Origin of the sequence: Actinomadura formosensis (assembly GCF_050948385.1) — a bacterium.
Classification (GTDB): domain Bacteria; phylum Actinomycetota; class Actinomycetes; order Streptosporangiales; family Streptosporangiaceae; genus Spirillospora; species Spirillospora formosensis.
Window position 1 is genome coordinate 2,938,893 of sequence record NZ_CP192011.1, and the last position, 111,417, is coordinate 3,050,309.

106 protein-coding genes and 2 tRNA genes (1 of these 108 cut by a window edge) are annotated in these 111,417 nt (G+C 72.3%); 57 read left to right on the plus strand and 51 right to left on the minus strand.

The annotated features are described in order from the left end of the window. The first annotated feature begins 240 nt into the window (after window positions 1-240). From ACQP1N_RS13875 to ACQP1N_RS13940, 14 genes are all read left to right on the plus strand, one after another. Window positions 241-1,944, plus strand: a complete 1,704-nt coding sequence (locus ACQP1N_RS13875) for a hypothetical protein (RefSeq protein ID WP_433231673.1) — start codon at window positions 241-243, stop codon at window positions 1,942-1,944. Between the two features lie 242 nt (window positions 1,945-2,186). Beyond that, the gene (locus tag ACQP1N_RS13880; RefSeq protein WP_067794070.1) at window positions 2,187-3,920 is read left to right on the plus strand and encodes a CTP synthase; all 1,734 of its coding nucleotides are present in this window, start codon (window positions 2,187-2,189) and stop codon (window positions 3,918-3,920) included. Beyond that, window positions 3,917-4,558, plus strand: coding sequence for an NUDIX domain-containing protein (locus ACQP1N_RS13885; protein WP_433231676.1), 642 nt, complete (start codon window positions 3,917-3,919; stop codon window positions 4,556-4,558). Before ACQP1N_RS13880 ends, ACQP1N_RS13885 begins: the two co-directional genes overlap by 4 nt. Window positions 4,559-4,594: 36 nt before the next feature. Continuing rightward, a complete protein-coding gene (locus ACQP1N_RS13890) occupies window positions 4,595-5,662 on the plus strand; it encodes a site-specific tyrosine recombinase XerD (RefSeq protein WP_242608684.1) in 1,068 nt (355 codons plus the stop codon). 146 nt (window positions 5,663-5,808) lie between these two features. Beyond that, complete coding sequence (locus tag ACQP1N_RS13895) at window positions 5,809-6,678, plus strand: ParA family protein (RefSeq protein ID WP_242608688.1); 870 nt, start codon at window positions 5,809-5,811, stop codon at window positions 6,676-6,678. 128 nt (window positions 6,679-6,806) lie between these two features. Then, window positions 6,807-7,367 (plus strand): hypothetical protein, encoded by a 561-nt coding sequence (locus tag ACQP1N_RS13900; RefSeq protein ID WP_067794073.1) that lies wholly within the window; start codon window positions 6,807-6,809, stop codon window positions 7,365-7,367. 116 nt (window positions 7,368-7,483) lie between these two features. Beyond that, window positions 7,484-8,347 (plus strand): segregation and condensation protein A, encoded by an 864-nt coding sequence (locus ACQP1N_RS13905; protein WP_433232702.1) that lies wholly within the window; start codon window positions 7,484-7,486, stop codon window positions 8,345-8,347. Further along, complete coding sequence (scpB, locus tag ACQP1N_RS13910) at window positions 8,340-8,915, plus strand: SMC-Scp complex subunit ScpB (RefSeq protein ID WP_433231680.1); 576 nt, start codon at window positions 8,340-8,342, stop codon at window positions 8,913-8,915. The genes ACQP1N_RS13905 and scpB overlap by 8 nt, the downstream gene beginning before the upstream one ends. Beyond that, window positions 8,912-9,643: a pseudouridine synthase gene (locus ACQP1N_RS13915; RefSeq protein ID WP_067794075.1), complete on the plus strand. Its 732-nt coding sequence runs from the start codon at window positions 8,912-8,914 to the stop codon at window positions 9,641-9,643. Before scpB ends, ACQP1N_RS13915 begins: the two co-directional genes overlap by 4 nt. A 28-nt stretch (window positions 9,644-9,671) precedes the next feature. Then, on the plus strand, window positions 9,672-10,034 hold the full coding sequence (gene aroH, locus ACQP1N_RS13920; RefSeq protein ID WP_067794076.1) for a chorismate mutase: 363 nt from the start codon (window positions 9,672-9,674) through the stop codon (window positions 10,032-10,034). 160 nt (window positions 10,035-10,194) lie between these two features. Then, complete coding sequence (locus ACQP1N_RS13925) at window positions 10,195-11,211, plus strand: prephenate dehydrogenase (RefSeq protein ID WP_067794096.1); 1,017 nt, start codon at window positions 10,195-10,197, stop codon at window positions 11,209-11,211. Between the two features lie 131 nt (window positions 11,212-11,342). Next, window positions 11,343-12,005 (plus strand): (d)CMP kinase, encoded by a 663-nt coding sequence (gene cmk, locus ACQP1N_RS13930; protein WP_242608683.1) that lies wholly within the window; start codon window positions 11,343-11,345, stop codon window positions 12,003-12,005. Beyond that, window positions 11,998-13,395, plus strand: coding sequence for a ribosome biogenesis GTPase Der (gene der, locus ACQP1N_RS13935; protein WP_067794077.1), 1,398 nt, complete (start codon window positions 11,998-12,000; stop codon window positions 13,393-13,395). The genes cmk and der overlap by 8 nt, the downstream gene beginning before the upstream one ends. Window positions 13,396-13,504: 109 nt before the next feature. After that, entirely contained in the window at window positions 13,505-13,708 is a 204-nt protein-coding gene (locus ACQP1N_RS13940; protein ID WP_433231684.1) for a hypothetical protein, read from the plus strand. Window positions 13,709-13,714: 6 nt separating this feature from the next. Here the strand turns inward: ACQP1N_RS13940 and ACQP1N_RS13945 are convergent, their stop codons facing one another. Beyond that, a complete protein-coding gene (locus ACQP1N_RS13945) occupies window positions 13,715-14,317 on the minus strand; it encodes a hypothetical protein (RefSeq protein ID WP_433231686.1) in 603 nt (200 codons plus the stop codon). 384 nt (window positions 14,318-14,701) lie between these two features. On the opposite strand from ACQP1N_RS13945, the gene ACQP1N_RS13950 reads away from it, so the two are divergent. The 5 genes from ACQP1N_RS13950 (at window position 14,702) to soxR (ending at window position 19,898) form a co-directional block, all read left to right on the plus strand. Then, window positions 14,702-15,502, plus strand: coding sequence for an ABC transporter permease (locus ACQP1N_RS13950; protein WP_067794080.1), 801 nt, complete (start codon window positions 14,702-14,704; stop codon window positions 15,500-15,502). Beyond that, window positions 15,499-16,560, plus strand: coding sequence for an ABC transporter ATP-binding protein (locus ACQP1N_RS13955; protein ID WP_067794081.1), 1,062 nt, complete (start codon window positions 15,499-15,501; stop codon window positions 16,558-16,560). The genes ACQP1N_RS13950 and ACQP1N_RS13955 overlap by 4 nt, the downstream gene beginning before the upstream one ends. Window positions 16,561-16,737: 177 nt before the next feature. After that, window positions 16,738-18,555 carry a phosphoenolpyruvate carboxykinase (GTP) gene (locus ACQP1N_RS13960; RefSeq protein WP_433231689.1) on the plus strand — a complete coding sequence of 606 codons (1,818 nt, stop codon included), beginning with the start codon at window positions 16,738-16,740 and terminating at the stop codon, window positions 18,553-18,555. A gap of 140 nt (window positions 18,556-18,695) precedes the next feature. Beyond that, complete coding sequence (locus ACQP1N_RS13965; protein WP_067794083.1) at window positions 18,696-19,271, plus strand: HdeD family acid-resistance protein; 576 nt, start codon at window positions 18,696-18,698, stop codon at window positions 19,269-19,271. Between the two features lie 63 nt (window positions 19,272-19,334). Continuing rightward, on the plus strand, window positions 19,335-19,898 hold the full coding sequence (soxR, locus tag ACQP1N_RS13970) for a redox-sensitive transcriptional activator SoxR (protein WP_084262503.1): 564 nt from the start codon (window positions 19,335-19,337) through the stop codon (window positions 19,896-19,898). A gap of 41 nt (window positions 19,899-19,939) precedes the next feature. Here soxR and ACQP1N_RS13975 read toward each other — a convergent pair whose 3' ends face one another. Further along, window positions 19,940-22,336 carry a glycoside hydrolase family 65 protein gene (locus tag ACQP1N_RS13975; RefSeq protein ID WP_433231694.1) on the minus strand — a complete coding sequence of 799 codons (2,397 nt, stop codon included), beginning with the start codon at window positions 22,334-22,336 and terminating at the stop codon, window positions 19,940-19,942. Continuing rightward, the gene (locus ACQP1N_RS13980; protein ID WP_242608682.1) at window positions 22,333-23,106 is read right to left on the minus strand and encodes an HAD family hydrolase; all 774 of its coding nucleotides are present in this window, start codon (window positions 23,104-23,106) and stop codon (window positions 22,333-22,335) included. Before ACQP1N_RS13980 ends, ACQP1N_RS13975 begins: the two co-directional genes overlap by 4 nt. A gap of 143 nt (window positions 23,107-23,249) precedes the next feature. Between ACQP1N_RS13980 and gndA the strand changes: the two genes are divergently transcribed. From gndA to ACQP1N_RS14000, 4 genes are all read left to right on the plus strand, one after another. Then, window positions 23,250-24,674 carry an NADP-dependent phosphogluconate dehydrogenase gene (gndA, locus tag ACQP1N_RS13985; protein WP_433231697.1) on the plus strand — a complete coding sequence of 475 codons (1,425 nt, stop codon included), beginning with the start codon at window positions 23,250-23,252 and terminating at the stop codon, window positions 24,672-24,674. A gap of 151 nt (window positions 24,675-24,825) precedes the next feature. Then, the gene (locus tag ACQP1N_RS13990) at window positions 24,826-27,333 is read left to right on the plus strand and encodes a DEAD/DEAH box helicase (RefSeq protein ID WP_433231699.1); all 2,508 of its coding nucleotides are present in this window, start codon (window positions 24,826-24,828) and stop codon (window positions 27,331-27,333) included. Between the two features lie 12 nt (window positions 27,334-27,345). Continuing rightward, on the plus strand, window positions 27,346-28,146 hold the full coding sequence (locus ACQP1N_RS13995; protein WP_067794086.1) for a carbon-nitrogen hydrolase family protein: 801 nt from the start codon (window positions 27,346-27,348) through the stop codon (window positions 28,144-28,146). A 94-nt stretch (window positions 28,147-28,240) separates the two neighbouring features. Beyond that, window positions 28,241-29,083, plus strand: a complete 843-nt coding sequence (locus ACQP1N_RS14000) for an LLM class flavin-dependent oxidoreductase (protein WP_433231702.1) — start codon at window positions 28,241-28,243, stop codon at window positions 29,081-29,083. A gap of 66 nt (window positions 29,084-29,149) precedes the next feature. On the opposite strand, the gene ACQP1N_RS14005 is transcribed toward ACQP1N_RS14000, so the two are convergent. Genes ACQP1N_RS14005 through ACQP1N_RS14020 form a run of 4 tightly spaced genes read right to left on the minus strand, consistent with a single transcriptional unit; the run spans window position 29,150 to window position 32,399 of the window. Further along, window positions 29,150-29,707, minus strand: a complete 558-nt coding sequence (locus tag ACQP1N_RS14005; protein WP_067794088.1) for a Clp protease N-terminal domain-containing protein — start codon at window positions 29,705-29,707, stop codon at window positions 29,150-29,152. Window positions 29,708-29,711: 4 nt separating this feature from the next. Beyond that, window positions 29,712-29,945: a helix-turn-helix domain-containing protein gene (locus ACQP1N_RS14010; RefSeq protein WP_067794089.1), complete on the minus strand. Its 234-nt coding sequence runs from the start codon at window positions 29,943-29,945 to the stop codon at window positions 29,712-29,714. Between the two features lie 58 nt (window positions 29,946-30,003). After that, entirely contained in the window at window positions 30,004-31,023 is a 1,020-nt protein-coding gene (locus ACQP1N_RS14015) for a hemolysin family protein (RefSeq protein WP_131732471.1), read from the minus strand. Continuing rightward, window positions 31,020-32,399 carry a hemolysin family protein gene (locus ACQP1N_RS14020; RefSeq protein WP_433231706.1) on the minus strand — a complete coding sequence of 460 codons (1,380 nt, stop codon included), beginning with the start codon at window positions 32,397-32,399 and terminating at the stop codon, window positions 31,020-31,022. Before ACQP1N_RS14020 ends, ACQP1N_RS14015 begins: the two co-directional genes overlap by 4 nt. 298 nt (window positions 32,400-32,697) lie before the next feature. Here ACQP1N_RS14020 and ACQP1N_RS14025 point away from each other — a divergent pair, with 298 nt between their 5' ends. After that, complete coding sequence (locus ACQP1N_RS14025) at window positions 32,698-33,729, plus strand: hypothetical protein (protein WP_067805377.1); 1,032 nt, start codon at window positions 32,698-32,700, stop codon at window positions 33,727-33,729. Here ACQP1N_RS14025 and ACQP1N_RS14030 read toward each other — a convergent pair. The 3 genes from ACQP1N_RS14030 to ACQP1N_RS14040 form a co-directional block, all read right to left on the minus strand. Next, window positions 33,707-35,584: a CASTOR/POLLUX-related putative ion channel gene (locus tag ACQP1N_RS14030; RefSeq protein ID WP_067805379.1), complete on the minus strand. Its 1,878-nt coding sequence runs from the start codon at window positions 35,582-35,584 to the stop codon at window positions 33,707-33,709. The genes ACQP1N_RS14025 and ACQP1N_RS14030 overlap by 23 nt on opposite strands. 174 nt (window positions 35,585-35,758) lie before the next feature. Next, window positions 35,759-36,088 (minus strand): histone-like nucleoid-structuring protein Lsr2, encoded by a 330-nt coding sequence (locus tag ACQP1N_RS14035; protein ID WP_067805382.1) that lies wholly within the window; start codon window positions 36,086-36,088, stop codon window positions 35,759-35,761. A gap of 17 nt (window positions 36,089-36,105) precedes the next feature. Further along, a complete protein-coding gene (locus ACQP1N_RS14040; RefSeq protein WP_067805385.1) occupies window positions 36,106-36,462 on the minus strand; it encodes a histone-like nucleoid-structuring protein Lsr2 in 357 nt (118 codons plus the stop codon). A 400-nt stretch (window positions 36,463-36,862) separates the two neighbouring features. On the opposite strand from ACQP1N_RS14040, the gene ACQP1N_RS14045 reads away from it, so the two are divergent. Beyond that, window positions 36,863-38,959 (plus strand): catalase, encoded by a 2,097-nt coding sequence (locus ACQP1N_RS14045; RefSeq protein ID WP_433231711.1) that lies wholly within the window; start codon window positions 36,863-36,865, stop codon window positions 38,957-38,959. 118 nt (window positions 38,960-39,077) lie between these two features. Here the strand turns inward: ACQP1N_RS14045 and ACQP1N_RS14050 are convergent, their stop codons facing one another. Together ACQP1N_RS14050 and ACQP1N_RS14055 are read right to left on the minus strand one after the other, a co-directional pair. Further along, on the minus strand, window positions 39,078-40,280 hold the full coding sequence (locus tag ACQP1N_RS14050) for a zinc-dependent alcohol dehydrogenase (protein WP_067805392.1): 1,203 nt from the start codon (window positions 40,278-40,280) through the stop codon (window positions 39,078-39,080). Between the two features lie 133 nt (window positions 40,281-40,413). After that, window positions 40,414-40,866 (minus strand): YbhB/YbcL family Raf kinase inhibitor-like protein, encoded by a 453-nt coding sequence (locus tag ACQP1N_RS14055; RefSeq protein WP_433231713.1) that lies wholly within the window; start codon window positions 40,864-40,866, stop codon window positions 40,414-40,416. Window positions 40,867-40,978: 112 nt separating this feature from the next. Between ACQP1N_RS14055 and ctaD the strand changes: the two genes are divergently transcribed. Continuing rightward, window positions 40,979-42,664 carry an aa3-type cytochrome oxidase subunit I gene (gene ctaD, locus ACQP1N_RS14060; RefSeq protein ID WP_433231716.1) on the plus strand — a complete coding sequence of 562 codons (1,686 nt, stop codon included), beginning with the start codon at window positions 40,979-40,981 and terminating at the stop codon, window positions 42,662-42,664. An 87-nt stretch (window positions 42,665-42,751) separates the two neighbouring features. On the opposite strand, the gene qcrB is transcribed toward ctaD, so the two are convergent. The 4 genes from qcrB to ACQP1N_RS14080 form a co-directional block, all read right to left on the minus strand. Beyond that, window positions 42,752-44,383: a cytochrome bc1 complex cytochrome b subunit gene (gene qcrB, locus ACQP1N_RS14065; protein WP_067805401.1), complete on the minus strand. Its 1,632-nt coding sequence runs from the start codon at window positions 44,381-44,383 to the stop codon at window positions 42,752-42,754. Between the two features lie 117 nt (window positions 44,384-44,500). Next, window positions 44,501-45,589 (minus strand): PrsW family intramembrane metalloprotease, encoded by a 1,089-nt coding sequence (locus tag ACQP1N_RS14070; RefSeq protein WP_067805404.1) that lies wholly within the window; start codon window positions 45,587-45,589, stop codon window positions 44,501-44,503. Then, window positions 45,586-46,122: a hypothetical protein gene (locus tag ACQP1N_RS14075; RefSeq protein ID WP_067805408.1), complete on the minus strand. Its 537-nt coding sequence runs from the start codon at window positions 46,120-46,122 to the stop codon at window positions 45,586-45,588. The genes ACQP1N_RS14070 and ACQP1N_RS14075 overlap by 4 nt, the downstream gene beginning before the upstream one ends. A 106-nt stretch (window positions 46,123-46,228) precedes the next feature. Next, complete coding sequence (locus tag ACQP1N_RS14080; RefSeq protein WP_433231720.1) at window positions 46,229-47,038, minus strand: pentapeptide repeat-containing protein; 810 nt, start codon at window positions 47,036-47,038, stop codon at window positions 46,229-46,231. A gap of 75 nt (window positions 47,039-47,113) precedes the next feature. Between ACQP1N_RS14080 and ACQP1N_RS14085 the strand changes: the two genes are divergently transcribed. The 5 genes from ACQP1N_RS14085 to ACQP1N_RS14105 all read left to right on the plus strand — a co-directional run bounded on the left by ACQP1N_RS14085 (window position 47,114) and on the right by ACQP1N_RS14105 (window position 49,867). Next, on the plus strand, window positions 47,114-47,896 hold the full coding sequence (locus ACQP1N_RS14085) for a putative protein N(5)-glutamine methyltransferase (RefSeq protein ID WP_433231723.1): 783 nt from the start codon (window positions 47,114-47,116) through the stop codon (window positions 47,894-47,896). A gap of 53 nt (window positions 47,897-47,949) precedes the next feature. Continuing rightward, window positions 47,950-48,078, plus strand: a complete 129-nt coding sequence (locus ACQP1N_RS14090; protein ID WP_255218843.1) for an LPFR motif small protein — start codon at window positions 47,950-47,952, stop codon at window positions 48,076-48,078. Between the two features lie 123 nt (window positions 48,079-48,201). Further along, window positions 48,202-48,274: transfer RNA gene (locus tag ACQP1N_RS14095), tRNA-Ala, on the plus strand. Window positions 48,275-48,305: 31 nt separating this feature from the next. Further along, window positions 48,306-48,377 (plus strand) — tRNA-Gly (locus ACQP1N_RS14100). 323 nt (window positions 48,378-48,700) lie between these two features. Next, entirely contained in the window at window positions 48,701-49,867 is a 1,167-nt protein-coding gene (locus tag ACQP1N_RS14105) for an acyl-CoA dehydrogenase family protein (protein WP_433231726.1), read from the plus strand. Here the strand turns inward: ACQP1N_RS14105 and ACQP1N_RS14110 are convergent. Both ACQP1N_RS14110 and ACQP1N_RS14115 read right to left on the minus strand, forming a co-directional pair. Then, window positions 49,860-51,278 (minus strand): sensor histidine kinase, encoded by a 1,419-nt coding sequence (locus tag ACQP1N_RS14110; protein ID WP_433231728.1) that lies wholly within the window; start codon window positions 51,276-51,278, stop codon window positions 49,860-49,862. The two genes, ACQP1N_RS14105 and ACQP1N_RS14110, sit on opposite strands and share 8 nt — an antisense overlap. Before the next feature lies 1 nt (window position 51,279). Next, window positions 51,280-51,960: a response regulator transcription factor gene (locus ACQP1N_RS14115; protein ID WP_433231731.1), complete on the minus strand. Its 681-nt coding sequence runs from the start codon at window positions 51,958-51,960 to the stop codon at window positions 51,280-51,282. 118 nt (window positions 51,961-52,078) lie between these two features. Between ACQP1N_RS14115 and ACQP1N_RS14120 the strand changes: the two genes are divergently transcribed. From ACQP1N_RS14120 to ACQP1N_RS14130, 3 genes are all read left to right on the plus strand, one after another. Continuing rightward, a complete protein-coding gene (locus tag ACQP1N_RS14120) occupies window positions 52,079-52,699 on the plus strand; it encodes a PepSY domain-containing protein (protein ID WP_067795997.1) in 621 nt (206 codons plus the stop codon). Between the two features lie 41 nt (window positions 52,700-52,740). After that, on the plus strand, window positions 52,741-53,538 hold the full coding sequence (locus ACQP1N_RS14125) for an SAM-dependent methyltransferase (RefSeq protein WP_433231734.1): 798 nt from the start codon (window positions 52,741-52,743) through the stop codon (window positions 53,536-53,538). A 96-nt stretch (window positions 53,539-53,634) separates the two neighbouring features. Continuing rightward, entirely contained in the window at window positions 53,635-54,105 is a 471-nt protein-coding gene (locus ACQP1N_RS14130; RefSeq protein WP_433231737.1) for an SRPBCC family protein, read from the plus strand. Between the two features lie 57 nt (window positions 54,106-54,162). On the opposite strand, the gene ACQP1N_RS14135 is transcribed toward ACQP1N_RS14130, so the two are convergent. Next, a complete protein-coding gene (locus ACQP1N_RS14135; RefSeq protein ID WP_067796005.1) occupies window positions 54,163-54,444 on the minus strand; it encodes a hypothetical protein in 282 nt (93 codons plus the stop codon). 124 nt (window positions 54,445-54,568) lie between these two features. Between ACQP1N_RS14135 and ACQP1N_RS14140 the strand changes: the two genes are divergently transcribed. Beyond that, on the plus strand, window positions 54,569-55,213 hold the full coding sequence (locus tag ACQP1N_RS14140; protein ID WP_433231740.1) for a YdcF family protein: 645 nt from the start codon (window positions 54,569-54,571) through the stop codon (window positions 55,211-55,213). A gap of 15 nt (window positions 55,214-55,228) precedes the next feature. Here the strand turns inward: ACQP1N_RS14140 and ACQP1N_RS14145 are convergent, their stop codons facing one another. Continuing rightward, window positions 55,229-55,417 (minus strand): DUF5999 family protein, encoded by a 189-nt coding sequence (locus tag ACQP1N_RS14145; protein WP_067796131.1) that lies wholly within the window; start codon window positions 55,415-55,417, stop codon window positions 55,229-55,231. 158 nt (window positions 55,418-55,575) lie between these two features. Continuing rightward, on the minus strand, window positions 55,576-56,073 hold the full coding sequence (locus ACQP1N_RS14150; RefSeq protein ID WP_067796011.1) for a hypothetical protein: 498 nt from the start codon (window positions 56,071-56,073) through the stop codon (window positions 55,576-55,578). A gap of 426 nt (window positions 56,074-56,499) precedes the next feature. On the opposite strand from ACQP1N_RS14150, the gene fdhA reads away from it, so the two are divergent. Next, window positions 56,500-57,714, plus strand: coding sequence for a formaldehyde dehydrogenase, glutathione-independent (fdhA, locus tag ACQP1N_RS14155; protein ID WP_242608881.1), 1,215 nt, complete (start codon window positions 56,500-56,502; stop codon window positions 57,712-57,714). A gap of 40 nt (window positions 57,715-57,754) precedes the next feature. Here fdhA and ACQP1N_RS14160 read toward each other — a convergent pair whose 3' ends face one another. Genes ACQP1N_RS14160 through ACQP1N_RS14175 form a run of 4 tightly spaced genes read right to left on the minus strand, consistent with a single transcriptional unit; the run spans window position 57,755 to window position 62,818 of the window. Then, a complete protein-coding gene (locus tag ACQP1N_RS14160) occupies window positions 57,755-59,551 on the minus strand; it encodes a GMC family oxidoreductase (protein WP_067796135.1) in 1,797 nt (598 codons plus the stop codon). Window positions 59,552-59,556: 5 nt separating this feature from the next. Next, window positions 59,557-60,933: a hypothetical protein gene (locus ACQP1N_RS14165; RefSeq protein WP_433231742.1), complete on the minus strand. Its 1,377-nt coding sequence runs from the start codon at window positions 60,931-60,933 to the stop codon at window positions 59,557-59,559. Continuing rightward, entirely contained in the window at window positions 60,930-61,625 is a 696-nt protein-coding gene (locus ACQP1N_RS14170; protein ID WP_433231745.1) for a FadR/GntR family transcriptional regulator, read from the minus strand. The genes ACQP1N_RS14165 and ACQP1N_RS14170 overlap by 4 nt, the downstream gene beginning before the upstream one ends. Before the next feature lie 56 nt (window positions 61,626-61,681). Then, window positions 61,682-62,818, minus strand: a complete 1,137-nt coding sequence (locus ACQP1N_RS14175; protein ID WP_067796017.1) for an FAD-binding protein — start codon at window positions 62,816-62,818, stop codon at window positions 61,682-61,684. 396 nt (window positions 62,819-63,214) lie between these two features. On the opposite strand from ACQP1N_RS14175, the gene ACQP1N_RS14180 reads away from it, so the two are divergent. Then, entirely contained in the window at window positions 63,215-64,648 is a 1,434-nt protein-coding gene (locus ACQP1N_RS14180) for an alpha,alpha-trehalose-phosphate synthase (UDP-forming) (protein WP_084262766.1), read from the plus strand. Here ACQP1N_RS14180 and ACQP1N_RS14185 read toward each other — a convergent pair. Beyond that, window positions 64,581-65,258: an ATP-binding protein gene (locus ACQP1N_RS14185; protein WP_067796024.1), complete on the minus strand. Its 678-nt coding sequence runs from the start codon at window positions 65,256-65,258 to the stop codon at window positions 64,581-64,583. The two genes, ACQP1N_RS14180 and ACQP1N_RS14185, sit on opposite strands and share 68 nt — an antisense overlap. Before the next feature lie 192 nt (window positions 65,259-65,450). Between ACQP1N_RS14185 and ACQP1N_RS14190 the strand changes: the two genes are divergently transcribed. Both ACQP1N_RS14190 and ACQP1N_RS14195 read left to right on the plus strand, forming a co-directional pair. Continuing rightward, window positions 65,451-65,681: a DUF397 domain-containing protein gene (locus ACQP1N_RS14190; protein ID WP_067796025.1), complete on the plus strand. Its 231-nt coding sequence runs from the start codon at window positions 65,451-65,453 to the stop codon at window positions 65,679-65,681. A gap of 56 nt (window positions 65,682-65,737) precedes the next feature. Further along, window positions 65,738-67,273: an AMP-binding protein gene (locus tag ACQP1N_RS14195; RefSeq protein WP_433231751.1), complete on the plus strand. Its 1,536-nt coding sequence runs from the start codon at window positions 65,738-65,740 to the stop codon at window positions 67,271-67,273. A 109-nt stretch (window positions 67,274-67,382) separates the two neighbouring features. Here the strand turns inward: ACQP1N_RS14195 and ACQP1N_RS14200 are convergent, their stop codons facing one another. Beyond that, complete coding sequence (locus ACQP1N_RS14200; protein ID WP_067796031.1) at window positions 67,383-68,888, minus strand: DHA2 family efflux MFS transporter permease subunit; 1,506 nt, start codon at window positions 68,886-68,888, stop codon at window positions 67,383-67,385. 565 nt (window positions 68,889-69,453) lie between these two features. Further along, complete coding sequence (locus tag ACQP1N_RS14205) at window positions 69,454-69,948, minus strand: winged helix-turn-helix transcriptional regulator (RefSeq protein ID WP_067796036.1); 495 nt, start codon at window positions 69,946-69,948, stop codon at window positions 69,454-69,456. 153 nt (window positions 69,949-70,101) lie between these two features. On the opposite strand from ACQP1N_RS14205, the gene ACQP1N_RS14210 reads away from it, so the two are divergent. From ACQP1N_RS14210 to ACQP1N_RS14225, 4 genes are all read left to right on the plus strand, one after another. Next, window positions 70,102-71,502, plus strand: coding sequence for an MFS transporter (locus ACQP1N_RS14210; protein ID WP_433231755.1), 1,401 nt, complete (start codon window positions 70,102-70,104; stop codon window positions 71,500-71,502). Window positions 71,503-71,530: 28 nt separating this feature from the next. Further along, complete coding sequence (locus ACQP1N_RS14215; protein WP_067796038.1) at window positions 71,531-72,019, plus strand: pyridoxamine 5'-phosphate oxidase family protein; 489 nt, start codon at window positions 71,531-71,533, stop codon at window positions 72,017-72,019. A gap of 589 nt (window positions 72,020-72,608) precedes the next feature. After that, entirely contained in the window at window positions 72,609-73,262 is a 654-nt protein-coding gene (locus tag ACQP1N_RS14220) for a maleylpyruvate isomerase N-terminal domain-containing protein (protein ID WP_433231757.1), read from the plus strand. Window positions 73,263-73,330: 68 nt separating this feature from the next. Beyond that, window positions 73,331-74,029, plus strand: coding sequence for a tyrosine-protein phosphatase (locus ACQP1N_RS14225; RefSeq protein ID WP_255218794.1), 699 nt, complete (start codon window positions 73,331-73,333; stop codon window positions 74,027-74,029). Here ACQP1N_RS14225 and ACQP1N_RS14230 read toward each other — a convergent pair. Continuing rightward, the gene (locus tag ACQP1N_RS14230; RefSeq protein ID WP_067796042.1) at window positions 74,016-74,804 is read right to left on the minus strand and encodes a class I SAM-dependent methyltransferase; all 789 of its coding nucleotides are present in this window, start codon (window positions 74,802-74,804) and stop codon (window positions 74,016-74,018) included. The two genes, ACQP1N_RS14225 and ACQP1N_RS14230, sit on opposite strands and share 14 nt — an antisense overlap. A 49-nt stretch (window positions 74,805-74,853) precedes the next feature. On the opposite strand from ACQP1N_RS14230, the gene ACQP1N_RS14235 reads away from it, so the two are divergent. Next, window positions 74,854-75,441, plus strand: a complete 588-nt coding sequence (locus ACQP1N_RS14235) for a TetR/AcrR family transcriptional regulator (RefSeq protein ID WP_433231762.1) — start codon at window positions 74,854-74,856, stop codon at window positions 75,439-75,441. Between the two features lie 34 nt (window positions 75,442-75,475). On the opposite strand, the gene ACQP1N_RS14240 is transcribed toward ACQP1N_RS14235, so the two are convergent. From ACQP1N_RS14240 to ACQP1N_RS14260, 5 genes are all read right to left on the minus strand, one after another. Then, window positions 75,476-76,264 carry an FkbM family methyltransferase gene (locus ACQP1N_RS14240; RefSeq protein ID WP_433231764.1) on the minus strand — a complete coding sequence of 263 codons (789 nt, stop codon included), beginning with the start codon at window positions 76,262-76,264 and terminating at the stop codon, window positions 75,476-75,478. 65 nt (window positions 76,265-76,329) lie between these two features. Continuing rightward, window positions 76,330-77,478 (minus strand): acyl-CoA dehydrogenase family protein, encoded by a 1,149-nt coding sequence (locus ACQP1N_RS14245; RefSeq protein WP_067796050.1) that lies wholly within the window; start codon window positions 77,476-77,478, stop codon window positions 76,330-76,332. 5 nt (window positions 77,479-77,483) lie between these two features. Further along, the gene (locus tag ACQP1N_RS14250) at window positions 77,484-78,407 is read right to left on the minus strand and encodes a hydroxymethylglutaryl-CoA lyase (protein WP_174548843.1); all 924 of its coding nucleotides are present in this window, start codon (window positions 78,405-78,407) and stop codon (window positions 77,484-77,486) included. A 2-nt stretch (window positions 78,408-78,409) separates the two neighbouring features. Beyond that, entirely contained in the window at window positions 78,410-80,344 is a 1,935-nt protein-coding gene (locus ACQP1N_RS14255) for an acetyl/propionyl/methylcrotonyl-CoA carboxylase subunit alpha (protein ID WP_433231767.1), read from the minus strand. A gap of 8 nt (window positions 80,345-80,352) precedes the next feature. After that, window positions 80,353-81,966: a carboxyl transferase domain-containing protein gene (locus ACQP1N_RS14260; protein WP_433231770.1), complete on the minus strand. Its 1,614-nt coding sequence runs from the start codon at window positions 81,964-81,966 to the stop codon at window positions 80,353-80,355. 77 nt (window positions 81,967-82,043) lie between these two features. Between ACQP1N_RS14260 and ACQP1N_RS14265 the strand changes: the two genes are divergently transcribed. Continuing rightward, window positions 82,044-82,634, plus strand: a complete 591-nt coding sequence (locus tag ACQP1N_RS14265; RefSeq protein WP_067796057.1) for an SACE_7040 family transcriptional regulator — start codon at window positions 82,044-82,046, stop codon at window positions 82,632-82,634. Here the strand turns inward: ACQP1N_RS14265 and ACQP1N_RS14270 are convergent. From ACQP1N_RS14270 to ACQP1N_RS14295, 6 genes are all read right to left on the minus strand, one after another. Continuing rightward, entirely contained in the window at window positions 82,631-83,944 is a 1,314-nt protein-coding gene (locus ACQP1N_RS14270; RefSeq protein ID WP_433231772.1) for an extracellular solute-binding protein, read from the minus strand. The two genes, ACQP1N_RS14265 and ACQP1N_RS14270, sit on opposite strands and share 4 nt — an antisense overlap. Beyond that, the gene (locus ACQP1N_RS14275; protein WP_433231775.1) at window positions 83,941-86,094 is read right to left on the minus strand and encodes a VWA domain-containing protein; all 2,154 of its coding nucleotides are present in this window, start codon (window positions 86,092-86,094) and stop codon (window positions 83,941-83,943) included. The genes ACQP1N_RS14270 and ACQP1N_RS14275 overlap by 4 nt, the downstream gene beginning before the upstream one ends. A gap of 420 nt (window positions 86,095-86,514) precedes the next feature. Beyond that, the gene (locus ACQP1N_RS14280; RefSeq protein ID WP_407642222.1) at window positions 86,515-87,192 is read right to left on the minus strand and encodes an adenosylcobinamide amidohydrolase; all 678 of its coding nucleotides are present in this window, start codon (window positions 87,190-87,192) and stop codon (window positions 86,515-86,517) included. 2 nt (window positions 87,193-87,194) lie between these two features. Beyond that, window positions 87,195-87,965 carry an ABC transporter ATP-binding protein gene (locus tag ACQP1N_RS14285; protein WP_433231778.1) on the minus strand — a complete coding sequence of 257 codons (771 nt, stop codon included), beginning with the start codon at window positions 87,963-87,965 and terminating at the stop codon, window positions 87,195-87,197. Beyond that, the gene (locus tag ACQP1N_RS14290) at window positions 87,962-88,975 is read right to left on the minus strand and encodes a FecCD family ABC transporter permease (RefSeq protein ID WP_433232707.1); all 1,014 of its coding nucleotides are present in this window, start codon (window positions 88,973-88,975) and stop codon (window positions 87,962-87,964) included. Before ACQP1N_RS14290 ends, ACQP1N_RS14285 begins: the two co-directional genes overlap by 4 nt. Before the next feature lie 65 nt (window positions 88,976-89,040). Continuing rightward, a complete protein-coding gene (locus ACQP1N_RS14295; protein ID WP_433231781.1) occupies window positions 89,041-89,958 on the minus strand; it encodes an ABC transporter substrate-binding protein in 918 nt (305 codons plus the stop codon). Between the two features lie 288 nt (window positions 89,959-90,246). On the opposite strand from ACQP1N_RS14295, the gene ACQP1N_RS14300 reads away from it, so the two are divergent. After that, entirely contained in the window at window positions 90,247-90,948 is a 702-nt protein-coding gene (locus ACQP1N_RS14300; protein WP_433231783.1) for a TetR/AcrR family transcriptional regulator, read from the plus strand. Next, window positions 90,945-91,322: a VOC family protein gene (locus tag ACQP1N_RS14305; protein WP_433231786.1), complete on the plus strand. Its 378-nt coding sequence runs from the start codon at window positions 90,945-90,947 to the stop codon at window positions 91,320-91,322. Before ACQP1N_RS14300 ends, ACQP1N_RS14305 begins: the two co-directional genes overlap by 4 nt. Window positions 91,323-91,415: 93 nt before the next feature. On the opposite strand, the gene ACQP1N_RS14310 is transcribed toward ACQP1N_RS14305, so the two are convergent. Further along, complete coding sequence (locus ACQP1N_RS14310) at window positions 91,416-92,063, minus strand: hypothetical protein (protein WP_084262770.1); 648 nt, start codon at window positions 92,061-92,063, stop codon at window positions 91,416-91,418. 45 nt (window positions 92,064-92,108) lie between these two features. After that, on the minus strand, window positions 92,109-92,402 hold the full coding sequence (locus ACQP1N_RS14315) for a hypothetical protein (RefSeq protein ID WP_067796078.1): 294 nt from the start codon (window positions 92,400-92,402) through the stop codon (window positions 92,109-92,111). Between the two features lie 119 nt (window positions 92,403-92,521). On the opposite strand from ACQP1N_RS14315, the gene ACQP1N_RS14320 reads away from it, so the two are divergent. Continuing rightward, entirely contained in the window at window positions 92,522-93,286 is a 765-nt protein-coding gene (locus tag ACQP1N_RS14320; protein WP_433231789.1) for an alpha/beta hydrolase, read from the plus strand. A 121-nt stretch (window positions 93,287-93,407) separates the two neighbouring features. Continuing rightward, complete coding sequence (locus ACQP1N_RS14325) at window positions 93,408-94,301, plus strand: hypothetical protein (protein ID WP_433231791.1); 894 nt, start codon at window positions 93,408-93,410, stop codon at window positions 94,299-94,301. A gap of 94 nt (window positions 94,302-94,395) precedes the next feature. Here the strand turns inward: ACQP1N_RS14325 and ACQP1N_RS14330 are convergent, their stop codons facing one another. From ACQP1N_RS14330 to ACQP1N_RS14350, 5 genes are read right to left on the minus strand one after another with little or no spacing between them, the layout of a single operon-like run. Further along, window positions 94,396-95,355 (minus strand): ABC transporter ATP-binding protein, encoded by a 960-nt coding sequence (locus ACQP1N_RS14330; protein ID WP_067796086.1) that lies wholly within the window; start codon window positions 95,353-95,355, stop codon window positions 94,396-94,398. Next, a complete protein-coding gene (locus ACQP1N_RS14335; protein ID WP_433231794.1) occupies window positions 95,352-96,320 on the minus strand; it encodes an ABC transporter ATP-binding protein in 969 nt (322 codons plus the stop codon). The genes ACQP1N_RS14330 and ACQP1N_RS14335 overlap by 4 nt, the downstream gene beginning before the upstream one ends. Beyond that, window positions 96,317-97,306: an ABC transporter permease gene (locus tag ACQP1N_RS14340; protein WP_067796092.1), complete on the minus strand. Its 990-nt coding sequence runs from the start codon at window positions 97,304-97,306 to the stop codon at window positions 96,317-96,319. Before ACQP1N_RS14340 ends, ACQP1N_RS14335 begins: the two co-directional genes overlap by 4 nt. Further along, the gene (locus ACQP1N_RS14345; protein WP_067796096.1) at window positions 97,303-98,253 is read right to left on the minus strand and encodes an ABC transporter permease; all 951 of its coding nucleotides are present in this window, start codon (window positions 98,251-98,253) and stop codon (window positions 97,303-97,305) included. Before ACQP1N_RS14345 ends, ACQP1N_RS14340 begins: the two co-directional genes overlap by 4 nt. Further along, entirely contained in the window at window positions 98,253-99,917 is a 1,665-nt protein-coding gene (locus tag ACQP1N_RS14350; RefSeq protein ID WP_433231797.1) for an ABC transporter substrate-binding protein, read from the minus strand. Before ACQP1N_RS14350 ends, ACQP1N_RS14345 begins: the two co-directional genes overlap by 1 nt. Window positions 99,918-100,034: 117 nt before the next feature. On the opposite strand from ACQP1N_RS14350, the gene ACQP1N_RS14355 reads away from it, so the two are divergent. Next, window positions 100,035-101,480 carry an aminopeptidase P family protein gene (locus tag ACQP1N_RS14355; protein WP_433231799.1) on the plus strand — a complete coding sequence of 482 codons (1,446 nt, stop codon included), beginning with the start codon at window positions 100,035-100,037 and terminating at the stop codon, window positions 101,478-101,480. Window positions 101,481-101,571: 91 nt separating this feature from the next. Here the strand turns inward: ACQP1N_RS14355 and ACQP1N_RS14360 are convergent, their stop codons facing one another. The 3 genes from ACQP1N_RS14360 to ACQP1N_RS14370 all read right to left on the minus strand — a co-directional run bounded on the left by ACQP1N_RS14360 (window position 101,572) and on the right by ACQP1N_RS14370 (window position 104,669). Continuing rightward, the gene (locus ACQP1N_RS14360) at window positions 101,572-102,840 is read right to left on the minus strand and encodes a S1 family peptidase (RefSeq protein WP_433231801.1); all 1,269 of its coding nucleotides are present in this window, start codon (window positions 102,838-102,840) and stop codon (window positions 101,572-101,574) included. A 138-nt stretch (window positions 102,841-102,978) separates the two neighbouring features. After that, complete coding sequence (locus ACQP1N_RS14365) at window positions 102,979-103,647, minus strand: GntR family transcriptional regulator (protein WP_433231803.1); 669 nt, start codon at window positions 103,645-103,647, stop codon at window positions 102,979-102,981. Between the two features lie 65 nt (window positions 103,648-103,712). Further along, window positions 103,713-104,669, minus strand: coding sequence for a LysR family transcriptional regulator (locus ACQP1N_RS14370; RefSeq protein WP_433231806.1), 957 nt, complete (start codon window positions 104,667-104,669; stop codon window positions 103,713-103,715). Window positions 104,670-104,933: 264 nt separating this feature from the next. Here ACQP1N_RS14370 and ACQP1N_RS14375 point away from each other — a divergent pair, with 264 nt between their 5' ends. Next, the gene (locus ACQP1N_RS14375; RefSeq protein ID WP_165488402.1) at window positions 104,934-105,566 is read left to right on the plus strand and encodes an ATP-binding protein; all 633 of its coding nucleotides are present in this window, start codon (window positions 104,934-104,936) and stop codon (window positions 105,564-105,566) included. 1 nt (window position 105,567) lies between these two features. Here ACQP1N_RS14375 and ACQP1N_RS14380 read toward each other — a convergent pair whose 3' ends face one another. Further along, window positions 105,568-106,197 (minus strand): GntR family transcriptional regulator, encoded by a 630-nt coding sequence (locus ACQP1N_RS14380; protein WP_242608883.1) that lies wholly within the window; start codon window positions 106,195-106,197, stop codon window positions 105,568-105,570. Between the two features lie 195 nt (window positions 106,198-106,392). Here ACQP1N_RS14380 and ACQP1N_RS14385 point away from each other — a divergent pair, with 195 nt between their 5' ends. From ACQP1N_RS14385 to ACQP1N_RS14410, 6 genes are all read left to right on the plus strand, one after another. Next, window positions 106,393-107,004 (plus strand): helix-turn-helix domain-containing protein, encoded by a 612-nt coding sequence (locus ACQP1N_RS14385; protein ID WP_242608884.1) that lies wholly within the window; start codon window positions 106,393-106,395, stop codon window positions 107,002-107,004. Window positions 107,005-107,091: 87 nt separating this feature from the next. Continuing rightward, entirely contained in the window at window positions 107,092-108,252 is a 1,161-nt protein-coding gene (locus tag ACQP1N_RS14390; protein ID WP_067796122.1) for an NAD(P)/FAD-dependent oxidoreductase, read from the plus strand. Next, entirely contained in the window at window positions 108,249-108,563 is a 315-nt protein-coding gene (locus ACQP1N_RS14395) for a (2Fe-2S)-binding protein (protein ID WP_067796125.1), read from the plus strand. Before ACQP1N_RS14390 ends, ACQP1N_RS14395 begins: the two co-directional genes overlap by 4 nt. Beyond that, window positions 108,560-109,984 carry an NAD(P)/FAD-dependent oxidoreductase gene (locus tag ACQP1N_RS14400; protein ID WP_433231811.1) on the plus strand — a complete coding sequence of 475 codons (1,425 nt, stop codon included), beginning with the start codon at window positions 108,560-108,562 and terminating at the stop codon, window positions 109,982-109,984. The genes ACQP1N_RS14395 and ACQP1N_RS14400 overlap by 4 nt, the downstream gene beginning before the upstream one ends. After that, window positions 109,981-110,907 (plus strand): dihydrodipicolinate synthase family protein, encoded by a 927-nt coding sequence (locus ACQP1N_RS14405; protein ID WP_067799776.1) that lies wholly within the window; start codon window positions 109,981-109,983, stop codon window positions 110,905-110,907. The genes ACQP1N_RS14400 and ACQP1N_RS14405 overlap by 4 nt, the downstream gene beginning before the upstream one ends. Continuing rightward, window positions 110,907-111,417, plus strand: partial view of a proline racemase family protein gene (locus ACQP1N_RS14410; protein WP_067799779.1) — the 5' portion only. The gene runs 491 nt beyond the window's last position; the window shows 511 of its 1,002 coding nt (coding positions 1-511); its start codon is at window positions 110,907-110,909; its stop codon lies beyond the right edge, outside the window. Before ACQP1N_RS14405 ends, ACQP1N_RS14410 begins: the two co-directional genes overlap by 1 nt.

Genomic DNA, 111,417 nt, shown 5'->3' on the forward strand with positions numbered 1-111,417 from the left:
TTCCGCCCCGCGCGCGGATGTGACCCATGGCACCGTGCGGCGCTCCTCATCGGCCGCCAACCGGCACCCTGCGTGCGAGAACACCGCACGAGAGAGAAGAAAGTAAACCCCAAACAGGGCAAACGCTCCGCTGGTCGGGACTAGAGTGCCTTCAGTGAGCGAAGCGAGGAGCCGCAGGGCCGGCGGAACGAGCGGTGTCACGCCGGTCACCGGGCTCCCGGCCGTGAGGCGAGGAGAACGGTGAGCGAGCTGAACGGATCGGGCGGCGACCGCGGCATCCCGGACGCGGCCCAGCCCTGGCCCGCGATGGGACGCGACCCGGGCCGCGCGCCCGAGGGTACTCTGCCGGCCGCCCAGCAGCCCATCCAGATGGCCAAACCGGGGCAGGGCGGGCACGGCCCGACAGGCGAGATGGTGCGCCCCGACGTCGAGCAGCCCGAGGCCCAGCCCTGGGACATCGTCGAGCGGCTCCGCCAGATGGCCGACCTCATCGGTGACGCGCTCGCCGCCGGGGAGCGCAAGGTCACCGAGGCGCAGACCGAGACCGCCGCACAGGTCGCGGCCATCCAGCAGGAGAAGGAGTCGGCGCAGCGCGACGCGGCCGCCGCCTGGGGTGAGGTGCAGCGCGCCCGCGGCCAGACCGAGCAGGCCGACCGGCGCGCCGTCGAGGCCGAGCGCCGCCTCACCGAGGCGCAGACCGAGACGGCCGCGCAGGTCGCGGCCATCCAGCAGGAGAAGGAGTCGGCGCAGCGCGACGCGGCCGCCGCCTGGGGTGAGGTGCAGCGTTCCCGCGGCCAGGCTGAGCAGGCCGAGCGCCGTGCGGTCGAGGCCGAACGGCAGGCCGCCGACGCCGAACGCCGCGCCACCGAGGTCCAGAACGACGCCGTCGCGCAGATCGGCGCGCTCCAGACCGAGAAGGAGAACGCGCAGCGCGACGCCGCCGCCGCCTGGAACCAGGCCCAGCAGGGACGCGTCCAGGCCGACCAGGCACGAGCCCAGGCCGACCAGGCACGGGCTCAAGCCGACCAGGCGCGCGCGCAGATGGAACAGTTGCAGGCCCAGGTCGAGCAGGCCGAGCGCCGGGTCGCCGAGGCCGAGGCCACCGTCCGCCAGGCGATCCAGCAGCGCGACGCCATGAGCGAGGCCCGTGACGACGCGCTGCGCGCCGTCGAGGACGCCGCCGGCGCCCGCCGCTCCGCCGAGGCCGATCGCGACCGCCTCGCCGAGCAGGCAGCGGAGCTGTCCCGCGCGCTGGAGACCGCGCACGGCGAGCTGGCGGCATTGCGCGCCAAGGTCACCGACGCCGAGATGACCGCGCAGAACCTCCAGCACGCCGTCGTCGCCGCCGGCAAGGAGGCCGACGACCAACGCCGCCGCGCCGAGGTCGCCGAACGCCGTGCCCAGGAGAACGAGCGCCGCGCGCAGGAGGCCGAGCGCCGCGCGCAGGACGCCGAGCGCCGCGCCCAGGAGGCGGTGGCCCGCGCCGACGTCGCCGAGGCCGAGCGCCAGCAGGCCCTGGACACCGCCGCCCAGTCCCTGGAGGCCGCCAAGAAGGCCGAACGGGAACGCGACGCCGGCGCCAAGGCCAGGGAGGCCGCCGAGCGGACCCGCGAGGCCGCCGTCCAGGCCCAGGCCCGCGCCGAGTCCGAGCTCACCCTCGCCCGCGGCCGCGCCGACCAGGCCGGCCGCGAACGCGACAATGCGGTGACCGGCATGCGGCAGATGGCCGCCGAACGCGACGCCATCGCCGAGAAGCTCGCCGAACGCGACCAGTGGGTCGACCAGCTCGCCCAGGCCGTCACCGAGCAGCGCGCCCAGATCGCCGAGCTCTCCCAGGAGCGCGACGCCGCCCGCCAGGCCGCCGACCAGGCCCGCTCCCTGATCGACGAGCTCACCCGCCAGCTCCGCACGATCATGCCCTCCGCCGCCACACCCCGCCTGTAGCGGCCGGCGGCGCCGTCTCGGACGTCCGCTGCCACCCTGGGCGCGGCGGCCTCGGCCGTCGCCGCGCCCACGCGGCGCCCCCGGCGCCGCGATCGGGCCCGGGGCCCGGGTCCGGGGACGAAACGGCGGTGAACCCGGCGCGGGACTGCCGGTGACGTCTCTTTAGGTCGGCGCACTTGTTATTCTGGTGGCCCGTGGACAGTGAGCCTCGTCCGCCTCGCAACGACCACGGGAGCATCTTCTTGCCTTCGGCAGCCACTGGTAGGGCGCGTCCTACCAAGCATCTCTTCGTCACCGGCGGTGTCGCCTCCAGCCTCGGCAAGGGGCTGACGGCGTCCAGCCTGGGACGGCTTCTCACCCTCCGCGGCCTCCGGGTCACCATGCAGAAGCTCGACCCCTACCTCAACGTCGACCCCGGCACGATGAACCCGTTCCAGCACGGAGAGGTGTTCGTCACCGACGACGGCGCCGAGACGGACCTGGACATCGGGCACTACGAGCGTTTCCTCGACACCGAGCTGCACGGATCCGCGAACGTCACCACCGGGCAGGTCTACTCCAACGTGATCGCCAAGGAGCGGCGCGGCGAGTACCTCGGCGACACCGTCCAGGTGATCCCGCACATCACCAACGAGATCAAGGACCGGATCCGGGCGATGGCGGTCGCCGGGGGGGCCGGGGGGTCCTCCCCCCGCAATGACTGGGCCGAGGACGGCGACGTCGACATCGTCATCACCGAGGTGGGCGGGACGGTCGGCGACATCGAGTCGCTGCCGTTCCTGGAGTCGGTCCGGCAGATCCGGCACGAGATCGGCCGGGAGAACTGCTTCTTCCTGCACGTGTCGCTGCTGCCCTACATCGGCCCGTCCGGGGAGCTGAAGACCAAGCCGACGCAGCACTCGGTCGCCGCGCTGCGCTCCATCGGCATCCAGCCCGACGCGATCGTGTGCCGGTCGGACCGGCCGATCACCGACGGGCTCAAGCACAAGATCAGCCTGATGTGCGACGTCGACCGCGAGGCCGTCGTGTCGGCGGTGGACGCCGCGTCCATCTACGACATCCCGAAGGTGCTGCACTCCGAAGGGCTGGACGCGTACGTGGTGCGGCGGCTCGACCTGCCGTTCCGCGACGTCGACTGGGGCGCCTGGGACGAGCTGCTGCGGCGCGTCCACAAGCCCGCCCGCGAGGTCACGATCGCGCTGGTCGGCAAGTACATCGACCTGCCGGACGCGTACCTGTCGGTCACCGAGGCGCTGCGGCACGGCGGGTTCGGCAACGACGCCAAGGTGCACATCCGCTGGGTGAAGAGCGACGACTGCGAGACGCCCGAGGGCGCCGAGCGGGAGCTGGACGGCGTGGACGGCGTCCTGGTCCCGGGCGGGTTCGGGGTGCGCGGCATCGAGGGCAAGCTCGGCGCCGTCCGGCACGCCCGGGAGAACCGGATCCCGCTGCTCGGCATCTGCCTCGGCCTGCAGTGCATGGTCATCGAGGCGGCGCGGACGCTCGCCGGGCTCGCCGACGCCGGCAGCGCCGAGTTCGACGCCACCACCGCGCATCCGGTCGTCGCGACGATGACCGACCAGCTCGACGTCGTCGCCGGCGAACGCGACATGGGCGGGACGATGCGGCTCGGCCTGTACCCCGCCGACCTGGCCGAGGGGTCGGTCGTGCGGGAGCTGTACGGGGAGGCGAAGGTCTCCGAGCGGCACCGGCACCGCTATGAGGTCAACAACGCCTACCGCGAGCAGTTGGAGCGGGCCGGGCTGCGGTTCTCCGGCCTGTCCCCGGACGGCCGGCTCGTCGAGTACGTCGAGCTGCCCCGCGAGGTGCATCCGTTCTTCGTCGGCACCCAGGCGCACCCGGAGTTCCGGTCCCGGCCGACGCGCCCGCACCCGCTGTTCACCGGCCTGATCGCCGCCGCCCTCGACTACGCCGAGGCCCGCGCGGGCGAGGGCGGGACGGTGACCGCGTCGTGAGCGGCGGCCTCGGCGTGGACGACGTCCGCGACCGTCCCGAACGCCGTCCCGTCGTGGAGTCGTCCCCGGTGTTCCGGGGACCGGTGTTCGGGGTCCGCCGCGACCGGGTCGAGCTGCCGAACGGCGACGGCACCGAGGTCGTCGGCCGGGACGTGGTCGAGCACATCGGCGCCGTCGGCGTCCTCGCCCTCGACGACCGCGACCGGGTGCTGCTGCTGCGCCAGTACCGGCACGCGGTGGGGCGGCTGCTGTGGGAGACGCCCGCCGGGCTGCGGGACGTGGACGGCGAGCCGCTGCACGAACTCGCCGCGCGGGAGTTGCTGGAGGAGGCCGGATACCGCGCCGAGCGCTGGGACACGCTGCTCGACGTGTTCCCCTCGCCCGGCATGACCGACGAACGCGTCCGGATCTTCCTGGCCCGCGGCCTCACCGAGGTGCCCGCCGACCAGATCGGCTTCGAGCGCGTCCACGAGGAGGCCGACATGCCGGTCGTGTGGGTGCCGCTGGACGACGCGGTCCGCAAGGTGCTGGCGGGCGAGCTGCACAACATGATCGCCTGTATGGGGGTGCTGGCGGTGCGGGCGGCGCGCGACTCCGGTTTCCGGGGCCTGCGGCCCGCCGACGCGCCCGAGGACTGAGCCGGATGAGATCCCCCTCCGGTCGCCGGAGGGGGCATGATGGGCGGGTCCCCGGAGTCCACGGCCGGAAGAGGTGGCGCACTGTCCCCGACCCCGTCCCCCCGGAGCACCGCGCAGGGCGCGGGTCCCGCGCTCGGCTCGGCGGTGCGCGCCTATCTGGGGCATCTGGCCGTCGAGCGGGGCCTGGCCGCCAACACGCTCAGCTCCTACCGGCGTGACCTGCGCCGCTACGTCGAGATGCAGGACGCGCGGGGCCGCGCGGCGATCGGCGAGATCACCGAGGACGACGTCCGCGCGTTCCTGATGGGGCTGCGGGAGGGCGACGACGACCATCCGCCGCTGTCGGCGGGTTCGGCGGCGCGCGCGCTCGTCGCCGTCCGGGGCCTGCACCGGTTCGCGCTGCGGGAGGGCCTGGCCGCCGGGGATCCCGCCCACGACGTCAAGCCGCCGGCGCCGCCGCGCCGGCTGCCGAAGGCGATCTCCCTGGCGGACGTGGAGCGGCTGCTCGCCGCGGCGGCCGGCCCGCCCGGCGATGCCGGCACCGCGCGCGGGCTCCGCGACCGCGCGCTGCTGGAACTGCTCTACGGGTCGGGGGCGCGCATCTCGGAGGCCGTCGGCCTGGACGTCGACGACCTCGACCTGCGGGACGGGTTCGCCCGCGTCGCGGGGAAGGGCGGCAAGGCCCGGGTGGTGCCGATCGGCGACTACGCCCGCGAGGCCGTGGACGCCTACCTGGTGCGGGCGCGGCCGGAACTCGCCGGGGCGGGACGGGGCGGCCCGGCGCTGTTCCTGAACGCGCGCGGCGGGCGGCTGTCGCGGCAGGGCGCCTGGATGGTGCTGCGCGCCGCCGCCGACCGGGCGCGGCTGTCGCAGGTGTCCCCGCACACGCTGCGGCATTCCTTCGCGACCCATCTGCTGGACGGCGGAGCCGACGTCCGCGTCGTCCAGGAACTGCTCGGGCACGCGTCCGTGACCACCACGCAGGTGTACACGCTGGTGACGGTCCAGTTGCTGCGCGAGGTCTACGCGACGTCGCATCCGCGCGCCCGGAGCGGCCCGCCGAGAGGCGCACCAGGGGACGAACCGGACGGACCGGCACACTGACAAATCGCGACGTTCGGCGCGCGTCGGCTTGTGGCCCGGGGACGGACGGCCCTAGAGTCCCCGTTCTGGATGGCATTTCCGGGCCGCCGGGGAGGGATCTGGTGACCAGCACCAACCGTGCGGATGGAGTCCTTTCCTCCGCCACCATAGAGACCGATCCGAGCCGGGCCCTCGGACCCACTCAGCGACCCGTTCCGGTGTTCCCGGAGCCGGAGCCGCCGGCCGAGCACGGGCCCGCGCGGATCGTGGCCGTCTGCAACCAGAAGGGCGGCGTGGGCAAGACCACCACGACGATCAATCTGGGCGCGGCGCTCGCCGAGTACGGCCGCCGGGTCCTGCTCGTCGACTTCGACCCCCAGGGCGCCCTGTCGGTCGGTCTCGGCAAAGGAGATCCGCGCCAGCTCGACGTGACGATCCACAACCTGCTGCTCGAACACGACACCGAGTGGGAGGACGTCGTCATCGAGACCGGTGTCGACGGGATGGACCTGCTGCCGAGCAACATCGACCTGTCCGGCGCGGAGGTCCAGCTCGTCCACGAGGTCGGGCGGGAGTACATCCTGCAGCAGGTGCTGAAGTCGGCCGTCCCGCACTACGACTGCATCCTCATCGACTGCCAGCCGTCGCTCGGCCTGCTGACGGTGAACGCGCTGGCGGCCAGCGAGGGCGTGCTGATCCCGCTGGAGTGCGAGTACTTCGCGATGCGCGGCGTCGCGCTGCTGATGGAGACCATCGACAAGGTGCAGGGCCGCATCAACCCGGACCTCGTCATCGACGGGGTCCTCGGCACCATGTACGACTCGCGGACGCTGCACACCCGTGAGGTTCTCGGCCGCATCGTCGAGGCGTTCGGCGACAAGGTCTTCCATACCGTCATCAACCGGACGGTGCGTTTCCCCGACGCGACCGTCGCCGGGGAGCCGATCACGTTCTTCGACCCCAGTTCGATGGGTGCGAACGCGTACCGGAGCCTTGCGCGGGAGGTCCTGGTGCGATGGGCCGACGATGCCGAATGAGCGCCGGGTGAGGTCGTCCGGCGGCTCCTGACCCCCCACGGAGCGCACCTATGGGGCACCCCCCGCCACTTCCGTACGATCCGCCGCCAGGCGTCCCTTCGCCCGCCCCCAGGCGGAGCGGGGGCGCGATGGTCGTCGTGCTGTTCGCCGCGTTCCTCACCGTCCTCCTCGTGATCGGCGGCGCCGTCGGCTACCTCGTCGTCACCGCCGCCGACGGCGACCCCGCGCCGCTCGTCTCGGTCGGCCCGGTCGAGCTGCGGGAACCGCTGACGTTCGCGCTGGTCGAGCAGGTCTCCGACCCGCCGTGCTCCGCCCCGGCGGTCACGGTCGCGGGGGCGTCCTCCTGCTACACGTTCGGCGCGGACCGGCTGACCGTGCGGAGACTGGAGAAGGTCGGGACGCTCGCGCCCGACCCTGCGACCGGCCGCACCGGCTGGAGCGTGTCGGTGACGCTGGCGCCGGCGGACAGGTCCGGGTTGGCCGCGCTGACCGGCAGGGCCGCCCAGGCGTCCGCTGACGGGCTGCCGAGCGGCCGGATGGGGATGCTCGTCGGCGGGACGCTCCTCTCCGAGCCTCCGCAGGTGATGAGCGCCATCCCGGGAGGTGCGATGGAGATCTACGGTGGGGCGGCCGGGTCCGGCACCCGCAGCGAGGCGGAGCTTCTCACCCGCCGGCTGACCGGGCGGTAGCGGCCGGACGCCCCCGTCACCGCTCGTGATCGTCCGTGGTGCGAGCACGCGCCGGGCATGGGACGATGGGGCCGGTGAGCACAGCGCGGGAGGAGTTCTCCGCTACCGTGAGCGATGTGGACGAGACGTCGCCGGAGCCGGAGCGGGAGGCCGAGGAGGAGCACGGGTTCCGCGTCCACCTGGACAACTTCGAGGGCCCGTTCGACCTGCTGCTCGGCCTGATCTCCAAGCACAAGCTCGACATCACCGAGGTGTCGCTGCACAAGGTCACCGACGACTTCATCGCGCACATCCGCTCCTACGGCAGGGAGTGGGACCTCGACCAGGCCAGCCACTTCCTGCTGGTCGCCGCGACGCTGCTCGACCTCAAGGCCGCGCGGCTGCTGCCGTCCGGCGAGGTCGACGACGAGGAGGACCTGGCGCTGCTGGAGGCCCGCGACCTGCTGTTCGCGCGGCTGCTGCAGTACCGCGCCTACAAGGAGGTCGCGCAGGTGCTCGCCGGCCGGATCGCGGAGGCGAGCCGCCGGTTCCCGCGCCTGGTGCCGATGGAGCCGAGATTCGCGAACCTGCTGCCGGAGGTGCTGCTCGGCCTCGGCCCGGACGAGTTCGCGCGGCTCGCCGCCAGGGCCCTCGCGCCGAAGGCGCCGCCCGCGGTGTCGGTCGAGCACATGTACCAGCCGAAGGCGAGCGTCAAGGAGCAGGCAGCGATCGTCGTGGAGCGGCTCCGCCGGCTGCGCCGCACGACGTTCCGCGTTCTCGCCTCCGACGCGGAGGGCGCCTTCGAGGTCGTCGCGCGGTTCCTGGCGCTGCTGGAGCTGTACCGGGAGCGGGCCGTCACGTTCGAGCAGGACGAGCCCCTCGGTGAGCTGCACGTGATCTGGACCGGCACCGACGAGGGCGACGTCGAGGTCGGCGACGACTACGAGGGGGCCCCGAAGAAGGACGAGGCCCAGACGAAGGACGAGGACGACGATGAGTGAGCAATCCGGCGCGGGTGTGCCGGAGCTTCCGGGGCTGCGCGCCTCGATCGAGGCGCTTCTGCTGGTGGCGGACGAGCCGATCACGGTGCTGACGCTCGCGCAGCTGCTGGAGCGTCCCCGTGCCGAGGTCGCCGGGGCGCTGCGGGAACTGGCCGCGGAATACACCGGGCAGGGCCGCGGGTTCGATCTCAGGGAGGTCGCCGGCGGATGGCGGTTCTACACCCGGGACGTGTGCGCCCCGGTCGTGGAGCGGTTCGTCACCGACGGGCAGCAGGCGCGGCTGACCCAGGCCGCGCTGGAGACGCTCGCCGTCGTCGCCTACCGGCAGCCGGTGAGCCGTGCCCGTGTGTCGGCGATCCGCGGCGTCAACAGCGACGGCGTCATGCGGACGCTGACGCTGCGCGGCCTGATCGAGGACGCCGGGCAGGACCCGGAGTCGCAGGCGCACCTGTACCGGACGACGGGGTACTTCCTGGAACGGCTCGGTCTGCGCGATCTCGACGAGCTGCCGGAGCTCGCCCCCTATCTTCCCGATGACCTGCCAGAAGACATAGTTGAGGATTCGTGAGCGACAACGAGGGCGTGCGGCTGCAGAAGGTTCTGGCCGAGGCCGGGGTCGGCAGCCGCCGCCACTGCGAGGAGCTGATCGGCGAGGGCCGCGTCACCGTCAACGGGAAGAAGGTGTTCCGGTTCGGCGAGCGCGTCGACCCGCGGACCGCCGTCATCCACGTGGACGGCAAGCGCGTCGAGACCCGCGCCGAGATGCGGTACTACGCGATCAACAAGCCGCGCGGGGTGGTGTCCACGATGTCGGACGAGCGGGGCCGCAAGTCCCTCGCCGACTATGTGGAGGTGCCCGAGCGGCTGTTCCACGTCGGCCGGCTCGACACCGACACCGAGGGCCTGATCCTGCTCACCAACGACGGGGAGCTGTCGCACCGGCTGACCCACCCGTCCTACGGGGTGTCCAAGACGTACCTGGCGGAGATCCACGGCCCGGTTCCGCGTGACCTCGGCAGGCGGCTGAAGGCCGGGGTGGTGCTGGACGACGGGCCCGCCAAGGCCGACGGGTTCCGCATCTTCGACCAGGTCGGCCGCCGCGTCCTGGTGGAGATCACGCTGCACGAGGGACGCAAGCACATCGTGCGGCGGCTGCTGAAGGAGGCCGGGTTCCCCGTCCAGCAGCTGGCCCGCATAGAGTTCGGGCCGATCAGGCTGGGGTCGCTGAAACCGGGCACGATGCGGGCGCTGACCGTGCGGGAGGTCGGCGAGCTGTACAAGGCCGTGGGGCTGTAGCGGCACCGGAGACGAGGAGGAGACGACTGTGGCGGTACGCGCGGTCCGCGGGGCGACGCAGATCGACGCCGATGACCGGGACCAGATCCTGGAGGCGACGACGGAGCTGGTCTCGGAGGTGATGGCCCGCAACGGGCTGAGCACCGACGACGTGATCAGCGTCATCTTCACGGTGACACCGGACCTGACGGCGGAGTTCCCGGCGCTCGCCGCCCGCAAGCTCGGCTTCCACGAGGTGCCGCTGCTGTGCGCGACCGAGATCGGGGTTCCCGGTTCGCTGCCGCGGGTGATCCGGCTGATGGCGCACATCGAGACGGACCGCCCCCGCTCGGACGTCCAGCACGTGTACCTGCGCGGCGCCACGGCGCTGCGGCTCGACATCGCGCAGTAGCGCCCTCGCGGAGCGAGGCAGGGTGCGGGGCGCGGTGGCGCCCGGGCGGAGCGAGGCAGGGCATGGGGCGCAGTAGGGTTGCGGCGTGAGTGAGGACGTGGTGGCGCGGCGCATCGTCGTGGTCGGGACGGGGCTGATCGGCACGTCGATCGCCCTGGCCATGCGGGAGCGCGGCGCCGAGGTGCTGCTGACCGACCGGGACACGGCGGCGCTGGGCCTTGCCGTGGAGCTGGGCGCCGGTGAGGCGCTGCCGGACGGGGCGCACGAGGAGCCCGCCGACCTGGCGGTGCTGGCGGTGCCGCCCGCGGCGGTGGCGGTGACGCTGCTGGACGCGCAGAAGCGCGGCCTCGCGACCGCCTACACCGACGTGGCGAGCGTGAAGGCGCTGCCGCTGGCGCAGGCCGCCGAGCTGGGCTGCGACCTGACGACGTTCGTGGCGGGCCATCCGCTGGCCGGAAGCGAGCGGTCGGGGCCGGGCGCCGCGCGCGCCGACCTGTTCCTCGGCCGCCCGTGGGCGCTGTGCGCGCCCCCGGAGGCGACGCCGGAGACGGTCCGGATCGTCACGGGGCTGGTGCGGGCGTGCGGGGCGATGCCGGTCGAGGTGGACGCCGCCGAGCACGACCGGGCCGTGGCGCTGGTGTCGCACGCCCCGCACGTGGTGTCGGCCGCGGTCGCGGCCCGGCTGACCGGCGCGGACGATGTGGCGCTGGGCCTGGCCGGGCAGGGCGTCCGGGACGTGACGCGGATCGCGGCGAGCGACCCGCGGCTGTGGATCGGCATCCTGTCGGCGAACTCCGCGCCGGTCGCGGACGTCCTGGAGGCCGTCGCCACCGATCTGGCGGTGGCCTCCTCGCTGCTGCGCGACGGCAGCGAGGAGGCCGCCGCGCACGTCGCGGACCTGCTGCTGCGCGGGAACGCGGGCCGGTCCCGCATCCCCGGCAAGCACGGCGGCCGCCAGCCCGCCTACGCGACCGTCCAGGTGGTCATCCCGGACCGTCCGGGCGAGCTGGCGATGATCTTCCAGGCGGCGGGGATCGCGCAGGTCAACATCGAGGATGTGACGATCGAGCATTCGCCGGGCCGCCCGGTGGGGGTGCTGGAGCTGTCGGTGGTGCCGGAGGCCGCCGAACGGCTCGCCGCCGAGCTGCGCGCCCGCGGCTGGTCGGTCCCCGGCTAGTCTGCGGGACCGGTAGCCTGGTTCGCCGGGGCTTGTCCGGGGGGATTCCTGCGCCGGTGCGGCGACGAGCGCCGCCCGCTTCGCCCGCCCTTCGCAGGCGGGCGCTCCAACGAAACAGAGAGGGAGCGATCGTGCCGCTCGTCATCGCCATGGACGGACCCTCCGGTTCGGGCAAGTCAAGCGCGTCCAAGGGGGTCGCCCGTGCGCTCGGGCTGCGGTACCTCGACACCGGCGCGATGTACCGGGCCATGACGTGGTGGATGCTGGAGAACGGCGTCCCGGTCGAGGACGGCGCCGCCGTCGCGGCCCGCGCCCTCGACCCGGAGATCGCGTGCGGCACCGACCCGGACGCGCCCGCGATCACGGTGGACGGGACGGACGTGTCCGGCCCGATCCGCACCCGCGAGGTGACGAACGCGGTCAGCGCGGTCAGCGCCGTCCCGGCCGTCCGGGCCCGGCTGGTCGAGTTGCAGCGCGAGATCATCGGCGCCGGCGGGATCGTGGTGGAGGGCCGCGACATCGGCACGGTCGTCGTGCCGGACGCGCCCGTGAAGGTGTACCTGACGGCCAGCGAGGAGGCGCGCGCCGCGCGCCGTGCGAAGGACCTCGCGGCCGACCCGGGCGCGTCGGTGTCGGTCACGCAGGCCGAGCAGGCGCGCCGGGACCGGCTCGACTCCACCCGGAAGGCGTCGCCGCTGGCGAAGGCGGCCGGCGCGCACGAGATCGACTCGACGGAGCTGAGCCTCGCCGAGGTCATCGAGGCGGTAGTCCGCCTCGCCAAAGAGCATGAGTGAGCATTTGAGCGAATACGAGATCGAGACGGCGGACGTCGCCGAGGACGCCGCCGGGGACGCGGGACCGGCGCCGGTGGTGGCGGTGGTGGGGCGGCCGAACGTCGGCAAGTCCACCCTCGTCAACCGGATCCTCGGCCGCCGCGAGGCCGTCGTGGAGGACGTCCCGGGCGTGACCCGCGACCGGGTCGCCTACGACGCGACATGGAGCGGGCGCCGGTTCACCGTCGTCGACACCGGCGGATGGCTGCCCGACTCCTCCGGCCTGGCCGCGGCGATCGCCGAGCAGGCGCGCCTGGCGGTCGACCTGGCCGACGTGGTCATGTTCGTGGTGGACGCGACCGTGGGCGCCACCGACGTGGACGAGGCCGTGGTGGAGATCCTGCGCCGGTCCGGGAAGCCGGTGGTGCTGGTCGCCAACAAGGTCGACGACGCGGGCGCCGAGTCGGACGCGGCGCTGCTGTGGTCGCTCGGCATCGGCGAGCCGCACCCGGTCAGCGCCCTGCACGGGCGCGGCAGCGGTGATCTGCTCGACGCGGTGCTGGAGGCGCTGCCGGAGCAGGCCCCGCCGGAGACGTTCGGCGCGGAGGGCGGCCCGCGCCGGATCGCGCTGCTGGGGCGTCCGAACGTCGGCAAGTCGAGCCTGCTGAACAAGCTCGCGGGGGAGGCCCGCGCGGTCGTGGACTCGGTGGCCGGGACGACCCGCGACCCGGTGGACGAGCTGATCGAGCTGGGCGGCAGGACGTGGCGGTTCATCGACACGGCCGGGATCAGGCGGCGGCACCGGGAGAACCAGGGCGCCGACTTCTACGCGACGCTGCGCACGCAGTCGGCGCTGGAGCGCGCCGAGGTCGCGGTGGTGCTGGTGGACGCCGACCAGCCGCTCGCCGAGCAGGACCTGCGGATCATCTCGATGGTGGTCGACTCGGGCCGCGCGCTGGTGATCGCCTACAACAAGTGGGATCTGCTGGACGAGGAGCGCCGCCACTATCTGGAGCGCGAGATCGACCGGCAGTTGCACAACGCGCGGTGGGCGCCGCGGGTGAACATCTCCGCGAAGACCGGCCGGCACGTGGAGAAGCTGGTGCCGGCCATCGAGACGGCCCTGGAGGGCTGGGGGACGCGGGTCCCGACGTCCAAGCTGAACCAGTTCTTCGCCGACCTGGTGAACGCGCACCCGCATCCGGTGCGGGGCGGCAAGCAGCCGCGTGTGCTGTTCGCGACGCAGGCGGGGGTGCGTCCGCCGCGGTTCGTGCTGTTCACGTCCGGGTTCCTGGAGGAGGGGTACCGGCGGTTCATCGAGCGGCGGCTGCGGGAGGAGTTCGGTTTCGCCGGGACGCCGCTCGACATCACGATGAAGATCCGCGAGAAGCGCGGCAAGGGCAGGAAGTAGCGGTGCGCGGGTGCGGCCCGCCGGGGATCTTCCCTGGCGGGCCGCGGCATGTCAGGATGCCTGCTACGGGGCGCGGGTAAGTCTTCCATTACTCGACGAAGGGTGCGATGTGAAGCTGCTGCTGCTCATCTCCGCCGCGGCCGTCTGCGTGGGTCTCGGTTTCGCCTGGCGGGAGCCGTGGATCGGCGGGGTCGGTCTGCTCGTCGCGTTCGCCGCGATGTTCACCGACCGTGACGACGTGCCGACGGACGAGGAGCGCGGCAGCTACGAGACCACCGCGGCGGTCCGTAACATGCGCGCCCGCAACCGCTGACGGCCGTCAGCGGTCGTAGCGCGGCTCGCCGGCGACGTGCTGGTCGTCCTGCCGCGGCTGCCGTCCGGGCTGGTTCTCGGGCGCGTGGCGTCCGTAGACCAGTGGCTGCGTGGTGTTCGAGCCGCCGGGTTCGGGCTCGTCCAGCAGGGCTCGTTCCCGGACGCCGACGACGGCGAACCGGCCGAGCGCGGACGCGGCGAGGAACACGATGACGACGCCGAGGCCGGTGAGTCCGGCGAGCTGTTCGGCGATCCGCTGCCCTTCGCCCGTGCCGAGCGGGGCGCCGACGCCCTGGGCGTCCCACAACGGCGCGAGGAGCGGGCCGACGGCGAACCAGGCGCCGCCGAGCGCGGCCAGCCAGCCGCCGAACATGCCGGACACCCGGTTGGCGCTGAAGAGCAGTATGAGCCCGCCCAGGACGACGGCGGCGGCGGGCACGATGCTGAACTGCAGCCGGGCGGTGGTGTAGACCCAGGTGTCGTCCGGCGCGAAACCGAAGCCGAAATAGGGGCCGACGAAGGGCAGCAGGCCGCCCCACAGGCCCAGCGGGATCAGCAGGATCCCGCTGAGGGCGCCCCGGGTGCGCGGGACTCGCATGGTCCCAGTCATGATCATTCCTCCTGACCGGGCTGTCCGATGTTGTTTTGGGACACCGTTTACCCCGAGCTGGGCGCTCCACACGGCCAGGAAACCCTCACTTGTCCCAAAAGGGGACATTTTCGAAGGGCACGGCAGGGAACGGCTCGGAGACAGGGCGAAGGTGGGAATGACCACAGAGGCGGCGCCGAAGGGGCGCCTGTCGCACCTGCGGGTCGGATAGCCCTGGTCAATCCATGTTTTCCAGCCATGGAGCGCTCTTTCCCTTGTATATGCGGTTGGGTAGGGTTGCCGCGTGACCACGTTCAGGATCGGTGAGGCGGCCGCGCTTCTCGGGGTCGGCGCCGGCACCGGCTCGCATCCCGGCGTGCTGGGCCGGGCGGGCTTCGAGGCGCCGTGAGGGAGCGGTCCGGAGCCGGGCGCCCGCCATGGATCCTGCTGCTGCCCGCGCTGGCGGGGCTGGGGTTCCTGGTGCTGCCGCTTTTCGGGCTGCTCGTCCGGGCGCCCTGGTCGACGCTCGGCACCCGGCTCATGCGGGCGCAGGTCCTGGACGCGCTGCGTCTCTCCCTGCTCAGCGCCACCCTCGCCACCTGCCTGTGCCTGGTGCTCGGCGTGCCGCTGGCCTGGACGCTGGCCCGCGTCCGCTTCCCCGGTGTCCGTCTCGTCCGCGCGCTGGTGACCGTGCCGCTGGTGCTGCCGCCGGTCGTCGGCGGTGTCGCGCTGCTGCTGGTGCTCGGACGGCGCGGCCTGGTCGGCGGCTGGCTGGACTCGGCGTTCGGGATCACGTTCCCGTTCACCACCGCCGGGGTCGTGCTCGCCGAGACGTTCGTCGCGATGCCGTTCCTGGTGATCAGCGTGGAGGGTGCGCTGCGCGCCGCCGACCTGCGCTACGAGGAGGCGGCCGCCACCCTCGGCGCCGGCCGCTGGACGGTCTTCCGCCGGGTCACGCTGCCGCTCGTCGCGCCCGGAGTGGCGGCCGGCGCCGTGCTGTGCTGGGCGCGGGCGCTCGGTGAGTTCGGTGCCACGATCACCTTCGCGGGCAACTTCCCCGGCCGGACGCAGACGATGCCGCTCGCCGTCTACCTGGCGCTGGAGACCGACCCGCAGGCCGCGATCGTGCTCAGCCTCGTCCTGCTCGCCGTGTCCGTCGTCGTCCTGGCCGCGCTTCGGGACAGGTGGGTGAACACCTCCACATGAGCGGGAGCACCGGGGACAGGGGGCTGGACGCGCGGCTCGTCGTGCGGCGCGCCGGGTTCGATCTCGACCTGGCGCTCACCGCCGCGCCGGGCGAGGTCGTCGCGCTGCTCGGGCCCAACGGCGCGGGCAAGAGCACCGCGCTGCGCGCGCTGGCCGGGCTCGTCCCGATGGCGGGCGGGTACATCCGGGTGGACGGCGAGGACCTGCGCCCGCTGCCGCCGGACCGCCGCGGCATCGGCATGGTCTTCCAGGACTACCTGCTGTTCCCGCATCTCAGCGCGTTGGAGAACGTCGCGTTCGGGCCGCGCTGCCAGGGCGCGGGCCGCCGCGCCGCCCGCCGCGTCGCCGCCGGATGGCTGAAGCGGGTGGGGCTCGCCGAATACGCCTCCGCCCGGCCCCGGGCGCTGTCGGGCGGGCAGGCGCAGCGCGTCGCCCTCGCCCGTGCGCTCGCCGTCGATCCGGGCCTGCTCCTGCTGGACGAGCCGCTCGCCGCCCTCGACGCCCACACGCGGCTGGAGATCCGGGCCGCGCTGCGCCGCCACCTCGCCGGGTTCGCGGGCGCGGCCGTGCTGGTCACCCACGACCCCCTGGACGCGATGGTGCTGGCCGACCGCATCGTGGTGATCGAGGACGGGCGCCTCGTCCAGCAGGGGACGCCCGCGGACGTCGCCCGCCATCCCCGCACCGGCTATGTGGCGCGGCTCGTCGGGCTGAACCTGTACCGGGGACGGGCGGAGGGCGGCACCGTGACGATCGGCGACGGCGACCGGACGCTGGACACGGTGGACTCCCTCGACGGTGAGGTCTTCATAGCCTTCGCGCCGTCCTCGGTGGCGCTGTACCGGACCCGTCCCGACGGCAGCCCCCGCAACCTCTGGCGCGCCCGGGTGGCGGCGGTCGAGCGGCAGGGGGACCGCGTCCGGGTGCGGCTCTGCGACCCGCCTTTCGACGCCGTCGCGGACGTGACCCCGGCGGCCGTGGCGGAACTCCAATTGTCGGAGGGCAGCGCGGTCTGGGCGGCTGTGAAGGCCACCGAGACCCACGTTTACCCAGCTTGAGCCGATCAAGGCCGGGAAGCGCCGGACGCCGCCCCGTCCCGCCCGACTCCAGGTGATAACAATCACAAAGCGGGCATGATGCCCCAAAAGTGGACGGGATTGGTCCAGACCAAATGGCAAAAACGACGGGTCTTGTTCATCATGCAAACATCCTGCGAACAGCTGAAGGAGTTGCCCGTGTCCATCCAGGTCCCCGGCCTCGACCAGGCCCCAACCGGCCACACCGAACTGATTGAGTGGGTGCGCGGGATCGCCGAGCTGACCAAGCCGGACCGCGTCGAGTGGTGTGACGGCTCGGACGAGGAGTGGGAGCGGCTGACCGGCCTCCTCGTCGAGCAGGGCACGCTCACACGGCTCGACCCGGCCAAACGGCCGAACAGCTTCCACGCCGCGTCCGACCCCACCGACGTGGCCCGCGTGGAGGACCGCACGTTCATCTGCTCCGAGAAGGAGGAGGACGCCGGTCCCACCAACAACTGGGTCGCGCCCGCCGAGATGAAGGAGACCCTGGACGGGCTCTTCGACGGTTGCATGAAGGGCCGCACCATGTACGTGGTGCCGTTCTGCATGGGCCCGCTGGGCGGCAACATCTCGCAGCTCGGCGTCGAGATCACCGACTCCGCCTACGTCGCGGTGTCCATGCGGATCATGACGCGGATGGGCGAGCGCGCGCTGCGGCTCATCGAGGAGCGCGGCTCGTTCGTCAAGGCCGTCCACTCCGTCGGCGCCCCGCTGGAGCCCGGCCAGCAGGACGCCAAGTGGCCCTGCAACTCCACCAAGTACATCACCCACTTCCCCGAGACCCGGGAGATCTGGTCGTACGGGTCCGGGTACGGCGGCAACGCGCTGCTGGGCAAGAAGTGCTACGCGCTGCGCATCGCGTCCACGATGGCCCGCGACGAGGGCTGGATGGCCGAGCACATGCTCATCCTGAAGCTGACGCCGCCCACCGGTGAGACCCGCTACGTCGCCGCCGCGTTCCCGTCCGCGTGCGGCAAGACCAACCTTGCGATGCTGGAGCCGACCATCCCGGGCTGGAAGGTCGAGACGATCGGCGACGACATCGCCTGGATGCGGTTCGGCGACGACGGCCGCCTCTACGCCATCAACCCGGAGGCCGGGTTCTTCGGTGTCGCGCCCGGTACCGGCGAGAGCACCAACTCCAACGCGGTGAAGACGCTCTGGGGCAACAGCATCTTCACCAACGTGGCGCTCACCGACGACGGCGACGTGTGGTGGGAGGGCCTCACCGACGAGCCGCCCGCGCACCTGACCGACTGGAAGGGCAACGACTGGACGCCGGACTCCGAGACCCCGGCCGCCCACCCGAACGCCCGCTTCACCACCCCGGCCGGGCAGTGCCCGATCATCGCCGACGAGTGGGAGGACCCCAAGGGCGTCCCGATCTCGGCGATCCTGTTCGGCGGCCGGCGCGCCTCCGCCGTCCCGCTCGTCACCGAGTCGTTCGACTGGCAGCACGGCGTGTTCCTCGGCGCCAACATCGCCTCCGAGAAGACCGCCGCCGCCGAGGGCGCCGTCGGCGAGCTGCGCCGCGACCCGTTCGCGATGCTGCCGTTCTGCGGCTACAACATGGGCGACTACTTCGGCCACTGGCTGGAGATCGGCAAGGCCACCGACGCCGAGAAGCTCCCGCGGATCTACTACGTCAACTGGTTCCGCAAGAACGCCGACGGCAAGTTCGTCTGGCCCGGCTTCGGGGAGAACAGCCGCGTCCTCAAGTGGATCGTCGAGCGGCTGAACGGCAAGGCCGACGCCGCCAAGTCCCCGATCGGGCACCTGCCGACCAGGGAGGCCCTCGACACCGACGGCCTCACCATCGACGACGCCGACCTGGAGATGCTCCTGTCGGTCGACACCGAGGTGTGGAGGCAGGAGGCCGCTCTCGTGCCTGAGTTCTTCGAGAAGTTCGGCGACCACATGCCGAAGGCGCTGTGGGACGAGTACCACGACCTGGTGCGCCGCCTGGAGAACTGACCCGGGGCCCGGCACCGGGCCGGCACCGGCGTGACCCGAGGGCCGGGCGCGGACTTTGCGAAGTCCGCGCCCGGCCTTGGCGTTCCCCACGGGGAACGGCGGTTAGCACTGGAGGAAGTCCCCGTCCCGGAAGGCCCGGAATGTTCGACCTGATGACCCGCCACTGGTGGGTGCTCGCGCTGCGCGGCACGTTCGCGATCCTGTTCGGCATCATCGCCTGGGTGTGGCCGGGCATCACCGTCTTCACACTGGTGCTGCTGTTCGGCGCGTACGCCCTGGCGGACGGCGTGATCGCGGTGGTGCAGGCGGTCCGCGGGACGACCGGCGGGCCGCGCGGCCTGCTCGCACTGTCGGGGGCCGCCGGGATCGCGCTCGGCATCGCGGCACTGGTGTGGCCGGGCATCACCGCGTTCGTCCTGCTGATGCTGATCGCCGCGTGGGCGGTCGCCACCGGCGTGCTGGAGATCGTGGTCGCGCTCGCACTGCGCAAGGAGCTGAGGGGCGATTGGGTGTACGTGCTGACCGGCGCGATCTCGCTGCTGTTCGGGATCCTGCTGTTCGCGTGGCCGGTCTCCGGCGCGATCGCGATCGTCTGGCTGATCGGGCTGCTGGCGATCATGACCGGCGCCGCCATGATCGGCGTGGCGTTCCGGCTGCGCCGGCTCGGCCGGGCGTCCGGAGGGTACGGCCGGACGGGCCAGGCCGTCCGCTCCTAGCCGCCCGGCCCCGCGTCCCCGACGGAACCTCAAGTCTGGTTGAGGTCGCCTAGGATGCGGGCCATGACACGGCTGGAACACCGGGTGCACGAACTGACCGTCGGGCAACTCGCCGAGCGCAGCGGCGTGGCCGTCTCGGCGCTGCACTTCTACGAGTCCAAGGGGCTGATCAGCAGCCGCCGGACGGCCGGCAACCAGCGCCGCTTCACCCGCGACACGCTCCGCCGCGTCGCGTTCATCAGGGTGTCGCAGCGCGTCGGCATCCCGCTCAGCGACATCCGCGCCGCGCTCGCCACCCTCCCCGAGGAACGCACCCCCACGGTCGCGGACTGGGCGCGCCTCTCGGAGACGTGGCGGAGCGACCTCGATGAGCGCATCCGGCAGCTCGAACGGCTCCGCGACGACCTCACCGACTGCATCGGCTGCGGCTGCCTGTCGATCAGCAAATGCGCCCTGGCCAACCCGTACGACCGCCTGGGCGACGAGGGCCCCGGCCCCCGCAGGCTCCTCACCGGCCGCCCCGCCGGGGACGCCCCGCCCGGGAAGGGCGGGGCGGCGGCGGACGCGCTGCCCGCGGCCTGCGTGGACGCCTGCACCTCCGCGGGCGCTCACGGCCACGCGGACTGACCCCCGGTGCCGGTGTTCCTATGGTGCCGGTGGTCGCGGTGTCAGCGGCGGGGGGCGCGGACGTGGGGGTCGAAGCGGCGCGGGGTCGGTTCGCGGCCGGCCGGCTGGGCCGGCGCCGGGCGGGCCGGGACCTGCTCGATCGGCAGTTCCACGGCCTCGTCGGCGAGGGTGAACTTCTCGCCGTGATGCCACAGGGCGAGGCCCGGGCCGTCCAGCAGCTCGTAGCGGGCCTCCTCCCCGGTCACCCCGACCTTGATCAGATTGCCCCGGTAGCGCATCCGGAACGCCAGCCGGCTGATCCCGCCGGGCAGCCGCGGCGCGAACCGGAGCTCCCCCCTGCGGGCCCGCATGCCGCCGAACCCGGCGACGAGCCCGCTCCACGCCCCCGCCATCGAGGCGATGTGCAGGCCGTCGCGGGTGTTGTGGTTGAGGTCGTGCAGGTCCACCAGCGCGGTCTCGCCGAGGTAGTCGTGGGCCAGTTCCAGCTGGCCGACCTCGGCCGCGATGACGGCCTGGGTCTGCGCCGACAGTGAGGAGTCCCGGACGGTCAGCGCCTCGTAGTAGGTGAAGTTGCGCTCCTTCTGCTCGTCGGTGAACGCTTCCCCGCACAGGTGCATGGCGAGGACGAGGTCCGCCTGCTTGACGACCTGTTTGCGGTACAGGTCGAAGTAGGGGAAGTTCAGCAGCAGGGGGTAGTGGTCGGGTTTGGTGGACGCGAAGTCCCAGCGGGCGTGGTTGGTGAAGCTCTCGCTCTGCGGGTGGACGCCGAGCCGGTCGTCGTAGGGGATCAGCATGGCCGCCGCCGCGTCCCGCCACGACGCGGCCTCCTCGGCGTTCACCCCGAGCCGGTCGGCGACGTCCGGGTGGCGCATCGCCGTCTCGGCGGCCGCCTGCAGGTTCCGGCGCGCCATGAGGTTGGTGTAGACGTTGTTGTCCGCGATCGCGCTGTACTCGTCCGGGCCGGTGACGCCGTCGATGCGGAACACGCCGCCGACGTCGTGGTGGCCGAGGCTGCGCCAGAGCCGGGCGGTCTGCACCAGGATGTCGAGGCCGATCTCTCGCTCGAACTGCTCGTCCCGGGTGGCGTCCACATACCGGACGATGGCGTCGGAGACGTCGGCGTTGATGTGGAACGCGGCGGTTCCGGCGGGCCAGTAGCCGGAGCATTCCTGGCCCCGGATCGTCCGCCAGGGGAACGCGGCACCGTGCAGGCCGAGCTGGCGGGCGCGCTCGCAGGCCAGCGGCAGCGTCATGTGCCGCCAGGCGAGCGTGTCCGCCGCCGCGCTCGGGGACGTGTAGGTCAGCACGGGCAGGACGAACGTCTCGGTGTCCCAGAACGTGTGCCCGTCGTAGCCGGGCCCTGTCAGCCCCTTGGCCGGGATCATGCGGCGTTCCGCGCGCGCGCCCGCCTGCAGGATGTGGAACAGCCCGAACCGGACCGCCTGCTGGATCTCGGCGTCGCCCTCGACCTCGACGTCCGCCCCCTCCCAGAAGGCGTCGAGATACTCGCGCTGCTCGTTCAGCAGGCCGTCCCAGCCGGTCTGCCGCGCGCCCGCCAGCGCCCCGACCACCTGGTCGTGCAGCGCGGGCCGGGAGCGCCGGCTCGACCACCCGTACGCCAGATACTTGACGATGCAGAGTTTCTGCCCCGGCTCCAGCCGTGTCGCGATCGTCAGCCGGCCCACGTCCGGGGAGCTCTCGGTCTCGATCGCCATCGACTCGGGCCCGTCGATGTGGTGCGACATGCCGGCGGCCATCCGCAGCCCGCTCTGCCGCGTACGGTGCAGCAGCAGCACCTTGGTGCCGTTGGCGAAGTGCTCCTCGCTCACCAGCGGGCTGTCCAGGATCGCCGACGAGCGCGGGTCCTTGCCGCCGCCGGGCAGCGCCTCGTTGGCCACGAGCTCGGACTGGGCGACCACGCGGACCGCCTCGCCCACCGGCTCCACCTCGTAGCAGATCGCCGCGACGGCCCGCTGGGTCAGCGACACCAGCCGTACCGAGGTGACCTTGATCGTCTTGTCGGCGGGGGAGGTCCACTCGACGTGCCGGGTCAGCGTGCCCGCCCGCATGTCCAGCACCCGCTCGTGGTGGTGGACGCGGCCGTACCGCACGTCGAGCGGCTCGTCGTCCACCAGGAGGCGGATCACCTTGCCGTTGGTGACGTTGATGACCGTCTGCCCCGATTCGGGGTAGCCGTAGGCGGTCTCGGCGTGCGGCAGCGGGCGCAGCTCGAAGAACGAGTTCAGGTAGGTGCCCGGCAGGCCGTGCGGCTCCCCCTCGTCCAGGTTGGCGCGCATGCCGAGATGCCCGTTGGACAGCGCGAACACCGACTCGCTCTGCGCCAGCCGGTCCAGGCGCAGCTCCGGCTCGCGCACGCACCAGGGCTCCACCGTGAACACCGGCCGGTCGACGGCGATCCGCCCCTCCCGCTCGGTCACCGCTCCTCCAGCAGCTCGGACAGGTCGTCGACCACCACGTCGGCGCCGTGCTCGGCGAGCGCCTTCGCGTGCGCGTCGCCCACCCGGTTGACGCCCACCACGTACGCGAACCCGCCGGCCCGTCCCGCCTGGACACCGGCGAGCGCGTCCTCGAACACCACCGCCTTCTCCGCCGGGACGCCGAGCTCCCGCGCGCCCTCCAGGAACATGTCCGGGGCGGGCTTGCCGGGCAGGTGCCGCTCCGCCGCGACGACGCCGTCCACGCGGGCGTCGAACAGGTCGGTGATGCCGACCGTCCGCAGCACCTGGACGGTGTTGGCGCTCGACGACACCACCGCCGTCTTCAGCCCGGCCTTGCGCGCGGCGCGGACGTAGCCGATGGAGCCGTCGAAGGTCTCGACGCCCCTCTCCTCGATGATCTTGAGCATCAGGGCGTTCTTCCGGTTGCCGAGACCGCGGACCGTCTCCCGGTCCGGCGGATCGTCCGGATCGCCCTCCGGCAGCGTGATGCCGCGTGACGCGAGGAACGAGCGCGTCCCGTCCTCGCGCTTCTTGCCGTCGACGTACCGGCCGTAGTCGTCCACCGGGTCGAACTCGGTGTACGGCCCACCCGTCCTTTCCGCCCGTTCGCGCAGGTAGCCGTCGAACATCTCCTTCCACGCCGCGGCGTGGACGGCCGCCGTCCGGGTCAGCACACCGTCGAGATCGAACAGACACGCCGCCGCCGCGTCCGGCAGTCCCAGCATCCGCACCCCCTGGAATGTCACCATCGAAGAGAAGGCCGAAGGCGATCCGCACCGCGAGATCCGTTCCCGTGCCGAGCGCCGGCATGGGGGCCCGGCCGCCCGAACGAGGGGATCGCGATCCGCGTACAACCCCTCGGTCAGGGTCGCACACGAGGAGGAGTGAGCCAATGCAGAAGGCGCGAATCGGCGTCACCGGGCTGGCGGTGATGGGCCGGAACCTCGCCCGCAACCTCGCCCGGCACGGACATCCCGTCGCCGTTCACAACCGCACCTCCAGCCGGACCAAGGCGCTGGTGGAGGAGTTCGGCGACGAGGGGACGTTCCTGCCGGCCGAGACGCCGGAGCGGTTCGTCGCCTCCCTGGAACGCCCCCGCCGGCTGGTGATCATGGTGAAGGCCGGCGCGCCGACCGACGCCGTCATCGACGAGTTCGCCCCGCTGCTGGAGCCCGGCGACATGATCGTGGACGGCGGCAACGCCCACTTCGCCGACACCCGCCGCCGCGAATCGGCCCTCCGCGAACGCGGCGTCCACTTCGTCGGCACCGGCATCTCCGGCGGCGAGGAGGGCGCGCTGCACGGCCCGAGCATCATGCCGGGCGGCTCCGCCGAGTCCTACGCGGCGCTCGGCCCGCTGCTGGAGGACATCGCCGCCAAGGTGGACGGGACGCCCTGCTGCACCCACGTCGGCCCCGACGGCGCCGGGCACTTCGTCAAGATGGTGCACAACGGCATCGAATACGCCGACATGCAGCTGATCGCCGAGTCCTACGACCTGCTCCGGTACGCCGCCGGGCTCGAACCCGCCGGGATCGCCGAGGTCTTCCGCACCTGGAACACCGGCCGGCTGGAGTCCTATCTGGTCGAGATCACCGCCGAGGTCCTCGCGCACACCGACGCGTCCACCGGCAAGCCGTTCGTGGACGTCGTCCTCGACCGGGCCGAGCAGAAGGGCACCGGCCGCTGGACCGTCCAGACCGCCCTTGACCTCGGCGTCCCGGTCGGCGGAATCGCCGAGGCCGTCTTCGCCCGCTCCGTCTCCGGCCATGCCGCCCTGCGCGAGGCCGCCCGGGACCTGCCCGGCCCGTCCCGCGGCGCCGCCGCCGGCTCCGGCTTCGCCGACGCCGTCGAGAAGGCCCTCTACGCGTCCAAGATCGTCGCGTACGCGCAGGGCTTCCACGAGATCCAGGCGGGCAGCGCCGAGTACGGCTGGAACATCGACCTCGGTGCGATGGCCGCGATCTGGCGCGGCGGCTGCATCATCCGCGCCCGCTTCCTGGACCGCATCCGCGCCGCCTACGAGGCCGACCCGCAGACCCCCACGCCGCTGACCGACGGCCACTTCGCCGAGGCCGTGGGCGACGCCCAGGACGCCTGGCGCGACGTCGTCGCCACCGCCGCCCGCCTAGGCATCCCGGCGCCCGGCTTCGCCACCGCCCTGGCCTACTACGACTCCCTGCGCGCCGGCCGCCTCCCGGCCGCGCTCACCCAGGGCCAGCGCGACTACTTCGGCGCCCACACCTACCGCCGCGTCGACCGCGAGGGCACTTTCCACACCCTCTGGGGCGGTGACCGTACCGAGGTCACCGGGTGAGGAACCTTGATGCTCTGGGCGTCACGGGACCGGAATGGCAAGAGATCGGCGAGATGCTCGATCCGGTGGCGGCCGGAATCGGGGCGGTCGCGGTGTGCGCCGGGAAGCGCCGGTGACGCGGGCAGTGGGCGATTGGGGGCAGGATGGAGGGGTGAGCCTGATCGATGAACTTCCCTCCGGAAACGACGCCGACGCCGATTCGCTGTTCGAGGCGTTCGAGCGGTGGGTGTCGGGGCGCGGGATCACGCTGTATCCCGCGCAGGAGGAGGCGCTCATCGAGGTCGTCTCGGGCGCGAACGTGATCCTGTCGACGCCGACCGGGTCGGGGAAGAGCCTGGTGGCGGCGGGGGCGCTGTTCGCGGGGCTCGGGAGGGATCAGGTCGGGTTCTACACCGCGCCGATCAAGGCGCTGGTGTCGGAGAAGTTCTTCGACCTGTGCGAGATGTTCGGGCGCGAGAACGTCGGGATGATGACCGGCGACGCCAGCGTGAACGCGGACGCGCCGATCATCTGCTGCACCGCCGAGGTGCTGGCGAACATCGCGCTGCGGGACGGTGCCGACGCCGACATCGGCGTCGTCGTCATGGACGAGTTCCACTTCTACGCCGAGCCCGAGCGCGGGTGGGCGTGGCAGATCCCGCTGCTGGAACTGCCGCAGGCGCAGTTCCTGCTGATGTCGGCCACCCTGGGGGACGTCTCGTTCTTCCAGAAGGACCTCATGCGGCGGACGGGACGGCCGACGGCGCTGGTGACGTCGGCGGAGCGGCCCGTCCCGCTGATCTACGACTACCGGGTGACGCCGCTGCACGAGACGATCGAGGAGCTGCTGGCCGAGCAGAAGGCGCCGGTGTACCTGGTGCACTTCACGCAGGCGGCGGCGATCGAGCGGGCGCAGGCGCTGATGAGCGTCAACGTGTGCACCAAGGCGGAGAAGGCGCGGATCGCGGAGCTGATCGGCAACTTCCGGTTCACCACGAAGTTCGGGCGGAACCTGTCGCGGTTCGTCCGGCACGGGATCGGGGTGCACCATGCCGGGATGCTGCCCAAGTACCGGCGGCTGGTGGAGCGGCTCGCGCAGGCCGGCCTGCTCAAGGTGATCTGCGGGACCGACACCCTGGGGGTGGGGGTGAACGTGCCGATCAGGACCGTGGTCTTCACCGCGCTCAGCAAGTACGACGGGCATCGGGTGCGGCGGCTGCGGGCGCGGGAGTTCCACCAGATCGCCGGGCGGGCGGGACGGGCCGGGTTCGACACGGTCGGGTTCGTCGTCGCGCAGGCGCCCGAGCACGTGGTGGAGAACGAGAAGGCGCTCGCCAAGGCGGGCGACGATCCGAAGAAGCGGCGGAAGGTGCAGCGCAAGAAGCCGCCCGAGGGGTTCGTCGGCTGGGACGAGGACGTCTTCAAGAAGCTGCAGGAGGCCGAGCCGGAGATGCTCCGGTCGCGGTTCCAGGTGAGCCACGCGATGCTGCTGTCGGTGATCGCGCGGCCGGGCAACGCGTTCCAGGCGATGAAGCGGCTGCTGACCGACAACCACGAGGAGCCGGCCGCGCGGCGCAGGCACATCTCCCGGGCGATCGCCATCTACCGGTCGCTGCTTGCGGGCGGGGTCGTGGAGGTGCTGCCCGAGCCCGACGAGCAGGGCCGGTACGCGCGCGTCACCGTGGATCTCCAGGAGGACTTCGCGCTCAACCAGGCGCTGTCGACGTTCGCGCTGGCGGCGTTCGAGGTCCTCGACCCGGCGTCGCCGTCGTACGCGCTGGACGTCCTGTCGGTGATCGAGACGACGCTGGACGACCCGCGGCAGATCCTCGCGGCGCAGGTCAACAAGGCGCGGGGCGAGGCCGTCCAGGCGATGAAGGCCGAGGGCATCGAGTACGAGGAGCGGATGGAGCTGCTCCAGGAGGTCGACCATCCGAAGCCGCTGGAGGACGAGCTCGGCGCCGCGTACGAGATCTACCGGGCCGGGCACCCGTGGGTCGGCGACCATCCGCTGCGTCCGAAGTCCGTCGTGCGCGACATGTACGAGCGGGCGATGACGTTCACCGAGTACATCGGGTACTACGAGCTGGCGCGGGCGGAGGGTCTCGTCCTGCGGTACCTGTCGGGGGCCTACAAGGCGCTGCAGCAGACCGTGCCGGAGTCGATCAAGACCGATGACCTGATCGACCTGATCGAGTGGCTGGGCGAGCTGGTCCGGCAGGTCGACTCCAGCCTCCTGGACGAGTGGGAGCAGCTCGCGAACCCCGCCGAGGAGGACCTGGACGAGCCGATCGAGGAGCGGGTCACGAAGGTGACCGCGAACGCGCGGGCGTTCCGGGTGCTGGTCCGCAACGCGCTGTTCCGGCGGGTGGAGCTGGCCGCGCTGGAGCGCTACGACCAGCTGGGCGAGCTGGACCCCGACTTCGGTGCGGACGCGTGGGCGGACGCGATGGACGGCTATTTCGCCGAGCACGAGGAGCTGCTCACCGGCGCCGACGCGCGCGGGCCGAAGCTGCTGCGGATCGAGGAGGTCCCGCAGGACGCGCTGTGGCGGGTCCGGCAGGTGTTCGACGACCCGGAGGGGCATCATGACTGGGGGATCAGCGCCGAGGTCGACCTCGCGGGCTCGGACCAGGAGGGCGAGGCCGTGATCCGGGTGACCGGCGTCGACCGGATGTAGGGGAGGCGGTACATGCTGCGGATCGCGGTGGCGCAGTTCGCGCCCGGTGTCGACAAGGACGAGAACCTGGCGGCGGTCGGGAAGCTCGCCGGTGAGGCGGCCGGGCGCGGCGCGCGGGTCGTGGTGTTCCCCGAGTTCGCCATGTTCACCGCGCCGGCGATGGACGGCCGGTTCGCCGAGTCCGCCGAGCCGCTCGACGGCCCGTTCACCGGCGCGCTCGGCGACCTGGCCCGGCGGTACGGCGTGCACGTCGTCGCGGGCATGAACGAGCGGCTGGACGAGCCCGGACGCATCTCCAACACGCTCGTCGCGGTGAGCCCGGCGGGGGAGATCGTCGCCGAGTACCGCAAGCTGCACCTGTACGACGCGTTCGGGTACAAGGAGTCGGAGCTGGTCAGGCCCGGCGACATCACCGACCCGGAGACGTTCACCGCCGACGGCGTCACGTTCGGCATGCAGACCTGCTACGACGTCCGGTTCCCGGAGGTGACGCGGCGGATCGTGGACGCCGGCGCCGACGTCCTGGTGCTGCCCGCCGACTGGGTGCCGGGCCCGCTCAAGGAGGACCACTGGCGGACGCTGGTCCGGGCCCGCGCGATCGAGAACACGATCTACGTGGCGGCCGCCGGCCAGTGCGCCCCGACGGGCGCCGGCAACAGCATGCTCGTCGATCCGATGGGCGTGGTCACGGCCGCGCTGGGGGAGGGGCCGGGCGTCGCGTGCGGGGAGGTCTCGCCGGAGCGGATCGCCGCCGTCCGGGAGAAGAACCCGGCGCTCGGCCTGCGCCGCTTCACGGTGACCTGGACCGAGTAGACCCGTAGCGCACCCCGGAGCCGCCCGTATCGGCTTGACGATTGAGTGAGTGCTCACTCAAGATGGTGGGACGGCGACACGGGGAGGCGCGACGATGGCGGATCGGCGGTTCCGGTTCGGAGTGATGGCGGCCTGGGGACGGGACGGCGCGGACTGGGCGGCCCAGGCGCGCCGCGCCGAGGAACTCGGCTACGCGACGCTGCTGACACCCGACACGTCCGGCACGGCCATGCCCGCGGCGGCCCTCGCCGCGGCGGCGGGCGCCACGACGACGCTGCGGGTCGGCACGTTCGTGCTCTCCGCGGCGACGCGGCCCGCGCACATGATCGCCTGGGAGGCCGCCTCGATGGCGTTCGCCACCGGTGACCGCTTCGAGCTGGGAATCGGCGCCGGCCGTCCCGGCGGGGAGGATGACGCGGCGCTCTTCGGCGTCCCCTACGGGTCGCCCGCCGAGCGGTTCGCCCAGGTGGAGCGGGTGCTCGACGCCGTCGAGCGACCGCCCGGCGGACTGTTCGCCGGAACGGGCCGCCGGCCGCGGGTGCTCGTCGCCGCGTCCCGGCCGCGGATGCTCGGGCTGGCGGCGCGGCGGGCGGACACGGTCGCGTTCGGCGTCCCGCCGCTGACGGACGACGCGCGGCTCGCCGAGTACGTGGCCGTCGTCCGGGCGGCGGCGGGGGAGCGGTTCGACGATCTCGAACTGTGCACGCAGGTGCACGTCGTCGGCGACGAGGTGCCCGGATGGCTGAGCGCCCGGATGGGCGTTGACCCGGCGGCCATGGCGAGGTCCGACGCGATCGCCAAGCTGTCCGGGACACCCCGCGAGATGGCCGGCACGCTCGCCCGGCGGCGGGACGAGCTGGGTGTGTCGTACGTGTCGGTCGCGTCCGCGTTCATCGAGGAGTTCGCGCCCGTGGTGGAACTGCTCGCCGGACGGTGACCGCGGGCCGGGACGGCCGCGTATCAGGGCGTCCCGCGACGCCCGGCTCGGCGGCCGGTCATCCGGTCACGCGGCCCTGGCGGTGAGCAGCCGCCGGATGTGTGCGCGCAGTTCCTCGACGTCCGCGCCCGCCTCCGTCGCGAGCCGCACCGACAGGAAGCCGTCGTCGTGCAGGACGCCGAGCAGGACGTGCCCGCTGCCGATCTGTTTCTGCTTGAGCCGGAGCGCGTGCCGCAGGCTCAGCTCCAGGGACTTCTTCGCCTTCGGTGTGAACGGGAGGTGCCCGGTCCGGGGGCGGCCCGGCTTCGCGGCGGGGACGTCGAGGGCGCCCTCGCCGAAGCTCTGCTCGGTGGCCTCCCGGACGGCGTCGAGGTCGATGCCGATCGCCCGCAGCGCGTCGGGGTCGAGGGCGTCTCCGCCGGGCCGGCCGGCGCGGGCGATCCTGGCCCGCAGGTCGCCGGCGGTGAGCCCGTGCTCGCGCAGGGCGCGCCCCGTCGCGTCGTCGCCCGCCGCCAGGGACAGCAGGATGTGCTCGGTGCCGATGCGCTCGTCGCGCAGCTCCCGCGCCTCCTTCTGGGCGCCGATGACGGCCTCGCGGGCGGCCAGCGTGAAACGCTCGAACATCTCGCTACTGCTCCTTCTTCAGAAGGCGGCGCCCGCCGCCGTGCTTCTTGTGGACGGCCTGCCTGCTCACGCCGAGGCAGACCGCGATCTCCTGCCAGGACCAGCCCTGGTCGCGGGCGCTGGCGACCTGCAGCGCCTCCAGCCGCTCGGCCAGCTCGCGCAGCGCCCGCACGGCCCGCAGGCCCACCGCCGGGTCCCGGCTGCTCGCCTCCTGGGCGAGCGTCACTCCATCGCTCATGATGTCAATGTAGGTTGACAGTCGGAGTGTGTCAACCGATGTTGACGCGAAGGCGGGGTCAGCGGACGGTCAGCAGCGTGGTGAGCAGGTCGTCCAGGCTGATCAGGCCGGCGATGCGGCCGTCCGGGGCGATGGCCAGGCCCAGATGGCTGTGATGGGCCCTGAGGGTGGTGACGGCCTCGCCGACCGGGGTACCGGCCGGCAGCGCGGGCACCGGGTGCGCCAGTTCCCCGGCGGGTGTCGCCCGGCCCCGCGCGCGGGCCAGGTAGGCGTCGCGGACGTGCACCATCCGGGCCTGGCCCGGCCCGCCGGAACCGCGCACCATGAGCCGGATGTGCCCGGTGCGGGCGGCGGTGTCCACGACCTCCTGCGGGGACGCCGTGGCCGGGACCGACACGATGTCCGAGACGGGGACGACGAGGCCGGCCAGCGGGGCGCGCGGCGCGTCCAGCGCGGTGGTGAGCAGCGTCAGCTCGTTCTCCCCGATCAGCCCGAGCCGCCGCGACTCCAGCGCGATGCTGCGCAGCTGCTCGGGCGTCCGCGACACCTTCCGCGCGTCGGCCGGCCGGACGCCGGCCATGCGCAGCAGCAGGTTCGTCGCGCCGTTCAGCGCCGCCAGCACCGGGCGGACGACGGTCGCGAACGCGCGGAACGGCAGGCCCAGCACGATCGCCGAGCGTTCCGGGTCGGCGATCGCCCACGACTTCGGCGCCATCTCGCCCACGACCATGTGCAGGAACGTCACCAGCGCCAGGGCCAGCACGAACGCGACCGCGTGCGCGGCCCCCGCCGGGAGGCCGGCCTTGTGGAACAGCGGGGTCAGCGCCCCCGCGAACACCGGCTCGGACACCAGGCCGAGACCGAGCGAGCACATCGTGATGCCGAGCTGCACGCCCGCCAGCGTCAGCGACAGCTCGTCGATGCCGGCGACGGCGGCGCCCGCGCCCCGCCCGCCGCGCGCCGCCGCCCGCTCCAGCCGCGGCCGCCGCGCCGCCACCAGCGCGAACTCGGTGGCGACGAAGAACCCGTTGCCGGCCAGCAGTGCCAGCGTGACGGGCGCGCCGAGGGCGAGGTTCACCGATCCTCCCCGGCGCTCTCGACGGTGCGGACGCGGATCAGCTCGGGCACGTGCCGGTGGATCGTGAGGACCTCGATCACGGCGGTGCGCGGCGGCTCGTCCAGCCGCTCCGGCGGGAGGCGGACGCGCACGACGTCGCCGGGCCGCGCGACCCGGCCGAGCCGTTTCAGCAGCAGCCCCGCCACGGTCTCGTAGTCGCCCTCCGGGAGCGCGATGCCCGTCTCGTGGGCGACCTCGTCCATCCGCAGCCCGGCGTCGGTCGTCCACCACTCGCCGCTGCGGATCGCGAGCTCCTCGCCGGGCTCGTTCTCGTCGGCGATCTCCCCGACCAGCTCCTCGGCGACGTCCTCCCAGGTGACGATTCCGGCGAAGCCCCCGTACTCGTCCACCACGCAGGCCATCGGCTCGGCCGTGCCCCGCAGCCGGAGCACCACGTCCGGCAGCGGCAGCGAGGACGGCAGCAGCAGCGGCGGCCGGGCGATCTGGCCGACCGCGATGCGGCCGGCCGCGGCCGGGCCGAGCGTGATCAGCTCCTCCAGCCCGACGACGCCGACGACGTCGTCCACGCCCTCGCCGAGGACGGGATAGCGGGTGTGCCCGCTCGCGGAGATGATGTCGCTCAGCTCGGCGGCGCGTGCGGACGCCGGCACGGTCACCACGTCCACGCGCGGCACCATGACCTCCTCGGCGTCGCGCTCGGAGAAGGCCAGGGCCCGCTCCAGCAGGTCGATATGGACTTCCGGGAGCTGCTCGCCGGACTCGCCGATGATGTGCCCGATCTCCTCCAGCGTCGCGCCGTGGTGCAGTTCCTCCACCGGCTCGATGCCGGCCGCGCGCACGAGCCGGTTCGCGGACGCGTCGAACAGCCGGATCAGCGGCCCCGCCACCGCCAGGTAGCCGAGGGTGGAGGCGGCGAGAGCGCGCGCCAGCGGCTCGGCCCTGGCCAGGGCCAGGTTCTTGGGGAACAGCTCGCCCAGCAGCATCTGGATCACGGTGGCGAGGGCGAACCCGAACGCGACCGCCATCCCGCCGGACGCCCCGTCCGGGACGCCGGCCGCGCGCAGCGCCGGGTCGATCAGGTCGGCCAGCGCGGGCTTGGCGATGAACCCCACCACCAGCGCGGTGACCGTGATGCCGAGCTGGGCGCCCGACAGCATGAACGACAACCGCCCCATCACCCGCAGCGCCCGCGCCGACGCCCGGTCGCCCTCCGCCGCCCGCTGGTCGAGGACGGGGCGGTCCGCGGTGACGAACGCGAACTCCTGCGCCACGAAGTAGCCGGTCGCCGCGGTCAGCACGAGGATGGCCAGCAGCCCGAGCACGGCGTTCACCCGGCCCTCCCTCCGCTGCTCCTGCGCCGGCACCAGCGCCGGCACCCGTTCAAGATCTTCCTTACCCCGGTGCGGCGGTGACTCTCCCGATCCGGCGACGGTTATCGACCGTTCTGTGTGGAATGAACCCCTGAACGAAAGCATCGGCACGAGCAGGAGCCGCGGCGTCCCCGGGGTTGGACGGCGGAACGCGGCAGGGAGGTGGGGGCGGAGCTCCAGGACCGGTGGCCGGTGCCGAAGGAATGTCCGGATTCTGTGACAAAGCGGAGTGAGCCGGATCGTGTGTGCAAGGCTCGGCTCATTCCGCGGGCCCAGGAGTCCAAGAGTCGGTGGGGAGTGGGCGATGAACGAGCAGGACCGCCCCCGTCCGGTGTTCGATCCCGGCATCAGTGAAGGCGATCGCGTGCTGCTGGCGGCGGCGCCGGGGCGGCTCGTCCCGGCGTGCATGCCCGCGCCGCCCGTCCCGCGGCTGCGCGCCGCCACGGTCGTGGCGCGGCTGGTGTGGATCCCCGTGTTCGCGTTCTTCTACGGCGTCCTGCCCGGCGGCTGGCTGCGGGTGTTCTTCCTCGCCTCACTGGACGGCGACGACCTGGTGGGCGACGCGGCGCGATGGGGCCGGCTGCCCGTCGTCACGATGATGCTCACCCCGGCCCTCCAGGTCCTCCTGCTGATGCTCGGCCAGGTGGAGGCCGCCGCCGTCCTCGCCGCCGTCAGCTTCACCGGCTGGGCGATCGGCGCGCTGCGGCATGTCCGGGAACCGGCCGCCGCCCGCGCCGCCCGCGAGCACCACGGCTCCTACCTGCTGCCCGCCGACTTCGACCGGCCCGCCGCGCGGCTCCTCGTCCGCGCGCAGCGCGCCATCGACGCCGTCCTCGGGTCGCAGGCGCACGGTGCGGGGCTGCTGGACGACATCAGCAACACGGTCGTCCTGCCGCGGCAGGAATGGGCGATCGCGGGCGCCCTCGCCGAGCACACGCGGCTGCGCCGGGAACGCCTCGCCCAGCAGCCCGAGCGGCTCTCGCCGCGCGTCCGGGCGCTGCTGGAGCCGCAGGACCGCGCGCTGGAGCTGTCGGTCCGCTCGGTCACCGGGCGGATCGAGGCGCTGGAGGCGTACGCGCGCCGGGCGGGCGAGGCCGACGACGCCTACCACGAGTCGCGGGTGCTGCAGACCCTGCCCGAGCAGAACGCCCGCTACCGGGACCTGCTGGCGAGCACCGTGGGGGACGAGATGGCGGGCGCGGAGATCCGCGGCATGGCCGAGGACGCCCACCGGGCCGAGACGGCGCTGCGCGAGCGCGGCACCGGCGCCGTGCGCGCGGGCCACGACCTCGCGCGGCCCGGCGAGCGGGGGGTCAGTTCTCGGCGAGCACGATGACGCGGTCGTCGGCGGACAGCGTGAGCGGTGCCGTCTTGCCCGGGTTGAGCACCACGCCGTAGCCGGGCGGCTCGTGGAAGTGCGCGGTCAGCCGGTAGCCGAGTGCGACCTCGCCGCGCCGCCGCGCCGACTCGATCAGCGTCGCGAAGTCGGCCTCCAGGCCCGGCACCAGGTAGTCGCACGCGGGCTTGAGGTAGATCTCCGACCCCGCCGGATCGAGCAGGTCGACGAACACGTCGTACAGGTGCCGGTTCTCGCTGAGCTGGGTCAGCATCAGGCTGATCAGCTTCTCGCTGACCACGAAGTCGTCGGCCTTGGTGACCTGCGCGATCTCCCGGTTGGCGTCATCGTTGATCTCGCTGACGATGGCGAACGGGTCGCCGAGCGCGTCCTCCATGTCGCGCAGGTGCAGCAGCGTGACGAGGGTGCGGGCGTCGGCGTGCTCGCGGTCGTGGTCGGCGTCCGACAGCACGATCACGTGCTGGTAGGCACCGACGTCGAGGGACTCCAGCGACGGCCGCTCGGTCGGCTCCGCCCGGACGAAGCCGAGCTTGAGGTTCACGGGCGTGGGCAGGCCGCAGGTCGGGTCCTCGCGCGGCGCCGCCACGACGAGCTCGGAGGCCGGGGCGAGGAACGCGTCCAGCAGCTCGATGATCTTCGGGGCGCGGTGGTTCCAGCCGAGCATCAGCGTGCGCTCGGGCACCGGCAGGTGCGCGGTGGCGGTGGTGATCGCCTCCTCGCGCACGGGCGGGGCCGGGCCGCCGGCGAGGCTGATGAGCAGGTCGTCCTCGGCGAGGACGATGATCTCGTCGTCGGCGCGGATCACGGTGTCCATCGGCGGGTTCAGCAGCACGGTCCCGTCGCCGCGCCGCAGCCCCGCCGGGACACCGAGCTCGTAGGCCGACAGCGCGTCCCCGAACGGCGTCCCCGCGAGGGACGGTTCGGGCCGCATGTAGAACTCGTGGCCGGCGAAGTCCAGCAGGTCGGTGCAGACCTGCGACAGGCCGGACTGGCGGTGCGACTGCACGATCAGCCGGATCGCGACGTCGTCGGCGTCGATGACGTGCGCGCGGTCACCGCCCGCGAGGCGGGCGGCGGGCAGGTTCGCCGAGTCGTGCACGGCGGCGACGACGTGCGGGCGGTGCCGGCCCCATTTCCTGGCGCCGAGCGTCAGCAGCACCTTGATGACCCGGGTGTCGGCGTCCGCGACCTCGGGCGTGACGACGAGGATGGAGCGCGCCGTGCCGGGGCTGACCAGTTCCACGTCGGAGACCTTCAGCGGGTCGCCGGTGCGGCACACGATGCGGGTGCGGCCGAGATCGCCCACCCGGGCGCGGATCGCGTCCTCCATCTCGACCTTGTCGCGGTTGGCGAGGATCGCCACGCACGACCGGCGCCGGCTCTGGTTGGCCTCCACCAGCTCGGCGACCACGGTGAAGACCTGTTCCGACCAGCCGAGCAGCACGGTGTGGCCGTGCTCGACGATCCGCGACCGGCCCTTGCGCAGCTCGGTGATCTTGGTTTCCAGGCCGGTGGTGAGCACGCCGATCAGCGAGCTGACGATGAAGATGCCGCCGATGGTGGAGACCAGCATCAGCGCCAGGAAGGGGCCCGTCCCGGTGTCGCCGCCCATCGTGCCCGGATCCAGGGTGCGCAGCAGGCTGCGCCAGACCATGCCGGGCCAGCGGCCGTTCTCCGCGCTGTCGCGCGGCGCGATGACGACCGCCGCCGTCGCGACGACGAGGACCAGTGCCCCGGACGCGAGCCCCAGCCAGCCGATGAGCGCCGGCGTCCCCTTGGACATCGTCCGGTCGAACCAGTAGCGGACCCGGTCCCGCCGTGTCACCCGTGCCAACCGGTCAGCCCCCTCAGCCGTCGCCCCTGCGGCCACCCTATTGTGATGTCCCGCACTATTCCCGGCATTTTGGCCTAATGGCATTTTTGCCCGGTGTGCAGGTAAGGGCCGGGGTGGTGAGAATTCCACCCCGGCCCTCGGTGCGGTGCCGGAACGCCGCCGGCCGCGCCGACGCTAGTGCGCGGCCTCGTACTGCTCGATCACATTGGCGGGGATACGGCCCCGCTCATTGACCTTGATGCCGTGGTTCTTGGCCCACTCGCGAATCTCGGCGGAGCGCTCACGGCTGCCCGCGGTGCGCGCCCCGCGACCGGCGCGGCCGGTGGGCTTGCGTGCTTTGCGGGCGCTGGCCACGAACGGCTCCAGGCCGTTGCGCAGCTTGGCGGCGTTCTTCTTGCTCAGGTCGATCTCATAAGCCGTGCCATCGATGGAAAAGCTGACGGTCTCGTCAGCCTCGCCGCCGTCGATGTCGTCAACGAGAAGGACTTCGACCTTCTGTGCCATGCGGGGACTCCCTCTAGCTATGCGTCCGGCTTCGCGTCCGGATGTGCCTCGATGAATGCAGCATAGACCTCATCCGATATCTTGCCACGTTCGGAGACTTCGATGTCCTGACGCAATGCCCACTCGCGGACATCGCCGTTCGTGTAGCCCTTGATCTTCGCGGCGCGGGACTTGCGGCCCTTCCCAGCGGGCTTCACCTCTGCGGCGTTCTCGATGAAGGGCGCGAGGGCGTCCAGCATCTCGTTCAGCCGCTTGTAGTTGTCATCGCTCAAGTCGATCGTGAACGTCCGACCCAAGACTTCGAAGTCTCGCTTTGCGACATCGACGCCTTCGGAGCCGTCGATGTCGTCGACGCGAATGACCTTCTCGGCCATGTGCTCTGTGTCTTCCTTCCCCTCGCCTACGCGGCGTCCCCGACCGTAGCGGATTCCGGGCCCCGACATGGCGGCAAGACGCGCGGACCTGCGATCAACCACACGAAGTGCTCCAAGGCGGGCGCGATCGCCCCCTCGGCGACGGTGCCGCCTCCCGATCACCTGCCATGCCGGTAGCCGCGCCACCGCACGCCGGGACCCGGGCACCGGGCGCGATGGGCGGGCCCCCGGCCGCCTCCCACCATGCCGGACGGCGTGCGCCGCCCCGCCGCCAAGCGGTCGCGGGCCGCCACGAACGGGTGCGCCGGACACGACTCAAGTTCCGGTCAAACCGCGCATGTCGCAATAAACAGGGGGTAGCCGCCCTCAGATGACCATTCATCGTTGAGGGAGCTGGATCATGGCTGACCCCGCCGGCCGCGAAGACCGGAAACAGGAGCAGATGGACCAGCGGCGGGTGAGCCCGCAGGGGACGGAGCTCACCACGGACCAGGGGGTCCGGGTCGACGACACCGACAACTCGCTTTCCGCGGGCGAGCGCGGCCCGTCGCTGATGGAAGACTTCCATCTGCGCGAGAAGATCACCCATTTCGACCATGAACGCATTCCCGAGCGGGTCGTGCACGCGCGTGGTGCCGGCGCGTACGGCCATTTCACGCTGCACGAGTCGCTCGCCGAGTACACCACCGCCGAGTTCCTCACCGACACGTCCCTGACGACGCCGGTGTTCGTGCGGTTCTCCACCGTCGCGGGATCGCGCGGCTCGGCCGACACCGTCCGCGACGTCCGCGGGTTCGCGACGAAGTTCTACACGCGGCAGGGCAACTTCGACCTCGTGGGCAACAACATGCCGGTCTTTTTCATCCAGGACGGCATCAAGTTCCCCGACTTCGTGCACGCGGTGAAGCCCGAGCCGCCGAACGAGATCCCGCAGGCGTCGTCCGCGCACGACACGCTCTGGGACTTCGTGCAACTGCAACCCGAGACCATGCACATGATGATGTGGCTGATGTCGGACCGGGCGCTCCCGCGCAGCTTCGCGATGATGCAGGGCTTCGGCGTCCACACGTTCCGGCTGGTGAACGCGCAGGGCCGCGGGACGTTCGTGAAGTTCCACTGGAAGCCCAGGCTCGGCACCCACTCGCTCGCCTGGGACGAGACGCAGAAGATCGCGGGGAAGGACCCGGACTTCAACCGGCGCGACCTGTGGGACCGCATCGAGGCCGGCGACTTCCCCGAGTACGAGTTCGGCGTCCAGCTCGTGCCGGAGGAGGACGAGCACCGGTTCGACTTCGACCTGCTCGACCCAACCAAGATCATTCCAGAGGAGGAGGTGCCGGTGCGCCCGGTCGGCACGCTGGTGCTGGACCGCAACCCCGGCAACTTCTTCGCCGAGACCGAGCAGGTCGCCTTCCACCTGGGCAACGTCGTGCCGGGCATCGACTTCTCCAACGACCCGCTGCTGCAGGCGCGGCTGTTCTCCTACCTGGACACGCAGCTGATCCGGCTCGGCGGGCCGAACTTCCCGCAGATCCCCGTCAACCGTCCGGTCGCGCCGGTGCGCAACCACCACCGCGACGGCTACCACCAGATGGACGTCCAGCAGGGCCAGGCGAGCTACCACAAGAACTCGCTGTCGGGCGGCTGCCCGGCGGTCGGCGGCGAGGGATCGTTCACCCACTACCCGGAGCGGGTGGACGGCGACAAGATCCGCAAGCGGAGCGAGAGCTTCGCCGACCACTACTCCCAGGCGACGCTGTTCTGGAACAGCATGGCCGACTGGGAGAAGGAGCACATCGTCGGCGCGTTCCGGTTCGAACTCGGCAAGTGCGACCACGTGCACATCCGGGAGGGCATCGTCGAGCATCTCGACCATGTCGACCACGACCTCGCCGTCCGGGTCGCCGAGGGCATCGGCGTGGAGCCGCCGAAGACGCCCGTGAACGCCAATCACGGCCGCACCTCGCCCGCGCTGAGCCAGGCGAACACGCCGGCGGACTCCGTGCAGGGACGCAAGATCGCGATCCTGGTGGCGGACGGAGCCGACCCGGCGGCCGTCGAAATGGTCGGTGAGGCGCTCACCGAGGCGGGCGCGCTCTGCGACGTCCTCGCCGCCAAGGACGGGTTCGTCCAGGCGGCCGGCGGCGGCCAGGTGAAGGTCACCCGCGCGATGCCGACCGTCGCGTCCGTCCTCTACGACGCCGTCGTCGTGCCGGGCGGCGAGGAGAGCGTCCGGGCGCTCGCGCAGGACGGCGACGCCGTGCACTTCGTCGCCGAGGCGTTCGTGCACTGCAAGGCGGTCGGCGCCCTCGACGCGGGCATCGGGCTGCTGGAACGCGCCGGGATCACCGGGGTGCGGTTCGCCGACGGCGACATCGTCAGCGACCACGGCGTCGTCACGGGTGAGGGACCGTCCGCCGACTTCCCCGACAGGCTGATCGAGGCGGTCGCGGCGCACCGGCACTGGACGCGCGACAAGGCCCACGTGCCGGCCTGACGCTCATCCGCCGTCCCGCCGGGCCCGGTGCGGCGGCCGCTCCGGTAAGGCCGCCGCACCGGGCCCGCCGCATTCCGCGATCACTTGCGGGCGATCTCGCCGTCCGCGAGGTGTCCGGTCACGCGGACCCCGCCGCCGAACCCGGCTGCAGCAGCACCTTGATCGCGCCGTCCTGCTTCTTCTGGAACATCTCGTACGCCCGCGGCGCCTTCTCCAGCGGCCAGCGGTGCGTCGCGAGGTCCATCACTCCGAGCGGGTCGGCGTCGTCGGCGACGAGCGGCATCAGCCGGTCGATCCACTTCTTGACGTGCGCCTGGCCCATCCGCAGCCCGATGCCCTTGTCGAACATCCGCAGCATCGGCAGCGGGTCCGTCATCCCGCCGTACACGCCGATGACGGAGATCGTCCCGCCGCGGCGGACGACCTCGATCGCGGTGCCGAGCGCGGCGAGCCGGTCCACCCCGACGCGCGACATCAGCGGCGCGGCGGAGTTGCCGGGCATCAGCCCGGTGAGCGTCTGCGCCAGCTTGGCGCCCGGCGAGCCGTGCGCCTCCATCCCGACCGCGTCGATGACCGAGTCGGTGCCGCGGCCCCCGGTGAGCTGGCGGACCGCGTCCGGGACGTCGCCGGCGTCATCGGAGTCGATCACCTCGATGCCGTGCCGGCGCGCCATCTCCAGCCGTTCCGGCACGAGATCGACGGCGATCACCCGGTAGCCGAGGTGGCGGGCGACCCGCGCGGCCATCTGCCCGATCGGGCCGAGGCCGAGCACGGTGACCGACCCGCCCTCCGGGATGCCGGCCCAGTCGACGGCCTGCCATGCGGTCGGCAGCACGTCCGACAGGTAGACGAACCGCTCGTCCGGTGGCCCCTCCGGCACCTTGATCGGCCCGAAGTGCGCCTGCGGCACCCGCAGGTACTCCGCCTGCGCGCCCGGCACCTGGCCGTACAGCCGGGTGTAGCCGTACAGGGCCGCGCCCATGCCGTGCTCGCGGACCTGCGTCGTCTCGCACTGCGCGTACAACTGCAGGTCGCACATGTGGCAGCGGCCGCAGGAGATGTTGAACGGGATGACCACGCGGTCGCCCGGCTTGACGTGCGTGACGTCCGGCCCGGTCTCCTCGACGACGCCCATCGGCTCGTGGCCGAGGATGTCGCCCTCGCTGAGGAACGGGCCGAGCACCTCGTACAGGTGCAGGTCCGACCCGCAGATGCCGGTCGAGGTGATCCTGATGATCGCGTCGTCCGGTTCCTTGATCTTCGGGTCGGGCACGGTGTCGACGCGGACGTCGCGCTTGCCGTGCCAGGTGACAGCCTTCATCGTGCTCCTCCTCCGCCGCGGTGGCCCGTCCCAGGCGGCCCTACCCCGATGGGCCCGGCGAAACGTTGACCTCGCGCGGTGCACCGCTGCGCGCCGTCCCCGGCCCCGGCGGCGACGGGGGCGGAGGAGGGGCTCAGCGGGCGTAGGTGCCGGTGAGCGTGGCGGTGGCGAGCACCTTGCCCTTCAAGGCGGCGCGCATGTCCGCGGAGGTGAAACCGGAGGTCAGGCCGGACGGCGGGCGCAGCGCGTACAGAGTGAACACGTACCGGTGCGGCGCGTCGCCGGGCGGGGGGTGCGGGCCGCCGTAGCCGAGGTCCCCGAAGTCGTTGCGGCCCCGGGCGATGCGCGGGTCCTCCACGCGGGTGGCGAGCCCGTCGAGGTCCCGGGGGATGCCGGCGAGCATCCAGTGCACGAAGGTGCCGCCGGGCGCGTCCGGGTCCTCGCACGTCAGGGCCAGCTCAACGGCCGCGGCGGGCACGCCCGACCAGCGCAGCGCGGGGGAGGCGTCCCCCGCCCGGCGGGAGTGCGCGGCCGGGATCGGGCCGTCGTCGGCGAACTCGGGACTGCCGAGGGTCATCTGCTCCATGCCGCCGTTGTGCCCGGTCGGCGGCGGAGAATGCCGCGTTCCGCCCCGCGTTTGAAAGGGACCTGCGCGGTTAGTGCCCCGTTGGGCTCGGACGAGGGAGGGAGGGCCGGCGATGACGGCCGTGCGGGGGAGGGACGACACCAGCGTCGCCGACGCGCTCGCGCGGCACCGCAAGGGCACGAAGATCAGCCACATCCTGGCCACCACCGACCACAAGATGGTCGGTTACCTGTATCTCGCCACCTCGTTCACCATGTTCCTGATCGCCGGGATCATGGCCATGCTGATGCGGGCGGAACTCCTGAAGCCCGGGCTGCAGATCGTGACCAACCAGCAGTACAACGAGCTGTTCACGATGCACGGCACGATCATGCTGCTGCTGTTCGCCACCCCGCTGTTCGCCGGCTTCGCCAATGTGATCGTCCCGCTGCAGATCGGCGCGCCGGACGTGGCGTTCCCGCGGCTGAACACGCTCAGCTACTGGCTGTTCCTGTTCGGCGGGATCATCGTGCTGACGGGCTTCATGGCGCCGGGCGGCGCCGCGGCGTTCGGCTGGTTCGCCTACTCGCCGCTGACCTCGCAGACCTACTCGCCCGGCCCCGGCGGAGACCTGTGGGTGATGGGCCTCGTGCTGTCCGGATTCGGAACGATCTTCACCTCGGTCAACCTGATCACCACGATCATCGCGATGCGCGCGCCCGGCATGGTGATGTTCCGGATGCCGATCTTCACCTGGAACGTCCTGCTGACCAGCCTGATGGTGCTCATCGCCTTTCCCGTGCTCGCCGCCGCGCTGCTGTGCCTGGAGGCGGACCGCAGGCTCGGCGCGCACATCTTCGACGCCGCGAACGGCGGGGCGCTGCTGTGGCAGCACCTGTTCTGGTTCTTCGGCCATCCCGAGGTCTACATCGTGGCGCTGCCGTTCTTCGGGATCGTCACCGAGATCCTCCCGGTGTTCGCCCGCAAGCCGCTGTTCGGCTACCTCGGAATGGTGGGGGCCACCATCGCGATCACCGGGCTCTCCATGACGGTGTGGGCGCACCACATGTTCGCCACCGGCGGCGTGCTGCTGCCGTTCTTCTCCATCACCTCGTTCATGATCGCGGTGCCGACCGGGATCAAGTTCTTCAACTGGGTCGGGACACTGTGGAAGGGGCAGCTGACGTTCGAGACGCCCATGCTGTTCGCGATCGGGTTCCTCGTCACGTTCCTGTTCGGCGGCCTGACCGGGGTGATCCTCGCCTCACCGCCGCTGGACTTCCACGTCACCGACTCCTACTTCGTCGTCGGCCACTTCCACTACGTCCTGTTCGGCACGGTCGTGTTCGCGATGTTCGGCGGCTTCTACTTCTGGTGGCCGAAGATGACGGGCCGGATGCTGCACGAGGGCTGGGGGAAGGTGCACTTCTGGTCGCTGTTCGTCGGGTTCCACACGACGTTCCTCGTCCAGCACTGGCTGGGCGCCGAGGGCATGCCGCGCCGCTACGCCGACTATGCCGACAAGTTCACCACCCTGAACTTCGTCTCGTCCATCGGCTCGTTCATCCTCGGCGCGTCGACGTTCGCGTTCCTGTGGAACGTCCTGCGGACGTGGCGGCGCGGCGAGAAGGTCCACACGGACGACCCGTGGGGCACCGGCGGCTCGCTGGAGTGGGCGACGTCCTGCCCGCCGCCGCGCCACAACTTCACCCGGATGCCGCGCATCCGTTCGGTGCGTCCCGCGTTCGACCTGCATTACCCGCCGGCGGAGCCGCCGCAGGAGGCCGAGCCGGCGCTTCCACCGCCCCGGAGCTCGTAAGCCCCGCCCGATGATGAGCGCCCGGCGATGAGCGCCTGACGGGGACATGACGGGGACATCCCGCCGGGCGCTTTCGTGCGCGCCGGGTCAGCCGCCGCTCCCGCCGTCCTCCGGCGGCCTGCGCTTCAGGTCGCCCTGGCCGCCGCCGTACGACTCGGACTGGTAGTCGAGGTAGAAGCGGTTGGCGCGGGTCCGCACCTGCGTGCGGACCCGGTCCGGGGTCGGCAGCGGGATCAGGTGGTGGGGATAGGGGGCGACCAGCTCGCCCGGCTGCCGGGACCGCAGCACGGCCTCCCGCTCCTCGGCCGGCCGCTCGTGCCGCTCCTCGAACCCGCCCTCCGGGCTCAGCGAGACCAGCCCGCTCTCCACGCCCTCCGCACGGATCCGCAGTTCGTGGCGCTGCAGGCTGAGGCAGACGCGCCGGGCGATGATGAACGCCGCGACCGGCGCGACGAAGAACCCGGCCCGGAAGAACCAGGTCGTCCAGAACAGCGGGATCTTGAAGGTGGTCGCGATGACGTCGTTGCCGCCCGCCGCCAGCAGGTTCCCGTACCAGGCGATGGCCGCGGCGCCGATGCCGGTCCTGGTCGGGGCGTTGCGCGGCCGGTCCAGCAGATGGTGGATGCGCTCGTCCCCCGTGGCCCAGCGCTCCGCGAACGGATACAGCCCGAGGAGCGTGAAGAACAGCCCCGGCAGGACGACGGCGGGCAGCAGCACGTTCCACGAGATCGTGTGTCCGGCCAGGGTCGTCGACAGGCGCGGCATGATGCGCAGCGAGCCTTCGAGGAAGCCGACGTACCAGTCCGGCTGCGACCCGAACGAGACCTTGTCGGGATCGTAGGGGCCGTAGAGCCAGACGGGGTTGATCTGGAAGAACGTCGCCAGCCCGGCGAGGACGCCGAACGTGAACAGGAAGTACCCGGCGCTCTGGGTCGCGAAGTGCGGGAACGTCTTCTCGCCGCTCACCGTCATCTCCCGCCGGCCCCTGGCCGGCCACTGGGTGTGCGTCTGGTGCCAGAGGATCATCAGGTGGGCGGTGATGAGCGCGATCAGGATGGCCGGCACGAGCAGGATGTGCACGGTGAACAGCCGGGGGATGAAGTCCTCGCTCGCCGGGAACTCGCCGCCGAAGATCCACAGGCCGAGGTAGGTCCCGACGACGGGGACCGACAGCAGGATGCCCTGGAAGATCCGCAGGCCGGTGCCGGACAGCAGGTCGTCCGGCAGCGAGTAGCCCGCGAACCCCTCGGCGACCGCCAGCGCGAACAGCGTGACGCCGATCAGCCAGTTGATCTCCCGCGGCTTGCGGAACGCCCCGGTGAAGAAGATCCGCATGAGGTGAATGGTGATCGCCGCGAGGAAGATGTCGGCGGCCCAGTGGTGGATCTGCCGCATCAGCAGCCCGCCCCGGACGTCGAACGTGAGATGCAGCGTGGACGCGTACGCCTCGCTCATCTTCACGCCCTTGAGCGGCGTGTACGAGCCGTCGTAGACCTGCACCGCGCCGCTCGGCTTGAAGAACAGCGTGAGGAAGACGCCGGTGAGCACCAGGATGACGAACGAGTAGAGCGCGATCTCGCCGAGCAGGAACGACCAGTGCTTGGGGAACGCCTTCTTGATGTTCGCGTCGAGGAAGGACGTCGAACCGAGCCGGTCGTTCACACCGCCGACCAGGTTCTCCAGCCTTTTGGGCTTCGACCGGCCGTTTCGTCCCGCCATCGCGCGTCTCCCCTGGCCGTACGGTGTTCTCCGCTGGGCGGGTACCCGGGCCGGATCACGGCAAACGCCGCTGCGGACCGGCCCGCCGGCACGGCCCCGCAGGTCAGGGCCCGCAGGTCAGGCCACGCGCGGGTTCCCCTCGGAGGCGTGGAGACGGTGCCGCAGGATCTGGATGTCGGCCCGCAGCCGGTCGGCGGCCAGCGGGTCCGGCTCCAGGCCGCCGAGACCGTCCTCGATCAGCGCCAGCTGGTCGGCGCGCATCCGGGCGAGCAGCCGCCGCGGCTCCCCGGCGGGCACGTCCCACCGCTCCTTCCGGCGCCACTTGCGGAACGAGAGCACGTGCCCCTCGCCCGGAACGAGGACCCCCTTCGCGGTCTCCGCGCGCACCGTCCGGCGGAAGTGCGCCAGGTAGCGGCGCCGCGCCAGCCGGTACGCGACGATCGCCGCGAGCAGGATCGGCGCGCCCTTCACCGGCAGCAGCAGCACCCCGGGCAGGACGGGCGCGTCCCACCACGAGTGCAGCGCCATCGCCAGCACGAACGCGGCGGCGGCGATGGCGCGGGCCGTCCGGGACGTCCGCCCGAGCAGGCAGCCGAGCCCCGCGCCGCCGACCGCCGTCATCGCCCAGTGGCTCCACCACGCCCCGCCGACGACCCGGCTGCCGAAGGAGAAGAACGCCGCGTTCGCGTCCTGCGTCGCGCCCGTCAGCACGATCGTGTTCAGGACGTACAGGAAGTTCTCCGCGAACTGGAAGCCCAGCCCGGCGAGCGCGCCGTACCCCCAGCCGTCCAGCGGCCCGCGGACCGCCGCCGGTGCCATCAGCGCCAGCGTCAGCACGCCGAGCAGCTTCAGGATCTCCTCGTCGACCGGTGCGGCGATCGCCGCACCCCACGCGGAGTTGAACTCCGGCCCGGTCGTCTTGCCGAGGACCGCCTGGAACGCCGAGTTCGCCGGCAGCGCCATCCCGAACGCGGCGAGCCCGCCCCACGCGACCGTCATCATCGCGTATCCCAGCGGATGCGACCGGACGGGGTGCGCCCGCCGCAGGAGCCAGATGCCCAGCACCAGCGCCGGAACCAGCAGGATCCCTCCGATGACCGCGCCGACGGGGAACGCCGCGACCTGCGCGCCGATCCCCCGGAAGGCGATCCAGGCCCCGAGCGGGCACGCGACCGCCCACAGCCAGAACGCCGGGCGGCGCGTCATGGCGCCGGCGCCGAGATCGTCAGGGTCCGCACCATGGCCTCGACCTCCCCTGCCAGCCTCCGGTAGGCGTCCGGGCGCCCCGATGCCGTCGCCGCGGCGCCGAGCGTGGCCCCGGCGAACACCGTGGCCATCCCGGAGCGCTCCCGTCCGGCGAGGTGCCCGGTCAGCCCGGTCAGGCCGTGCGCGGTGGTGATCGGAACGGGCTGTGCGCGCAGCCGCGACCGCCCGCCCGCGGCGACGATCCGGCCGAGGCCGTCCCACAGGTCCCGCGGGTTCACCGGTGCCAGCGGGACGACCACGCTCACGGAGAAGTACACACCGGATTTGGACAGTTCGACGTTGTTCGCCAGCGACGTTTCCGCGGTTTCGAGCATCCAGCCGCCGGACGGGACCGAGAACGTCACCGGGCGGGCGCCGGCGCGTTCCGTCCCGAGCGACAGGACCGCCCCCGGTGCGAGCGGCGTCGCGCCGCTGCCGAGGGCCTTGTCGAGTAACGGCAGTCCCGCGGTGAGAATCAGCAGCACGAGCGCCACGCCGCCCGTGCCTCCCCATTTCCCTAAAGCCACGCAACCCCCCGATGACGTGCAGATCGGAAATGCCCCTTGACGGGGGAGCTAAACCGAAATGCCCGGTAGGGGGTTACCAGTGAGCAGGCCGTTCCACGCCCATCGGCAACCGGGTGGCGGCATCGCCCCGCGCCGAGTTCAGCTGCGCCTGCGTGAGGAAAAGGCAACCGGTGAGATCGGCGCCGCGCAGATCGGCGTCCCGCAGATCGGCCCCGATGAGGTCGGCCGACCGCAGGTCGGCGCCCCGCAGATCGGCCGCGATCAGGTACGCGCCGCGCAGGTCGGCGCCCCGCAGGTCGGCGCCTTTCAATGCGGCCCCGATGAGATCCGAGCCCCGCCGGCTTTTCTTGCGGCCGGGGACATCGGCCCTGGCCAGCTCGCTGGCGCGCAAAAGGAGGGCGTTCACCCTTTCCCGTACCCCGTGGAGGTCCACTTCGGCGAGTTCTCCGGGGCCGCCCCGGGTGAGACGGTCGACGTCGTCGAAGGCCCGCCGGAGTTCCGCGCGGACGGGCCCGGCGGCCGGCAGCGCCACGGCCTCGTTCAGGTACCAGAGCAGCTCATGGAGCCCCCGCATGACGGGGAACACCTGGAACATGCGCCGCGCGGCGTCCGGGTCCCGCCGCCAGTCCCGCCCGCCGAAGGTCTGCTGCGACACCTTCTGACCGGCGCCGAAGCAGTCGAAGACCGTGCACCCCCGAAAGCCGCGCCGCCGGAGTTCGGCGTGGACGCCGCAGCGGAAGTCGGCCAGGAGGTTGCGGCACGGCTCGCCCGCGGCCTTGTCCACCGCGAAGTCGGCCGATCTGGCGAACGGCAGCGCCACGCAGCACAGGCCGGAACAGCTCGCGCAGTCGGCCTTCAGATCGGCTCTCTCCGGCAAATCCACGACCCCCCTTGGACGAGGTCCATTCTCCCGCCATGCCGCCTGTGCTCCGGACGCCGTGGGATACAGTCCGAGCACATGCCCACCTCCCTCACCGAGTCCGCCATCGTCACCAGGCTGCGCGCCGCCGGCTGCGTGTTCGCCGAGGACGAGGCGCGGCTGATCCTCGCCACCGCCCGCGACGCGGGTGACGCGTCCGCCATGGTGGAGCGGCGCGCCGCCGGGCTGCCGCTCGAACACGTCCTCGGCTGGGCGGAGTTCTGCGGCCTGCGGATCGCCGTCGAACCCGGCGTGTTCGTGCCGCGCCGCCGCACCGAGTTCCTCGTCCGGCGGGCCGCCGCGCTCGCCCCGCCGCGCCCCGTCGTCCTCGACCTGTGCTGCGGGTCGGGCGCGCTCGGGGCCGCGCTGGTCTCCGGCCTGGACGGATGCACCCTGCACGCCGCCGACATCGAGCCCGCGGCGGTGCGCTGCGCCCGCCGCAACATCGCGCCGTTCGGCGGCCGCGCCCACGAGGGCGACCTCTTCGCGCCGCTCCCGGACGCGCTGCGCGGGCGCGTCGATGTCCTGCTCGCGAACGTCCCGTACGTGCCGACGGGTGAGGTCGCGCTGATGCCGGCGGAGGCGCGCGACCACGAGCCGCGGGTGGCGCTCGACGGCGGCCCCGACGGCCTGGACGTCCTGCGCCGCGTCGCCGCGCAGGCGCCGCGCTGGCTCGCCCCCGGCGGCCGTCTGCTGTTCGAGACCAGCGAGCGGCAGCTCCCGGCCGCGGTCGCCGCCGCCCGGCGGGGCGGGCTGACCGCCACGGTCGAGACCTGCGAAGAGTCCCATGCCACGGTCGTCATCGCGGCAAAGCCCGTGTAAAACGCGACACCGGGGTAAAGGTCGGGATAGGACGACCTGAAGGAGTGAATCCCATGCGCCGCATCAGTGCAGCGCTCAGCGCCATCATCGGCACGATCGTCAGCATCGTGACCCTGCCGTTCCGGGTCCTGCAGCGGCTGCTGACCCCCGGGCGGGGCCGCTCGGCCCGAGCCCGCCGGTAACGGTCATTACGCGTGACCCGACGCCCCGGGCCAATGTCCCTCCGTATGGCCCGGGGCGTCCTCACGCCAAAAACACTTTGCGCTTCCGCCGCGTTTTCCTGCACCCTTTCTTATGCATGCCGAGGGTCTGTAGCTCAATGGGAAGAGCGCTCGCCTTGCAAGCGGGAGGCTGCCGGTTCGAATCCGGCCCGATCCACCCGGCGGAACCGCTGTCGTTCCGCCGTCATGTCGCACAGGCCGAAATGGTGAGGCACCTGACTTCCACTCAGGCGAACCGGGTTCGATTCCCGGGTGCGGCTCTGGACTGGGCCCGGCGGGAGTAACGACCCCCGGCTGGTCCTCCGGTGCCCGGGCGGGCGGACGCCACCGCCGCCGGCGGGCACTCGGGTGCGATGCGGGCGGGCTCCGCCGTCCGGGCACGCGGCGGACGCCGTCCCGTACCGGCGGGGGATGCCGGAGCCATGCCGAGCCCGCCCCGCCCCGCCCCGCCCCGCGCCCGCCCCGCGCCCGCCGAGCCGCTCCGCTGCCGTGGACCCGTCTTGACCTGCTCCGGTGTCGTGAATTATTTTGTCGTCCAAATATTGGTCTTCAAAGTATCGGTCCACGCCGCCCTGGAGGAATGATGAGCGACTATCCCGCGTATGCGCCGTCTGAGGAGCATGAGCTGCTGCGGCGTACGGTGCGTGAGCTGGCCGAGGCCAAGATCGCTCCTTTCGCGGCGGAGGTGGATGAGGAGTCCCGGTTCCCGCAGGAGGCGCTGGAGAGCCTGGTCGCCAATGACCTGCATGCGGTGCACGTGCCCGAATCGTACGGGGGTGCGGGGGCGGACGCGCTGGCCACGGTGATCGTGATCGAGGAGGTGGCCCGGGTGTGCGGGTCGTCCTCGCTGATCCCGGCGGTGAACAAGCTGGGCACGGTGCCGGTGCTGCTGGCCGGGTCGGCGGAGCTCAAGGACAGGTACCTGCCGCCGGTGGCGCGGGGGGAGGCGATGTTCTCCTATGCGTTGTCGGAGGCCGATGCGGGGTCGGACGCGGCGGGGATGAAGACCCGTGCGGTGCGTGACGGGGATGCCTGGGTGCTCAACGGCGCCAAGATGTGGATCACCAATGCGGGGGTGTCGCAGTACTACACGGTGATGGCGGTGACCGATCCGGCGGCGGGGGCGCGGGGGATCTCGGCGTTCGTGGTGGAGATGTCGGATCCGGGGGTGTCGTTTGGGGCCAAGGAGCGCAAGCTGGGCATCAAGGGGTCTCCGACCCGGCAGGTGATCTTCGATGACACCCGGATCCCGGCCGATCGGATCATCGGCGCCGAGGGCGGCGGGTTCAAGACCGCGCTGGCCACGCTGGACCATACGCGCATCACGATCGCCGCGCAGGCGCTGGGGATCGCGCAGGGGGCGCTGGACTTCGCGCTGGGGTATGTGAGGCAGCGCCGGCAGTTCGGTAGGCCGGTCGCCGATTTTCAGGGGGTGCAGTTCATGCTGGCCGACATGGCGATGCGGTTGGAGGGGGCGCGGCAGTTGACCTATCACGCCGCGGTCAAGTCCGAGCGGGCGATGCGGGGGGAGAGGGTCGCGGATCTGACGTTGGTGTCGTCGGCGTGCAAGGCGCTGGCCTCGGATGTGGCGATGGACGTCACCACCGACGCGGTTCAGCTTCTGGGGGGTTATGGGTATACGCGGGAGTTCCCGGTGGAGCGGATGATGCGCGACGCCAAGATCACCCAGATCTACGAGGGCACCAACCAGATCCAGCGCATGGTCATCGCCCGCCAGCTCCTCAAATAACCGGCAACCGCGCCTCGAAGAGCGCGCCGCCACCGGGAGCCTCACGGGCCGTGAGGCTCCCGCCGTGCGCCCGCACCAGATCGCGGGCGATGGCCAGGCCGAGCCCGGCGCCGCCCTCGTCCCGGCTGCGGGCGTCGTCCAGCCGCACGAACCGCTCGAAGATCCGCTCGCGGTCGGCGGCCGGTACGCCCGGCCCGTCGTCGGCGACCCCCAGCACCGCCGTGCCCGCCTCTTCGCGCAGCGACAGCCGGACGGTCTCGCCGGCGTGCCGCTGGGCGTTGTCGAGCAGGTTGCCGGCCACCCGGGCGAGCCGGCCCGGGACGCCCATGACCCGCGGGTCCGCCTCGATCGACGCCCGCACGGCGATCCGGTCGCCCGCCGCGCGGCGCTCCAGCTCCTCCCGGACGAGCCGCCCGAGCGCGACGGGACGCGCCGGTGGCCGGTCACCGGCGTCGATACGGGCGAGGAGCAGCAGATCGGCGGCGAGATGCTGGAGCCGCACCACGTCCTCGACGAGACCGTCCACGTCCAGCAGTTCCGGATGCGCCGCCGCGACCTCCAGTTGCGTGCGCAGCGACGCGATCGGGCTGCGCAGCTCGTGCGAGGCGTCCGCGACGAAGCCGCGCTGCCGCGCCACCGAGTCCTCCAGCGCGGCGAGGGTCTCGTTGGTCGTGGCGGCGAGGCAGGCGATCTCGTCCCGCGCGTCCGGGACGGGCACCCGCCGGCCGAGATCACCGGATGCGGTGATCTCCGCCAGCTCCGCCCGGACGGCCTCCACCGGGCGGAGCGCCCGCCGCGTGACCAGCCATGTCACGCCCGCGACCACGGCGAGCAGCAGCGGCAGGCCGGCGAGCATCGCGCGGGTGACCGCGGCGACCGCGTCCCGGGTGGCGGCGAGGCCGGCGCCCGCGTACACGGTGACGGTCTCGCCCCGCGGGGTCGTCACCTCGACCGCCGCGAACCGGTAGTCGGCGGTCCGGCCGTCCACGGTCGCGCTGCCGGTGGTGAACGCCGGGTCGTCGCCCGACACCTTGCCGCGCCGCGGGTCGTCGTCCCGGCCCTCATCGTCGTCGTGCCCGCGCCCCGAGCCGCCGGGCCGCACGGCGGGGGAGCCGGTGCCGTGGATCGCCTCCAGGTCCTTGCTCGCTGCCCGCACCCGTCCGTCCTCGCCGACGACCTGCACGGGCCGGTCCTCGGCGTCCGGCAGGTCGAGGCCCCCGAAGGAGGCGCCGGCCGCGAGCTGCGAGGCGACGTCCCGCGCCGCCACCTCGGCCCGCAGGTCCGCCTGCCCGGCCAGGTTCGCGCGCAGCAGCAGGACCACCGCGAGCCCGGCGGCGACCAGCGCGCCGGCCACCACCGCAGTCGCGCCGAGTGTCGTCCGGGCCCGGACGGACGCCGGGCGGCGGGCCATGTCAGGCGCCCCCGTCCCGGGCCAGCCGGTATCCGGCGCCGCGCACCGTCGTGATCGACCGGCGTCCGAACGGGACGTCCAGCTTGCGGCGCAGCGCGCTCACGTACACCTCGACGATGTTGGGGTCGCCCTCGTAGGCGAAGTCCCAGACCGCCTCCATGATCTGCGCCTTCGACACGACCTGCCCCGCGTTCGCCGCCAGGTGCTCCAGCACGGCGAACTCCTTGGCGGTCAGCTCCACCTCCGCGTCGCCCCGCAGCACCCGCCGCGCCCCCGGGTCCACGGTGAGGTCGCCGAGCACGATCGCGGGCGCGGCGCCCCGCGTCCGGCGGCGCAGCAGCGCGCGGACGCGCGCCACCAGCACCACGTAGGAGAACGGCTTGGTGAGGTAGTCGTCCGCGCCCGTGTCCAGGCCCTCGGCCTCGTCGTACTCGCCGTCCTTGGCGGTCAGCATCAGGATCGGGGTCTCCTCGCCCGCCGCCCGCAGCGCCGCGCACACCCGGTAGCCGTTCATCCCGGGCAGCATGATGTCGAGGATGATCAGGTCGTACTCCCCGCCGAGCGCCCGCCGCAGGCCCTCCGCCCCGTCATGGACGGCATCGACCACGAAGCCCTCGGCCGCCAGCCCCCGCGCGAGGGAGGTGGCCAGGCGCTTCTCGTCCTCCACGATCAGCAGGCGCATGCCCCCCAGGGTGCCAAACGCCACCTGAAGACGGCTTCAGGTTGCTTCAGCCGCGCTACAGGAACGCCCTGCATCGTCGGTTCCGCAACGGAGACGACACCGGAAGGCGGGAGTTTCGATGGGGATCGACGTACGGCGCATGTTCACGGGACGCGGGCTGGTGGTGACGGTGGTCGCCGCCGGCGTCCTCGCGGGCGGGGGAGCGACGGCGGCCGTCGCCGCCGGCCACGGCGACGACCGGGGCCGCGGCGCGGTGCCGTCCGACGACGACCGGCACGATGACCACCCCGCCGACGGCTCGCCCGAGCCGGCGGTCTCGCTCGCGCAGGCGGTGGACGCGGCGCTGAAGGCCGTCTCCGGCAAGGTCGAGGAGGTCGAACTCGACGGGGAGCACGGCAAGACCGTCTGGGAGGTCGGCGTCCTCGCCGGCAACGGTGCCCGGCGCGACGTGACTGTCGACTCCGGCACCGGCAAGGTCCTGGCGAACCGTGCCGACGACCGGGACGAGGAGGGGAAGGCCGACTCCGCCGCGCTGCGGAAGGCGGAGGTCACGGCGCCGGCCGCGGCCGGGGCGGCGCTGAAGGCCGTCCCGGGCCACGCCGTGTCCGCCGAGTTCCGGCGCGGGCACCGCGGCGCCGTCTGGGAGGTCGAGGTGATCGGACGGAACGGTGCCGAGCACGAGGTCGCCGTGGACGCCGCGACCGGGAAGGTCCTCGGCGGCGGGCACGGCGAGGACTGACCGCGCCCGCGGCGGGGAAGGAACGCGCCGAGGAGGTGCGGATGAGCGAGCAGAGGCCCGGTCCCGGTATTGACACGAGCGTCCCGCACGTGGCGCGCATCTGGAACTACTGGCTGGGCGGCAAGGACAACTATCCAGTGGACCGTGAGGTCGGTGACCAGATCCTGGGGATGCTGCCGGACGTGGCACGGCTGGCGCGCGCCTCCCGGCGGTTCCTCAACCGGGTCGTGTGGTATCTGGCCGCCGAGGCGGGCATCCGCCAGTTCATCGACATCGGGACGGGCCTGCCCACGGTCGACAACACCCACGAGGTCGCCCAGCGGGCCGCGCCCGAGTCGAGGATCGTCTACGTCGACAACGATCCCCTGGTGCTGGAGCACGCGAGGGCACTGCTCACCAGCACCCCCGAGGGGCGCACGGCCTACACCCAGGCCGACCTGCGCGAGCCCGACCTCATCCTGGAGGCCGCCGCCGAGACGCTCGACTTCGGCAAGCCGATCGCGTACACGCTGATGGGCATCCTGGAGTTCGTCCCGGACGACGAGCAGGCGTACGGGATCGTGCGGCGGCTCATGGACGCGGTGCCGTCCGGCAGCTACTTCGCCATGTACGACGGGACGAACGTCGTGCACGGTGAGGCGTCCGACCGGATCGTCGAGCTCTGGAACGCCTCGGGCAACGCGCAGCTCGCGCTGCGGACGCCCGAGCAGATCGCGGGATTCTTCGAGGGGCTGGAGGTGCTGGAGCCCGGGATCGTCCCGGTGACGCACTGGCGCCCGGACACGCCCGGCGAGCCCGAGGCGGTCGACGCCTACGGCGGTGTGGGCCGCAAACCCTAGGCCGTCCCCGTCGGCTGCCGGACGGCGGGCACCGTGCGGTCCTGAAGGAACCGGCGCGCGCTCGCCGACCTGAAGACCGCATTGGAGAAAGTCCCGATGACCGCAGGCGAGTTCGTCTACACGACCTACATCAAGACCACCCCGGAACGCCTCTGGGAGGCCCTCACCGATCCCGCCTTCACCCGCCGCTACTGGGGCGTCTCCTTCGAGACGGACTGGAAGCCCGGCTCCACGATCACCTGGCACGAGGACGGCCCGGCGATGGCCGACCCGGAGCAGGTCGTCCTGGAGGCCGAACCGGGCCGCCGCCTCTCCTACACGTGGCACACGTTCACGCCCGAGTGGGCGAAGAGCGTCGGCGTGGACGAGGAGACGCGCCTCAAGCTGATGGCCGAACCCCGCTCCACGGTGACCTTCGAGATCGAACCCGCCGGGGAGACGGTCGGGCTGACGGTCGTCCACACGGCCGGCGAGACGCTGCTCGGCATGTCACGGCACGGCTGGCCGCGCGTCCTGTCCGGCCTGAAGACCCTCCTGGAGACCGGCGAACCCCTCCCCGCCACCTGACCCGCCGCCCGGGTACGAGCGGCGGGTCATGAGCGGCAGGGGGCGGCCGGCGGGGAGTCAAAGGAGCATGCCGCTGCCGCCGGACTCCTCCTCGCCGTCGATGGTGCGTTCGAGTTCCAGGTATTCGTCCTCGGGCCACAGTTCGCTGGCGAGCCCGGCGAGATACTCCTCCTCGCCGGGACCGAGTTCGGCGGTCATGGACTCGGGGTGTACGTGCCCGGACGGGGTGTCGGCGGGCGGCGGGTCGGGAGCGGGCCCTGACGGCATGGGGCGGAGCAGCCCGGCCAGGCAGAGGCCGAACAGGGCGCCCAGCGACATGAGGACCAGGACTGGGATCACACCACACCGTCCTTTCGTGGTCGAGTTCCACATGATTCTTGCGTAAGTAGCAAAACAGTTGAACGTTATCGGGGTGATCCCGTGGATGGGAGCCCGACATGCGGCCGCCGGAGAGAATGACCCGGTGGAGTCTCACGTGGACGCGCACGCGCGCGAACTGGCGAGGATCATCTGGGATCACCTCGTCGTGTCCGGTCCGCTCTCCCAGGCTGACGTGATCCTCGCGCTCGGGTGCCACGACACGCGGGTGGCGGTGCACGCGGCGAGGCTTTGGCATGGGGAATGGGCGCCGCTGGTGATCGTCTCCGGCGGGCGCGGCAAGATCACCGAAGGGTGGGCCGAGACCGAGGCGGAGGTCTTCGGGCGGGTCGTGCGCGAGCACGGCGTTCCGGCCGAGGCCCTGCTGCTGGAGGAGACGGCGACCAACACGGGGGAGAACATCACCGCGTCCCGGCGGCTGGTGCGGGAGCGGGGGATCGCCGTGCGGAGCGGGATTCTCGTCGCCAAGCCCTACATGACGCGCCGGGCGCTCGCGACGGCGCGGCGCCAGTGGCCGGAGGCCCGGTGGTCCGCCTCCGCCCCCGACCTGGGGTTCGACGCGTTCGACGCGGACGAGCGCCAGTTCATCGAGCTGATGGTGGGGGACCTGCAGCGCATGGTCGTCTACGCGGAACGGGGCTTCCAGGTGCCGGTGCCCGTTCCGGCGGCGGCCTGGGCGGCGTACGAGGAACTCGTCCGGCTCGGATATGACAGGCACGTGATCCGGTGACCACGTGCGTTCGCGCTAGGCGGTCGTGACGGGGCGGTGCGGAGCGATCACGCGGCCGTCGGGAAGTAGTTCGCCGGTGTCCTCGAAGAGGACGATGCCGTTGCAGAGCAGGCTCCAGCCCTGCTCGGGGTGGTTGGCGACGATGCGCGCGGCCTCACGGTCGAGGCGGTCCGGTGCCGGACAGGACGGCTCGTGCCTGCAGATGGTGGCGTGCTGATCGGTCACGGGGTTCCTCCACGGTGTCCCTGTGATTAAGGACATAATGCAGCCTGCCGTCGTGCGTCCGAAATATGCAAGTCGATGGCGGATTCTTTACCGTGCGGCGCGTGTGAAGCATGGCGATACCGGGCAATCGGGGCGTTTCACCGCAATAGCCCCCCGTCGGGTTCGTCGCCGTGGTCCACGTCCAGGCCGACGACGGCCGTGCAGCCCGTGCAGATCCACTCGGCGATGACGGCCTCGGAGTTGGTGGCGTGCGTGCGGTACGGGCGGTCGACCGTGCGGCGCCGCATCCCGTGGCCGCAGGACGAGTGCAGCAGCCGGCCGCAGGCGGGGCACGGCCAGACGTCCTCGCGCCGCAGGTTGCACCGCGGGCACAGCGGCGACTGGTAGTGCCCGGCCGGTTCGCCGAAGGCCAGCTCCTCCAGCCACTCGTGCTCCAGGTCGAGGTACTCGTCGCGGGGCCAGTGGTGATCGGCCAGCCACGCGAGGTACTCCTCGTCCCCCGGTTCCAGGACGGCCGTCAGGGACTCGGGGTGCTCGTTCTCCGAACGTTGTCGGCGCCTGCCGCGCCGCGCGGTGGCCAGGAGCGTCAGCAGGCCCAGGAGCGCGGCCGCGGCCAGACCTGTCGCCAGGGGCATCGCGGCGTCCTCAGATGATCTTGCGGCGGGAAAGTCCGATCATGAATGCGGTTCACAAAACGCTGCGAACGCTACAAGAAAGGTCTGACAACGGAAAAGTCGATCAAAAAGATCCTTTACTGGATCATGACGGGCGCCCGGTGTCCGGAACCGGGTGGTACCTCCCGTCCCGGACCGTGCAGCCTGCGGGAACCGGGCCTTCGACCCGTCCGGGGCGGCCCGCGTCTGGAAGGCGTGATTTCACTCTCCGCTGAATCCGGACGGCCGAGTCAGTCCTCGCGGCTCAGCACGGCCACCATCCGGGTGTGCCGGGGGTGCTCCAGCGGCCCCCTGTCCGGGCTCCTGGGGCGAGTGTCAAAAAATCGGACTAACAGCCTTAAACCGGGTATGGGTCACGCACTTGTCCTCAACGCGGAGGGAGAGGTCGTGGCTGACACCAACCGAGGCGTCGTCTACCAGGCGCCGGGCAGGGTCACGGTCGAGGACCTGGACTTCCCCCGTCTGGAGCTGGCCGAGCAGGACGGACGCCAGCTCCAGCACGGCGCCATCCTCAAGGTCCTGGCCACCAACATCTGCGGCTCCGACCAGCACATGGTGCGCGGCCGGACGACCGCACCCGCCGGGCTCACGCTCGGCCACGAGATCACCGGCGAGGTGATCGAGACGGGCAGGGACGTCGAGTTCATCAAGCAGGGCGATCTCGTCAGCGTCCCGTTCAACATCGCGTGCGGCCGCTGCCGCAACTGCAAGGAACGCCATACCGGCGTGTGCGAGAACGTCAACCGGGCCCGGCCGGGCGCCGCGTACGGGTACGTCGACATGGGCGGCTGGCACGGCGGCCAGGCCCAGTACGCGGTCGTCCCGTACGCGGACTTCAACCTGCTCAAGTTCCCCGCCGACCGCGACACGGTCATGGCGAAGCTGCCCGACCTGGCGATGCTGTCGGACATCTTCCCGACCGGCTACCACGGCGCCTACTCGGCGGGCGTGACGACCGGTTCGACCGTGTACGTGGCGGGCGCGGGACCGGTCGGCCTCGCCAGCGCGACCTCCTGCCTGCTGCTCGGCGCCGCCGTCGTGATCGTCGGCGACATGAACGCGGAGCGGCTGGAGCAGGCGCGCGGATTCGGCTGCGAGACGATCGACCTGTCCCGGCACGAGAACGTGCCGGAGCAGATCGAGCGGATCCTCGGCGTCCCGGAGGTGGACGCGGCCGTCGACTGCGTCGGGTTCGAGGCGCGCGGCCACGGGCCCGAGGGCTCGGCGGGGGAGCGGCCCGCGGCCGTTCTCAACACGCTGATGGAGGTCACCCGGGCGGCCGGCGGGGTCGGCATCCCCGGCCTGTACGTGACCGGCGACCCGGGGGCGGAGGACGAGAACGCGAGGGTGGGCCAGCTCGGGATCCGGATCGGGCTCGGCTGGGCCAAGTCGCAGTACTTCATCACGGGGCAGTGCCCGGTGATGTCGTACAACCGGCAGTTGATGATGGCGATCCTGCACGACCGGGTGCAGATCGCGCGGAACGTCAACGCGTCGGTCATCCCGCTCGACCAGGCGCCCGAGGGGTACGCCGAGTTCGACCGGGGCGCGGCGCGCAAGTACATCCTCGACCCGCACGGCGTGCTGGGGGCCGCCGCCTGATCTGCGCCGGCGGGCTCGCGGACACGGTGCCGCGAGCCCGTCAGGCGATGCCGCCGGCGATCCGCAGCGCCATCGCCATGATGGTGAGCTGCGGGTTCACCTCCGGGCACGTCGGCAGGACGGACGCGTCCGCGACGTGCACGCCGCGCACGCCCCGCAGCCGCCCGGACGGGTCGACCGGGGCGGTGTCGCCGGCGCCGAGTTTCGCCGTGCCCGTCGGATGGAACCCGGCCAGGTGCAGGTCGGCGCGCGACGCCGCCGCGGCCGCGCGCGTCAGCTCGTCCTCGTCCCGGACGACGGGGCTGCGGGCCAGTCCGGTGAGCACCTCCTCGGCTCCGGCGGCGAACAGGATGCGGCCCATCGCGACCATCGCGCGGCGCAGCCGGCCCGCGCCCTCCCGGGTCAGGTCGTAGCGGAGCAGCGCGCGGTGCCGCGAGCCGTGCACGCGGCCGGACGGGGCGTCCGCGATCATCGCGCCGAGCACCGCGAGGCGGCGGGCGCCGTCCAGCTCGCCGCGCAGCCGCCGGCCGATCCCGGGCAGCGGGAACGAGGTCATGCCGGGCGGGGTCGCCGTCGCCTCGATGAGGATGCCGTCGCCGTGCAGTTCCTCGATGCCGACGCTCTGCATCACCCCCGACCACGACTCGACCGGCTCGGCGAAGCGTCCCGCCACGTTCGTCGCGGGGTGGACGGCCATGCCCCGTCCCAGCTCCGGATGCCCGCCGAGCCCCGAGCGCCGCAGCAGCAGCGGCGTCTGCGTGGCGCCGGCCGCGATGACGACGCGGGGTGTGATGATCTCGAAGCACGAGCCGTCCGGGCGGCGCGCGCGCACGCCGGTGGCGATCCCGCGTTCGACGAGGATCCGCTCGGCCCGCGCATGGGTCACAATGCGCGCGCCCGCTTCACACGCCTGCGGGAGAGCGTTCAGGTGAACGCCGTACTTGGCGTTGTGGGGGCACCCCACGGCGCATTGGGAGCTGCCCCTGCAGCCCGGCGCGTTGCGGCGCAGCGGGGCGGCCTGCCAGCCGAGCCGCTCGGCCCCCGCGAGCGCGAGCAGCCCGTTGCGTCCGAGCGGCTCGACGGGCTGCCGCGCGACCCGCAGCGTGGCCTCGACCTCGTCCAGGTGGGCACCGAAATCCTCGACCGGGACGCCGAGGGACGCCCACCGGCGCAGGACGCGGTCCGGCGTCCGGTAGCAGGTCCCGCTGTTGACGACGGTCGACCCGCCGACCGCGCGGCCCTCGGGCAGCAGCAGCGGCGGACGGCCCAGCGCCACCGTGGCGCCGCCGTCCCGGTACAGGTCGAGGAACCGGTCGAGCGGCGGGCGTTCCCGGAACTCCGCGGCCGTGAACCGCCGCCCCTCCTCAAGGACGATCACCGACATGCCGCGCCGGGCGAGCGTCCTGGCCGCCATCGCGCCGCCGGCGCCGGATCCGATCACCACGGTGTCGGCGGTCGAGCAGGCCGGCCATTCGCGGGACGGCGTGCAGTCCAGCGCGGCGTCGGGCCGTGCCGGCGCGTCCGGTTCCGGCGGTCCCGGCAGCAGCTCGGTCCCGGCGGCGAGCAGCAGCGGGATCTTCACCGTCTCGACGATCCGGGACGTGGCCGCGTGCGAGGCCAGCCGCGCGCAGAGCGCGTCCCGGCCCCGCGCGTCCAGCCGTTCGAGCGGGCGCCCGGTGGTGAGCCGCGACAGCGCGTCCAGCGTGCCGGTGCCGGCGGCCAGCCCGAGCCGCGCGGGTCCGGGCAGCGTCCGCGCGATGGCCTCGGCGCCGGCGGTGACCCGGGCCAGCTCGCCCGCGTCCTCGATGCCGAGCAGCAGCGAGATCGTCCCGGACATGGCGCTCACCGCAGCCCCACCTCCGCATGGCCGGTGCCGGCCAGGTGCCACTCGCGCTCGGTCTCCCAGGAGCGGCCGGCCCTGCGCGCCAGGAAGATCCGCACGTCCGCGCGTTCGGAGTTGTGGCAGACGGCGGGCGCGCCGTCCGGGTCGGCGTAGTCGACCGCGACGGTCTCCTCGGGCCGCTGCGTCACCTCGACGCGCAGCCACCGGTCGCCGAGGCGTCCCTGGACGGTCCACGTCGGCAGGCCGATGCCGGCGCGCAGCCGGAGCGCCGCGAGTAGCGGATCGCCGGACGGCAGGTCCGTCCCGTCCACCCGCAGCCGGACCAGCGGGAGCGGGGGCAGCCGGTCCAGGCCCGGCCGCGTCGAGACGGCCGCCACGATCTCGCACACGTCGCCGCCGCCGAGATCGGCGTGCAGCCATGCCCACCGCCGCGCGTTGCCGTGCCCGTAGATGTGGGCGGACCCGCCGGGCGCGCCCCGCAGGGTCAGTGTCCGGTCGCCGAAGCGCACCACGCCGTCGTAGACCGCGGTCGGCTTCGGGACGATCTGCGCGGCCGGCAGCAGCTCCCGCTCCCAGGCCCAGCGCGGGAAGGTGTGGAGGGGGCGCCCACCGCCCGATTCGCGCAGGTCCCAGCCGATCGTCCCGGCGGTGCCGGTGAGCCTGCCGGCGGTCTGTACGACGGGACCGGCGGTGAACACGGCGTCCTCGGGACGGCTCCACCCGTGCGGGCCGAACCGGGCGAACACCGGTGATCCGCCGGGCGGGAAGACGGCGGCCCAGCCGTGCGCCCGCGCCTCGCCGGTGTCCGGCGCGACCAGCTCGTGGTGGAGCCAGACGCCGGTGCCGGTCGCGGGGTCGGTCAGCGTCGTGTACCAGACCTCCAGCCGGCCGGGCCGGCCCCGCCAGCGCGATCGCATCGGATCGTCCGGCCGCGCGGGGAGGCGGAAGCTCGCCAGGAACGCGGCGAGGTCGCGGCGCAGGTCGAACCGCAGCCGCGCCTCGCCGAGCACCGTCCCGTCCTCGTCGGTCACGGTGACGGGAAGGGACGTCATCGACCGGACGGGCCGGCGCGGTGCGACCGTTTTCCAGCCGTCCAGATGGAGGCGGCGCCCGTCCGCGGCGGTGAAATCCATCGTGTACCGGATGCGGCGGGCGGCGAGCGGCGCGACGCGCAGCCGTCCCGAGGCCGCCTCGTCGTCCGCCCAGCCCGGCACGACGACACGTCCGGTGAGGGCTCCCTCCGTGTCGCCCCAGGGGCAGAGCACCCCGGGGAGGTCGACGTCCAGCTCCAGCCGCATCGGCCGCGGGCGCTCCTCCCCGGCGAGCCGCAGAGTTCCCGCCATGACCTCGCTGAACGTCGTACGGCGGCCGCTCATCGCGTCCCCTCCAGCATGATCGCCTCGGTCTCGGTGAAGTACGCGGCGGCGGCCGCGCGGGCCCGCTCCGCGTCGCCGCCGCACAGCGCGCCGATCAGCGGTGTGAGCCGGTCCGCCGCCGCCGCGGGGTCGGCGAACGCGTGCGTGAACCCGTCCCGGACGGTCAGGTACGCGTTCAGCAGGGCGTTGACCATGAACCCGTACACCCGGTTGCCGGTGGCCGCCGCGATCACCCGGTGGATCTCGCATTCGGCGAGCTGCGCCGTGTCCGCGTCCTGGGCGTCCCGGACCTCGCCGGCCAGTTCCCGCAGCCGCGCCCGCTGCGCGTCCGTCGCGTTCGCGGCCGCCTTGGCCGCCACCAGCGCGCCGACCTCGCGCCGCACCTGGAAGATCTCCGCCTTCCAGGCCGGCCCGACCGTGCTGACCAGCATGGGCAGCAGCTCCGGCCCGCCGAGCCGCTCGTAGTCGCGCACCCGCGTGCCCACCCCGTGCCGCGTCTCCAGCAGCCCCGCCTGCGCGAGCCGGACGATCGCGTGCTTCAGCGACGTGCGGGTGACCGCGTAGCCGGCCGCCAGCTCCCGCTCGGGCGGCAGGTACGAACCGGGCGGGTAGCGGCCGCTCAGCACGTCGTCGCGCAGCCGGCCGACGAGCGAGTCCACGACGGTGTCGCGGGGGATCGGCGAGGACGGCACAGAAACCTCCAGTGGTCCAGTGGCTCAGCCACTGGACCACGTGCATCGCTCCGGCGTCAAGACCGGGGCTTTGGCGCCCAGCCTCGGGGGCCCTGTCCGGTCGCGGGGACGGCGTCGACGGGGTAGCGGCTTCCGCCGATGCCCAGCGCCCGGTCGAGCAGGCGCCGGTTGGCGGCGAGCATCTCCGCGACCGGTGCGCAGCCCGGTGAGGCGGTGCGCAGGACGCCGAACAGGACCGGGTCGTCCGGCACCGCCAGCATCGGGACGTGGCCGACCCGCAGCGCCTTGATCAGGATGACGCCGAGACCCAGGTCGGCCGGCGTCATCTCGGCGAGCGTCGCCTCGATCACCGCGGCGGCCCGGGACGCGGGCAGGAAGACCATGCCCCACGGGTGCGGGCGCGCCCACTCGCCGAGCGCGATCAGCTCCTCCACGTCGGGACGCAGCCGGTCGGTGAACTCGGGGTAGGCGAGGTCCTCGGTCCGCGCGGTGCCGGCCGGCGGGGCCGCCCCGGCACGGTAGAGGACGGCCTTGGCCTCGAAGCGCCAGCCGTCCTCCGACGGCTTGACCTGGCCGGAGATGTGCTCGGCCCGGACCTCGCGCTGGACGCGGAGCAGGTCCGCGGCGTCCCGGCAGGGGATCGTGCAGCTCAGCACCCGCCGCGGCGCGGGGACGAGCCGCAGTGTCGCCCCGGTGATGACGCCGTGCCGGCCGAGCCCGGCGCGGACGGCGTCGAAGAGCTCGGGGCGGACGCCGGGGGAGCAGGCCACGGGCTCACCGTCCGCGACGACGTCGAGGGCGAGGACGTTCTCGGCCTGCGTCCCGTAAAGGTGCGAGGTCCCGCCGATGCCGCCCGCGGAGATCGTCCCGCCGACCGTCACGTCCAGGTGGTCGGTCAGGACGGGCGGTGTCAGCCCGAGCGGCAGCGTCGCGGCGAGGACCTCGCGCCAGCTCGTCCCGGCGCCGACGGCCGCGTGCCGCGCGCCGACCTCGCCGACGCCCGCGAGCCCGCGCAGATCGAGTGAGATGCCCGTGGTCAGCGACTGGCCGTGGGCGGAGTGCCCGAGGCCGCGCGGGACCACCTCCAGCCCGCGCGCGGCGGCCTCGCGGACGGCCGCCGCGACCTCCCGCGCCGACCCCGGCCGCACGACCCGCGCGGGGCGCAGCTCGACGATTCCCCCGAAGTCGCGCATGCTCATGCTCCTCGCAGGTGGCGGCGGCGCCGCGGCCGGCGTGCGCGGAGCCGGCCGTGCGGCCGGGCGCGCCCCCCGGGTGGATTGCTCTCCTCCGGCGGCGGTACGCCGCCGAGCGTCTCACGGGCGATGGAACTCCGGGCAGGGTCCTGCCCGGCAGTGTGATATGGACAACTTTTCCGCCCTCTGCCGCGCCGACTGACCGCCGAATCAACAGTGGTAACCCGGACCGGAAAGGAATTTGGCCTGCTCTCATCCGGGGAGAGGGTGCTCCCGCTCGCCTGACAGCGACCTTTTCCGGCCGCCGCCTCTTAGCGTCGAAGTGACAAGATGTTCCTGATGACCGTTTTTGGGCATGAGTGATCGCTGAAGGGTTCCTGGAGAGGCGGGTCGCAGGTGTCGCGCGGTAGCGAGTTCGTGGTGGTGGCCAATCGACTTCCGGTCGACCGGACCGTGGACGGGGACGGCGCTCCCCGCTGGCGGCGCAGTCCCGGGGGTCTGGTGAGCGCGATCGCCCCGGTCATGCGGCGGCGTCAGGGCACCTGGATCGGCTGGGCCGGTGCGCCGGACGAGGAGCTCGAGCCGTTCGAAGAGGACGGCATGTCGCTCCACCCCGTCGTGCAGTCCGCGCGGGAGGTCGAGCTCTACTACGAGGGCTTCTCGAACGCGACGCTGTGGCCGCTCTACCACGACGTCGTCGCCACGCCCGTCTACGACCGCTCGATGTGGGACGCCTACGTCCAGGTCAACCGGCGGTTCGCGGAGGCGGCGGCCGAGGTCGCGGCCGAGGGCGCGATCGTCTGGGTGCAGGACTACCAGCTCCAGCTCGTCCCGCGGATGCTGCGCGAGCTACGTCCCGACCTGCGCATCGGCTTCTTCCTGCACATCCCGTTCCCGCCGCTGGAGCTGTTCTGGCAGCTGCCGTGGCGGCGGCAGATCCTGGAGGGCCTGCTGGGCGCCGACCTGGTCGGCTTCCAGTTGCCGGGCGCCGCGGCGAACTTCGTGCGGCTCTGCCGGCGGCTCCTGGACGCCCGCCACGTCAAGCAGGACGTCTTCTGGGACGACCGCGTCGTGCGGGCCCGCGCGTTCCCCATCTCCGTGGACGTGAGCGAGCTGAACGAGCTGGTCGGACGCGCGGACGTCCAGGAGCGGGCGCGGGAGATCCGCGCCGACCTGGGGGAGGCCACCGTCCTGCTCGGCGTCGACCGGCTCGACTACACCAAGGGGATCACGCAGCGGCTCCAGGCGTTCGGGGAGCTGGTCCAGGAGGGCCACATCAAGCCGGGCCAGGCCGTGTTCGTGCAGATCGCCACGCCGAGCCGGGAGCGCGTGGAGCAGTACCAGCTCCTCCGGGAGGAGATTGAGCAGCTGGTCGGGCGGATCAACGGGGAACACAGCGAGATCGGGTTTCCGGTCATCCACTATTTGCACAATTCGTATGACCGTGCCGAGCTGACCGCGCTCTACCTGGCGGCGGACGTGATGGTGGTGACCCCGCTGCGGGACGGCATGAACCTGGTCGCCAAGGAGTACGTCGCCTGCCGCAGGGACCTGCGCGGGGCGCTGGTGCTGAGCGAGTTCACGGGCGCCGCCGCCGAGCTGAAGCGAGGCGCGTTCCAGGTCAACCCCTACGACATCGACGGGCTCAAGGGCACGCTGCTGGCCGCGCTGAACGCCGGGCCCGCCGAGCAGGCGCGGCGGATGCGCTCGATGCGCCGCCGCGTGATCGAGCACGACGTGGACCGCTGGGCCCAGTCGTTCCTCAGCGAGTTGGAGCGTCCGGAGCATCCGGTTCCGGCCGAGCCTGCTGCGGCGGCGCCGGAGGGCTGACCCGGAGGTCGAAGGCCGCCCAGACGGCCTTCCCGCCGGTGGCGAGCCGTGCCCAGCCCCATGCGTCGCTGACCGCGCCGACGACGACGAGGCCGCGGCCGCTCTCGGCGAACCGGTCCGGGTCGCTCGGGAGGGGCTCGGGCGTGCGCCTCGACGGGTCGGTGACCGAGACGACGAGCCGCCGCGGGTGACCGACCAGCACGAGCTGGATCGGGCACAGCGGCAGCGGCTGGGGGAGCCCCTCCAGGCCGTGCCGCAGCGCGTTCGTCACCAGTTCCGACACCGCGACGACCACGTCCCCGGCGTCGCCGGTGAACCCCCACTCGTCCAGTGTGGCCTGCGTGAACTCGCGCGCCGACCGGGGCGCGGTGATCTCCGCGGGCAGCACGCGCCGCGCCGTGCGCGGGGTGCCGGTGTGCGGTGCGGGCCAGAGCCCGGCCAGGCCCGGCACGGCGACCGGGACCAGCGCGAGCGGGTTCGCGGGGCCGTTCGGGCCGGCCGGGGCCGGCGCCGAATCCTGCCAGGGCGCGTGCGCGGAGGCGGCGTGCCGCGGCCGGCGGCCCCCCATGGCGGCGGGAGCTGCGACTTCGTCTGCCTGGTCAACGGTCATTTGTCAAACCTCAGAGGCGTGCGGGGTGGTCACCGGCGAGTGTTCGCTATCTTGCTCCCCAAGTCGTGCAGATGCAAGACCGTCTGCATGAACGAATGCAAGAACGAATGCACGTGCATCTCGTACCATTGTGTGGGGTGGGGCGAGATCGTGGCCTCCCGTGCGGAGGCTGAGACGCCTAAGGGGGCAAACATGGACGGCCACCACATGTCGGACGTCCGGCGCAGCGGACTCGTCTGGCAGAAGAGCCGGCGGAGCAACCCGTCCGGGAACTGCGTCGAGATGGCCGAGCTCCCCACCGGGGAGATCGCCGTGCGCAACTCCCGGGACCCCGAAGGGGCGATCCTCGTCTACACGCGCGAGGAGGTGGAGGCGTTCGTAGGGGGAGCCAAGGACGGCGACTTCGACCACATGCTCCTCTGACGAACCACAAACCGAACGGCATTCCATTCCGCGGTCCGGGCGGGTAGCGTGCGGCCATGCACCTGGGGCAGATCGCGGCTCAGACGCCCGACAAGCCCGCCGTGATCATGGCGGGCTCCGGACGGAGCATCACCTTCCGGGAACTGAACGAGGAGTCCAACCGGCTCGCGCAGCTGCTCCGCGCGGAGGGGCTGCGCCCGGGGGACCACATCGCGTTCATGCTGGAGAACCATCCGCTCTACCTGGCCATCGCCTGGGCCGCCCAGCGGTCGGGGCTCTACTACACCGCCATCAGCTCGCGGCTCCAGCCCGGGGAGCTCGCCTACATCGTGGAGAACTGCGAGGCCAAGGTCTTCATCACCGGTGCGTCGATGGAGACGGCCGCGCGGTCCGCGCCGGACGTGCCGCTGCGCCTCATGCTCGGCGGCACGGCCCCCGGCTACGAGTCCTACGAGGAGCGCGTCGGCCGGTACCCCTCCACCCCGATCGAGGACGAGTGCGAAGGCATGGACATGCTCTACTCGTCCGGCACCACCGGCCGCCCCAAGGGAGTGAAACCGCCTCTGTCCAAGGCGTCCATGGGCGAGGCCGGGCCGCTCTACATGCTGATCTCGCACCTGTTCTCGGCCGACGCCGACTCGGTCTATCTGTGCCCGGCGCCGCTCTATCACGCGGCCCCGCTGCGGTACTCGCTCGTCTTCCACCGGCTCGGCGCCACCGTCGTGGTGATGGAGAAGTTCGACCCCGAGCAGGCCCTCGCGGCCATCGAGAAGTACCGCGCCACCCACAGCCAGTGGGTGCCGACCATGTTCATCCGGATGCTCAAGCTCCCGGAGGAGACCCGCGCCCGCTACGACATGTCGTCGCTGACCTGCGCCGTGCACGCCGCCGCGCCCTGCCCGGTCCCGGTCAAGGAACAGATGATCGGCTGGTGGGGGCCGATCCTGCACGAGTACTACGCCGGCACCGAGGGCAACTGCTTCGTCTACACCAACACCGAGGACTGGCTCGCCCACAAGGGCACCGTCGGACGTCCCATCCTGGGTGAGGTCCACGTCTGCGACGAGGACGGCCGGGAGCTGCCGCCCGGGGAGCCTGGAACGCTCTATTTCGGCAACGGCCCCACGTTCGAATACCACGCCGACGAGGCCGGGACCGCCGCGTCCCGCGACCCGCGGGGGCGCGGCTGGACGACCCTCGGCGACGTCGGATACGTGGACGAGGACGGCTTCCTGCACCTCACCGACCGCCGCGCCTACATGATCATCAGCGGCGGGGTGAACATCTACCCGCAGGAGGCCGAGAACGTCCTCGCGGTGCACCCGAAGGTCGCCGACGTGGCGGTGTTCGGCGTCCCGGACGCCGAGATGGGCGAGGCGGTGAAGGCCGTCGTCCAGCCGCTGTCCATGGACGACGCGGGCCCCGAGCTTGCGGCCGAGCTGATCGCGTACTGCCGCGACCGCCTCGCGCACTACAAGTGCCCGCGGACGGTCGACTTCCGTCCCGAACTGCCCCGGCATCCCACCGGGAAGCTCTACAAGCGGCTCCTGAAGGACGAGTACCGGGCCGGCGAGCGCCTTGCGACGGCCTGAGAGCCCCCTGAAAGGGAAAACCCCGGCCCGGGGACCTTCGGAACCCGGCCGGGGTCTGGAACGCACCAGAAGCGTCCTCAGTGAGCCCTTACCTCTTCGCGGAGAGACTTCAGTGCATCGGCATCGGCGCGTCGGCCGCCGTGGTCTCCGGCTTCTTGCGCGGCAGCAGCAGCGCCGGCAGGAACGCCAGGAGCAGCAGCCCGGCCGAGTACCAGTAGGTGTGCTGGAACGCGTTCGCCATCGGCCCGGCGATCACCTTCATGATCTCCGGCGGGATCTTCTCCGCGCTGCCGATGCCGCCACCGGCGCCGCCGCCCAGCCCGCTGAGCTCGGCCGTGAGCCGGTTCGCCAGCAGGACCGAGATCATCGCGGTGCCGATGGACGCCGACACCTGCTGGATGATGTTCAGCATCGTGCTCGCGCGCGGCACCTCGTCGTGGACGAGCGTCTGGATCGCGGCCGCCATGGTCGGCATCATCGTCATGCCCATGCCGAGACCCATCACGAACAGCGCCCCGCCGAGCGCCCAGTAGGACGTGTCCGCCTCCAGGACCGCGGCGAACCCGGACACCGACAGCACCACGATGACCATGCCGACCAGCACGACCCGTCCGGGCCCGATCCGGTCGGTCAGCTTGCCGCCGATCGGCATCGTGACCATCGCGCCGAGCCCCTGCGGGGCCAGCAGCAGGCCGGACTGCAGCGCGCCCTCGCCGCGCACCGTCTGGTAGTACAGCGGCAGCAGCAGCATCGCGCCCATGAACGCGATCATGAACAGCACCATCGTCCCGGACGCGGCCGCGACCGAGCGGCGCTTGAGCAGCCGCAGGTCGATCAGCGGGTTCTTCGCCTTCAGCGCCCGGACCACGAACCCGAGCACCAGCACGGCGCCGGCCGCCCAGAAGACCAGCGCCTCGGTCTTCAGGAAGTCCTTGAGCTCGGCGCCCTTGGCTATGCCGTAGATCAGCGAGGCCAGGCCGGGGGAGAGCAGGATCAACCCGATCAAGTCGAGCCGTTCCGCCGGCTTCGGCTCGTCCCGCTTGAGGATCCGCGCCGCCATCAGCAGCGCCACGATGCCGATCGGCAGGTTGATGAAGAAGATCCAGCGCCACGACACGTCGTCGACGAGATAACCGCCGATGATCGGGCCGAGGATCGGGCCGAGCAGCATCGGCACGCCGACGATGCTCATCACCTGGCCGACCCGCTGCGGCCCCGCCGCCTGGGTCAGGATCGTCATGCCGGCCGGCATGATCATGCCGCCGCCGAGGCCCTGGAGCACCCGGAACGCGATCAGCGACTCGGCCGACCAGGCGACCCCCGCCAGCATCGAGCCGATCACGAACAGCCCGATCGAGATCATGTACAGGCGCTTGGTGCCGAACCTCGCCGAGGCCCAGCCGGTGATCGGGATCACCGTGGCCAGCGCCAGGGTGTAGCCGGTGGCGACCCACTGGATCGTCGCCAGCGAGGTCTTGAACTCCTTCGCGAGGTCGTTGATGGCGACGTTCACGACGGTCACGTCCAGGATGGACATGATCGCGCCGAGGACGACGACCATGGCCACCGCGAGCACACCGCGGTCGAGACCGCCGCCTGCCTCGGGTTCCTTCAACGAACCGTCCGCCGTCTGCGCAGATGCGGGAGCGGTCAACTCTTTTCCAATCGTCAGGGCCCGCATGCAGGCGTGCAGGACCGTGGTCAGGTCAGGTCTTCAGGGAGTACGTCGCAAAATACTGCAGCGACTGACACTTTCGCGAACCGTTAAACTTCGCGCGCTCCGGGAGTATTCCAGCGGGGTCCGACAGAACCGCCCTGCTCCTCCCCGTCCACCCTGCGGACGCACCCGCACCTGAGGCCAACGAGATGTGACGCACGCGACACCGAACCCCTCCCTTCACGAGTCACGGGGGTAGACCACGCCCCCACCCCGAACTCATCGCACCAGGGAAGGAAAAATCTCTCCGCAGCCGCTTGTGGGGCCACTGGCCCCTGTCGGCGGTCGATCCGGCGGCTCCGCTCGGACCTGGGGCCGGGGTGATCGACCCACGTGATCGGGCCTTTGATGACGTCGGGATCACGGATCGCGACATGTCCGTCGTCCCGTGTGATGCCGTCGACCTCGCTCACGCCACCCGATCCGCTCGGCCGGTCATCGCCGTCGGCCGTGATCAGAGTGGTCAGCCCCTGGTCGGCCGGGCCGTGCGGGCGACGGCCCGGCGTTCGGCCTCTTCGCGTTCGGCGGCCTCCCGCTCGGCGGCCGCGCGCCTGTCGTAGGCGGCGCGCGCCGCGGCGATGGCGTTCTGGTGCTCCTCGGTCCAGACGACCAGGGCGCGGATGGTGCTGTGCAGGGTCACGCCCATCGGCGTCAGCTCGTAGTCCACCCGCGGCGGGACGGTCGGATGTACCGTCCGGCTCACCAGCCCATCGCGCTCCAGGTGCCGCAGCGTGCGGGTCAGCATTCGCTGGCTGACCCCGTCGATCGCGCGGCGCAGCTCGGTGAAGCGCAGGCTCCGCTTGTCGAGCAGTGCGATCACCAGGAGCGACCACTTGTCGGCGACGCGGTCGAGGATCTGCCGCACCTCGCAGTCCGCGCGCTGGTCCCACTGGAGAACGTCGTCGTCGATGCCGGTATCCCCGCAGTAACCGAGGGACTCGAAAGTGCCGTCTTCCATGGTCACCGATGGTGCCTGACGATGCTGCCAGTTACAAGAGGGAACTGGCAGGCGCTCGGGGAACCACTCCGGGCCGGTTCCCGGAGGAGATGGGGTCAGACTCCGATGTCCAATTCCGTCAGCGGATCCGGCGCCGCCGGCCACCCCGCCCGAATGACAGGGCGCGCGTGGGGCGTACTGCTGGTGCTTTGCGGCGCGATCTTCCTGGAGGGGATCGACGTGGCGATGCTGAACGTGGCACTGCCGTCGATCCGCGCCGACCTGGGCCTGTCCACCGGGATGCTCAGCGGCGTGGTCAGCGCCTACGTGCTCGGCTACGGCGGGTTCATGCTGCTGGGCGGGCGTGCCGCCGACCTGCTGGGGCACCGGCGGATGTTCGTCCTGTGGCTGGCCGTCTTCCTGGCTTTCTCCGGGCTCGGCGGGTTCGCCACCGAAGGCTGGATGCTGTTGGCCGCACGATTCGTCACGGGGGTCGCGGCCGCGTTCATGGCGCCCGCCGGCTTGGCGCTGGTCACGTCCAACTTTCCCGAGGGGCCCGTGCGTACCAAGGCGCTCGGCGTGTACGCGGGGACGGCAGCGGGCGGATTCTCGCTCGGCCTGGTCGCCGGCGGCGTGCTCACGTCGTTCGGCTGGCGGTGGGTGTTCTTCGCGCCGGTCATCCTGTCGATGGTGATCCTGACGGCGGCGCTGGTCCTCGTCCGCGACACCGGTGGCGAGCGGCCCTCAGACGGCTTCGATCTGGCGGGGGCGTTCGCCATCACAGGGGCCATGTTGCTGCTGGTGTACGGGGTGGTCCGGTTGGAGCACCCGGGCGACGGCCCCGGCCTGACCGGCGGCGTGTTCGCCGCGGGGCTGGCACTACTGGGGCTGTTCGTCGCGGTCGAGCGGCGGTCGTCATCGCCCCTGGTGCGGCTGGGCATCCTGCGCACCGCGCCGCTGGTACGAGTGAACGTGGGGGCGCTGCTGTTCCTGTTCGCGTTCGCGGGCTTCCAGTTCCTGGCCACCCTGTACTTCCAGGAGCTACGCGGCTGGAACACGATGCAGACCGGCCTGGCCATGCTCGTGATCGGGATTGACACGGTGCTCGCGCCCACGCTGACGCCGCGCCTGGTGAACCGCTTCGGCAACACCCGGGTGCTGTTCGGCGGCATCGTGGTCGCGGCGGTCGGGTACGCGCTGTTCCTGCCCGTTGGAATGGACTGGACCTACGCCGCCATGCTTCCGGCGCTGCTCCTGCTCGGCCTGGCCTTCTCGCTGGCGTACGGCCCGCTGACCATGGCCGCGACCGAGGGTGTCGACGAGGACGAGCACGGCCTGGCAGGCGGCCTGCTCTACACGGCCATGCAGTTCGGCACGGCGCTTGGGCTGTCGGCCGTCACCGCCGCCAGCGTCGCCGCCGGGTCGGGGCTGGACGCGCTGCGGACCGCGCTGGTCGTCCCGGTGGTGGCGGCGGTGCTCGGCGCGGTCGTCATCGCGTTCGGCCTCCGCACCCCCCGTGCGGCCTCAGGACCGGCTCAGAGCGCCCTGGCCGAGTCGGCCACGACCACCGTCTGAGCAGAGCACGTACAGGAGGGAGAGAGCGTTGGCCGCGCACGTGACCTCGTTCACCGAGATCAAGAACCAGTTCGACGCCTACATCGGCGACATCGTGTACGCGACCATGACCACCGTCGACAAGAAGGGGCGGCCCCGCGCACGAGTGCTGATCCCGGTCTGGGAGACCCTTGAGGGCGACCCGCTGGGCTGGCTCGCCACGTACAAGACGCCGGTCAAGGCCGCCCATCTGGCGGGCAACCCGCACACCACGTTCTCCTACTGGACGCCGCGGCAGAACGCGGTGAGCATCGATGCCGTCGCCGCCTGGGCCGACGACCTGGAGACCAAGCGCCATGTGTGGGAGCTTTACCGGCGTACGAGCCCGAAGGGGGCCGGGTACGACCTGGGCAACTTCTGGCGCGGCGGGCTCGGCGACCCAGAGCTGCACCTCCTACGGCTGGAGCCTTGGCGCGTCCAGGTGATCAGAGGAGCCGACCTGCGCAGCACGATCTGGTACGCCGAGGGAGAACGCTGACGAACTCCCTCACCGGGCGTTTGATCCCGCGGAGCCAGCCGGAGATCAGCCATGAGGTGCTGGGGGAGTGTTCGGGACTTCCAGGGCGTGGGGTTGAATCGCCCTGGCGCGGGAGGTGGACTGCTCGCACGAGGACATCGCGACCTGCCCGAACTGCCGGGCCCACCTCGCGGAACTGGTGGACGTTCAGGACTCGGTGTAGACGCCCGGCGGGGATGGCGTGCTCGCGAGCGAGCCGATCAGTCCGTGCCGGTCGTCGCCAGCAACCTGCACGCGCGCCATCGCCGGATGGACCGCACCGCGATCGAAACCGCCATCCGCACACGCTTCGCCGGAAGCTGCGCTGCTGCCCCACCGCGCCGGACACCTCGCCAAAGCCATCCACACCCTGCAACTCCGCGAGACCCCGCCACGCTGAAAAAGACTCAGTGTTGGTGCTGGGACAGTCCGTGTGGGCGTCGCTGCTCGCGGGCATCAAGGGCGGCTCGCTCGGCCGCACTGCCTGACGCCAGGGTCTCGGGGGACGGTGTGGACGCGGCCGCCCGAAATACGTTTGTCCGGTGTTCCGGTGCGGCATTACCGTGCCGCGGTGGATCTCTTCTCGCGCTCTTGGACGGCGTTGCTCGCGGCGGTCGCCGATGTCGCGGACGAGGACTTCGAGCGGCCGTCCGGCTGTACCGGCTGGCTCGTACGGGACCTGGTGTGCCACCTGGTCATCGACGCCCAGGACGTCCTGATCACCCTCGTCACGCCCGCCGAGACCGAACCGACCGTGGACGCGGTCACCTACTGGAAGCTCGTGGAACCCCCGACCGGCGAGGACCCGCTCGACGCGCTGATCCCCCGGCTGGCCGCCGCGTACGGCGAGCCGCGGCTGCTCAAGTTCCATCTGGACGACGTCGGTTCCGCCGCGGGCCGCGCCGCCGTGCTCGCCGATCCCGCCGCCCGTGTCAGCACCCAGGACATGGTGCTGACCGCCGGTGACTACCTGTCCGCGTACGTGCTCGAATGGACCCTGCACCATCTCGACCTGATCGCGTATCTGCCGTCCGCCGCCGAGCCGCCCGCCGAGACCCTCGCGGCGGCGCGGGCGTCCCTGGAGAAGATCGCCGGGACTTCGTTCCCCGCCTCGTTCTCCGACAAGGACGCGCTGCTGATCGGCACCGGACGCCGTGCGCCCACCGATGCGGAGCAGGCCGCGCTCGGCGGTCTCGCCGCGAAGCTCCCGCTCGTCCTCGGCTGAGCGGTCCGCTCTCCTTTGCCGTCGCGGGTGCGTCGAACTCCGCCATGGTGCGCGGCGTCTTAATGATCATGCGTGATCTGGAATGGGAAGGGGCGCTGAACGTCCGGGATCTGGGCGGGCTGCGGACGGGCGATGGGCGGGCGGTCCGGCCGGGGGCGGTCGTGCGGTCGGGGATGCTCGACCGGTTGACCCCGCGAGGGTGGGACGAGCTGATCGGGTACGGGATCCGCACGGTCGTCGACCTGCGCAACGAGGAGGAGCGGACCGTCCTGCCGCCGGACCCGCTGACCTGCGTCCACGCCCCGCTGGACGACACCGCCGACACCGCGATGTGGGAGCTGATCTGGGGCCGGGACCTCGACGGGACGCCGCTGTACTACCCGGTCTTCCTGGAGCGGAAGGCCGAGCGGTGCGCCGCGGCGGTCAGGGCGGTGGCGCAGGCCGAGCCGGGAGGCGTGCTCGTCCACTGCGGGGCCGGGCGCGACCGGACGGGACTCGTCAGCATGCTGCTGCTCATGCTCGCCGGTGTGCTCCACGACGAGATCATCGCCGACTACGAGATCAGCAACCCGCGCATAGCGATGGTGTACCCGGAGTACTGCTCACTGGAAATCCTGGAGCGGCACGGCACCACCGAGCGGGAGGCTCTGCTCGCCGTTCTCAACTCGCTGGACGCCGTCTCCTATCTGGGTGGGGCCGGTCTTACGGCGAGCGAGGCCGAGGCTGTGCGGGATCGGTTGCTCCAAGGGGGCGTTACCCACACCTGATAGCGGTGGCCACCGCGGTGGTGTAAGCCATAGTGAATTCGCCGCCCATCGTGTCGATGGCCGTGCCCATGGCCGCCAGGACGTGTTGCTGCTTGTCCGGCGGAAGCTGGCTGTGGCCGCCGAACGTGGGCACCTGGTCCAGCCACTCGGCGCGGGTGTAGTGGCGTTCCCAGGGGAATCGCCACTGTTCCGGGTCCTCGAAGGCGCCTGCCCGGCGTATGCCGTCGGACGCTCGGGCGCACATGAGCTCGTACGCCTCCGGGCCGGGCAAGCCCCGCTGGAAGATGGGGGAGTCGGGCACGGCCTCGCGATACGCGGCGAGGGTGGCCTCCGCCAGTTCGGGCGGGAGCTGGAACGCGTTCCAGAACACCGCCAGGCGTCCGCCCGGGCGCAGCGCCTCCGCCGCCTTGGCCGCGCCGGCGACCGGGTCGATCCAGTGCCAGGACTGCCCGGCGATGACGGTGTCGAACGTCCGTCCGGCCGGGTCCCAGGCTTCGAACGTCGACACCTCGGTCTCGACGCCGCCGTGCCGGGCCAGGTCGGCCATGCGCGCGTCGGGGTCGACGCCGAGCACCCGGCAGCCGGCCGCCTGGAACGGGCGGGCCGTGATGCCGGTTCCGCAGCCGGCGTCGAGGACGGCGGTACCGGCGGCGGCGAGCCGCTTCACCAGGGCGCCGGGGTAGGCGGGCCGGGTGCGGTCGTAGCGTTCGGCGTCGGCGCCGAACGACTCGGCCACCTGGCGCGCCCGATGAGGCTCATTCGGTAAAGTGGGCATGTGCCCATTTTAGTGGGCGCTTGCCCACTTGTCCAGGAGAGGATGCGCGGTGCCGACAGGGGTGGCCCTTCGCGATGTGCGCGAGCAACTGTTCGACGCGGCCGAGCGCGTCCTGCTCCGGGACGGACCCAGCGTGCTGACCAGCCGGGCGGTCACCACGGAGGCGGGCGTCGCCAAGGGGGTGCTGCACCGGCACTTCGCCGATTTCGACGCCTTTCTCGCCGAGTTCGTCCGCGACCGCGTCGGCCGGATGGATCCGCAGGTCGCGGCCCTGCGCGAGTCCGCGGGGACGGGGACGGTCGCCGGCAACCTCACCGACGCGCTGATCGGCCTGTTCGGGTCGGCCGCCGTCGCGATCGTCGCGCTCATCACCTTCCGGGACGAGTTGCGCGCCCGGCTGCGGCACACCTGGCCCGCCGGCGTCCCGGTCCTGACGGAGGCGGTGACCATGATCGAGGGCTATCTCGGCGCCGAGCGCGAACTGGGCCGCATCGCCTCCGACGCCGAGGTCGAGATGCTCGCTCCGACATTGATCGGAACCGCCCACCTGCTGTTCGCCGACCGGACCGGACCGGCGCCCGAGCGCGACTCCGTCCGCAAGATGGTGACGACGGTCCTCGCCGGGGCCGTCCGATGAAGCGCGAGCGTCTTCCCGCGCGTTCCGGGGCGGCCTATCGCGCGGCGGGGCGTGTGCGTTCCGCGTGCTGCGTGCCGGGGTGTCCGCCGGTCAGGCGGGCGTAGACGTCGCCGGAGCGGCCGCGTGGGCGGATGCGCTCCAGCCCCCGCCTCAGCTCGGACGCGTCGAGCCACCGGGGGCTCGCCAGCCGCATCGTCTCGACGGGGGAGTAGTTGTACTCGTACGCGCCGAGCCCGTCCACGATGCGCAGTGCCTCCATGGACGCGTCGTGCGCCGACGGGACGTACTCGAACGACAGGGAGGGAACCGGGTGGGAAAGCCCCGCGAGGACGTCCGCCTCGAAGCCCTCGACGTCGATCTTGCAGAAGGCGGGCATGCCGTGGGCCGCGATGAGGTCGTCCAGCGTGGTCACCTCGACCTCGGCGGAGCGGTCCCAGCGGACGCGGGCGAAGCCGCGGTCCGCCGTCACCGACTCGATCCAGCCGGGCGACATCGAGGACACCGTCGGCGTCGCGCTGGACAGCGCCAGCCGCGCCGTGCCCGGCTCCGCCCCGGCGGCACCCGGCACGATGGCGACGTCCCGGTCGCGGCCGAAGAGGAGCCGCAGGACGCGCAGGCAGTCGGGCTGCGGCTCGACCGCGACCACGCGCGCCCCCAGATGCCGCCACACGCGCACCCGGCCGCCCACGTGCGCGCCGATGTCGAACGCGACGTCGCCGGGCCCGAGGAACTCGCCGTAAAGGCGCAGCGCACGCCGGTGCTTGCCCGGGATTCCGTGGTACATGACCAGCGACCGGGCGATCCCGTAGGCGCGCGACAGCATGACCCGACCTTAGCGCGCCGCCCGGCGGCCGCCGTGCGTCCGGGCGGCGCGCAGGTCCGCCGGCGTCAGGACGGCGGCAGGCCGAGGGCGCGGGCGATCAGCATGCGCTGGACCTCGGAGGTGCCCTCGCCCACTTCGAGGATCTTCGCGTCGCGGTAGAAGCGGCCGACGGCGTACTCGTTCATGAAGCCGTAGCCGCCGAAGATCTGCGTGGCGTCGCGGGAGTTGTCCATCGCGGCGTTGGAGGCGACCAGCTTCGCGATCGCCGCCTCCTTCTTGAACGGCTCGCCGCGCAGCATCTTCGCCGCCGCCGCGTAGTAGGCGAGGCGGGCGGTGTGCGCGCGCATCTCCATGTCCGCGACCTTGAACTGGATGGCCTGGTAGCGGCCGATCTCCTTGCCGAACGCCTCCCGCTCCCGCACGTAGCGGAGGCTCTCGTCCACGCAGCCCTGGGCGAGGCCGACCGACAGGGCGGCGATCGCGATGCGCCCCTCGTCCAGGATGCGGAGGAACTGCGCGTAACCCCGGCCGCGCTCGCCGACCAGGTTCTCGGCCGGGACCCGCACGTCGTCGAACGACAGCTCGCGCGTGTCGGAGGCCGACCAGCCGACCTTGGAGTACTTGCGGCCGACCGTGAAGCCGGGGGTGCCGTTCGGGACGATGATCGTGGAGATCTCGTTCTCGCCGGTGAACGCGGTGACGGTGACGAACGCGGTGATGTCGGTGCCGGAGTTGGTGATGAACGCCTTCGACCCGTTGATCACCCAGGAGTCGCCGTCCAGCCGGGCGGTGGTGCGCATGCCGCCGGGCACGTCCGACCCGCCGCCCGGTTCGGTCAGCCCGAACCCGGCCAGCCTCTCCCCGGAGGTGAGCTGCGGCAGCCAGCGCTTCTTCTGCTCGGCCGACCCGAACCGGTAGATCGGCATCGCGCCCAGCGAGACACCGGCCTCCAGCGTGATCGCGACGGACGAGTCGACGCGGGCCAGCTCCTCCAGGGCCAGGCAGAGCGCGAAGTAGTCGCCGCCCATGCCGCCGTGCTCCTCGGGGAACGGGAGCCCGAACAGCCCCATCTCGCCCATCGCGGCGACGATCTCGTAGGGGAACTCGCCGCGCTCGTACAGGTCCCCGATCACCGGCGCGACCGTCTCGCGGGCGAACCGCTCGACCGTGCGCCGCAGCTCCTCCTGCTCGTCGCTGAGCGTGAAGTCGATCATTGGGGCTACTCCGATTCCGGTGAGAGGGCCTGGACTACGCGGGACGGGCTGGGGCGGCCGAGGCGGCCGGCCATCCAGCGGCTGGTGGCGGCGAGCCTGCCGAGGTCGACGCCGGTGTCGATGCCGAGGCCGTCCAGCATCCAGACGAGGTCCTCGGTGGCCAGGTTGCCGGTGGCGCTCTCGGCGTACGGGCAGCCGCCGAGGCCGCCCGCGGACGCGTCCACCACGGTGACGCCGGCCTGCAGCGCGGCGAGCGTGTTGGCGAGGGCCTGCCCGTAGGTGTCGTGGAAGTGGACGGCGAGCCGCTCGGTGCCGATGCCCGCCTCGCCCAGCGCCTGGATGAGGGCGGTGACCTGGCCGGGCGTGCCCACGCCGATGGTGTCGCCAAGGCTGAGCTGGGAGCAGCCCATGTCCATCATGCGGGACGCCACGGACACGACCTGCGCGATGGGAACGTCGCCCTCCCACGGGTCACCGCACACCATGGAGACGTAGGCACGCACCCAGAGGCCCTCGGCGCGCGCGCGTTCCACGACCGGGGCGAACATCGCGAGGGACTCGTCCACGGTGCGGTTGAGGTTGCGGCGGGCGAACGTCTCGGTCGCGCTGCCGAAGACGGCGATCTCGGTGACGCCGTTGGAGAGCGCCCGCTCCAGGCCCCGCTCGTTCGGGACGAGGACGGGATAACGCAACTGCGGCGAACGCGGCAGGATGTCCAGGAGGTCCTCGGCGTCGGCGAGCTGCGGCACCCACTTCGGATGGACGAAGCTGGTCGTCTCGATCGTGCGCAGCCCCGCGTCCGCCAGCCGGGTCACGAACTCGGACTTGACCTCGGCGGGGACGACCGCCTTCTCGTTCTGCAGCCCGTCCCGCGGCCCGACCTCGTAGATCGTGACCCGCCCGGGAAGACCGGAGAGGGGTACCCGCATCGTCATGCCTCCTCGATGACGGCCAGCACCGCGTCGAGGGCGACCTGCGCGCCCGCGCGGACCGGCAGCTTCGCCACGACGCCGGCGAGCGGCGCGGTGACGGTGTGCTCCATCTTCATCGCCTCGACGACCACGAGCGGCTGCCCGGCCTCGACCCGGTCGCCCTCGGCCGCCTTGACGGCCAGGACCGTCCCCGGCATCGGGCTGCGCAGCACGCCGTCGCCGGCGGCGCCCGACGCGGCGCCGCCCTCGGCGCGGACGTGCTCGCTCAGCGCCCACGCGTGCCCGTCGCGGCCGAGCCACAGCGTGTCGCCGTCGCGGGCGGCCTCGAACGAGGTCGTCCTTCCAGCGTAGGTGAGCGTGAACGGGCCGCTCAGCGCCGCGGCGACCGGCGCGCCGTCGCCGACCGCGACGCGCGCGGACGCGGCGCGGCCCTGGACACGGACCTCCACCGGGTCGCCGCCGGACGGGGTGATGATCCACGGCGTCCAGGCGTGGGCGCCGGGACGCCAGCCGTCCGGGACGTCCCACGGGTCGTCGCCGGATTCGAGCGCCCGCATCCGTTCCAGCGCGGCGGCGGCCAGCACCTCGGGCGGCACGGACGCGCCCGCGACCAGCTCGTCCAGGACGCGTTCGACCAGGCCCGTGTCCAGCTCGCCCGCCACCACGGACGGGTGCCGCAGCAGCGCGCGCAGGAACGCGACGTTCGTCGGGACGCCCAGCAGCGTGTACCCGGCGAGCGCCCGGTCCAGGCGGTGCAGGGCCTCGGCGCGGTCCGCGCCGTGGACGATCACCTTGGCCAGCATCGGGTCGTAGGAGCCGCCGACCTCGGTGCCGACGTCGAGCCCCGAGTCGACCCGCGCGGCGGGCTCGCTCAGCGCCAGCACGCGTCCGCCCGTGGGCAGGAAACCGCGTGCGGGATCTTCGGCGTAGACGCGGGCCTCGATGGAGTGGCCGTCCAGCGCCACGTCGTCCCGCGTGACCGGCAGCGGCTCCCCCGCGGCCACCCGGAGCTGGAGTTCGACCAGGTCAAGGCCCGTGACCAGTTCGGTGACCGGGTGCTCGACCTGGAGCCGGGTGTTCATCTCCATGAAGTAGAACTCGTCCGGCCGGTCGGCGGAGACGATGTACTCGACCGTCCCGGCGCCCGTGTACCCGACGGCCCGGGCCACGGCGACGGCGGCGGCGCCCATCCGCTCGCGGGCCGCGGCGTCCAGCAGCGGGGACGGCGCCTCCTCGATGATCTTCTGGTGCCGGCGCTGCAGGCTGCATTCGCGTTCGCCCAGGTGGACGGCGTTGCCGTGGGTGTCGGCGAAGACCTGGATCTCGATGTGCCGGGGGTTTTCCACGAACCGCTCGGCGAGCAGCGTGTCGTCGCCGAAGGAGCCGCGCGCCTCCCGGCGGGCGGACGCGATGGCCCCGGCGAGATCGGCCGGGTCCCGGACGAGCCGCATGCCCTTCCCGCCGCCCCCGGCGGACGGCTTGAGCAGCACCGGCAGCCCGATCTCCAGTGCGGCGGCCTCCAGTTCGGCGTCGGACAGCCCGGGTTCGTCCCGCCCGGGAACGACCGGGACACCGGCCGCGGCGACGGTCCGCTTCGCGCGGATCTTGTCGCCCATCGCCTCGATCGCCTCGGCCGGCGGGCCGATGAACGTCAGCCCGGCCTCGCCGCACGCCCGCGCGAACGCGGTGTTCTCGGCGAGGAACCCGTACCCGGGATGGACGGCCGACGCCCCGCAGGCGCGCGCCGCCGCGATCACCGCCTCGATGTCCAGATACGACGGAATCCACAGGGCCTCGTCCGCCTCCCGGACATGCCGGGCCAGGGCGTCGGCATCGGTGTGGACCGCCGCGGACCGGATGCCGAGCCGCCGCAGGGTCCGGAACACCCGGACGGCGATCTCCCCGCGGTTGGCGACCAGCACGCTGTCGAACATCAACACCCTCACATCCGGAAGACGCCGTAGCCGACCGGCTCCAGCGGTGCGTTGGCGGCCACCGACAGCCCGAGACCCAGCACGCGCCGGGTGTCGAGCGGGTCGATCACTCCGTCGTCCCACAGCCGCGCCGTCGAGTAGTACGGATTGCCCTGCGCCTCGTACTGCTCGCGGATCGGCGCCTTGAACCGCTCCTCGTCCCCGGCGGGCCACCGCTCGCCGCGCGCCTCCACCTGGTCGCGGCGCACGGTCGCAAGGACGCTCGCGGCCTGCTCGCCGCCCATGACCGAGATCCGGGCGTTCGGCCACATCCACAGGAAGCGCGGCGAGTACGCCCGCCCGCACATCGCGTAGTTGCCCGCGCCGAACGAGCCGCCGATCACGACGGTGAACTTGGGGACGCGGGCGCATGCGACGGCGGTGACCATCTTCGCGCCGTGCTTGGCGATGCCGCCCGCCTCGTACTCGCGCCCGACCATGAACCCGGTGATGTTCTGCAGGAACACCAGCGGGACGCTGCGCCGGTCGCACAGCTCGATGAAGTGCGCGCCCTTCTGCGCCGACTCGCCGAACAGGATGCCGTTGTTCGCGACGATCCCGACCGGGTGCCCGTGGATGCGGGCGAACCCGGTGACGAGCGTGGCGCCGTACTCCTTCTTGAACTCCTGGAAGCGGCTGCCGTCCACGATCCGGGCGATGACCTCGCGCACGTCGTAGGGGGTGCGCGAGTCGGGCGGGACGATCCCGTACAGCTCGGACGGATCGGCGGCCGGTTCCCCGGCCGGGACGACGTCCCACGGGCGCGGCTCACGCGGCCCCAGCGTCGCGACGATGTCGCGGACGATCCGCAGCGCGTGCGCGTCGTCCTCGGCCAGATGGTCGGTCACGCCGGAGGTGCGGGAGTGCAGCTCGCCGCCGCCCAGCTCCTCGGCCGTGACGACCTCCCCGGTCGCGGCCTTCACCAGCGGCGGCCCGCCGAGGAAGATCGTGCCCTGGTCGCGGACGATGACGGCCTCGTCGCTCATCGCCGGGACGTAGGCGCCGCCCGCCGTGCACGAGCCCATCACCGCCGCGATCTGCGCGATGCCCCGCCCCGACATCGTGGCCTGGTTGTAGAAGATGCGGCCGAAGTGCTCGCGGTCGGGGAACACCTCGTCCTGCCGGGGCAGGAACGCGCCGCCGGAGTCGACCAGGTAGAGGCAGGGGAGCCGGTTGTGCAGCGCCACCTCCTGCGCCCGCAGGTGCTTCTTCACCGTGACGGGGTAGTAGGTGCCGCCCTTCACCGTCGCGTCGTTGGCGACGATGACGCATTCGCGGCCGGAGACGCGCCCGACCCCGGTGATGATCCCGGCGCCCGGGGCCTCGTCCGCGTACATGCCGTCCGCGGCCAGCGGCGACAGTTCCAGGAAGGGCGAACCGGGGTCCAAAAGCGTGTCGACCCGGTCGCGGGGAAGCAGCTTCCCCCGCGCGACATGCCGCTCGCGGGCCCGCTCCGGACCGCCGCGCCCGGCCCGGTCGATGCGGTCGCGCAGCTCCGCGACCAGGGCCTCGTTGTGCGCGGCGTTCGCCTTGAACGCCTCGCCCGCGACGTCGGCGCGGGAGCCGATCTCGGGTCCGCCCATGACCCCCCTTCCCGGTTAACGCTCATTAACAATGCCGATGTTAACGCTCGTTAACAACTCTAGTCTAGACTGGGCGCATGACCTCCCAGCCGGCCGCGGCGCTCGAAGGCCCGCCGAACCCGCGCCGGGCCGAGATCCTCGGCGCCGCCGCCGAGCTGTTCGCGCGCCGCGGCTACCACGGGGTGTCCATCGGCGACCTCGGACGCGCCGTCGGTCTCACCGGCCCCGCCCTGTACCGGCACTTCAGCGGCAAGGACGCCGTCCTCGCCGAGATGCTCCTCGACATCAGCGAGCGGCTGCTCGCCGAGGGCGTCCGCCGCGCCGCCGACCCCGACCCGGGCCGCGCCCTGGACGCGCTGCTGCACTGGCACATCGCGTTCGCCCTCGACAACCCCGCGCTGATCACCGTCCATGAGCGCGAGCTGGACAACGTTCCCGAGCCGCAGCGGCACCGCATCCGCCGGCTGCAACGCGCCTACGTGGAGGAATGGGTCGCCGTCCTGCGCCGGCTGAACCCCGGGCTCCCCGCCGGCCGCACGCGTGCGGCCGTCCACGCCTGCTTCGGCCTGCTCAACTCGACCCCGCGCAGCGCCGCCGGGCTCGACCGCGAGGCGATGGGCGGCCTCCTGCACACCATGGCCCGGGCGGCGCTCGAAGCCGTCCGCTAACAGGACGCCGGACGCCCGTCCAGGGAGCGTTCGACGGCCCGCGCGAACGACGCGGCGTCCGTCCCCTCCCCGTTGAAGATCTTCTGGACGCAGCCCCGGAACGTGTCGCTGAACGTGCTGTAGTGCGGCGTCACCGGACGTGGCCGCACCCGGCCCAGCGCGGTCACCACGGCCCGGCCGAACCCGGTCAGCTGCGCTTCGTCCGGCGGGCCGGCCTCCCCGGACCGGGACGGGCAGGCCGGCGCCCGCACATCGGCGGGGGAGCGGTGACCGGGCGACAGCCCGAGCGCCGAGTAGCGTCCCGGAACGAAGCCGCCGCACGCGAACAGCAGCCGCTGGCTCTGCGCCCCGCTCAGGAACCCGACCAGGCGGGCGGCCGCGTCCGGTCGGGGGGAGTACTTCGACACGGCGAGGTTCTGGCCGCCGAGCACCGTGCGGCCCGGCAGCGCCGTCACCCCGAACCGCAGCCGCGCGCCGTCGCGCATGCGCGGCTCGGACGCGAGCGCCGAGAACGCGTACGGCCAGTTGCGCATCAGCGCCGCGTCCGCCGCGAACGCCTCGATGCTCTCCGGCTCCTTGTACTGCCGTGACAGGCCCAGCCGCCCCCGCAGGCGGGACGCCAGCCGGACCAGTGCCGGATACACCTTCGCCCGCAGCTCCTTCCCGCTCGGCCGGCCCTCGCCGGTGAGCACCCCGCCGCCGCCGTCGTTCCAGACCGCCTCCAGCGCGTTCACCGTCAGGCCCTCGTAGCCGGCGAGCTGCGTCGCCACATCGGAGGTGAGAAGCCCCTGCCATGTGGTCGGCGGCGTCACGCCCTCCCGGTAGTAGAGGAGGCCGACGTCCACGTTGAACGGGACGGCGTACTGCTTCCCCTTCCACCGACCCGTGCGCAGCGCCACCGGGAAGAAGTCATCCAGATCTTCGACGCCGTCGAGCGGGCGCAGATAACCGGCGTCCGCGAACTGCGCCGTCCACGTGTTGTCCATGATCAGGACGTCGTAGGCGCAGCCCTTCGACTCCTCGACCGCCTTGATCTGGCTGTGCTGGAGGTCGGTGGAGTCCGCCACCTCCACGAGCGTGGCGTGCGGGCGGTGGCCCTTGTTCCACTGCTGGATCAGCGCGCGGCGCTGGTTCTTCAGGCTGACGTCCGTGCCGCCCGCGACGAACAGCTCCCCCCGGTCGCAGCCGGCCTTCAACGCCGGATACGACGCGTCCGGCCGCAGCACCACGACCAGCCACGCGGCCAGCACCAGCGCCGCCCCGGCCACGGCGCTCACCCGGGCCCGGCGCCCGCTCGGCAGCACCCTCATCGCAGCTCCGCCAGCAGTGCCGCGGCCTGCTCGACCTCGGGCGCGCCGGTCAGCGGCACGCAGCCGCCGCCGTCCTTGCCGAACGCCGCCACGATCTCCTTCACCGGCGAGGACGCGCACGTCGCCGGGCCCGTCAGCACCACGGTCAGCCGGAGGCCGGGGTGCCGCTTGCGGAACTCGCCCGACAGCCACGCCGTCCGCGCGCCGAGCTGGGGGTTGGTGCCGGGACTCTGCCCGTCGGTGACGAGGATGAGATTCTGCCGGCCGGACCCGACGCCGGCCGCCGCGATCGCGTCGCCGAGCGCCCGGTCGGTCCCACCGGAGGCGGTCGCCTGCAGGTCGCTCAGGACGGTGTTCTTCTGCTCCGGTGACGCCGCTTCCTGCGGGACGTTCCCCACCAGATCCGGGTCGTCCGGCGACGCCGACGACGACACCTGCAGACCGACGCGGTCATTGCTCTGCAACTGCGACACCAGGCTCCGCAGGAACGACGTCCCGCGGGCGAGCCGGGAACCCCCGCGTCCCTGCGCCGCGCCGCCCATCGACCCGGACGCGTCCAGCAGCAGCGCCAGCGCCGTCCGCGGACGGGCCGCGCCGACGCGGTCCAGGCTCCGCTGGACGTCGTCCGGCGTCGTCGGGCGCACGGCGTCCGGCATCACCCGGCTTCCCATGACGCCCTGCAGCCGTGCCAGATAGTGGTGCCGGCCGTCGCCCTCCCGCACGGACGGGATACGGCCCTCACCGTTCCGGAAACCCTGCAAGGTCAGCGGGTTGCGCTGCAGCCAGCGGTAGAACGCGGTCACCGCCGCGTCCCGCTCCCGCGTGTCCTGCCCGCGCCACCGCACCTGGACGAACGGGTAGTCGAGCGTCGGCAGGCCGTTCGCGTAGTACGGATACAGGCGCCACTTCACCGACTGGGGGGCGTCGGGATCGACGGCGCCGCAGCGGTCGTCCCCGAGCGGCAGCCCCGTGTCGTAGTCGTGCAGCACCTGCTCGGGGACGGCGACCGCGATGTCGTCGGGAGGGTCGGCCTGCCCCGCGGCGGCCCGCTGCCGGAACCGGCACAGCAGCGACACCGCGTCCGACGCGACCAGGTCGGCGGGCTCGGCGAACCGCTCGTCGCTCCGGTCGTCGCCGGGCAGCGCATCGTAGAGCGCGGGCGCGACGGCCAGCGACGCCGACGACGTCTCCGGGACGGGCCGGGCGATCGCGCGCAGCTTCACCCCCGCGTCCGCGATCCGCGTCAGCAGCGCCGCCGGGTCGGGCGCGATCGGCATCCTGCTCGGATCGGCGACGGACCCGTGCGCGCCGGGGAACAGCGCCAGCACCAGCGGCGACGACCCGAGCGAGCCGAGCATCCGGAAGGACGGATCGCCCTCCCCGCCGCCCGGACCCGCGGCCGGGCCCCCGCCGGCCAGCGCCGCCGTGCGGGTCACCGGAGACCCGCCCCCTGCGGCGTTCCGGGTGTCGATCTGCCCCGGGCTCTTAGGGACGAAGTCGTACTCCGCCGTGGACGAGGGGAGCCAGATGTCGGGCTGCGGGCCCAGAAGCTGCTCGTCGTCGGCACGCCCCACGCCCGCCGGCTTGCTGCGCCGCCACAGAAGGCTGAACCCGTCGTACAGGGAGAGGGGCCCGGCCTCCGGGACGACGGTGACGCTGTACTTGCGGCAGCCGCGGTCCTCGTCGGCGTTCACGAACTCGGCCGCGGCGGCGCGCAGCGGCGTCAGCGTCTCCGGCGCGGTCAGCACCCGCAGCTCCAGCGGCTGCCCGCACGCGTCGGTGTGCCGCCACACGCGATGCACGCCGGCCCCGGCGAGCAGGACCAGCGCCATCGCCGCGGCTCCGGCGCACCCCCACGCGAGCGCCGTGCCGCCCCGCCGCAGTGCCTTCCACACGCGTTCCAGCATGGTGCGCGCCGTATCGGGATAGAAGACGAACAGTGCCGCGGTCGCCAGCGCGACGACCAGCAGCGTGATGGCCGCGTTCAGCCAGAACGAGCCGTGGACGAGCGTCACCCCCAGGCTGACGACCACGGTGGAGGACGCGTCGAGGATGACGACCTGGAGGGCGCGGCGGAGCCAGGGCGGTAAACCGTCCGGGCGTCCCGGCTCCGGTGATCGGTTGCCGTCGCCGCCGTGCGGTCCCGTCATCCACGCCCCATCGCCGTGTAGGTCCCGAATCCCAAGCCCCCCGGCACTGGCCACTCATGATACGTAACCGGACCGTCGCGGTCAGCGGGATCCGCTGACCGGGGCCGGTCGATCCCCGCGGCGTCCACGGTCCGTCCCGTCGGCCGGCCCCTTGCGGGGACCACCTGCGGAACACGCGGGCTGACCGCCTGCCGGGGAACGTTCGGGAAGCCGTCGCCGGGAACGTCGAACGCCTCCGGCTGTTCGTGCGTACAACGGCACATGGAAGAAGGTCGCCCCGCTCGACGACGCCACGCCCCCCGCCGGTTGACCGTCACGCAGGCGACGCGACACACGGGTAGGAGGTGAGGCTCGGATCCCAGACTGCTGTGGCCCTGAAACCGGCCGCCGTATCCCACCGGGGTGGTACGGCGGCCGGTGCTAATTGCTGGGGGTTTCCAGGTAGCGGGCGTAGTCGAGCGCGCCGGCGTGGACGGCGGCGTGCACCGCGCGGGCGATCCTCGCGCCCCAGATCGAGCGGGGCCCGGCGAAGATCTCCTCCGGCCCGGCGGTGGGGGCCGCGACGCAGATGGCGTCGGACGCGGTGCCCGTGCACGGGAAGCCCGCCTCCAGGAGCGCCTGGGTCTTGGCCTCGGTGGCGGTCACGACCGCGTTCACCAGGGCCGCGTCGCTCAGCGGGACGGGCACGGCGACGACGATGTTGACGGTGCCGGGCTGCCAGGCGGGTTTCCCCTCCAGCGGCGCGAGCTCCGGGTCGGCGGCTCCGGCGGGGGCGGCGGCCCAGGTCGGCACGCGCAGCCCGACCGTCGCCGAGGCGCCGACGCCTTCGTCCTCCCGCCGCATCGTGCGGGACACGGAGGCGGCCGTGAGCATCCCGACGCCCGGCCCGTCCAGCCCGTACGACGCCGCCAGCTCGGCCAGGTGAACGACCGGGTCGGTGCGCGCGTAGGCGCCCGGGACCTGCGCGTTCAGCACCCACCGGGCCGGGCCGATCCCGCCGCCCAGCATCGCGGACGAGATCGCCCGGTGGCCGTCGCCGGGCCGCCACACCGTCGCGGCGAGCCGTTTTCCGCCCTCCTCGCGCCACACGGTCTCCAGGTTCACGGGCGCTCCAGCGACAGGAGCGGCCGGCCGCCCGGACCGGTGGTGACGTGGACGCGGGCGTCGAAATGCTTTTCGACGGTGGGCCCGGTGAGGACCTCCTCCGGCGTTCCGGCCGCGGCGACCCGGCCGCCCGAGATCAGGACCAGCGCGTCGGCGTACTGGCCGGCGAGGGTGAGGTCGTGGATGGTGGTCACCACGGTCAGCTCGTCGGACAGCCGCAACCGGTCGACCAGCTCCATCACCTGCTGCTGATGGCCGATGTCGAGCGCGGACGTCGGCTCGTCCAGCAGGAGGACCGGCGTCTGCTGCGCCAGCGCGCGCGCCAGCACGACGCGCTGCCGCTCCCCGCCGGAGAGGTGATCCAGGGGACGGGCCGCGAAGGCCGTGAGGTCCAGGCGGTCGAGGACCTCCTCGGTGATGGACCGGTCGCGGGCGCTCTCCCGCCCGAGATGCGGGATGTAGGGGGAACGCCCCAGAAGGGTGTAGTCGAACACCGTCATGCCCACGGGGAGGTTCGGGCTCTGCGCGGCATAGGCGACGAGGCGGGCCCGCTGCCTCGGTTTGAGGCGCTGCGAATCCTCGCCCGCCACGCTGATCTCGCCGCGCGAGGCCACCAGGCCGAGGACCGCGCGCAGCAGCGTCGACTTCCCGGCGCCGTTCGGCCCGATGACGGCCGTCCACGACCCGGCGGGGACCTCCAGCGACACGCCTGCCAGGACCCGCCGGCCGCCGAGCGACACCTCCAGGTCCCGCACCCGGACCGTCACGTCCCCACCTGCCTGCGGGACGCGCGCAGCACCACGACGAAGAACGGGCCGCCGACGAACGCCGTCACCACGCCGAGCGGAAGCTCGCCGGGGCTGGTCGCCGTCCGCGCCACGAGGTCCGCCACCTCCAGGAACGCCGCCCCGCCGAGCAGCGACAGCGGCAGCACGACCCGGTACGAGCCGCCCGCCAGCCGCCGCACCACATGCGGCACGACGATGCCGACGAACCCGATCAGACCGCTCACCGCCACCGCCGACGCCGTCGCCAGCGACGCCGCGACCAGCACGGTCAGCCGCACCCGCGGCGCCGACAGCCCGAGGCTCGCGGCCTCCTCGTCCCCGACGCTCAGCACGTCCAGGAGCCGGCCGTGGGTGAGCAGCACCACCGTGGAGATCAGCGCGTACGGGGCGACCAGCGCGAGCTGGTCCCAGTCCGCCGAGCCGACCCCGCCGAGAAGCCAGGAGAAGATCCGCTGCAGCTCCTCGGCCTTCAGCTGCTGGATGAACGTCTGTGCCGCCGCCAGGAACGACGACACCGCGACGCCCGCCAGCACGAGCGTCGCCGCCCCGTCGCCTCCCGCCGCCCGGCCGAGCACGTAGGCGAGGCAGACCCCGCAGAGCGCGCCGGCGAACGCGGCGAGCGGCACGCCGTACCCGGGATCGCCGGGCACCAGGACGATCACCAGGGTCGCCCCGACCCCGGCGCCCGCCGCCGCGCCCAGCAGGTACGGGTCGGCGAGCGGGTTGCGGAACACGCCCTGGTACCCGGCGCCCGCCATGGCGAGCATCCCGCCGACCAGCGCCGCCATCAGCGCGCGCGGCACCCGCAGCTCGAACAGGACGCTCTGGTCGATCACCCCGAGGCCGGAGTCGACGTGCACGAACGGGATCCTGTCCGCCAGCGCCTTCAGGACCCCGCCGGCGGGCAGCCCGGCGGCGCCCACCAGCACACCGGCCAGCAGGGTCGCCGCCAGCAGCGCCACCGCCACCGCGAGGGGCAGCGCCCGCAGCCTGGCGTGCGGCTGCCCCGTCCGCTTCGCGCGGGGGAGCCCGCGGGGGGACCTGAAGGCCGTGGTCACTGCACCTTCTGGACGGCGTCGCCGATCGCCTTGACGAACTGGGGCAGGCGGGGGCCCCAGCGGGACGCGATGTCGTCGTCGAGTTCGACCACGTTCTCGTTCTTCACGGCGTCCAGGCCGGACCAGCCGGGGCGCTTGGCCAGGGCGGCGGCGCCCTGGCCGCAGCACTTGGTGTCGGCCAGGAAGATCAGGTCGGGGTCCTGCTTGAGCACGTGCTCACGGGACAGCTGCGGGTAGCCGCCGGCCGCCTTGTCGGCCTTGTCGGCGACGTTCTGCAGGCCGAACAGCCCGTACACCTGGCCCACGAACGTCTTCGAGGTGACCGAGTGCAGCTGGGGGTCGAGTTCGTGGTAGTACGTCCGGCCCTTGGCCTTGGCCGCCGCCGCGACCGTCTGCTGGATCTCGGCCCGCATGTCGCCGGTGAGCTTCTTCGCCTCGGCGGTGTGCCCGGTGGCCTGGCCGAGGTCGTTGATCTCGTCGTAGGTCTCGTCCATGTTCGCCGCCGCGGGCTCCAGCAGGACGGGGACCTTCACCTTCTCCAGCGCCTTCACGATGCCGTCCATGTCGTCCGACAGGACGACGAGGTCGGGCCGGTACTTGATGATCGCCTCGGCGTTCGGCTTGAAGCCGGACAGCTTCGTGCGGGGCGCGTTCGCCGGGTAGTTGGAGTAGTCGCTGACCGCCACCACCTGCGAGCCGGCGCCGATGGCGAACAGCGTCTCGGTGTGGGTGGGGGAGAGCGACACGATCCGCTTGGGGGCGGCCGGGACGGTCACCGCGCCGTTCGCGGCCTGGACGGTGACGGTCCCGGCGCTGCTCGCGGCGCCGGCCTCGCCGTCATCGCCGCCGCATGCGGCCGTGACCACCACGACGCCGATCGCCATCACCGCGCCGAAGGTACGTACGGGTCTCACAGAAGCCTCCAGGCTGCCGGGAAGCCGCGGCCCGCTCATGACTCATGACGGATCGCCCTTCCACGAGGTCGAAAATCGTCGGCGCGCGAAGGAGGCGACCTGGCTCGGCCACTTCGAGAGGGGCACCACAGTTGCGGGACAGCGCCGGGTTCACACCGGACTTCGCTCCTGGGCGCGCAGCATCGCAACGGTATCAGCCGGCGAATCCGGTTCCACCAGGTGCGCGGGGTGAGCATCGTCCCATCCGCCCCTTGACGGAGTGAGTACTCACTCCGTACCGTGGGCGGCATGGAGGGCAAGAGCCGGCGCCGGGCGCCGGGAATGCGCCCGCAGCAGCGCCGGGAGATGATCGTCCGGACCGCGCTGCCGCTGGTCGCCGAGCACGGCACGGCCGTGACCACCGGGCAGATCGCGCGCGCCGCCGGCATCGGCGAGGCAACGATCTTCCGGGTGTTCGCCGACAAGGACGAACTGCTGGACGCGTGCGTCGCCGAGGCGCTGCGGCCCGACCACGTCCTGGCGGAGATCGAGGCGATCCCGCTCGACCAGCCGCTGCCGGCCCGGCTCGCCGAGGCGAGCGCCGCGATCGACGCCTACCTGGCCCGCATGGGCATGGTCATCGGCGCCCTGCACGCCACCGGCCGCCGCGGGCGCGGCATGCCCGGCCCCGGCGACCCCGGAGGCGGGATGCACGGGGGCGGCGGGAACGGGGCCGGCGGGAACGGGGGCGGGGAGAGCGCCGGTGCCGTCCCCGACCGCGGCGCCGCCATGGACCGGACCCGCGACGCCATCGCCGAACTGTTCGAACCCGAGCGCGACCGGCTCCGCCTGCCCGTCGACCAGACCGCGAGCCTGTTCATGGGGCTGGCGTTCACGCGCGCCCGCCCGCCCGGCGGACCGTCCGCCGGGCCCGGCACCTCGGAGCCGTCCATGGAGGAGTACCTCGACGTCTTCCTGCACGGCGCCCTCAAAGAAGGAACCGCCGAATGACGATCAGCCTGAACCACGCGATCGTGACCGCCGCCGACAACGACGAGGCCGCCCGCTTCTTCGCCGCCGTCATGGGCCTGGAGTACACGGGCACGCATCCGCACGCGCGGCATTTCGTCCCGATCCGGGGGAACGAGGGGCTCACCCTCGACTTCATGACGGTCGCCTACCCGCAGGGCCACCACCTGGCCTTCGACGTGGACGTCCTGACGTTCGACACGATCGTCGAACGCCTCGACGCCCGCGAGATCCCCTACGGCGACGAGCCCGCGCACCCCGACAACGGACGCGTGGACTCCTCCCACCCGCTCGGCGGGCGGCGCGTTTACTTCTCCGACTCCAGCGGCAACCTTTACGAGGTCATCTCGCCCTGACGGGCTTGAACGTCCGCCCGGCACGCTCGTTCGGCGGAACGGCGGCCCGCATCAGCGGCCTCCACATTCACTGGCCGCCTTGCCGGGGAGCCGTCAGGGGTGGCGTTCGGGGTCGTGGGCGGCCCGGTCCCTGGCCTCCATGAAGAAGTCGAACAGCGCCGTGGTGCCGGGTAGCAGGCGCAGGGGACGCGCCGCGCCGAAGGACGCGTTCCAGAACGAGCCTTGGCGTGGCTTCCACGGACCCGCATACGCGTACGGCTCGTCCAGGTGTGCGTCTCCCGGGGAGACGCCGTAGTTGACCTCGTCGAGGCTGATGGCCAGATCGAAGTGTTCGGGCCACAGCACGGACGCGATCTCCGGGGCGAACCTGGACAGGGCATCGTGCGCGCGGCCGAACGCCTCCTGGATGCGGTGCGCGGCCTCGGCATCGACACTGAGGACGTCGTCCAGGCCGACGCCGCTGCCATCCTCGTAGAGGTTCTCCGCCGCCCCGGCCTCGATGTTCGCCGCCGCGGCGAGTTCACGGCATGTGGCGCCGTTCAACGGGATCTCCCGGTCGCCGCACACGAGCTCCGTCTCCCGTACGCGGAGGTCGGGCGCCCGGACGGTACCGAACCCGCCCGGGACGGCCTTAAGCCGGATCGTCCCGCTCTGGCGGTATTGCGGGCCGGCGAGCACCAACTCCGCCACCCCGTGCAGCGAGCGGCGCGCGGTTCCCAGAGTCCGCGGATCGACGGTCATGCTCCATCCTCCGTTAGGGTGCGCATCCACGCCGGACGGCCTCGCTCACGAATCGCCCGGGTCCCCGCCTCGGGGCGCGTACAACTGTGCCAGCTCACGGTCGTTCCGTGCCCACCTGCGATGGCGGGCGGCCGACTGCAGATGCAGGTCGGCCTCCTCGGGGTGGGCGGCGGCCATCTCCTCCAGCAGCGCCGCCGCCCGCTCATGGGCGCACGCCGAGGACACCATCGCCCGGCACGCGTACTCGTCGCCCTCACCCCGCCGCGGTCCGCCCGGGGGGCCGGCCTCCCGCCGGGTTCCGCGCGCCTTCACCCCGAGCGCGCGGTCTTCGCTGTCCATACCCGCCCGCCCGACGCCCGAGCCCGCCGATCGGCCACCCCACCAGACACGCTCCCTATCTACCCCGCGGCTCGTCCGCCCAGCCCCATCCAGGAGCAAATGCGGAGGCACGTCACCCGATGACCGACCATGGAGGTGTGGCGCCACCCGAACCTCTCACGCTCTACACCGCCGACGGCGTGCGGATCGACGCGGGCCATCTGCGGGGCGACGGCCGCGTGTGCTTCGTCCTGGCGCACGGGTTCACCTGCTCGTGGCGGCTGCCCGCGCTCCGCCGGATCGCCGGCGTCCTCAACGCGCACGGCGGTGTCATCGGTCTCGACTTCCGCGGGCACGGCAGGTCCGGCGGGCGTTCCACGGTCGGTGACCGGGAGATCCTGGACGTCTCCGCGGCCGTCGCGGCGGCGCGCCGCAGGGGCTACCGGCGGGTCGCCGTCGCGGGGTTCTCGATGGGCGGCGCGGTCGCCGTCCGGCACGCCGCGCTGCACGGCGGGGTCGACGCGGTGGTCTCCGTCAGCGCGCCCGCCCGCTGGTACTACCGCGGGACGGTGCCGATGCGGCGCGTCCACTGGGTGATCGAACGGCGCCTGGGCCGCCTGGCCGTCCGGATGGCCCGCGGCACCCGGATCGCGCCCGGGGGGTGGGAGCCCGTCCCCGAAGCGCCTTACGAGGTCGCCGGGCGCATCGCTCCGGTGCCGCTGCTGGTCGTCCACGGCGACGCGGACACGTTCTTCCCCATGGAACACGCCCACCAGTTGTACGAGGCGGCGTCCGACCCGAGAGAACTGTGGATCGAGCCGGCCTTCGGCCATGCCGAGGTCGCCGCCACACCGGACCTGATCGACCGCATCGGCAAGTGGGGGCTTGACGCGGTCTCCCGCTGACCTCTGGAACGCGATCGCGTGGAAAACCGGGAGCAGGTGGCCGATGAACTGCGAGAACGCGAAGTCGTCCACCTTTTTGCGCCCGCCGCCGTCCGCCGAAGCAGCCGGGCACCATGGCCGCATGAACGGTTCCAGTTTCACGTGGAAGCGAACGGCCGCCGGCTCGATCGTTCCCGCCGGCCCCGGCGTCTGCTTCACCCCCGCCGGGGACTCGTCCCTCACCGCCCGCGCCGCGGCCCTGAGCGGCCTTCTCCCACGAGAAGTCGTCATAGCCCGCCGCACCGCCGCCTGGATATGGGGCCTGGACGTCCTACCCCCGGGAGCGAACGAGGCCGACTGGGACGTTGAGGTCATCGGCCCCGGTTCGTCCGGCCCGGTCACCGCCGACACCGCGGAACTGCCGCCCGGTCACGTCCTGGAAGAGTCCGATGTACGCCTCACATCCCCCGCCCGCACGGCACTGGACTGCGCCCGCTGGCTTCCCCGCGTCGAAGCGGTGGCGGCGCTGGACCAGTTCCTCCGGCGGGGCGTGGCCACCGGCGAACTCACCGCGATGGCCCGGACGCTGCCCGGATACCGCGGCAACAGGCGATTACGCGAGATCATCCGCATGGCCGACCGAGGCGCGGCCTCTCCCGGCGAATCCTGGGCCCGCGTCGCCGTCGTGAACGCCGGCTTCCCCCGCCCGCGAACCCAGGTACCGGTGACGGGTCCCCGAGGCCGGCCGCTCTACATCGACCTCGGCTACCCGGAATTCCGGGTGGGCCTCGAATACGACGGCGAACGCCACCACACGGGCCCCCAGGCCCGCGCCCACGACGCCGGCCGGCGCCGCTGGCTCGCCGAAGAGATGCGCTGGGAGGTCATCCCCGTGACGAAGACCTTCCTGGCCCGCCCCGCCCCCTACCTGGAGGCGCTCCTGACCGCCCTCCTCCACCGGGGCTGGAATCCCGAAAACGCGACCATGGACCGGATAGCCGCCCGCCTGGCGACCCTGCGACGCCGCTCCCGCTAGATGAGCGGGACCGGAACCGGGAACGGGCCGGGGCCGGACCGCGCGGTCCGGCCCCGGCCCGGTGTTGCGGGACGGTCGGCGTGTTGCGGGACGGTCAGCCGAAGGGGCCGAGCTCCGGGAAATGGCAGGCCACCTCGCGCCCGGCCACCGAAGCGAGCGGCGGGCGCTCGGTCCGGCAGCGGTCCTGCGCCTTGAAGCACCGCGGGTGGAACGAGCAGCCCGGCGGGGGAGCCGACGGGCTCGGCGGGTCGCCGCGGAGCACGATGCGTTCCCGCGTCCGCTCCGCCACCGGGTCGGGCAGCGGGATCGCCGACAGCAGCGCCCTGGTGTAGGGGTGCGCCGGCGAGCCGTAGATCGCGTCCCGGTCGCCGATCTCGACGATCCGGCCGAGGTACATCACGGCGATCCGGTTGCACACGTGCCGCACCACCGCCAGGTCGTGCGCGATGAACACGTACGCCAGGTCGAGCTTGCGCTGCAGCCGTGCCAGCAGGTTGACGATCTGGGCCTGGATCGACACGTCGAGCGCCGACACCGGCTCGTCCGCGATGACGAGCCGGGGATGGGTGATCAGCGCCCGCGCGATACCGATCCGCTGCGCCTGCCCGCCGGAGAACTCGTGCGGGTACCGGTCGATGTGCTCGGCGTGGAGCCCGACGAACTCCAGCATCTCCTGCACGCGGGAACGATGGTTGCCCTCGTCCATGCCCTGCACCTGTAGCGGCGCGGCCACGATGGAGCCGACCGTGTGCCGCGGGTTCAGCGATGCGAACGGGTCCTGGAAGATGATCTGCAGGTCGTTGCGGAGCGGGCGCATCTGCCGCTGGGACAGCCCGGTGATGTCGCGCCCGTCGAAGGTGATCCGCCCGCCGGTCGGGTCCAGGAGCCGGACGAGCATCCGCCCCGTCGTCGACTTCCCGCAGCCGGACTCGCCGACCAGCCCGAGCGTCTCCCCGGCCCGCACCTCCAGATCGATCCCGTCCACCGCTTTCACGGTCCCGCGCCGGGTCTGGAACGTCTTGGTCAGCCCCTCCAGGTGGAGCAGCGCCGTCATCCCGCCACCTCCTTCTCGATCGTGAGCAGATGGCAGGCCGCCGGGTGTGGCGCGCCCTGGAGTGCCGGGCGCGTCGTCTCGCACACGTCGATCCGCTCCGAGCACCGGGGGTGGAACGGGCACCCCGCCGGCGGGCGCAACAGCGACGGCGGGGCACCCGGGATCGGGGTCAGCTCACCGGGTGGTCCGGTCAGCCGGGGCAGCGAGCCGAGCAGGCCGCGGGTGTAGGGGTGGCGCGGCCCGGCGAACAGCTCGTCGGCGGTCGCCTGCTCCACGGCCCGGCCCGCGTACATGACCAGGACGTCGTCGGCGACCCGCGCGACCACCCCGAGGTCGTGGGTGATCATCAGGACGGCGAGGCCCCGCTCGCGCTGGATCCGCGCGATCAGCTCCAGGATCTGCGCCTGGACGGTCACGTCCAGCGCGGTGGTCGGCTCGTCGGCGATCAGCAGGTCCGGCTCGCACGCCAGCGCCATGGCGATCATGACGCGCTGGCGCATGCCGCCGGAGAACTGGTGCGGATAGTCGCCGGCGCGCTCGTCCGGATGGGGAATGCCGACGTCGGCGAGGAGCTGCACGGCGTGCTTGTGCGCGGCGCGGCGGGACGCGCCGAAGTGCAGCCGCCGCGCCTCGGCGATCTGCTCGCCGACGCGGTAGTGCGGGTGCAGCGACGACAGCGGGTCCTGGAAGATCATCGCGACCCGCCGGCCGCGCAGCGCCCGGACCTTCTCCCGGTCCGCGCCGACGACCTCGGTGCCCGCGATGTCGATCGACCCGGACACCTGCGCCTTGTCGTGCAGCCCCATGATCGCCAGGCTGGTCACGGACTTGCCGGAGCCGGACTCGCCGACGATGCCGAGCGTGCGGCCCTCGTCCACGGTGAACGACAGCCCGTCCACCGCGCGGACCGTGCCCTTCGGCGTGGGGAACTCGACGACGAGGTCCCGGACGGTCAGCAGGCTCATGCGTACCTCACCTGGGGGTCGATCGCGGCGTAGAGCAGGTCCACGACGAGGTTGGCGAAGGTGATGAAGAACGCGGCCAGCAGCGCGACGCCCATCACGACCGGCTGGTCGGACTTGTTGATCGAGTCGATGGTGAGCTGGCCGAGGCCCGGCAGCCCGAACACGCTCTCGGTGATGACGGCGCCGCCGAGCAGCGCGCCGAGGTCCATGCCGAAGACGGTGAGGACGGGGGTGAGCCCGGCCCGCAGCCCGTGCTTGGTGACGACCGTCCGCTCGGGCAGGCCCTTGGCGCGGGCCGTGCGGATGTACGGCTCGGCCATCGTCTCCACCATCGACGCCCGCGACAGCCGGGCGTACATGGCCGCGTACAGCAGCGCCAGCGCCACCCACGGCAGGATGAGGTTCTTCGTCCAGCCGATGGGATCCTCGGCGATCGGCACGTAGCTGGAGTACGGCAGCAGGCCCCCGATCTGGACGACGACGACGGTCAGCGCCATCGCCGTGAAGTAGATCGGCAGGGACGCGGAGGTGAGCGTGCCGACCATCATCGTCCGGTCGAGCAGCGAGTCCTTGCGCAGCGCCGACACGACGCCGACGGTGACGCCGCCGACGAGCCACAGGAGGGCGGCGCCGACGCCGATCGAGACGGTGGTGGGGAGCCGCTGCATCATCAGGTCCCAGACCGGCATGTTGTTCTGGTAGGAGAACCCGAGACACGGGAAATGGCACTGGACGGCGAGCGGCCCCGAGCCGTAGGAGCGTCCGGCGAAGATGCCGACGAGGTAGTCGGTGAACTGCTGCCACAGCGGACGGTCCAGCCCCATCTGGTGATGGAGCATGGCCAGGCGTTCCGGCGTGCACGACTTCCCGCACGCCTGCAGCGCCGGGTCGGCGGGGAACACGTAGAAGATCGTGAAGGTGACCGCGCAGATGACGAGCAGCACGCCCGCGAGTCCCGCGAAGCGCAGCGCGAGGTAGCGGATCATCGGCCGGCTCCCCGCGGGTCGAGGGCGTCCCGGAAGGCGTCGCCGAGCAGCGTGAACGCCAGCACGGTCAGCAGCAGGCACACGCCGGGCACCACGAAGAACGTCGGATCGACCTGGTACCAGTCGATCGCCTTGGACATCATCTGCCCCCAGGACGAGTCCGGCGGCCGGACGCCGATGCCGAGGAACGACAGCGCCGCCTCGGTGCCGATGTTGATCGGGATGGTGAGCGTCGCGTAGACCAGCACCGGCGCCAGCAGGTTGGGCAGGACCTCGCGGAACACGATCCGCGTGCGCAGCATGCCGGTGGCCCGCGCGGCGTCCACGAACTCCCGGTGGCGCAGGGTGAGCGTCTGCCCGCGGACGATGCGCCCGATATAGGGCCAGCCGAAGAAGCCCATGACGAACACCAGTTCCAGCATCCGGTTCCCCTCCGGGAGCACCGAGACGAGGGCGATCATGAAGATGAGCTGCGGGAACGACAGGACCATGTCCATGATGCGGCTGATGAAGGTGTCGATCCGGCCGCCGGCGAAGCCGGCGGTGAGCCCGAGGACGGTGCCGACCACGGTGGCCACGCCGGTGGCCGCGACGGAGATCAGCAGCGAGACGCGGGCGCCGTAGACCATGCGGCTGAAGACGTCCCGGCCGGTGCCGGGTTCGACGCCGAGCCAGAAGTCGCCGTCGATGCCGCCGAACGCGCCCTTGGGCGCGCCCGCGAGCGCCTTGTCGATCTTCTCGGGGTGGAACTCGTTGGGACCGTGCCCGTTGAGGGCGGTGAGCAGCGGGGCGGCGATCGCCATCAGCACGAACAGCGCGATGATCGCCAGCCCGGCGAGGGCGGCCGGGTCACGGCGCAGCCGCCCGCCGACCAGTCGCCACGGCGACTGGCCGGCGGGCGCGGACGCGCTGCCCGCCGCCTCGGTGGTGAGGGGCGGGGCGGCCATTACTTGACCCCGATGGTGGCGAAGTCGAACTCGCCCTCCCAGATGGGGTGACCGAAGGTGCCGGTGACCTTGGAGCCGTGCAGCAGCGGCAGCTTGTCGTGGATCAGCGGGATCATCGGCGACAGGCCCATCAGGTCACGGTCGACCGCCTGCCACTGGGCGGGGTCGTTCGCCTTCATGGCCGCGGCGATCTTCTCGTTCATCCCCTTGTCGTTCAGCTGGTGAACGACGGTGTTGCCCTTCGGGGTGATGTTGTTCCCATCGAAGATGGGCGGGATGAACGAGCTGGCGGACGGGTAGTCGGCGCACCAGCCGTAGAAGACGAGCTCGTCCTCCTTCTTGATGTCGCCGATGGTGTCGTAGTAGACGCTCTTCGAGACGGCGTTGATCTCGACCTTCACGCCCACCCGCGCGAGTCCCTGCTGGACCGCCTCGGCCTCGGCCTTGCCCTGCTCGCTGCTGGTCGTGGTCAGCTTGATCGAGAAGCCCGCGCTCTTGCCCGCGGCGGCGAGCATCTGCTTGGCCTTGGCCGGGTCACCGTTGGGCGGCGCCTTGTAGACGTCCTGGGGCTGCCCGCCGGTCATGGCGGGCGGGAGGTAGGAGCCGGCCAGCTCGCCGACGCCGCTGCCGCCGTGCGCGGTGCGGTACGCCTCCTTGTCGATGGCGTACTGCATCGCCTCCCGCACCTTGGGGTCGTTGAACGGCGGCTTGGAGGTGTTCATGCCCAGGAACCGGGTGCAGAGGCTCGTCGCGCTGACGAACCGCTTCTTGACGTCCGGGCGGGTCAGGATGCGGGGCATGCTCGGCGAGGCGACGCTGTAGAGCGTGATGGCCCGCTGGTCATTGCCCTGGTCGGCGATCAGCCGCTGGTCGATGGTGGGCTGGGCGATGCCCTCCTCCACGACGATCTTGTCGGGGTTGGCCTGGCGGACGCCGTCGCTCGACTTCTGCCAGTACGTGTTCCTGACGAGCGCCAGCTTCTTGCCCCGGTCGTAGGACTCCACCTTGTAGGGGCCGGAGGAGAAGGGCCGCTTGTCGAAGTTGACGCCGGTGTCCTTGGCCTTCGGGACGGGCGCGAACGTCGGCAGCGTCGTGATCAGCGGCCAGTCCATCGACGGTTCCTTGAGGTGGAACACGATGGTCTGCGGGTCCGGCGTCTCGATGGAGGCGAGGCCGTCCTTGTCCTTGTAGGGGCCCTTGTACTTGTCGCCGCCCTCCAGCATCGTCCGGGCGTATCCGGGGCCTTCGGGCAGGTCGGGGGCGAAGGAGCGCTCCACGCCGTACTTGACCTCGGCGCTGGTGATGGGCGAGCCGTCCTCGAACTTCAGGCCGGGCTTGAGGTGGAAGGTCCAGGTCTTGCCCTTATCGGACGTGGTGCCGGTGTCGGTCGCCAGGTCCGGGACGACCTTGGTGCCCTCCTGGTCGGGTTTCGCGGCGTATGTCGTCAGTGTCCGGTAGAGCAGCCGCGTACCGAAGTCCATTGCGAACATCACGTAGTTGCGCTGCGGGTCCAAATGGGCGAAGTCATCGTTGAAGAGGACCGTGAGGGTGCCTCCGGACTTGGCGGCGGACGAGTCGTCGTCCCCCGAGCCGCAGGCGGACAGCCCGCCGGCGACGGCGAGCGAAAGAGCGAGAGTGAAGCAGGTCCGTACCGGACGTTTCATGGCATCTCCGTGCATTGTCGGGCGGAGTGCCATATAAAATAGTACAGTGCAATTGCACTGCAAGGGCCGTTATCGAATCTCCACATCCGGGACTTCAAGATGGAGGATATGTCCGACATGGACACACGCCCCGCCGACCGCTTCGCTACGGGCAGTCACGATCTGCCCGTTTCCGAGGCTCTCGCCTCCTTCATGACCCGCGACTGGGCCGCGGGCGAGAAGCCACCCCCGGCCCAGCTGTCCGTCGCGCCGTATGCGGAGAAACGACGCGCCGCCCTGTCGGCTCAGTTCCCCGGCGAACGACTCGTCCTGCCCGCCGGGCCGCCGAAGGTCCGCAGCAACGACTGCGACTACCGCTACCGTCCGCACACCGTCTACGCCCACCTCTCCGGTGACACCACGGCGGACACCGGGACCGATGCCGTCCTGGTGCTGCAGCCTACAGCCGCAGGCCATGACGCGGTCCTGTATCGCAGACCTCGGTCCCCCCGCAGTGACAGGGGCTTCTACCGCGACCACCGGCACGGGGAGTTCTGGGTCGGCCCGCGCGAAACCCTCGCCGAGACCGAGGAGAAGCTCGGGATCACCTGCGCGCTCCTGGACGACCTCCCGGGCGCGCTCCGCGGCCCGTGCCCGACCCGGGTGATCCGGGGCGTGGACCCCGCGGTGGACGCGGCCGTCCCGGTGCGGGACCCGGACCTCGACCGCGAGCTCGCCGCCGTCGCCGCCGAGCTGCGCCTGATCAAGGACGAGTGGGAGATCACCCAGCTCCAGGCCGCCGTGGACCACACGGTGAAGGCGTTCACCGCCGTCGCCGCCGTGCTGCCGCAGGCGACGGGGCTTCCGCGCGGGGAACGCTGGGTGGAGGGGACGTTCGAGCGCATCGCCCGCATGGAGGGCAACGGCGTCGGGTACGAGACGATCGCCGCCTCCGGCGCGCACGCGTGCGTCCTGCACTGGATCCGCAACGACGGCACGCTGCGCCTCGGCGAGATGCTCCTCCTCGACGCCGGCGTCGAGACCGACACCCTCTACACCGCCGACATCACCCGCACGCTCCCGATCAGCGGCTGGTTCACCCCGCGGCAGCGGCAGGTCTACGACCTCGTCTACCACGCCCAGGAGGCGGGGCTGGCGGCGGTCCGGCCCGGCGCCAGCTTCCGCGACTTCCACATGGCCGCGATGCGCGTCATCGCCGAGGGCCTGCAGGACTGGGGCGTGCTGCGCAGCGCGGAGGAGGCGCTCGATCCCGAGTCGGGCGTCTACCGCCGCTACACGCTCTGCGGCAGCGGGCACATGCTCGGCATGGACCTGCACGACTGCGCGGCGGCCCGGGCGTCCCAGTACCTCGACGGGGTGCTGCGTCCCGGGCATGTCCTGACCGTCGAGCCGGGTCTCTACCTTCAGCCGGACGACCTGACGCTGCCCCCGGAACTGCGTGGCATCGGAGTCCGCATCGAGGACGACGTCGTGGTCACCGAGAACGGCGCCCGGCTGATGTCCTCCGACCTGCCGCGCCATCCCGAGGAGATCGAAATCTGGATGCAGTCCCTCATGGCGTAGCCGACGGGGAGCGCGAACAGGAGGGCGGTGCCGCACCCGCGACCGGGTACGGCACCGCCCCCTTCTCTGTGAGGGGCCCGAGCCGGAGATGTCAGCCGCTGAGCAGCGACACACCCAAGCTGGACAGTGCCCGGCCGATGGGTTCGTGGATCATGCCGCATCCGGAGTTGGGGCCGCCGCTCAGGATGCCGTGGGCGTAGTTGCCGTCGAAGACGCCGCTGCCGCTGTCACCGGGACCGTCGCACGCCTCGCTCCAGGTCATGCCGGAGAGCGTCCGGTCCGGGTAGGAGACGGTGGCGTCGATCTCGGTGATCGCTCCGCAGGTGTACCCGGTGGTCGAGCCCTGCTTGCAGACGTATCCACCGACGTAGTCGCTTTCGGTGCCGTAGATGGATGTCTGCGGGTACACCCATCCGCGCGGCTGCCACCAGCCCGGATCGTCGACCGAGACGATCGCGTAGTCGCCGTACCAGCCGAAGTTGTAGTCGACGGCGCCGCCGACGTTCTGGTAGCCGTAGCTGTAGGTGGACACGTCCCACCAGTAGCCCATCTCCGCGCAGTGCCCGGCGGTGAGCATGTAGTAGCTGCTGCCCGAGTACGCGGTGAACGCGCTGGTGCACCGGCCGCCGCCGGTGAAGATCGCCAGCCCGGACCGCAGCGGCGGGTCGCAACTGTAGTCGTCGTAGCAGTACAGCGGGACCGACTTGTGCGCGTAGGTGGAGACCTTCACCGCACCGCCGTACGTGCGCTTCGCCCAGCTCAGCACGTTCTTCTGCGCGGGGGTGAGCTTGGCTCCGCGCAGCGTGCTCAGCTTCACCACGTTGCCAGAGGTGACGAGGCCGGTCTGAAGGCCGCTCTTGGCGCCCTTGTTGGCCTTGGCGATCCGCTTGGCCAGTTCGCCGGACACCTTCTGAAGGTGATCGAAGCTGTACCGGACCTTGACCGTGCTCGTGTCGCTCATGCCGGACGCTTTCGCGGCCACTTGCGCCTTGGGCGCCACCGCGTTCTTGGTCACGCCGACGGTGAGCCTGCCGCCGTGCGCCTGGTCGATCCAGGCGCCGCCGTACGCGGCGCCGAGATCCTTGCCGAGCTTGTCCGCCAGCTTGAACTGGGCGGGCTGGCGGTCGGCGCGGCGCTGCGCCTCGGCGGCGGAGACGCCGTGGTCCTTCGTGATCTGCTTGATGAGTGCCTGCTTGGCCTCCTTCTGGAGTTGCTGGGAGCTTTGGCGGGGGGACGGGGCGGGGGGCGCACCGCGGTCGCCCGGCACGGCGGCGTGCGCCGGCAGGGAGAGCGAAGCCGCGGACAGTGCGGCGGCCACGGTCAGGACCGTGACGGCGCGTCTGCGCTTCTGGCGGACCATTCGGGGGTTCCTCCTTCGCGGACCGGGGGGTGCCACGGCCCGGTGCCGTGGCGTCCGCTATGCAATGTGAAATTGCACTGTAAAATGTAAAATGGTCTTTGCCAAGGGGTCAGGTCGCACAGATCTAGCGCCGGAGGCTCAGGCGCCGACGTTTCGCACGTGGTCGAGGTGGCGCATCATGATGGCCCTCGCCTCGTCGGCATCCCCGGCGACCAGCGCGTCCAGCAGCCGGACGTGCTCGTCGGCCGCCGTCATCCGCGTCTGCGTGGCCGTGGGCTGGATGAGCCCGTACATCCGGGACCGGCTGCGCAGGTCGAGGACCGTCCGGACGAGCGTCTGATTGCCGGTGAGCCTGAGCAATTCGGCGTGAAAGCTGCGGTCGGCGTCGATGAACCGCAGAAGGTCGTCCTTCGCCGCCGCCTCGGTGACCTCGGCGGCCAGGGCGCGCAGCCGTACGCGGGCCTCCTCGGGGACGGCGCCGGCCAGCCCCAGGACGGCCGGGATCTCGACCAGTTCGCGGATCTCGCTGAGTTCGGCGAGATCCTGCTCGGACAGGGGGACCACCCGGAAGCCGCGGTTGCGGACGGCCTCGAACAGGCCGTCCCGCACCAGGTCGATCATGGCTTCGCGCACGGGCGTTGCGGAGATCCCGAACTCCTCCGCCAGCGTGGGCGCGGAGTACACGACGCCCGACCGGAGTTTTCCGCTGGCCAGCGCGCCGCGCAGCGCCTCGGCCACCTGCCTGCGGAGGCTGCTGTGACCGCCGAGGTCCGGCAATCCGACCACGGCATCGGCCACCGTATCCATGACGCCTCCTCCCCACCCGCGATCAGAATACCGTTCCACGTGGGGGTAGCAGCGGCAGGGCATGATCACAGCAGCGGATGGACGTGCGGGTGCGCGTGCCACCAGGCGCCGAACGCGGGATGCCGGTCCGCGTGCTCCACGAAAGCGGCCGCGAGGCCCCGGTAGAGGGCGGTGGCGTCCTCGTCGTTCAGCCGGTCCCGGCGCCATGCCACGATCAGCTTCGCGACCTGCGGTTCCCCGGTCAGCGGCCGGACGACCGTGCCGGGCTGCGGCGGCCACGACGGATCCACCAGGCGCACCCCGTGCCCCGCCGCCACCAGCGGGCAGGCCGCGCCGCTCGGCGCCTCGAAGCGCACGACCGGCTCGAAGCCGGCGGCACGGCAGGACGCGCGCAGCGACGCGAGCGAGCCGTCGTCGGCGCCCGGCGGGCCGATCCAGGACTCGTCCTTCAGGTCGATCAGGTCGATCTCGTTCTGCCCGGCCAGCGGATGGTGCGCCGAGAGGGCGACGAAGATCGGGTACCGGGGCACCAGCGTGCGGCTGACCACCGGCGGGTTCAGCGTGACGTCGAACCCCTCCATGATCCCCAGCAGCGCGGCGTCGAGATGGCCTCGGTTGAGCGCATCTCCGAGCAGCGCCGAGGACGGCTCGATGCGCAGCGAGACCTGCCGTCCCGGCACCTCCTCGCTGACCCGCGCCACGATGCTTCCGACACAGGCCAGATGGACGCTGCCGAGCCCGAGGGCCGCGTTCGGCTCTCCGCTCCCGGGCAGGTCGCCGATCAGGGTGTCCAGTTCGGCCAGCACCGTCCGGGCCCGGGAGATGATCTGCTGCCCGAGCGCCGTCGGTTCCAGGCCGGAGCGGCTGCGAACGAAGAGCCGTCCGCCGACCAGTTCCTCGACTTTGCGCAGCTGGCTCGACATGGCGGGCTGTGACACGCCCATCCGCGCCGCGGCCCGGGTGACGCTTCCCGTTTCCGCCATCGCGCACACCATGCGCAGATGACCGATATCGAGATCCATAGCCGGAGATTATGCCGTAGCTGATGCCTCCCGGCTGAGCGAAACGGCCATACTTCCCGTACTCCTCCACAAGAGTGAGCGATCACGGGAAGCAGCGGTAACCGAGCCCACGGTCGTTGACGTGATCGCGCCGACGGCAGAAGGGAGCCGCTGTCCCCTCCGGCCGCCGGGAGAGGGCTCCTCACCGCTGCCCTCTCCCGGCGGTCCCGCGCGCACCGGCCAGTGAACTCGTGGAAAGCGAGCGTCATGACGGAGAAGTCACACATGGACGAGGAAGGGGTCGCCTCACTGAGCGGCGGTGCCTTTCCGGTCTGGCCGCTGCCGCCCGATCCGAAGGCGGCGGCGATCGCGCGGTCCATCGTCCGTTCCGTGTCCATCGGGCTGGGGATGGCCCCGGACACGGTCCAGGACGCACAGACGATCATTTCGGAGCTGGCCGCGAACGCGATCCTGCACGGTGACCGTGAGCGGGCCGAAGTGTGGGCGTACGTCAGCCGATTGAACCGGCCGCGGGTCATGTTCACGGTGTTCGACGCCGCTCCCTGGCGGGGTCCCGCCTATATTCCGGCCGGGCCCCTTGCGCCGTCCGAGGCCAGTTGCGGGCGCGGGCTGACGCTCGTGAGCGCGCTGACGTCGGAGATCGGCGGACGCTGGGGCGTTCATCCCACCCGCTGCAGGCTTGGGACGGCCCAGGTCTCCGGTAAGGCGGTCTATTTCACCGTCCCCCTGCCGGAGGTGCCGCTGACCGCCTCGATGCCGCAGGTGCGATGGCCCGCGCCCGGCATCCGGCACCCGGTGGCGGACGACGTCGAGGTCATCGAGCAGATCATCCGGCATCGGGAGGAACTCGCCGCGGCCGGGGTGATGCCCTGCGCGCACTCCTGGGATCTGCGGTGAGTCAGCGGTGCTCGGGACGGTCCGCCCAGATTCCGCGGATGTGGCGCAGATGGTGGTTCATCAGCGACTCGGTGCGCGCCACGTCGCCGGTCGCCGCGGCTTCCAGCAGCTCCTCGTGCTCGCGGGCCGACGGCTCCAGCTCGCCGCGCTCCGCCAGTTGCGGCACGCCGTACAGCCGGGACATGTAGCGGAGTTCGCTCACCAGTCTCAGGATGTGGGAGTTGCCGCCCAGCCCGAGCAGCGCGAGATGGAAGCGGTGGTCCGCCTCGATGTAGGCGAGAACGTCCCGGTTCTCGGCGGCCTGCACGATGGCCTCGGCCAGCGGGAGCAGCGCGCGGATCTCCTCGGGGCGCACGGTCTGCGCGACCCGGACGACGGTGGGGACCTCGATCAGCGCCCGCACCTCGGTGATCTCGTCCAGTTCCCGGTCGGACAGCTCGGTGACGCGGAATCCCTTGTTGCGGACGACGGTGACCAGTCCCTCCCGGGCCAGGTCGATCATGGCCTCCCGGACCGGGGTCGCGGACACCCCGAAGCGATCGGCGATCGCCGGGGCGGAGTAGACCACGCCCGGCCGCATCTCGCCGCTGACGATCGCGGCCCGAAGCGCGTGGGCGATCTGGACTCGCACGCTCTTCCTCGGGCCCAGGGCAGGCAGGTTCAGCATCTGGGTCGGGACTCTCCTCCGGGTCGGGGCCGTCCGGCGGCGCGACGGCCCTGCAGGTCAGTGAGATGTAGTATTGCACTGCAGGTTCCCCGCCGGGCCGCCGGTACACTTGCCGTTCGACACGTCGAACGTCGGTGGATGCGGAGCGGGGGCGCGAGCGTGAGCGCAGCGGGAGAGTCGGTACGGGACGTGCTGGCCGGCAATCTGCGGCGTGCCCGGCTGGAACTCGGCCTGTCGCTGTCGGAGCTGTCGCGCCGCTCGAAGATCGGCAAGGCGACGCTCTCCCAGCTGGAGGCCGGCGCGGGCAACCCCACCATCGAGACGGTGTTCAGCCTGTCGCGCGCGCTGGAGATCCCGATCTCCGATCTGCTCGACAACCAGGAGCCGTCCGGAGTGACCGTGGTGCGCGCCGCCGAGGTGGAGGTGCTGCGCGGCGAGGGCGTCGACCTGCGCCCGCTGCGCGGCATCGCGTCCGGCGGTGCCATGTTCGAAGTGTACGACCAGCAGGTCAGGGCCGGGCGCAGGCAGGATTCGCTGGGCCATGTGGGGACCGAGCACACCATCGTCCAGACCGGGCGGCTGGCCGTTCGGGTGGACGACCGGGACGTGGAGCTGGGCCCCGGCGACTACGTCAGCTTCGACGCCCGCCTTCCGCACTCCTATGTCGCGCTGGAGGGGAATGTGCGGTCCGTCCTGCTGCTCCAGTACGACGCCGACCAGCGACTTCACTCCGCGCCCGCGGAACCGCCGCACCGGTTCGACGGCCCCTGACGGGCGGTCCGATCCGGAGCGTTGACATTCGGCTCGCGGCGGACGTACGCTCGGCATCGTTCGGTTTATCGAACGAATGGAGTGGGGATGACACGGGTCGTGGTACTGGGCGCCGGGATCGTCGGCGCCGCCTGCGCCCGTGAGCTGGCACTCGCGGGCTGCGCGGTCACGGTCGTGGAGCGCGGCCGCCCCGCCGCCGCGACCACCGCGCACGGCGAGGGCAACGTCCTGGTCTCCGACAAGGGCCCCGGCCCCGAACTGGAACTGGCGCGGCTGTCCCGGCGGCTGTGGCCGCAGATCCTCGACGGGCTCCCGGACGCCGGGGGAGTGGAGTGGGACCCCAAGGGCGGCATCGTCGTCGCGACGACCGAGGCGGGTGCCGGGGCGCTGCGCGATTTCGCCGCGAGCCAGCGCGCCGCCGGTGTGGACGCCGGGGAGATGGACGCCGCCGCGCTCGCCGATGCCGAACCGCACGTCACCAAGGACGTCACCGCCGCCGTCCACTACCCCGAGGACGCCCAGGTGCAGCCCGCCGGCGCCGCCACCGCCCTGCTCGCCGACGCGATCAGGGCCGGCGCCGTGCTGCGCACCGGACGCGAGGTCCTCGGCGCGGTCACGCGCGGCGGCCGGATCACCGGCGTGCGCACCTCCGCCGGGATCATCGAGGGCGAGGCGTTCGTGAACGCGGCCGGGCCGTGGTCCGGCGAGGTCGCCGCGCGGCTCGGCGTCCGGCTGGGCGTGCGGCCCCGGCGCGGCGAGGTGCTGGTCACCGCGCCGCAGCCGCCGACCGTGTTCCACAAGGTCTACGACGCCGACTATGTGGGCGCGGTCGGCAGCGGCGCCGAGGAACTGCAGGCGTCGGCCGTGGTGGAGTCGACCCGCGCGGGAACGATCCTGCTCGGTTCCTCGCGCCGCCGGGTCGGGTTCGACGACCGGATGCGCCCCGAGGTGCTGTCGGTGATCGCCCGCAAGGCGCTGCGTCTCTTCCCGTGCCTGGCCGAGGTGCCGGTGATGCGCGCGTACGGCGGGTTCCGCCCCTATGTCGCCGACCATCTGCCCGTGATCGGCGCGGACCCGGGCCTCGCGGGGCTCTGGCACACCACCGGGCACGAAGGCGCCGGCATCGGGCTGTCGGTCGGGACGGCCGCCGTCCTGCGCGACCTGATGTTCGGAAACGAACCGGAGATCGATGCGAAGCCGTTCCGGGTGGATCGGCCCGCCGTCCGGTCGGAAGGGGAGAGCGGATGAGCCCGAGACTCGTGCGCGCGGCCGACGATGCGACCGGCCGCCGCGACACCCCGCTGCGCATCACCGTGGACGGTACGCCGCTCGACGGTGTCGAGGGCCAGACGATCGCCGGCGTGCTGCTGGCGTCCGGCCGGCTGACCTGGCGGGAAAGCCCGTCGGGTACGCCGCGCGGCGTCTTTTGCGGCATCGGCGCGTGCTTCGACTGCCTGGTCACGGTCAACGGCGTCCGCGATGTGCGGGCCTGCCGCCGCCGCGCCCGCGACGGCGATGACGTGACCACCCAGTCCCGCGCGGAGGAGGACGCCCGATGACCCGGCATGTCGTGATCGTCGGCGCCGGCCCGGCGGGCCTCGGCGCGGCGGCGGGCGCGCTGCGCGCCGGCGCGCGGGTGACGCTGGTCGACGCCGCCGAGCATCCGGGCGGCCAGTACCACCGGATGCTCCCCGACGCCTACGCCGCCGAGCATCCCGGGCGCCTGCACCACGGCTGGCACGGCTTCGAACGCCTCCGCGACCATGTGCTCGGGCACCCGCGCTGCGACTGGTGGCCGGAGAGCACCGTCTGGTCGATCGAGCGGGACGAGCCCGCCGCGCCGCATGTCCACGTGCTGCGCGGCGAGATCGACGCGGCGGGACGGGAACGCCGGGTGCTGCGGCCCGACGCGCTGGTCCTCGCGCCCGGCGCCCACGACCGGGTGCTGCCGTTCCCCGGCTGGGAACTGCCCGGCGTGCACACCGCCGGGGCGGCGCAGGCACTGGCGAAGGGCGAGCGCCTCGTGGTCGGCGACCGGGTGCTGATCGCCGGCTCCGGACCGTTCCTGCTGCCGGTCGCCGCGTCGCTGCTGGAGGCGGGCTCGACCGTCCGGGCGGTGCTGGAGGCGAACCCGGCCTCGACCGTCGCACGCGGCTGGATCCGCCGCCCCTGGGAACTGGCGTCCGAGACCGGCAAGGCCACGGAACTCGCCGAGTACGCCGGTCTGCTGGCCCGGCACCGCGTCCCCTACCGGACGGGCCGCGCCGTGATCGAGGCCCGGGGCGACGGGCGCGTGGAGGAGGCGGTCACCGCACGGCTCCGTCCCGACTGGTCGGTCGTCCCCGGCAGCGAGCAGACCGTCGCGGTGGACGCGCTGTGCGTCACCCACGGCTTCAGCCCGCAGCTCGAACTCCCGGTCGCGGCCGGCTGCCGGCTGCGCGACGGCGCGTTCGCCGAGGTGGACGACGACCAGCGCACCACCGCCCCGGCCGTCTATGCGGCAGGGGAGATCACCGGCATCGCCGGGGCCCAGTCCGCCCGCACCGAGGGCCTGCTCGCCGGCTGGATCGCCGGCGGCGGCGCCCCGGACGCCCCCGGCCTGGCGGGCACGCGCCGCCGCCGCGACCGGGCCCGCGCGTTCGCCGCCCGCCTGGCCGCCGCGCATCCGATCGGCCCGCAGTGGCGCGGCTGGCTGCGCCCCGGCACCATCGTCTGCCGCTGCGAGGACACCACCTACGGCGACCTCTGCCGCGTGGCCGAAGACCCCGCACAGGGCGCGGCCCGCGCCGTGAAACTCTCGACGCGCGCCGGGCTGGGCCCCTGCCAGGCCCGGATCTGCGGCCCCACAGTCGCCGATCTGCTGTCCGGCCGGGTGGACGCGGCGAACCCGCACCACCGCCCCATCACCCAGCCGATCCGGCTCGCTGAACTTGCCAATCCCCCTAGTGACACACATGACCCAAAGGAGAGCGCCCGATGAGTGGCACCCAGCTTCAGAGTCTCGGCGGCGTCATCGTGGCCACGGCGCTGCCGTACCGCGAGGATGCCGCCGCCCCCGCCGGGCTCGCCGTCGACCATGACGCCTACGCCGAGCACTGCCGCTGGCTGGTCGACAACGGCTGCCGTGGAGTCGGCCCCAACGGGTCGCTGGGCGAGTACTCGGCGCTCACCGACGAGGAGCGCCGCCGCGTCGCCCGCACCGCCGTCGAGGCCGTCGGCGCCGACGGTGTCGTGGTCGTCGGTGTGCACGGCCCCGGTTTCCACCAGGCGCGGCAGTGGACGGAGATCGCCGCCGAGGACGGCGCGGACGGCGTGCTGTGCCTGCCGCCCACCATGTACCGGGCCAACCCCGCCGAGGTCATCGCCCACTACGAGGCCGTCGCGTCGGTCGGGCTGCCGGTCATGGTCTACAACAACCCGATCGACACCAAGGTCGACCTGACGCCCGAGCTGCTCGGTGAGATCGCGCAGATCGACGGTATCGTGGCGGTGAAGGAGTTCTCCGGTGACGTCCGGCGCGTCCTGGAGATCAAGGAGAGGGCGCCCGGCCTGGAGGTCGTCGCGGGCGCCGACGATGTGGTTCTGGAGTCTTTGCTGGTGGGTGCGACCGGCTGGTTCGCCGGCTTCCCCAACGTGTTCCCCGCCGAGTCGGCGCGGCTGTACGAGCTGGCCACCGCCGGGAAGCTGGAGGAGGCCCGCGCCCTGTACGAGCCGCTGGTCGCGGCGTTCCGCTGGGACTCGCGGACCGAGTTCGTCCAGGCCATCAAGCTCGGCATGGACCAGGTCGGCCGGTACGGCGGCCCGTGCCGCCCGCCGCGCGGGCCGCTCAGCGCCGCGCAGCGCGCCGCCATCACCGCCGACATGGACCGCGCTATCGCCGCGCTCCGGGAGCAGGCCGCCTGATGCGCTCGATCCGGTCGATCAGCGCGGTCGACTCGCACACGGAGGGGATGCCGACCCGGGTCGTCACCGGCGGCGTCCCCCCCGTCCCCGGCGCCACCATGGCCGAGCGCCGCGACCACGCCATCCGGCACCTGGACGGGCTGCGCCGCTTCCTGGTGGACGAGCCGCGCGGCCATTCCGCGATGAGCGGCGCGCTGCTGCAGCCCCCGACCCGGCCGGACGCCGACTGGGGCGTCCTCTACGTGGAGGTCAGCGGGTTCCTGCCGATGTGCGGGCACGGCACCATCGGCGTCGCGACCGTCCTGGTCGAGACCGGGATGGTGCCGGTGACCGAGCCCGAGACGATCGTCCGGCTGGACACCCCGGCGGGGCTGGTCGAGGCGCGCGTCGCCGTCCGCGACGGTGTCGCCGAGCACGTCACCCTCCGCAACATCGCCTCGTTCGCGCTCCGGCAGGACGCCGTCGTGTCCGTGCCGGGGCTCGGCGACGTCCGCTACGACCTGGCCTACG

Bases quoted from the DNA above. Each gene is read 5' to 3' on its own strand.
- ACQP1N_RS13890 (WP_242608684.1), top strand. From the start codon at position 4,595: ATGATGGGCGGGTCCCCGGAGTCCACGGCCGGAAGAGGTGGCGCACTG.
- ACQP1N_RS13900 (WP_067794073.1), top strand. From the start codon at position 6,807: ATGGTCGTCGTGCTGTTCGCCGCGTTCCTCACCGTCCTCCTCGTGATC.
- scpB (WP_433231680.1), top strand. From the start codon at position 8,340: ATGAGTGAGCAATCCGGCGCGGGTGTGCCGGAGCTTCCGGGGCTGCGC.
- ACQP1N_RS13925 (WP_067794096.1), top strand. From the start codon at position 10,195: ATGCGGGAGCGCGGCGCCGAGGTGCTGCTGACCGACCGGGACACGGCG.
- der (WP_067794077.1), top strand. From the start codon at position 11,998: ATGAGTGAGCATTTGAGCGAATACGAGATCGAGACGGCGGACGTCGCC.
- ACQP1N_RS13945 (WP_433231686.1), bottom strand. From the start codon at position 14,317: ATGACTGGGACCATGCGAGTCCCGCGCACCCGGGGCGCCCTCAGCGGG.
- ACQP1N_RS13955 (WP_067794081.1), top strand. From the start codon at position 15,499: ATGAGCGGGAGCACCGGGGACAGGGGGCTGGACGCGCGGCTCGTCGTG.
- ACQP1N_RS13965 (WP_067794083.1), top strand. From the start codon at position 18,696: ATGTTCGACCTGATGACCCGCCACTGGTGGGTGCTCGCGCTGCGCGGC.
- soxR (WP_084262503.1), top strand. From the start codon at position 19,335: ATGACACGGCTGGAACACCGGGTGCACGAACTGACCGTCGGGCAACTC.
- ACQP1N_RS13980 (WP_242608682.1), bottom strand. From the start codon at position 23,106: ATGGTGACATTCCAGGGGGTGCGGATGCTGGGACTGCCGGACGCGGCG.
- gndA (WP_433231697.1), top strand. From the start codon at position 23,250: ATGCAGAAGGCGCGAATCGGCGTCACCGGGCTGGCGGTGATGGGCCGG.
- ACQP1N_RS13995 (WP_067794086.1), top strand. From the start codon at position 27,346: ATGCTGCGGATCGCGGTGGCGCAGTTCGCGCCCGGTGTCGACAAGGAC.
- ACQP1N_RS14000 (WP_433231702.1), top strand. From the start codon at position 28,241: ATGGCGGATCGGCGGTTCCGGTTCGGAGTGATGGCGGCCTGGGGACGG.
- ACQP1N_RS14005 (WP_067794088.1), bottom strand. From the start codon at position 29,707: ATGTTCGAGCGTTTCACGCTGGCCGCCCGCGAGGCCGTCATCGGCGCC.
- ACQP1N_RS14010 (WP_067794089.1), bottom strand. From the start codon at position 29,945: ATGAGCGATGGAGTGACGCTCGCCCAGGAGGCGAGCAGCCGGGACCCG.
- ACQP1N_RS14025 (WP_067805377.1), top strand. From the start codon at position 32,698: ATGAACGAGCAGGACCGCCCCCGTCCGGTGTTCGATCCCGGCATCAGT.
- ACQP1N_RS14035 (WP_067805382.1), bottom strand. From the start codon at position 36,088: ATGGCACAGAAGGTCGAAGTCCTTCTCGTTGACGACATCGACGGCGGC.
- ACQP1N_RS14040 (WP_067805385.1), bottom strand. From the start codon at position 36,462: ATGGCCGAGAAGGTCATTCGCGTCGACGACATCGACGGCTCCGAAGGC.
- ACQP1N_RS14045 (WP_433231711.1), top strand. From the start codon at position 36,863: ATGGCTGACCCCGCCGGCCGCGAAGACCGGAAACAGGAGCAGATGGAC.
- ACQP1N_RS14050 (WP_067805392.1), bottom strand. From the start codon at position 40,280: ATGAAGGCTGTCACCTGGCACGGCAAGCGCGACGTCCGCGTCGACACC.
- ACQP1N_RS14055 (WP_433231713.1), bottom strand. From the start codon at position 40,866: ATGGAGCAGATGACCCTCGGCAGTCCCGAGTTCGCCGACGACGGCCCG.
- ctaD (WP_433231716.1), top strand. From the start codon at position 40,979: ATGACGGCCGTGCGGGGGAGGGACGACACCAGCGTCGCCGACGCGCTC.
- qcrB (WP_067805401.1), bottom strand. From the start codon at position 44,383: ATGGCGGGACGAAACGGCCGGTCGAAGCCCAAAAGGCTGGAGAACCTG.
- ACQP1N_RS14070 (WP_067805404.1), bottom strand. From the start codon at position 45,589: ATGACGCGCCGCCCGGCGTTCTGGCTGTGGGCGGTCGCGTGCCCGCTC.
- ACQP1N_RS14085 (WP_433231723.1), top strand. From the start codon at position 47,114: ATGCCCACCTCCCTCACCGAGTCCGCCATCGTCACCAGGCTGCGCGCC.
- ACQP1N_RS14090 (WP_255218843.1), top strand. From the start codon at position 47,950: ATGCGCCGCATCAGTGCAGCGCTCAGCGCCATCATCGGCACGATCGTC.
- ACQP1N_RS14105 (WP_433231726.1), top strand. From the start codon at position 48,701: ATGAGCGACTATCCCGCGTATGCGCCGTCTGAGGAGCATGAGCTGCTG.
- ACQP1N_RS14110 (WP_433231728.1), bottom strand. From the start codon at position 51,278: ATGGCCCGCCGCCCGGCGTCCGTCCGGGCCCGGACGACACTCGGCGCG.
- ACQP1N_RS14115 (WP_433231731.1), bottom strand. From the start codon at position 51,960: ATGCGCCTGCTGATCGTGGAGGACGAGAAGCGCCTGGCCACCTCCCTC.
- ACQP1N_RS14120 (WP_067795997.1), top strand. From the start codon at position 52,079: ATGGGGATCGACGTACGGCGCATGTTCACGGGACGCGGGCTGGTGGTG.
- ACQP1N_RS14125 (WP_433231734.1), top strand. From the start codon at position 52,741: ATGAGCGAGCAGAGGCCCGGTCCCGGTATTGACACGAGCGTCCCGCAC.
- ACQP1N_RS14130 (WP_433231737.1), top strand. From the start codon at position 53,635: ATGACCGCAGGCGAGTTCGTCTACACGACCTACATCAAGACCACCCCG.
- ACQP1N_RS14150 (WP_067796011.1), bottom strand. From the start codon at position 56,073: ATGCCCCTGGCGACAGGTCTGGCCGCGGCCGCGCTCCTGGGCCTGCTG.
- ACQP1N_RS14160 (WP_067796135.1), bottom strand. From the start codon at position 59,551: ATGTCCGGGACGATCTCGCTGCTGCTCGGCATCGAGGACGCGGGCGAG.
- ACQP1N_RS14165 (WP_433231742.1), bottom strand. From the start codon at position 60,933: ATGAGCGGCCGCCGTACGACGTTCAGCGAGGTCATGGCGGGAACTCTG.
- ACQP1N_RS14175 (WP_067796017.1), bottom strand. From the start codon at position 62,818: ATGCGCGACTTCGGGGGAATCGTCGAGCTGCGCCCCGCGCGGGTCGTG.
- ACQP1N_RS14185 (WP_067796024.1), bottom strand. From the start codon at position 65,258: ATGACCGTTGACCAGGCAGACGAAGTCGCAGCTCCCGCCGCCATGGGG.
- ACQP1N_RS14190 (WP_067796025.1), top strand. From the start codon at position 65,451: ATGGACGGCCACCACATGTCGGACGTCCGGCGCAGCGGACTCGTCTGG.
- ACQP1N_RS14195 (WP_433231751.1), top strand. From the start codon at position 65,738: ATGCACCTGGGGCAGATCGCGGCTCAGACGCCCGACAAGCCCGCCGTG.
- ACQP1N_RS14205 (WP_067796036.1), bottom strand. From the start codon at position 69,948: ATGGAAGACGGCACTTTCGAGTCCCTCGGTTACTGCGGGGATACCGGC.
- ACQP1N_RS14210 (WP_433231755.1), top strand. From the start codon at position 70,102: ATGACAGGGCGCGCGTGGGGCGTACTGCTGGTGCTTTGCGGCGCGATC.
- ACQP1N_RS14225 (WP_255218794.1), top strand. From the start codon at position 73,331: ATGCGTGATCTGGAATGGGAAGGGGCGCTGAACGTCCGGGATCTGGGC.
- ACQP1N_RS14230 (WP_067796042.1), bottom strand. From the start codon at position 74,804: ATGCCCACTTTACCGAATGAGCCTCATCGGGCGCGCCAGGTGGCCGAG.
- ACQP1N_RS14240 (WP_433231764.1), bottom strand. From the start codon at position 76,264: ATGCTGTCGCGCGCCTACGGGATCGCCCGGTCGCTGGTCATGTACCAC.
- ACQP1N_RS14245 (WP_067796050.1), bottom strand. From the start codon at position 77,478: ATGATCGACTTCACGCTCAGCGACGAGCAGGAGGAGCTGCGGCGCACG.
- ACQP1N_RS14250 (WP_174548843.1), bottom strand. From the start codon at position 78,407: ATGCGGGTACCCCTCTCCGGTCTTCCCGGGCGGGTCACGATCTACGAG.
- ACQP1N_RS14255 (WP_433231767.1), bottom strand. From the start codon at position 80,344: ATGTTCGACAGCGTGCTGGTCGCCAACCGCGGGGAGATCGCCGTCCGG.
- ACQP1N_RS14260 (WP_433231770.1), bottom strand. From the start codon at position 81,966: ATGGGCGGACCCGAGATCGGCTCCCGCGCCGACGTCGCGGGCGAGGCG.
- ACQP1N_RS14265 (WP_067796057.1), top strand. From the start codon at position 82,044: ATGACCTCCCAGCCGGCCGCGGCGCTCGAAGGCCCGCCGAACCCGCGC.
- ACQP1N_RS14270 (WP_433231772.1), bottom strand. From the start codon at position 83,944: ATGAGGGTGCTGCCGAGCGGGCGCCGGGCCCGGGTGAGCGCCGTGGCC.
- ACQP1N_RS14275 (WP_433231775.1), bottom strand. From the start codon at position 86,094: ATGACGGGACCGCACGGCGGCGACGGCAACCGATCACCGGAGCCGGGA.
- ACQP1N_RS14300 (WP_433231783.1), top strand. From the start codon at position 90,247: ATGGAGGGCAAGAGCCGGCGCCGGGCGCCGGGAATGCGCCCGCAGCAG.
- ACQP1N_RS14305 (WP_433231786.1), top strand. From the start codon at position 90,945: ATGACGATCAGCCTGAACCACGCGATCGTGACCGCCGCCGACAACGAC.
- ACQP1N_RS14310 (WP_084262770.1), bottom strand. From the start codon at position 92,063: ATGACCGTCGATCCGCGGACTCTGGGAACCGCGCGCCGCTCGCTGCAC.
- ACQP1N_RS14315 (WP_067796078.1), bottom strand. From the start codon at position 92,402: ATGGACAGCGAAGACCGCGCGCTCGGGGTGAAGGCGCGCGGAACCCGG.
- ACQP1N_RS14320 (WP_433231789.1), top strand. From the start codon at position 92,522: ATGACCGACCATGGAGGTGTGGCGCCACCCGAACCTCTCACGCTCTAC.
- ACQP1N_RS14325 (WP_433231791.1), top strand. From the start codon at position 93,408: ATGAACGGTTCCAGTTTCACGTGGAAGCGAACGGCCGCCGGCTCGATC.
- ACQP1N_RS14330 (WP_067796086.1), bottom strand. From the start codon at position 95,355: ATGACGGCGCTGCTCCACCTGGAGGGGCTGACCAAGACGTTCCAGACC.
- ACQP1N_RS14335 (WP_433231794.1), bottom strand. From the start codon at position 96,320: ATGAGCCTGCTGACCGTCCGGGACCTCGTCGTCGAGTTCCCCACGCCG.
- ACQP1N_RS14340 (WP_067796092.1), bottom strand. From the start codon at position 97,306: ATGATCCGCTACCTCGCGCTGCGCTTCGCGGGACTCGCGGGCGTGCTG.
- ACQP1N_RS14345 (WP_067796096.1), bottom strand. From the start codon at position 98,253: ATGGCCGCCCCGCCCCTCACCACCGAGGCGGCGGGCAGCGCGTCCGCG.
- ACQP1N_RS14350 (WP_433231797.1), bottom strand. From the start codon at position 99,917: ATGAAACGTCCGGTACGGACCTGCTTCACTCTCGCTCTTTCGCTCGCC.
- ACQP1N_RS14355 (WP_433231799.1), top strand. From the start codon at position 100,035: ATGGACACACGCCCCGCCGACCGCTTCGCTACGGGCAGTCACGATCTG.
- ACQP1N_RS14360 (WP_433231801.1), bottom strand. From the start codon at position 102,840: ATGGTCCGCCAGAAGCGCAGACGCGCCGTCACGGTCCTGACCGTGGCC.
- ACQP1N_RS14365 (WP_433231803.1), bottom strand. From the start codon at position 103,647: ATGGATACGGTGGCCGATGCCGTGGTCGGATTGCCGGACCTCGGCGGT.
- ACQP1N_RS14370 (WP_433231806.1), bottom strand. From the start codon at position 104,669: ATGGATCTCGATATCGGTCATCTGCGCATGGTGTGCGCGATGGCGGAA.
- ACQP1N_RS14375 (WP_165488402.1), top strand. From the start codon at position 104,934: ATGGACGAGGAAGGGGTCGCCTCACTGAGCGGCGGTGCCTTTCCGGTC.
- ACQP1N_RS14390 (WP_067796122.1), top strand. From the start codon at position 107,092: ATGACACGGGTCGTGGTACTGGGCGCCGGGATCGTCGGCGCCGCCTGC.
- ACQP1N_RS14395 (WP_067796125.1), top strand. From the start codon at position 108,249: ATGAGCCCGAGACTCGTGCGCGCGGCCGACGATGCGACCGGCCGCCGC.
- ACQP1N_RS14400 (WP_433231811.1), top strand. From the start codon at position 108,560: ATGACCCGGCATGTCGTGATCGTCGGCGCCGGCCCGGCGGGCCTCGGC.
- ACQP1N_RS14405 (WP_067799776.1), top strand. From the start codon at position 109,981: ATGAGTGGCACCCAGCTTCAGAGTCTCGGCGGCGTCATCGTGGCCACG.